Origin of the sequence: Cellulosilyticum sp. ST5 (assembly GCF_046529625.1) — a bacterium.
Taxonomy (GTDB): Bacteria; Bacillota; Clostridia; order Lachnospirales; family Cellulosilyticaceae; genus Cellulosilyticum; species Cellulosilyticum lentocellum.
On the sequence record NZ_CP132338.1, the window covers coordinates 807,403 to 922,745 of the forward strand.

Genomic DNA, 115,343 nt, shown 5'->3' on the forward strand with positions numbered 1-115,343 from the left:
TGATTTACTGGCAGATGCTTATTTGCAGGAAAAACTAGCTCATTTTAATAGGGAGCGTATTCCAGAAAGGGTTGTACATGCTAAAGGTGGAGGAGCTCATGGGTATTTTGAAGTAACCAATGATTTATCTAAGTATACGATGGCAAAGTTTTTAAATCAAGTAGGTAAACGAACGGATATTTTTATACGTTTTTCTACAGTAGGTGGTGAAAAGGGATCTGCTGATACTGCTAGAGATCCTAGAGGTTTCGCTATGAAGTTTTATACTGAGGATGGTAACTATGACTTAGTAGGTAATAATACACCGATTTTCTTTATTAGAGATGGTATTAAATTTCCAGACTTTATTCATACCCAAAAGAGAAATCCACAAACCAATTTAAAGGACCCTAATATGTTTTGGGATTTTCTTTCTTTAACACCAGAATCGTTGCATCAAGTGATGCGGCTTTTTTCTAATCTAGGTACACCTATGGGATTTAGGCATATGGATGGTTTTGGTAGCCATACCTTCATGTGGTACAATGAAAAAGGAGAATATGTTTGGGTAAAATATCATGTGCTTACGAATCAGGGTATCAAAAACTTTACAGCAGCAGAAGCAGAAAAAATAGCAGGTGAGAATCCAGATTATTCCGTTCAAGATTTATTTAACGCTATTGAAAGAGGAGAATATCCTTCGTGGACTGTATGCGTGCAAATCATGACACCAGAAGAAGCTGCCCATTACCGCGTAGATCCTTTTGACGTAACGAAAACATGGTATGAAGAGGATCATCCACTTATTCCATTAGGTAAGATTGTACTTAATAAAAACCCCATCAATTTTTTTGCAGAAGTAGAGCAAGTAGCTTTTGCACCAGCTCATTTTGTACCAGGTATATGGACTTCACCAGATAAGCTTTTACAAACGAGATTAATGGCTTATGAAGATGCCCATCGTTATCGTTTAGGTGCTAACAATACACAAATTCCTATTAATAAACCAAAAGCTTGTTTATATACTACACAAAGAGATGGTAATATGCAGGTTAATGGCAATATGGGTAATGTACCGAATTATTTTCCTAGTAGTTTTGTTAATGTAGTGGTATCACCTGAAGCAGCACCACCGCCTATTCCTGTAGTAGGAGAAATTAAGAGACATGTTATTGAAAGCACAGATGCTGATTTTGTGCAGCCTGGTGAATTTTATAGGGCTATGACCAGTGATGATAAAGCACACTTTATTTATAATGTGACCGACAACTTAAAACATGCAGATCCTGCATTGCAATATCGCCAAACAGCTTTGTTTTATAAAGCAGATCATCAAATGGGGCAGCTTATTGCAGAATGCTTAGGTCTTGATTTTGAAACTATTAAAAAGTTAGCTGATATGACACAGGAAAAGCGTGTTGCAGCAACTATGCCTAAAGGAAAAGTATAGGTTGTATTTTGAAGTGATTTGATATTGACAAATGAAAAGAAATCAAAGATAATTTAGTAGTACTAATCAATACCACTAAATTGGGTAGAATTTAGTGTTCAGTTATGAGTAGTGTACAAATGAGTTAATAACAGCAGGAAACTAAGGAGGTTTGTGATGAGTACGAAAGTAAGAGTAGGTATCGTTGGATATGGAAATGTTGGCCGTGGAGTAGAAGTGGCGCTTGGACAAAATGAAGACATGGAACTTGTTGCAGTATTTACAAGAAGACCAGTAGAAACTGTAAAAATCGCCACACCATCAGCAAAGGTGGTACATATGGATGAACTAGAAGGCTATAAAGGAGCCATTGATGTGATGATTTTATGTGGTGGTTCAGCAACAGATTTACCAGTACAAGGACCAGAAATGGCAAGTATGTTCAATACCATTGATAGTTTTGACACACATGCAAGAATTCCAGAATACCAAGCAGCAGTAGAAAAAGCAGCAAAAGCAGCTGGTAAAACAAGTATCATTTCAGTAGGCTGGGATCCAGGTTTATTCTCAATGATTCGCATGATGTCAGGTGCTATTTTACCAAAAGGTAATGACTATACTTTCTGGGGTAAGGGGGTAAGTCAAGGACACTCAGACGCTATTAGAAGAGTAGAAGGCGTTAAAAACGGTATCCAATATACGATTCCCGTAGATTCAGCTATCGAAGCAGTTAGAAATGGTAATAATCCATCTTTAACAACAAGAGAAAAACATACAAGAGAATGTTTTGTAGTAGCAGAAGAAGGCGCAGATCGTGCACGTATTGAAGCAGATATTAAAAATATGCCAAACTACTTCGCTGATTATGATACAACTGTTCACTTTATTACAGAAGAAGAACTTCGTGCTAATCATAGCAAAATGCCACATGGTGGTTTCGTATTTAGAAGTGGTGTAACAGGTGCTAACGATGAACATAAACAAATCATTGAGTTCTCACTTAAATTAGATAGCAACCCAGAATTTACAGCTGCTGCACTTGTAGCTTATGCAAGAGCTGCTGTTAGAATGAACAAGGAAGGCACATTAGGTGCTAAAACAGTATTTGATGTACCACTTTCTTATCTTTCACCACTTTCATCAGCTGAATTAATTAAGAACTTATTATAATAATACTTATTAAATAAATAGCAAATGAGTAAAAGCTTTTTAGAGGATGGAGTAGCCTTTAAAAGGCTTTTATTTTAGAATGAAAATATAACAGCATAACAATACTAACAATATTTAATACTATAACTAGTAAGGAGACGATATCTATGATTTATGTGTGGCTTATTTTAGGATTTATATTACTTATTAAAGGTGCAGATTATTTCGTAGAAGGTGCATCTGACATTGCTATTAGAGCAAGAATACCCAATTTGATTATTGGTTTAACTATAGTTGCTTTTGGGACAAGCGCGCCTGAAGCTGCTGTCAGTATTACTTCTGCTTTAAAGGGGCAAAATGATATTGCTATTGGTAATGTAGTAGGTTCTAATATTTTTAATTTACTTATTGTAGTGGGTATTGCAGCGATCATTACCCCTTTACAAGTGCAAAAATCTATCATCACTAAAGAATTTCCTTTTGCTTTATTATCCTCCTTTATCTTACTTATATTAGCTAATGATGCTATTTTTCAATCTACTAGCTTGAATACTATTTCTAGAGGGGATGGCTTAATCTTATTAGTTCTTTTTGGAATTTATATGTATTATCTCATTGAAATTGCTTTGAACCACAGAAATAGCACAGCAGAAGCTTCTGTAACTGATAATAAAGGAGTAGAAAAAGAGATTCGAATAGGAAAAAGCATACTCATTGCCGTTGGCGGATTAGTTGGGATTATAGTGGGTGGACAATTAGTTGTAGATGCTGCGAGTCAAATTGCACTAACATGGGGAATGAGCGAAAAATTAGTAGGACTTACTATTGTTGCGGTAGGCACTTCTTTACCAGAACTTGTGACTTCCATTATAGCAGCTAGAAAAGGTAAAAGTGATATTGCCCTAGGCAACGTAATTGGTTCTAATATCTTTAATGTGTTCTTTATTTTAGGCATTTCTTCTGTGATTTTCCCTATAGAAGTTAATGGTGCTGTTTTCATGGATATGATAGTTCTATTAATCGTAAGTATCATAACCTATATTTTCTCTATTACTAAAGTTAAAATTAGCAAGCTAGAAGGAAGCTTATTAGTGCTTAGTTATCTTTGCTATATGGTGTTTATTATAATAAGAAACTAAAAAACAGCAAATAATATGATTTAGCGTCATATAGTATTACGAAGACATTTTAAGGAAGACTAGAAAGGTAGGAAGAAAATATGTCCGCTACATCATGGATTGAATGGGTAGGTTATGCAGCTTCTATTATGATTGCCATTTCGCTTTTAATGACAGATGTGATTAAGCTTCGTCTGCTTAATACAGTAGGTTGTTTATTATTTGTTATTTATGGCTTTATTGTAGGTGCATATCCTGTAGCAGTTGCTAACCTTGCCATTATCCTCATTAATTTATATCATTTATATAAGCTTTATAATACCAAATAAAAGTATCTGAGCGTAAAAGAAGCAACAAGGTAATTGTTATAACAAGAGATAGACATTATTAAAAATATTGACGAAAGTCCAGTAAAGCAATATAATCGAGTCATAAAATAAAACAGGAGGCGCACCATGTTAAAAACAACACATACAGATGCTGCACCAGCAGCTATTGGACCATACTCTCAAGCAGTATGCATGAATGATTTAGTATTTACTTCAGGACAAATTCCTTTAGACCCAGCTACGATGACAATTGTAGGAGAAGAGATTACAGCTCAAACAGAGCAAGTGATGAAAAATTTAGCAGCTGTTTTAGAAGCGAGTGGGACAAGCTTTGATAAAGTTATTAAAACAACGTGCTTTTTAGCAGACATGGCAGACTTTGTTGCTTTTAACGAAGTTTATGCTAAATATTTTGTAAGTAAACCAGCACGTTCTTGCGTAGCTGTTAAAACTTTACCTAAAAATGTACTTTGTGAAGTAGAAGTTATTGCTTGTAAATAAGCAAGATTATCATAAAAAGAGCAATGATTAAAAGAAATGCTTTTAGTCGTTGCTCTTTTTGTATGTAAAAATAAAATTATTTTAAAGGAAAAATTAAGCTAAAGGTACAACCACCACCAGGAGTATCTTGAAGTGTAAGCTGCCCATGATGAAGCTGCATCATTTCATAAGCAATACTGAGACCTAGACCGTAGTGGTTTTTATCATGCCTTGATGTATCGACTCGGTAAAAACGATCAAATATATAGGGTTTATGCTCCTCGGCAATACCTGGGCCATTATCGATGACAGAAATAGTAAGCGCATGAGGAGTATAATTTAATACGAGAGATACTTTATTGCCAGCAGGTGTATAGGTAAAAGCGTTATCTAACAAAATACTTAAGGTTTGGCGAATACGTTCGTTATCAATCATTAAAGTAGGAACCAAATCATCAGGAAGAATGACATTAAAAATAAGATTCTTTTGCTTACTTAGGGGTATAAAGCACTCATACATATCTAGAACTAAAGTATCTATTTCTGTGGGAGTAGTTTGAATAGACCAATGTTTAGCATCCATATTAGCCAGTAAAAGAAGATCATCAATGAGGTGCTTCATACGTGTACATTCATTATGAATACTGGTAGTAAAACGAAGTGTTTCTTGATTAGCGTTAAGTGCTAAAGCCGAGGTATTCGTATGAATTACAGCTAGAGGTGAACGTAGTTCGTGAGAAGCAGCAGCGATAAAGTCTGTTTGCTTTTTTTGAGCAAGTTCAATAGGATGAGTTGCATGCCCTGAAAACCAAAAGCTAAAAATACCCAATAATAAAAAGCCAATGATGGTAAGCCCTACAAATAGCCATCGTAGAAGCCCAATATAGCGATCCATGCTTTTCATGTTTTTTAATAAAATCAAACGAAAATGCCCAATTTCAGAAGAAAAGGTCCCAATAATAGCTAAATAGTGTTCATGCTGGGGTGTTCTAAACTCAAAACTGACTTTGGGAATATCTAAAGTCGAGGTAAATAAATTAGAGGTGCTAAAATGATAGTTAGTCTCAGCAAGAGTAGTTGCTTCTGCAAAAAGTTGAGTTCTAGGCGTAATAGAAGGGGTATTACCTTTAAAAAGAAGAGGAATACCATTATCCTCTATCTTGATTAAAAGCTGATTAGTAGCTTCTAATTTAGATAAAAAAGTATGACTAATACTTCGCTCTGTTTGTAAACGAAAAACGATGCTATTTAACTGATTTTCAATTAAGGTATATTGCTGGGCATTAAATTGCTTTTCTAAAATACCTAAAGAAATCAAAGACATCATAGCTAGAAGCGTTGCCGTAATAAGCATACAAATCTTAGCTAAACGTGTACGGAGTGTTTTAAGCATAAGTAGCCTCCAAAGTATAACCAATGGAACGTAGCGTTTTAATATGTAACTCACTACCAACGGCTTTTAAGCGTCTTCTTAAAAAATGAATATAGTTATCTAAATTACCATCTTCTACCTCTGTATCAGGGCCCCATACCTTAGATAAAAGGAGTTCTCTTGTTAAAGGTTCACTAGGATGTCTTAAAAAGAACTCAGCTAAATCTCCTTCTTTTTTAGAAAGAGAACAAGAACGAAGGGGACCTGTTAAGCAAAGACCTAGCAAGTCTAAGGTAACATCTGCAAAATGGATTTGTTCAGTATTTATCATTTGACTAGGTCTACGGCTTAAAGCTCCAACTCTAGCAATGAGCTCTTCTATGGCAAAAGGTTTGACTAAATAATCATCAGCACCTGAATTAAGCCCAGCGACACGATCGCCTATGCCATCTAAAGCAGTGACCATAATAACAGGGAGCTGGAGATTTAAAGCGCGAATGCGCTTTAAAAGGCTTAAGCCATCTAAGCTAGGTAACATCCGATCTAAAATAACTAAATCATATGTATTGGTTTTCGCTAGTTCGAAGCCTTCTAGGCCATCCTCAGAGCAATCGATGTTATAGCCTACATGTTTTAAATGAAAGCAAATGCTTTCAGCAAGTTCAGTATCATCTTCAATGCATAAGATTCTCATCATGCAACTCCTTATTGTGTGATTTTTCATATTATAACACAATTATCTCTAAATTATCTCTAAAATCCTTTGAGGATTTTTAGAGATTGATTTGATATAGTACAGAGTGAAGAAGAAAGGAGAGATAGGGATGTTAAAAAAGAGTTTAGTAAGCTTACTGATTTGTAGCTTGATGTTACTAGCAGCAGTAGGGTGCAATAAAGAAATAGAAGCTACTACAGGAGAAGTAGCCATGGGACGCTACATAGAGGAAGAAGTAAATATTGATGGGTTTATGCCAGAAGCTATAACATTTTTAGTGTCAAATCAAGGTAAACCACAAATTTATCAACAAACAGAAAAAGGTTTTGTTATTTTTGAGGAACAAGAAGATGGAAATTGGGGAAAAGTAGAACCGGTTTGGCTTGAAGCTTTTAATAAGCAAGATGCTTATAACTGGATTTCTGCTATGGCTGTCAATGAAAAAGGAGAGCCTTACTTTATTGCTGTTGGCAATTTAGAAGAACAAGACCAAAATGTAGCATCGGGAGATATGGGAACCAAAGCAGAAAATAGTGACACAGGGAGTACAGAAGAAGCAAACCTTGGACAGGCAGAACAGCCAGAAGATGGAACAGAATTTAAAGAAGAAGCGGTTCTAATAACAAATGAGGATGGCACAAGTGAGGTAGTCAATCATACATATACCTATGCTATTTATGTTGAAGGTGATGCTATTAAAACTTGTAGGCTTAATATAACAGAAGGCTTAGGTTATATCATACCATCTCATGTTGTGATTTTACCGGATAATCAATTGGTGGTATCTGGCAATATGACTGGACAAAAGTGCTATGACCTTAAAACAGGAAATGAAGTTCGAAAGTATTCAGAAGCAGATGGGAATATTGCACAGATTAACAATAAGCTTTATACCATTAATTTAATAGATAAACAAATAGATGCTTATAATGAAAATGCAAGTCAAGTAGACCACTTTGTCCCATGTGAAAATATAGATGAAATTTCTATTTTAATACCAGCTGAAAATAATAATATGTACCTTGTTACCACAAATGGCATTAGACACTTTGCTGAAGGGGGAAGTATTTGGGAAGAGCTTATGAGTAGTACAGGACTTTCTTTAGGCTTGCCTTCTTATGGCCTAGTTAATGCGATAGAAAAAGAGGGACGTTTTATTGTGCAGATGACCAATGATCAATATCAAAATGTGATTAAACTCTATCGTTATTCGGAAACTACACCAACGTTGCCTACTATAGAATTAAATGCTTATACATTGGAAACCAATAGAACACTGCAAGAAGCATTAACAGCTTATCAATTACAACATCCAGAAGTACGTATTAATGTGCAAGTAGGCCTAACTGGAGAAGAGGGGATTACAAGAGAAGATGCTATTAAAGCACTTAATACAGCTATTTTAGCTGGAGAAGGACCAGATATCATGGTCTTAGATGGTCTTCCAATAGATACTTATATGGAAAAAGGTGTTTTGGCAGACTTAAGTGAAATAAAGGAAAAAGAGCAGATGTTTGAATTTGCAACTGCGCCTTTTCAAAAGGATGAGCAGCTTTATGCACTTCCACTTAGGTTCAAAGTACCAACTATATGGGGAGATACTCAGGTACTTAATGAAGTAAATAATCTAGAAGAACTGGGAGTTTATCAAAAAACACATTCAAAAGAAATGATATTACCTAAGCAGGGTTCAGAATATCTTATGAATTTATTTGCAGGACAGATGCAAAAAGAATGGTTTAATGCCCAAGGAGAATTACAAGAAGAAACATTAATACAATTTTTAGAAGCTGTTAAAACCTTTTCTGGGCAACAGGAAGAAGTATCCAAAGGATATAATACTATGATGAAAAATCAACATGAAACCATTAATACACAGAATATATTTGAATATGCTTTTGGAAAAAGTCATGTATTTATAGAAGATGTAGGCAGTATATTAGATTTACTTATTTGCAATGAGGCTAATAAACAAAAGGGGGAAGGTAGCTTTAAAATAGTACAACAAGAAGAAGAGTGTACTTATAAACCTAGTAGTATCATTGGGCTTAATGCAAGTAGTAAAAATAAGATACTTACTGAAGAAATAATGGCATTCATGTTAAATGAAAAGGTGCAGCTAACAGATACTTTAGAAGGCTTTCCAACTCATGTAGGTGCTTTTGAAAAATGGATTAAAGGAGAAACCACTAATAAAAATGCATCTTATATGTATTCAGTTGATGACTATGACATACTTGTTGTGGAATGGGGACATGAGGAAGCATTACAGGCTTTTTATGAAGAAGTGAAGCAAATTAAAACAGCTGTATTAGAGGATGAGGCCCTCATTAATCTTATTGTAGAGGGTAGCAAGGCATACTTTGAAAACAAGGAAAGTGCCCAGCAAGTAGTAGAACGTCTTAAACCACAGTTAGAACTTTATAGTAAGGAATAAAGAAAGGATTAGAGTATGAAGCAGATTAGAAAGTGGAAGGGGTTATTATTTGTATTACCTAGCTTATCAGGCGTACTAGTATTTTATATACTTCCTTTTTTGAAAAGCTTTGTATACTGCTTTACAGCGGACTTAAGTGACAGGCGATTTGTAGGACTAACACATTTTAAAACTTTGTTTAATAATGCCAATTATCGTTTGGCTATGGGCAATACTCTATTTATAATAAGCATTGCCCTTCCTAGCTTATGTTTCCTATCCTTGCTAATAGCTTTATTAATTGAAAAGCAATTGGCTAAAAGAAAATGGCTACAGGGACTTTTACTTATTCCTATGGCATTACCAGCAGCGTCGCTTATGCTAGTTTGGCAAGATTTATTTTCGAAGGAAGGTATTTTAAATGCAGTTTTAGGTACTCATCTAGATTGGCTTCAAAGTGACAAGGCGCCGTGGATTATTATTGGCTTTATTATATGGAAAAATCTTGGCTATAATATACTGCTTATTATAGGAACACTCCTTACCATGCCAAAAGAATATGAAGAAGCTGCCCAGCTAGATGGAGCGGGCTTTTTTAAGATTGCTAGTTTTATTAAAATACCTTATTTGGTACCCATGCTTTTTTTTACAATAATTATTTCATTATCCAACTGCTTTAAAATTTTTAGAGAAGTGTACTTACTTCAAGGAGATTACCCTAATAGGAATCTTTACTTATTACAACACTTCATGAATAATCATTTTGCTAAACTAAATTATGACTTATTAACGACTGCCGCTTTTACTTTATATACAGTGATTTTTATAATCATCTTTTTTGGGGCAAGATGGCAGCAATGGTATATAAGAGAGAATGGATAGGAGGAAGCAATGAAGAGGTTAAAGCAAGGAATAACTTATGTAGGCATGGGGCTACTATTAATAAGCATTTTGTTTCCTGTATACTATTTATTTTCTCATTCTTTAAAAGGTGAGGCACTTATTAAGGCAATCTATAGCCAACCTATAAGTTTATGGGAAAGAGTGTTTCCAAAGCCATTTTATATTAATTTAGATCAGTATTATCGCCTTTTATTTCGAACACCTCAGTATTTAGTTTATTTTTGGAATACACTAAGGGTTGTTGTGCCTATTGTTATCTTGCAGCTTTTATTAAGCATATTAGCGTCTTTTGGGTTTAGTAAGTTAAAGTTTTGGGGTTCAGAAACTTTATTTTTCATTTATATTATTATGATGCTCATGCCTTTTCAAGTGACATTGGTACCTAACTATATGATTTTAAGTAAGCTTCATTTCTTAGATAGTAATGAGGCTTTAATTTTACCAGGTGCTTTTGGAACCTTTGGTGTTTTTTTCTTAAAGCAATTTATGGAAGGGATAGATGCTAGCTTTATAGAAGAGGGACGTTTATTAGGTGCTAATGATAGGCAAGTGCTAAGTTATATTTTGGTACCTATGTGTAAGCCAGTTATTGTTGCAGCAGCAGTTTTATTATTTATAGATTATTGGAGTATGGTAGAGCAGCCTTTGATTTTTATAAGCACTAGAGAAAAACTACCCTTGTCTGTGTATTTATCCAGTCTAGCAGTGTCTAATATACATATTGGTTTTGCATGTAGTGTTTTATATATGGTTCTGCCACTCTTATTAGTTATTTATGCCCAAGATGATTTGTCAGACGGTTTAAAAATATCTAGTTTAAAGTAAGGAGAAAGTCATGGAGAAGACACAATCCCTTAAGCAAAAACTAATTCAAGTAATCCTGCTATTTTTAGCAGTATTAATAGGATGTACATTTATTTCGAGAAGCATTTATGAGTATCTATTACCTGTAGTAAGTACTGCTCAAGTTAAAAGCGACGTTGTAGAAGTGAAGTATTTAGCGACTGGTAAAATAGGATTAAATGAAGAAAGTTTAAAAAGTCAGCAAGCTATATTGGTATCTTCTATAAGTGGTCAAGTTATAGAGGTTTTTAAACAAGAAGGGGAATTTGTAGAAAAAGGAGAAGCTCTTTGTACTGTACAAAAAGGCGATTATGAGACTGAAGCTAGTAATAAAGCCTTCCAAGAAACAGAACTTACAATTGCATATGAAAGATTAGCAAGGCAGATTGCAAGTAAAGAAGAGGAAGTTGCCCAACTAGAAATTAGCTATGAGATTAAACAAAAAGAACTAGAGCAGTACGAAACGAGTAGCAAGTTAATAGACTTAAAAGAGCAGATTAAAGAGCAGAGAAAATTAGTTCAGGTGAATGAGGAGCTACATAAAGAAGGTCTTATAGCAATCAGTAGCTATGAAGCAGAAAAAAATAAGTTAGCTACTTTAGAAAGAAGCTTAGTAGATGAGGCAAAAGCTATAGAAACAGCGTTAAAGCAAAATATGCAAGATATACAAAATCAGCTTGCTGAAGTGACGCTGAGCCTTGAGGATTTAAAAGAAGAGCAATTTTTAAACAAGCAAAAACAACAACTAATCAGTCAGTCTTCTTTGAGTGAAACATTAGTAAGTCCTATGGAAGGATATGTTTATCGCTTAAATGTAGCAAAGGGAGCGTATGTTCAAACTGGGGAGCAGCTTTTAGTTGTTATTCCTAAAGCACTTAACTATGGTTTAAGCTTTGAAGTATCTGAAGAAACAGCTAATAAAATACAAATGGGACAAAGAGTAAGTTTTACTTTTAATCAAATGCGTTACGAAGCTAGTATTAATAAGAAAAAGTTTAAAGAAGAAAATGGACAATATGTAATAACAGCAGAAGTTGAGGAGCAGCTTTTAAGACAAATGCAGTTAGAGCCTACTACTTATAAGACAGTGAGTGTAGAAATAACCAACCGTTCTAGTGAGTATCAGATGATTGTGGATCAAAGTGCCATTAAAAAGGTGTATACCAATGCTTATGTATTAGTAGTAGAGGAAAGTGAAGGGATTGGTAGAAAGGTTTATAAAGTAAGAGAAGTACCTGTGACGATTTTAGAAGAAGGAGACTACAAAGTAGCTATATCAGCTCAGATAGATCAAAACCAAAGGATCATTACTTCCCATTTAGGAGATTTAAAAGATGGGCAGGAGGTAGCACTTAAATGAAGACTATAAAAAAGAGGGGCCTTCTTTGTTTAGTACTATTTATTGGCTTACAATGTTTGAAAATAGGTCTTATTGAAAGCTTACCCCAAGTTTATACTGAGGGAAGAATAGAAATTTACCCAAAAGAAAAGCTGGAAGTAACAAGCTTTTGTGAAAGCGATAGCTATAAAAAGCTTCAGCCAGTTGTATTAAATGAGCAGTCAGTGACATTAAAGGTTAAAAAGGAGAGAGAGCTTGTTGGAAGAGGGACTACCAGCAATCTTCCTATGATGGAACCTATTCAGATAGTAGATGGTGCCTTCTGGGGGGCAGCAGCTGATAGAGAAGGACGAAATGTGATATTACTTAGTGATGAAGTTGCAAAGCAGTACTTTGGCTCCATACAAGTGACGGGAAATGTATGTGAAATAGAAGGTATGGTCTATCAGATTGTGGGTGTGTATCGTAAGTACAAGTACTTTTGGGATTATTGGTTTGACTTAGGAGAGGATGTCATTTATTTTCCTGCAACAAGTACATTAGGAAAAAAGGCACCGATAAAGGCTGTTATTTTACCAAGTCAAGTAGCAGGTGAGATCATTGAAGAAAAGGCACTTTTAACGCTAGGATTAACCGAGGAGAATAGTGAAATACTGCATGGAGAGGATGTAAAAGCTTCTCTAAGAAGCTTAAAAGTAGCAGCTACAAGTGTTGCTGGGGTTATATTAATATTGTATTGCTTCATGGCAAGCTATAGATGTTTATTGCATCTTCATTTAAACGTAAGGCAGAAAGGCATCCACATTGTCAGCTATTTAATACTCATCCTAATAACTCAATTCTTTTTTTTAAGAGGGGTATATCTGCCTAGTGAAGCTTTACCACCTTATAACCTTTTTGATATCAGTTATTATATAAAACATTTTAAAGAACAACTTGTAACCTATCATCGTTTCATGCGAATAAGTTTAACATTATTTGAACCTATTTATTGGCAGATCAAGCAAGGTGCTAAGTTAATCAATCTACTGCAAATCATACTAAGCTTTCCTATGTGTAAATGGCTTGTATTTCAAGTGAATTCATTGCCTAATACCATTTCAAAACTGGCTTTAGTGCTTTCTAAATCAAAAATAAGCTGATTATCCATAAAGAAACGATAGTTAACTATAGCTACAGGACTTTCATGGATTATTCATCTCAAGGCCCCTATATTAGGGGCTTTTAATGGTTTAGAATGACTGTTTTAAAAAAAGACTTGGAGGGCAGGGGGTTGCACTAAGGTAAGAGCAGTCTTAGAGTAGGTTGTTACCTTAACACCTAAATAGGAATGTAATCACTTGAATAAAAGCCGAATGACTACCAAATTGATCAAATTGAACGCCGGGAATCATGGCTAAAGTATGATTCTCACCCTGATGTTTAAAATACCAGCCTTCAAAATAAGAATGTTTTTTATAAGTACCATGATAATGTTTCACTGGGAAAGCACCTCCATGTAGTCCATCGTTTTACATGTTAAGGTTTTCAAAATGAAAGGTAATTATATAGATAGGACGTAGGATAATGATGAGAGAGAAAATTGGTATTTATAGTTAAATCAGTCAAGAGTGAAATGTGCATATTTATAAAACTATATAAAATAGTTATTATATTAATTGATGTAATATACTATATATCTTTATAGTTACTATTTAAAAGGATTTAGAAACAGTAGCTCAAGTACTTGATAAAATACCCAAAATAAATATGATTTCTAGGGTAATTAGGATAAAGTATTAGAAAAATATCATAATGAACAAAACTTACCATAAGTAAAATATAAATATAAACTAAGTTAAAATATCAAATAACATTAAAGTAAAAATAGTACGTTAATTTGTTCACTTAAGGGCTACGAATGCTTGAAAAATCGAAGTTTTAGTTCTTTTTATTTTACATCCTATTTCAAAGAAGAGTTTGCTATAATGAGTCGTTAGGAGCACAAAAGGAGAGTAAAAATGAAGAAGTATGTAACAATAGGGATTGTGCTTTTATGCACAGTATGGCTTATAGGAGAAGTAATTATGAGACAAGAAAGACGTCCTTTATTAAATAAAGAAGAGTGTGTTAGTCAGGTAGCAAGAGCAAATGGAGATTACTTGGAAATTTATAAAGAGGATAATTGGGAAAAGCTGTTTCTAAAGGGTGTTAATTTAGGAACAACAAAACCAGGTTATTATCCTGGTGAATTTGGAGTTACTAAAAAAGAGTATTTAAAGTGGTTTCGTCAGATCCAAGAAATGAATGCTAATGTGATTCGTGTGTATACCCTTCAAATGCCAGCTTTTTATGAGGCACTAGCAGAGTATAACCGTAAGGCAAAAGAACCACTTTACTTATTACAAGGTGTCTGGATAGATGAAGAGTTAATGCAGGAAAAGATGGATGCTTTTGATGAAGAACTTATGGAAAGCTTTAAGCAAGAAGTGAGTAACATTATTGATGTACTACATGGGAATGCAGAGATAGAAGCTAAAAAGGGAAGGGGTTATGGCACTTATAACCAAGATGTTTCACCTTATGTAGTAGGTTATATTTTAGGAATTGAATGGGATCCTTACTTTGTACAAACAACTAATCAGTTACATTGGGGTAAAGGAGACTTTACAGGCGAATATATATATACACAAAAAGCAAGACCTACAGAGTTGTTTTTTGCCCAGATGCTAGAGCATACCATTGCTTATGAAACAAGAACCTATCAAATGCAAAAACCAGTAGCTATTACTAATTGGTTAACCACGGATCCATTTGACCAAGCTAATGATATTGACGAAGCCAATCGTATCGTTACCATAGATACAGAAACAATTAAAAGTCAGGATACTTTTAAAAGTGGACTATTTAATAGCTATCATATTTATCCATACTATCCAGATTTCTTAAACTATGATCCTCAATATATTACACCTGCCAAGGAAGATGCACAGGTAAATAGTTATAGAGTGTATTTAAAGCAGTTAAAAGCTCACCATACAGGACCAGTCATTGTTTCAGAGTTTGGGGTACCTACATCTAGAGGAATTACTCATATAGATACTCATCGTGGTTTTAATCAAGGGCTGGTGAGCGAAAAGGAACAAGGGGAGATGAATGCTTCTATGTTACAAGATATCTATGAGGAAGATTATGCTGGTGCTATTATTTTTTCATGGCAGGATGAGTGGTTTAAAAGAACATGGAATACCATGGATTTAGATGAAGCAGATAATAGAGCTTACTGGCATGACCGCCTAACTAATGAACAATGTTTTGGCCTTTTAAGTTTTGAACCAGGAAAAGAAGGGGAGGGCGTTTTTTTAGATGGGAAGGTAAATGATTGGGATAAGAAGGATCTGGTAGGAAGAGCAGAGGACCTATCTTTATATATGAGAAGTGATGCAGCTTTTGTTTACTTAAGGATTCATAAAGATCAGTTGGATTTATCAAAAGAAGAACTACTTATTCCTATTGATATCACACCACGTTCAGGTGCTTATGGATTAGAAGGCTATGAAGTCACCTTTAACGAAGGTACTGATTTTATCATTAAACTAACAGGTAATGAGGAAGCTAGTTTATTGGTTCAAGACTATTATGATGCATCTGCTTATTTAAATGAAAAACCTGAAAAACCAGAAGCTACAAGTCAGCATTTTAACGTTTTTAGTCAAGTTGTACTGGGAGAATCCATGTTTCCATTGACAGGAGAAACGATACCTCTAAAAAAAGTGGAGGTTGGTAAGTTGCGAGCAGGAAATACCAATCCTGATTCAGGGCAATATGATTCTTTGGCAGATTTTATAGTCGTAGGAGATGAAATTGAAATGAGAATTCCATGGCTGATGCTCCAAATTTCTAATCCAGGAAAGCATCAAGTCATTGATGATTTTTATCAGACAGATGAAATCAATCATATAACAGTAGAAGAAATGAAAGTAGGTATTTCCGTTATAGAAGAAGGTAAGCTGAGAAGCCAGCTACCCATGCTACCTTATCGTTGGGAAGGTTGGGATTTGCCAGTTTATCATGAGCGACTAAAAAAATCTTATGAGACAATAAAAAAAGCTTTTGCAACTATTTCTTAAAGCTAATAAATAGTAAGGAGGGTGAGAAAATATGACAGCCGTTTATTATATGGGGCTTATACTTGTTTTGGTTGCGATAGGCGTATACGGATATGTACATTTGAGTTATAAGCAGGGTAGCAGCTCTTATAAGAGAATAAAATATTTAGAAGACTCAATAGAAAAAGATTTATATGCGTTTAAACAAACAGGTAGATGTACTAATAAAAAAATAAAGCAAAGCAGTCAAAAGCTTAAAAAAAGGGAGCATAAGCTTGCCTTGCTGACTTATTTATTGGATAAGGTAGAGGAAAACCAAGATAATGTTGTATGGATTCGACAAAGTGAGATTGTAGCACCTTTTATAAGAAGTAGTTCCAATAAAGAATTTAATAAGCTTTTTAAATTACAGTGCATAGAAAAGTTTGGAAGCTTTGAAGACCAAGTTTATATAGAATCTTTAGCTTATGACGATTCTCTTTATATTCGTATCAGTCGTTTAAAAGCTTTAGCAGCTATAGGTGCTACTGAAGCTTTACTAAAAGGGATTAAACAATTAAAAATTGAAGAACCCACTATAGATGATAAGATTCTCATTGAATGTTTATTAAATTATAAAGGAGAAAACGTAGCATTTACTAAAGAAATGATATTACAGCTAGAAAATCAAGATAAGCAATTGTCCCCTATTATGATTGCTTATTTTACTTTAAAAGAAGAAGCAGCAGTGGCTAGGTTAGTAGAAATGTACCTAGTTAGTAATAGCAGTACTATCCAGCTTAAATGCTTATGCATTCTTTACTTTGAAAAAGTGATCTCTAAGTCTGCAGAAGATCATTTAATAGCTCATTTAGCTCATGAGCATGAAGCAATAAGAAAGTTAAGTGCTAAAGCTTTGAAATATTATCAAGATTCAAAAAGTATGTTAGCTTTGAAAAAAGCTATAGACGACCCTTCTTATAAAGTAAGAGAAAGTGCGGCTAAAAGCTTTTATTACAGGATGAATCAAAAGCAAAGCTTGATTAAAGAACACCAAGTCACCATTCAGAACTTATTAGAAGCGGTATTGACAGATGAAGCGCAATTAAAAGCTTATATCATGACGGAAGAAACGAGAAAATCTGAAGAAGAATTAGAGCGCTACCGTCAATTTTTATTAGAACAAATAAGTTAGGAGGCGTTATGGAATTAGAAGGTTTAAAAGAAGTATTAACAGGTGTTGTATTAATTTATACATTTTGTAGTGTAGGAATAGCCGGTTTATTTACCATTATGGCCTATTATCATTTTAAAAGGTATAGACATTACAAAGCCTTTAAACAAGCATTGGTTGTAGAAAAAGGAGAAAACATACCAGTTTCTATTATTGTACCTGCTTATAATGAAGCTATTACAATTACATCAACTATACGTTCACTATTAGCATCAACCTATCAGCAGTATGAAATTATTATAGTAGATGATGGATCTACAGACGATACCTTAAGGGTGTTAGTTGAAGCTTTTCAGATGAAAAAGATTTTTAAACCTACTTTAAAAGCTATAGAAACACAGCCTGTTATTGAAGTTTATGGAAGTGAGCAAGAAGGTGTTAACCTCATTTTAATTCATAAAGAAAATGGGGGAAAAGCAGATTGCTTAAATGCAGGGATTAACTATGCTCAGTATGATATATTTGTAGGTATTGATGCAGATTGTATTTTACAAAAAGATGCTTTAAAAGAACTCATAGTACCGTTTATTGAAAACAAACAAACATTAGCAGTAGGTGGCAATATTAAGATTGCTAATGATGTTACTTTTAAAGAAGGAGAAATCGTAGCTAAGCAGAAACCAAAGAACTTATTAGTTGGTTTTCAAATGCTAGAGTACAAAAGAGCTTTTTTAACAAGTCGTATAGGATGGGACTTTATGAATATGAATCTCATTATTTCAGGGGCATTTGGTGCTTTTCAAAAATCAGCCGTTATTGAAGTAGGTGGGTATAAAACAAAGACTATAGGTGAAGATATGGAGCTAGTCATGAGGCTCCATAGCCATTTCCTAAAAGAAAATAGGCCATACGTGATCAAACAAGTAGCAGATGCTACCTGCTACACACAAGCGCCAGACACCATAAGAGGTTTAGGAACTCAACGAAAGAGGTGGCAAAAGGGCTTGATACAAAGTTTATTTTCCCACCCACAGCTGTTTTTAAGCTGGTGTTGGTTTGGAGCAAAGCTTTATTACATTTTATTTGAACTTATTTCGCCCCTTATAGAAATCTTTGGCATCGTTCTTTTAGTGGTATTAAGCCTATTAGACTTAGTTAATGTCATTTATGTGTTAAAACTGTATGTTTTTTTATTAGTTGCTAATGCTTTTGTGTCTATAGCAGCACTATTATTAGAAGTGTATGCTTTTAAAGAAAAAAACAATGAAAAAGTTATAGGTAGACTCATACTTTTATCTTTAATTGAAACAATGGGTTATCGACAAATTTTAAGCTTTTACCGCTTATTAGGCTTTTTAGGGCATAGGAAAAATGGCCATAAATGGGGAGAAATAAAAAGAAAAGCAATTAAGGAACTTTAAATAAAAAGATGATTTCTTAAAATTAATTTGAAAATTTATAAACTTAATAAAGTGGTTTTAAAAAATTGAATAATTTAAATATTTTGTATATGATATAAGGAGGTTTATTGAAGAAGGAATGAGTTAGGGGGAAAATAAGTGGAGATTATTACCACCAATGATTTATGTAAGCGTATAGGAGACAAGCAAATTATAGACCATGTGAGTATTCATGTGAAACAAGGAGAAATATATGGTTTTCTAGGGCCTAATGGGGCAGGTAAAACAACGCTTATGAGGATGCTATTACATTTAGTAAAAGCAGATAGTGGAAGCATTCAGCTTTTTGGAGAAGAAATTAGTGAAATGCAGCCACGTTTGTTACGTCGCATAGGAAATATGATAGAGTATCCTATTTTTTATAATCATCTTACAGTAAAAGAGAACCTAGAACTCCAATGTAGCTACATGGGAATTGAAGCTGAAGAAAGTGTGGCCAATGCCTTAAAACTTGTACGTTTACAAGGTATGGCAAATGAAAAAGTAAGTCAGTTTTCAGCAGGAATGAGGCAACGCCTAGGCATTGCTAGAGCACTAGTTCATCGTCCAGAACTTCTTATTTTAGATGAACCTGTTAATGGCCTTGATCCTATAGGTATTAAAGATATCAGAGAGTTGCTTAAATTCTTGTGTAGAGAACAGGGAATCACCATTTTAATCTCAAGCCACATTTTATCAGAGATTGAGTTAATAGCAGATACCATTGGTTGCATTAAAGGCGGGCAGTTATTAGAAGAAGTAGCACTAGCAGATATTAAAGCAAATGAGCAGACATCCTTGGAAGAACACTTTTTGAATGTATTATCAAGGGGGTAGGGCAATGAAACAGTTATTATTGCTGGAAATGAAAAAAAATAATTTCAAGCAAATTGTAATGGGAGGGCTATTAACAAGTGGTATTTTATTAATTTATTTAATTATGTCAGGGGTATTAATGGAGGGAAACTATAAGGATTATACGAGCTATTTCTCCAATGTCATTGCTTATAATAAAATTGTTTTTACTATTTTTGCAGGACTATTAATCATCCGTATGTTTAGTGAAGAAATAAATAGTAAGTCAATTAGTATTTTATTCACGTATCCACTTTCTCGTAAACGTTTGTTAGTAGTAAAAGTTATTCTTGTTATAAGTGTAACCATGCCTCTCATGTTTTTGAGCATGTTACTTCATTTTATTGTGCTTGCTATTTTAAACCTAGCATTAGGTTTTGCTCAAGGGAGTATGAGTATAAGTTTTTTTGTAAGCTATATAGTAGCCAGTTTGCTTCATAGTGCTTTTGCAAGTTTGGCAGCATTAATACCATTGATGTGTGATGTAAAATGGATTTCTTCTCAAAAAACCTTAATTGGTTCGGCTGTATTAGCCATTTTTCTTTATAGTATTAAGGGAAGTAGTTTATTTGGAATAGCACTTATTTTGGTTGTTTTAGCTGCGGGCTTGGGTATACTTTTAACCAGACGAGCCATTGCTGTTGTAGTGGATATGGATATTATGTAAGGATAGAGTGTTTAGTACATAAAAGAAAGATGTACTAAGCACCCTTTTTATTAAATAGGCCTTCAACGCAAATGCAGGTACTTGTTTACATTTTGAGTTACCCAATATAAAAGATACTGAATGATGGGTTTCACTCCTCTTGAACTATTGTTATACTAATAAGGTAATAAAAGCAGATTCATGTAGAAAAATAGGAGGAGGAAATATAGTGAGACCAGAGCTTGTCATTTTTGATATGGATGGATTGATGTTTGACACAGAACGTGTTTACTATGAAGCATGGGAGCAGGCAGCTAAGTTTTATGGTTATGAATTTAATTGGGATATTTATATTCAGTTAGTAGCTAGAAATAGTAGAACCATTGGCATGATCTTAAGAAAGATTTATGGAGAAGATTTTCCGTATGAGGAAGCAAGTCAAAAGAAAAGAGAGCTAGCAGACCAAATACTTGAAAAACAAGGAATAACGAAAAAAGCTGGACTGATGGAGCTTTTAGATTTTTTAGAAGCAGAAGGCATTTCTAAGGCAGTAGCTACTTCTAGCACTAGAGAAAAGGCTTTAGCTTATTTAAGCTTAGGTGGTGTAAAGGAACGCTTTGATCATATTGTATGTGGCTCAGATGTAGTGGAATCTAAACCTAACCCTGAGATTTTTCAAGTAGCGGCTCAGGCATTACAAAAAATACCTGAGAAGTGTATGGTTTTAGAAGATTCTAAAATGGGAATTAAAGCAGCTAAAGCAGCCGGGATGTATGGTGTTTTAATCCCTGACTTAGTCAAAGCTGATGATGAAATGAGGGAAGATGCAAGTTTTATTGTATCAAGTCTTCATGAAGTGATTGATTTAATTAAAAACGAAAAGCAAGTAGTGAAATAAGTCACTGCTTGCTTTTTTAGCTTCTTTAAGAAGTCCTTATAATGTGTTTGTATTCTGTATTAATATATTGTACGAAGCTTTCTAAAAATAAATCTGTAATAGGAGAAGTAGGTAAATCTTTTGGAAGTAGGGAAGAAAATGCAATTTTATAGGAAGTATTAAGCTGAAGTACTTGAATAGTAGTTAAGGAGCCAAGCTGTTTAATCATAGATTTTGGAATCATAGCAATTCCTAACCCATTTTTCACGGCTTCCTTAATGGCATAATTACTACTTAAAACCAATTTACTTTTAGGAATGATTTGATGAGCCACTAAAAAAGCATCTAAAGCTTCTCTAAGACCAGAACCATGCTCTCTTGTCAACCAGCGTTGTTTATGGAGAAGATGAGAAGCTAATAACTCTTCATTAAAGAGATAGCTGCTAGGAGCAATAAGAACGAGCTGGTCTTCAAAAAAGCATTTTTGTTTAAAGGAAGGAATAGAAAGTACACCTTCTACTAAGGCTACATCAAGTTGCAAAGTTTTCATCTTACTAGTAATCTCAGCTGTATTACCAATAGATACTTCGATGTTAATATCTTGATAGTGGTTACAAAAATCCGCTAAAAAAGAAGGAAGCAGATATTCACCAATGGTAGAAGTGGCACCAATTTTAAGATGGCCCTTAAAAGAACTATTAATATGATGGAGTTCTTCTTTGGTAGTATCAAGCAATGACAGAAGCTGCTTACTTCTCTTATAAAGCAAATGCCCGCTTTCAGTAATCATAATCTTTTTAGGTTTCATAGAACGCGTAATAAGGAGTGTATTAAAATAAGATTCTAAATGCTTAATATGTACACTCACACTAGGCTGAGATAAATTGACCTTCTCTGCAGCTTTAGTAAAACTCTTTTCTTCTACGACAGCAATAAAAGTTTTGAGTTCCTCTAGCATAGTTTTGTCTCCTTTATTATTAAAAAAATTAATCGATAGTATATAAATTATTTATTTTACTTATGACCTAGATATTATTATACTAAATTTTGCTTAGATAAACGAGCCAAATTATAGTATTTTATAGCATGTCATAGGGAACATGCAGAGCAGGAGAGGAAACATATGTCATATCATTACTTACTTGACTTAGCCATTATTTTAATGAGTACTAAAATATTAGGCTTAGTTACTAAAAAATTTCATATGCCACAAGTGGTTGGAGCACTTTTAGCAGGACTTATATTAGGACCAGCTATGCTCAATATAATACAAGAAACAGAATTTATTAAGCAAACGGCAGAATTAGGGGTAATTGCCCTTATGTTTGCAGCAGGTCTTGAAACAGATATTAAAGAAATGAAAAAGACAGGTAAAGCTTCTATTATTATCGCATTATTTGGTGTAATCATACCGCTTCTAGGCGGACTTGCTGTGGCGGCACTTTTAAATACAAAGGAGTTTGCTGTACCAGAAACACCTATGATTTTACAAAATATTTTTGTAGGGATTATTTTAACAGCTACCTCTGTAAGTATTACTGTAGAAACACTAAAGGAGATGGGTAAACTTTCTACACCAGTAGGAAATGCTATTTTAGGAGCAGCTTTAATTGATGATATACTAGGGATTATTGCATTAACTTTAATTACAAGTTTAGCAGATACAAGTGTTAATGTAGGGATTGTATTATTAAAAATTGCTTTATTCTTTGTATTTTCAGGAATTATTGGTTTTGGATTCTATAGATTCTTTAGAAAATGGACTATGAAAGATGATGAAGACCGTCGCCGTTATGTCATTATTGCTTTTGTATTTTGCTTACTTTTAGCGTATATTGCAGAAGAAGTGTTTGGTGTGGCTGATATTACAGGTGCTTTTCTAGCAGGACTTATTATTTCTAATACAATAAAAAGAGATTATATTAGTCATCGTTTTGAAACCATGTCTTATTTACTTCTTTCACCGGTATTCTTTGCTAGTATTGGCTTAACAGTAGAAATAGAGCAAATGTCAATACAACTCATGATCTTTGCAGGAGCATTATTAATAGTGGCTATTTTAACAAAGATCATAGGATGTGGTATAGGTGCTAAATTTTGTGGCTATTCAGGTAAGGAGGCTTTACAAATAGGTACTGGAATGATTTCAAGGGGTGAGGTAGCCCTGATTGTAGCAAGTAAGGGAGCTAGCCTAGGTTTGTTAAGTACGGTACTATTTGGACCTATTGTTATTATGGTAGTTGTAACTACTATCTTAACCCCTATTTTGCTTAAAATGGTTTTCAAAAACTCAGAAGTTGAAAATAGAAGGACTGAAAAAAAGACAGTAAAAGTTGCTTAAAATAAAAAACTAATAAATGATTTTAAATAAAAAAACATCTTAACATTTTGTGTTAAGGTGTTTTTTATTTTGACAAGGATTTCTTGTTATAAGCTTTTTGAAGTTGCAAAAGCTATAAGTAAGCCAATTTAAAAATGCAGCAGAAACTACAAAGGAATAAGAAAGGAGGGCAAAAATGAGAAAGAGTGATAGTATTAAACAAATTGGTAGTGCTTTAGCTAAGTTTAATGGTGAAATTACTAGCATTGCCAAGGATGCAGAAAATCCACAATTTAAAAGTGAATATGTGACCTTAGATGCTTTAATCGAAGCTACAAGGCCTATTTTACAAGCCAATGGCTTATCCATCTTGCAATTTCCTTTAACTAGGGAGGATGGTCAAATAGGTGTTCAAACGGTGCTACTTCATGATAGTGGTGAATTTATTGAGAGTGAACCACTTTATATGTTACCTACGAGGATAGCTAAAGGGGGAGGCTATGAAATTGCCAAAGACCCTCAAGCAGCGGGAAGTGTTATTAGCTACTTAAGAAGATATTCTTATCAGGCGATTTTAAACTTAAATACAGGTGAAGATGATGATGCCAATAAAGCAACAAAGGGGCAAGAAAAAGAACCTGTGAGGGGCATAGCCATTAAAGAAGAAATCAGCATGTCACCAGAAGCAGCAGGAGCAGTAGTTATTCCCTTTGGCAATAAACATCGAGGAGAAACTTTAAAACAAGTTTATAAAACAGATAAAAGTTATTTTGATTGGTTAAGTGAGAAATCAAAAGATCCTATGATTAAAAAAGCCTGCGATATTATTGTAGAGGCAGTTAAAAGTAATCAAATTGAAAATAGCAAATAACTTATTTTAAAAAGTGAAAATGCTATTAGGATTGACATAAAAAAATCAAGAGGGCCTAGGCTCTCTTGATTTTTTGTAAAAATTAGAGCTTAAAGTAAAGATAAGGACTAAATTAAACCATAAGCTTTTAAGGTACGAGATAAAAATTCTTTATTAACAGGCTCCATAGGTACTAATGGTAATCTGCAATTACCGACTCCCATACCCATCATATTCATAGCTTCTTTAACAGGACTTGGACTTGCTTCAATAAAGAGAGCATGAACTAAGTCTAATACACCAAGCTGAAGTTCACGACTACCTTCAATATCGCCAGCCATAAATTTTGCTACTATATCATGAGTATCACGAGGGATAATGTTAGCCATAACAGAGATAACACCTAAGCCTCCCATGGCTAATAGAGGGAGGACATTAGCATCTTCTCCTGAGTAGATGGCAAAATCAGGGCCACAAAGCTTACGAATCTCGCCAACATGAGTGAAATTACACTCTTTAATACCTACGATGTTTTCGATTTCTGAAAGTGCTTTAACAGTAGTTGGTGCCATATCTAAAACTGTACGTCCCGGTACATTATAAAGAATAATAGGGAGGTTAGTACTGCTTGCAATAGCCTTAAAATGTTCATAAAGTCCTTTTTGCGTGGTCTTATTATAATAAGGTACCACAGATAAAAGAGCGTCAGCACCGACTTCTTCTGCATATTGACTAGTGCCAATGGCATGACGTGTATCGTTGCTACCAGCACCGGCAATAACAGGAATACGTCCGTTTACTTGCTCTACGCAACATTTAATAAGGGCCTTGTGTTCATCCATAGGTAAAGTAGCAGATTCACCAGTAGTACCACAAACAATAATGGCGTCTGTACCTTCAGCAATATGCCATTCAATGAGTTCTTTGAATTTATCAAAATCTACACCTTGTTCATTAAAAGGCGTAATAATGGCTACACCAGATCCAGTAAAAATAGGTTTTTTCATTATATTTCCTCCAAAACGACTTAATACATAAGTCTATTATACGACTTTCATCAGAAATTAACAACGATATGAGAAAGTAGTAAAGAGTTCTACTTTATCATATTAACAAAGAAAGTTTAAGGTGCACGCTTTTCATCGACAATTCTTGCCAAGGATTAGCAGAACATAATGCATATTAGCTTTAAATATGATAAAATGGGACAATAGATTTTATAGAAGAAGGGTGTTAGGTGACACGATGTTTATAGTTGACTTTTTGATGGAGCTTTTGGGTCTTGGAATGAGCCTTTTTTTATGGCTGATTAAGTTTGCTTTAGCAGGCTTAGTAGGTGCCATTGCTTATTTTAAAGGGAGAAATAGCTGGATATGGGCAGGATTAACGTTAATTTTACCTTGGCCATTTCCAATTTTTATACTGATAGGTATTTGCTATATGCCTAAAAAATATCCTAAATTGCCAAAGGAAATCAGGGATGAACCAGCTTTTAAAGATAAAAATCCTGTCATTGCTTCAATGATGGCTTTATCAGCTATGATTGCTAAGTCAGATGGTAGTGTAACAAAAGATGAAATTCATTTTATAAAGCAGTTTATAGCAGGGCATTTTGGAATGAGTGCATCAGAGCTCAATAGCTATGCTGAAGCTTTTGATTATGGTAAAGATCATCCTGAGCATTATCAAATTTTTACCCAAGTGGTCAAGACTTATTATGGTCATCGCCGAGATATTATTTTAGCATTAGCCTATCTATTCATAGGTATTGCTATGCAAGGTGGAGATACCAATACTGCTAAAGAAAATATGACAAGACAAATTTTATTAGACCTAGGTATTTCAGCTTATGAATACCAAGCTATTAGAGCAGCCTTTACTGGAGAAAGCTATGGCTACCAAGGTGGAGGCAATCCAGGTATGCAAAGCAGAGAAGATTTGGTGAAAAAATATTCTGAAGTATTAGGTGTTAGTCCTGATGCAAGTCTATCAGAAATCAAGAAAGCTTATAGAAAGCTTGTTAAAGAATATCATCCAGATAAATTAGCTTCTGGTAGCGTTCCAGAAGATTATATTGCTTTTGCTAATCAAAAAATTCGCGATATCAATGAGGCTTATGAATATTTAGAAAAAGTTAAGAGTTAAGCAGGAAAAGTGTATAATATTTGAAAAAGTGAGTATACTCCTAAAAACAAAGGAGGTACACTATGAATCAAGTGAATTTAATGGGCAATGTTACTAGGGATTTAGAACTTAAAGAATCTGCAACACATCATAAATATGTGCAATTTGTTTTAGCAGTGAATCCAATAGGAAGCAAGGATAGATCAGCAGACTTTATTAATATGGTAGCCTTCGGTACTCAAGCTGAACGTCTATCCAGTTATGTGCAAAAGGGCACCAAATTAGCTGTATCAGGCCATTTAGCAAGTGAATCATATGTTAATAAGGATGGCGCTCAAAGGACAAGCACTAATGTGGTTATAGAAACCTTTGAACTTGTGGGTAAAAACAAGTCTAAAGTAAAGGAAGAAGCCGTAGAAGCTTAACCTAATACTAGAGGGGCTAATAGCCTTTCTAGTATTTTTTACTTAAACATAAAATAAAAAATATTTATTTGATATTGAAAAAAATAAAACAGTGTGGTAAACTAATACATGTTCCGGCCCATTGGTCAAGCGGTCAAGACGTCACCCTCTCACGGTGAAATCATGGGTTCGATTCCCGTATGGGTCATGCTTAGAACGACAAGGAGTCCAGCTAGAGATAGTTGGGCTCTTTTTGCATTAACTGCAAATAAACTGCAAATTTTGGTTTTACTTTTATAAAGCACACTTTATTTTATTTATAGTAAATGGGGGGGATACTAAAGATTATGTTAGAAAATGTAGGCGCGGTAGTTGATTTGATAGGTGGGGTACAGACAATATTTTCGGCACAAAATGAGGTCAATGAGAGCACAAAAATAAGACAAAACTGTTTAGTATTACGTGAATGTAAAGCAAAATTATTTAACTCAGATAATCCATATTCTGAACTAGACGAGAGTACATTTTCATTACTGAATTACAATGACTATGGTTATGGATGGATGAATATAGAATTTTGTTTTGATATGGTAGAGATGTATGCCTATGCACCATTTTATGCAGGATGTTTTGCTATAAGGACTAATAATGGTATTACATCTAAGTTGAATGGGCATCCTAAATCTAAGTGTGCATCTAAAATAAACTGCAATAATCAGATTGTTGTAGGTATTACATATTATTTTCGAGATGAGGAAGAGAGAACAAAGATACTTAGTGCATCTAAGATAGCTATTGAAGGAAATATTGCGTTTAAGAAAAAGAAACCAGTATATGGAGTTTTATGTTTTTTAGCCAAAAAAGAAGATGGATGGCATATGGAGGAATCTAATACTTTATTAAGGTTAGATGGGGTTAAGATCACTAATCTAATTCATTAATGCTTAGATTGATAATCATAGTAATCCTATTATGGGGGATGAGTATTTGCTAGGGGAAAATCATTATTGTACTTATGGTGATATTGGTAGAATTTTAAATAGATATAGTTTTGAAGAAAAAATGCGTATATGTCATAAATATTCACATAAATTAGTTGATGTTAATGGAGCTATTAACATAGAGAAAATGTTAAGGTTAAGGATTCCATATCCTTGGGAATTAGAGACTTTTGTATTGTTGGCTATTACATCAAATAAGGAATATAATAACAATAATTTCGATGGTAAAGAAGAAAATAAGTTTATACATATGATTAATGCTATTCGAGATTATGCACCTAAAAATTTGGACGAAAATGGATTGGCAATGATGCTTGTAAGTTTGGGATTAAATCAATTTTATCCACAAGAATGTTTCTATTATAGGCTATTTAAATATAGTTATATATTAAATTATAAAAGTGAAAATGTTGATGTACAAAAATGCTTTATTGATAAGTTTGGCGTTGGTTTTAATGAATTTATGGAACTTGGGTATTTTTTAAATACTATCTATAGTATTCCTGACAAAGCTGATATTAATAAAATTGTAAACTATGTACTGAATGAGTTCTATCCTAATGCATATAGTGCTTTATCAATTACAAGAGATGAATATATTAGACAATTAAAGTTAGTGACAGATAAACCAGAGTTATATATATATTGCCTGAGACCTTCGTATACCTATGCATTTATTCAAGAAAATAATTATGTTTATTTTCCTTTGCCACATCTTATTAAGAGAAATGTTTCTTCATCGTTATTATATAGGATTACGCAGAATAATGATTCATTGCGACAAAAGATTGGTAAAGAGGTTCTAGAAAATTACTTGTATGAGCTGCTAAAAAATTCTATGTCATATGATGAAATATTTAAAGAGGTTGATTATGAAAAATCAAAGCAAGATACTGGAAAATCGTTAGATGTTCTATTAAGAGAAAAGGACCAGTATTTATTAATTGACAGTAAATCTTCTGTACCAAGTATTGGCTTAAGAGTAATGGATAAAAGAAGTTTCGATAAAACCATAGATATTATGGGTAAAATAATTGTCCAGATCTATAATCAGCTAACTAAAGCATTCGGAATAAAATATAATCCGTTTATTTCAGATATAAAAATTACAAGGGAAAATACATGGGGTATAGCAGCAATATTGGAAGATAATTATATTCCACGGCATTTAATTTATGAAAATGCAGCTCAAAAGTTAAAGATTGAGATTGGGTCATCAGCATACATATGGATGAGTAATCATATAAAAATTGTTAGTTTTTATGACATTGAAAGATTTTCACTTATTGGTGCTTCTATAATTGAGGCATTAATCGATCAGGAGAAACGTGGAGAATATAATAGTTTTTCGTTAGGGGAATTACCTCATTGTCAGGGGAAGATAGTAAATCAAGAGTATTTAAGATTTAGAGAAGATAATTCTAAACTATTCCTTAAAACTGTAAATAAACTTTGTGACATGGGATTTATTACTAGATGACAGTGAAAAATCTATTCTATAAAAATAAGCTCAGTTAAAGTGTACTGAGCCTTTTAATAAGTAAAGATTTGATTAATTGTAGTAGCTACTTCTCTTTTACTATCATCTAATACATGACTATAGATGTTATAAGTTGTAGTAATATTTTTATGGCCTAATATATCGCTTACATATTTTATATTTACATTGTTTTCAAGTAGTCTAGTGGCTAACGTATGCCTTAAAGCATGAATGCCTACACCGTAGGTAGTTGTTTCAGAGTCATCCTTAATAAGCGTATTAGGATTGATTTTAGCAGCAGCACAGATCCTATCATGCATATGATTAACCGTAGATTCATTGGTCTCAAATACTAGACCATTAGATTTTTCAATACATTTTAGTTCATTAATAAGGATATCAGGTATATAAATGAGCCTGATACCTTTTTTAGTTTTAGGTTCTTTAATCACATCCTTAACAGTAAAGGTGCCATCATCACTGTAGACTCTTGAACGTTTCATGCTCTCCTTAATAGTGATAGTCCCTTTATCTAAGTCCACATTTTCCCATTTAAGTGCAAGGATTTCTCCTAGTCTCATACCAGTATAGAGAGCTAGACGAAGGAAGAGACCATTTGGTTCTTCTTTGGAGGCTTCTATATAGCGTAATTGTTCTTCAGTAGTTAGTATTTTGATCTCTTTGGCTTCTTTAGCAGTTTTAGGGATGATGATACCATCCATAGGATTATGCCTAATGAAGTTATTATGAATGGCTGATTTAAAAGCCTTATTTAATAGGTTTTTTATTTTTTGTAAGGTGGCTTTTGCCTTATCAGTTTTATTGTTGAAATATCGTTGTATTTGTGTATGTGTAATGGATTGTAAGCCTATGTCACCAATAGCACTATCTTTTATATGCACCTCATATAGATTAACATAGCGGTGAAATGTAGTAGGTGCGACTTCATGAATCACATGAACAAATAAGAACTGATAAACCCATTCAGAGAGCGTTACAGTTGTTTTATCCAGTGGTTTACCATTAAGTGCCACATCCATTTTATAAGCATCTACTTTTGCTTTTAATTCTTTTTTAGTTTTGGCTCTAAAATATTTGTATTTTTTAGTACCGTTAGCATTTCGCATACCTGTATCAACGGTAGCAGTATAGAGTCCGTCTGCATTTTGTCCTTTCTTTTTAGTCTTTTCTTGTGTAGCTTTGGTCATTTAATCCTCCTGTTCTTCATTAAATTGATTAAGTTTATATCCAATAAAATCATCAATTGCTTTGACAATTTCTTTATGTTGTGGGTCATTAATATATCTTGCAGGATTAGCAACTATACATAGCTTATTGAGCAGTTTATTCATCCCATCAACATAATCAGTATAGTCAAACCAGTCAGAAGGAACATTATGCTGATTAGAAACATTATCTGTTACGTTTTGAACTAGAAATTCTAGATTTTCTGCAAGTAGATGCACCTTAGTATTAGGTATACTTGTTAATAATAAGAGATTATTGGCAGTATTTGTAATTGCTTTTTGCTCAAAAAAAGAAGCTGTTGGAGTATCATTTAGTAATTCGTAGGGAGAGACTTCAAGGATAGAGGCTATTTTTTCTATAGTCTTTAAACTGGGTTCTCTTTCTCCACTTTCATATTTTCTTATCGTAATTGCTGCAATACCTACACTATCAGCAAGTTCTTTTTGAGTTAAGTTAAGTTTTTTTCTAGCATTTTTAATATTGGTTCCTAACATATTAGTACACTCCCTTCTATAGTAATTTACCACGAACGATACAGAATGTATACATAAAAGTAAAAAACTAGGTTGACTTGATACAGAATGTATCGTATCATAAAACTATAATGGATACAATATGTATCTCGAAAAGGAGGTGAAAGTTTGAAAATCGATACACATAAGTTGGATATTGAAATGGCTAGAAATTGTTTGTCATTTGAAAAACTATCTACAAGTGCTGGAATATCTAGAACGACATTGCAGCGAATAAAAAGTGGTAGGCAGATAGCAAGACCACAGACTATTGGTAAATTAGCTAAGGCATTAGAAGTAAAAGTAGAAGATTTATTAACAGAGGAGTAAGAGAAAGATGAAATTATTAACACCGAAGCAGACACAAACTATTACTGGATTAAGTACAACAGCAACTTATAATATGTTCTGGTCAAAAGGCTTTCCTAAGATTGTATTAGGTAAAAGGGCATTAAGAGTAGATGAACAGGATTTATATAAGTATTTACAAAGCAAAAAAGAAATTATGCACTAATAATATAAAAAGACATTTAAGGAAGACATTCAGGAGGAAAGATTTGAGGATCGAGGATTTATTAGAAAGGCTAGAAAAGGTAAAAAAGAATGGAGCAGACTCATATATTTGTTGCTGTCCTGCTCATAGAGATAAAGAACCAAGTTTATCAATCAAAGAAACGGATGAACGTATTTTATTACATTGTCATGCAGGATGCAGTCCAGAAATGATTCTAGGCGTTATTGGCTTAGAAATGAAACATCTCTTTAAACAAAACAACACCTATACTCTAACTTGGCGAGAAAAAGTAAAGGTGTGGCAAGATCCTAAAAAGGGTGATTTAAGATTGGAAGCCTTATATCCCTATTATGATGATCAACTGCAAAATGTATTGTACTATAAGGCACGATATGAGGGCAAGGAAATTCGTCATTTTCGTGTAAAGGAAGAAAATGTGATTTGGAAGAATGTTTTTAAGAACATTAATAAGACACTTTATAATAAATCAGCTATTAAGGAAGCCAAAGAACAACAGAAGCCTATCTATTACGTAGAGGGTGAGAAGGATGTCCACACCCTACATCAATTGGGACTTTTAGCCACGACAGCAGGGGGAGCTACTGCATGGGTAGAGGATTTTAAGCAATACTTTGAGAACCTAGATGTAATCATTCTTCAAGATAATGATGAAGCAGGAGGGCAACTGAGTAAGAAAATCTGTGCTGACCTAGCAGCAGTTGCTAAAACCATTAAGGTGGTCGTACCGAGCAAAGCACCACATGGTGATGTGACAGACTACCTAGAAGAAGGACATACCAAGCATGAACTCTTAGAGCTCATTGAGCAAGTAGAGGAGCAAAAGCGAATGAGTGAGCCTTATAAGAATTATCGATTAGATGATACAGATAATGCTCATACGATGGCCTTAATGTACAAAGATAGACTTTGCTTTGCCTATGATATGAATAAATGGTATCTATACAATGGCATTAAGTGGGAAGAAGATAGAGTAGATGGTGTCAGAATACTGGCTGGTGAAATGATTGAACGTATGGGGCATGACTTTGATTTAATCTTAAGTAAAATGCCAGAGGGCAGAGAGAAAAAGAAACAAACTTTCTTATACAATATGCACCTTAAAAATTGTAGAAGTTATAGAGGAAAGAGTTCTATTTTGAATGAGACCAAGCATTTATTGCCGATTGTGTCTACACACTTCAATCAGCCAAGATACCTTATTAATATGCCTAATGGTACTTACGATATTAATGAAAAGCAGCTTAAAGAACATCGAGCGACAGACTATCTTTCGCAAGTCACCAATGTTGCATATGTAGAAAATGTAGCAGCTCCTAATTGGGAAAAATTTATAAAGCAGATTTTCTTAGGGGATAGAGAGTTAATGAGGTATGTTCAAAAAGCCATAGGTTACAGTTTAACAGGCTTTACTCATGAGCAGTGTATGTTTATTGGGTATGGTGATGGAGCCAATGGGAAAGGGGTATTTAAGGACGTTTTGAGTTATATATTGAATGACTATGTGAAGTGTCCACAGGCAGAAACAATCTCTCAAATTAGACAAGGATCAGAGGCTAGTCCTGACATTGTCAATTTAATGGACGCACGTTTAGTTGTATGCGTAGAAAGTAATAAAGGTGTTCGATTTAACGAAGGATTAATCAAACAGCTTACAGGAGAAGATAAGGTGACAGCAAGACGTTTGTATTGTGAGCCGACTTCTTTTTTACCACAGTTCAAGTTGTGGTTATTTACGAATCATATGCCAGAGGTTGTAGGAACGGATAAAGGGATTTGGAGACGATTAAAGGTCATTCCTTTTAAGCTAGATTTGCCAGAGGAAAAGAAAGATAAGCATTTAAAAGAAAAACTTATGAAAGAAGTAGAGGGCATTTTATGGTGGTGCATTCAAGGTATCCATCTATATTGGGAGGAAGGACTAAAAGAGCCGCCAGCAGTTATTAATCTAGTGCATGAATTTAAAGAAGAAAGTGATACATTAGGTCTTTTTCTTAAAGAGTGTACAATTTCTAAGGAAGGCTCAAAAGTACAAGCAAAGGATTTGTATACCAAATATGTAGAATGGTGTAGAGCAAATAATGAAGTGCCAGATAATAAAACAAGATTTGGCTTAGATATGAAGAAACGCATTCCTAAAGAAAGCGATGGAAGGAATGTTTTTTATAGAGATATAGCATTAGTACTAACAGTCAATCAGTTTGTTAATTGCTAATGTGAGTTAAGAGAGTTTATAGATGGTTTTTCGGTAGTTTAGTAGGTAGAAGAAGTTAGGCATATCAAGGGTTATCGGTAGTAGAGATAGTTAAAAGGATAAGTAGTTTATGTATAGAGCTAATCAATAAGAAGACTTTAAAAGGATAAAATAGCTTATTAGTAAAGCTAGGTTTGAGTGTATACTACCGAAACTAGCTAAGCATATGATAATCAAAGGATTTGAAAGTAACAGCTACCGATTGGACTACCGCAAGAAGCCAGGAAAATGATAACGAAAAAGAAGGACTTGAAAAGGAGCAAAGAAATGAGACTAAAAAGAGACGGAGAATATAAGATAGATACATTGTTTAAGAATAGAGAAGCATTGATTAAAAGCATTTTACCGATACAAAATAAATATGACTATGAAGGAATGTTTAAGGAATACTATGACCTATTAAAAGAGGGAGAATACGATGGATTTCCATTACCAACCAACATCCCAATAGGGAAGAATCTAGAGTATTTCGATAAGCAAATATTTATAACAGATGACAGCTACTATAAAGTAGTATGGTTTATAGATCAGCTTAAAGAGCAAATTAAAGAATATGGCATTAAGCCAGTGGATGTGCCTACAGACTTACTTGTATGGGCAAGTGATACAAATCAAATAGATCCAACTCATGTAGGGGATGTAGCACTAAATGATGAACCAGTTATAGTAGGCATGTTCCCATGCTTAACACCGCCACTTGTATTAATAGATGGTAACCATAGAGTACTGGCGAAAGCTATGAAAGGAGATAGAGCAGTAAAGGCTTATGTGTTGCAACCACAGCAATTAGTAGATACTATTGGCTCAGAGTATATAAGGAAAATAGCCATTATGCATCATAATGTATTTGGTATGCTAAATTATATGGCTGGGAATTTAAGTGAAAAAGCATTTAAAGATGGTTTATTAGTAGTTTAATAATATATAAACGAGGCACCTAGAAATAGGTGTCTATTCTTTTTACTATAAAGTACTGTTAAAGCATATTAATGTAAAAATATATCGTTAATGTAACAAGATATGACAAATATCTGAGGGCTACATATGTTATATTTGAGAGAATAAAAAGAATTAATGGGATTTAGAATGTAGTTGTCTTTGTAGGAGGTGTAACTTACAGATTGGTGATAGTAGTGTAGTGGATTGGTAAATTAGAATTTGTAGTGTAACAATGCATTAGAAAGGAGGTACAACATGTGCCTTTTCAAGTTATTTGAAAAAAAGAATATACCAGAACAGAAGGGGTGGATTGCACGTACTGGCGATAAGGAGTTCTTAGTAGATCCCAAGCATTTTATTGCCTGTATTGATGATGCTTTGACTGATATCGAAGAAGGATATGCAGAGTTTTTTGTCCTGACGCCGCCCAATGCGATCAATCATATTGCTTTTCTTCAAGTTTGCCCAGCCAAGGAATCTGGATTTCTGCACATTGAAGCCGGTCTGGCTAAAAAGGCAAGAAATAGGCGTGTAAAGATACTTGCCTGCGACCATCTTTCTACAGGTGATGTTCTTGACATATTTATAGCTTATTTCAAAGACTCCGTAGTTGACACCAGCGGATGGTACGAACTACTGTAATTCCATCGATAAATTCCAATATATCTATTAGCCTATTAGCTGAAGCTTATCTAGTTGGATAATGTAGCTGTGCTTTGTAGGGTGTGTAACTTACAGATTGGAGATAAAAGTATAAGAGATTGGTAGATTGGATAAGAAAGAAGAGGTTGTAATATGATGTATGAAGATTATATGATACCTATTTCAATAGAACCCTATCGAATAATTAGTAGAGATGAAGATGACACTAGACAACTATTAGTAAACAAAGAACCAACTAAGTGTCCCTTTTGTCATCGTAAAATTGCACCTAAATATCTTGGAACGTTTGATAGAGAAATTTGTGGTGAAAAAATAAAAACTCAGCAAATACAAGTGATTTGTATTTGTCCGTTGAATGACTGTAGGGAGTTGTTTATAGCTAATTATTTAGTAAAAGAAGATGATGATGTAGCCAAAGAAGTATATATAGAACTGCAGAGTGTTTCACCATACATACCTAGCATTAGAAAGTTTGAAACAGTAATTCAAAAATTTTCTCCTGAGTTTGTAGATATCTATAACCAATCCTATAAAGCAGAGCAATTACAATTATCTAGCATTTCAGGGATGGGATATAGAAAAGCCTTAGAATTTTTAATTAAAGACTACTTAATTAAGCAAGTAAAAGTGCAAAATGTTGATGAGATAAAAAAAATGCTTATTGGAAAATGTATTGATCAATATATACAAAATGACAATATAAAGCAGATAGCAAAACGAGCAATTTGGCTTGGAAATGATGAGACCCATTATGAGAGACGGTGGATAGACAAAGATATAAATGATTTAAAACAGTTAATAGATATTACTATTTATTGGATCACAATGACTGAAAAAACTAAAGAGATATTACAATCTATGCCAAATGGTAAATAGGCATTAAATATTTAACTTGCAGATTGGTGATAGTAGTGAGGTAGATTGGATTATATAGGGGGAGAATATAAATGAATGTTGAAGAATTAACCAGACAGTTAATGTTGGAGCAAATTATTAGTACTAAAGTTGAATGGGTTACGCTTGTGATAGGAACTACTTTAGCACTAATAACAGCAGTAGCGGGAGTATACAAGTATTATAAATCCAAAAATGAAGAAGCTAGAACAGAAGTTTTAAAACAAGTATATGCGCCATTATATATGATACTTGTAAGGCAAGAATTATATCGAAAGTTATATATTGAAAGTGTATCTCCAGATGAAGCACCTATATTAGAATTAACTAATAGGCATCAACAGTTAAAAAATAATCAGTTTACAGAAACTGCAGAGAAAATCCTGGATAGAGAAGATTTTATAAATACAATTGATAAAATTAATATAGGACTGGCATCAAGTAAATTAGTTACACTTATAGCAATGTACAAGGATGCAATAAAGCTTGAAGAAGAATTCTCAGAAAAGAAGAATGAAATATTCTGGAAAGCAACTACTATAAAATGTGATATCGAAAAAGACCTTATTAAAGAGATTGTATATCGTTATAACTATATTTATAAAAAACTAGGGTTACATAGAAAAGATAGGCTATGTAAGTGGAGGGTAAATAAAGAAGGGTATTTTTATATTGACTATGATCTAGCGCCAGAGAGAATAGAACAAATAAAAAGGCTAGTTGATGATTCCCCCCCTACTAGTTAAACTGAAATTCAAGCTTACACTCAAGACCACGTGCCCCCAACTATACACATAAAATTCCTAAAATGAAAAATTTATGGTGTATAGAGTAAACAATATTAAAACAAATATAGAGCTATCAATGGGTAGAAAAGAATAATTTGATTTTGAAGGCTATAAAAAAGCCTTTTTTATTAAGTGGAATATAAGAAAAAACGTAGAAAATACGATGATTTTTTATTAGTTAAGTTGTGACTAGTTTGGAGTCTACTAATGTAAAAGAAAACAAATGATTTCGTTGACATTTTTAGGGGATTAAAATATAGCTTATAAAACAAATAAAATAGCAAGAATATGTAAAAGAAAAACGAGTAACCTTTTTGTTGACATTTGGAAAAATATGGGATAATATTATGCTGATAAATGACAAAAGGTGGAAACTAGAAATGACTACATATGGATATGCAAGATGTTCAACAAATGAAAATAAGCAGAATATTAATAGACAGAAGCGAGAACTTAAAGCTTTGGGGTGTGTGGATGAAAAGAATATCTATTGGGAATATGAAAGTGGTACTAAAGTAGATCGAGTAGAGTTAAATAGATTACTGGATCAAGTACAAGAAGGGGATACAATTGTAACAACTGAAGTATCACGTATTACAAGAAGTACAAAGCAGCTATGTCAAATCATTGAAATTGTTAAAGAAAAGCAACTAAAGTTAGTTATTGGTGGTTTTATAGTCGATTGTAGAAATGGTGAACTTGATGCAATGACTGACGGGATGCTTAAGATGATGGGGGTATTTGCTGAAATGGAACGCAATATGATATCTGAACGTGTAAAAAGTGGAATGGCAAATGCTGTAGCTAAAGGAAAAGTAATCGGGAGACCTATTACATCTATTGAAACATTACCTAGTTGCTTTATTAAACATTACCCAAAGTATAAGAATGCACAGATTAATAAAACAGAATTAGCCAGATTATGTGATGTAAGTCGACAGTCTGTGTATAAGTATATATGTATATATGAAGGTAAAAAATAGGATATTAGATTACAAAAGATGGGGGAGATAAATTATGAGGATAGCTATTTCTAATTGTAATAATGTAGATAGTGGAGAAATAGAAATTCAAGAGAACAAATTAAATATTAAGTATGCAATTAATGGTACTGGAAAATCAACAATAGCACATGCAATAGAAAAGAATATGTTAGGAAAGGTTAATGAACTAAGACCATTTAAGTATTTGAATGATAATGAAGAGGTTCATAACCCACAGATACATATAGATGGACAGATTAATAAGGTCTGTATTTTTAATGAAGATTATGTAAATAAGTATGTTTTTAAAAAAGAAGATGTGTTGGAGAATAGCTTCGAAATATTTGTTAGAACAGAACAGTATGATAAGCATATGGAAGAAATAGAAAGATTGATTTCAACAATTGCTAACACGTTTAAAGAAAACCCAGAACTTGATCAGCTAATTAATGATTTGACAGTATTTATTAATAGTTTTGGCAATACCCAGAATGGATATTCAAAATCGGGTGAACTAGGAAAGAGTTTAGGAAAGGGAAATAAATTGCAAAGTATTCCAGATGATCTAAAGGTATATGAGCCATTTCTAAAAGCAACTGGGACAAGCGTTAAGTGGTTGAAATGGCAAGTACAAGGAAAGGAATATCTTGAAATTGCGGAAAAATGTCCATACTGTGTATCTACAATAACAACTCCAAAAGAAACTATTTTAAAAGTAAGCGATGAATATGACACAAAGTATTTGGCACTGTTAAGTAAAATATTGGAGGTATTTGATTCTTTAAAACATTATTTTAATGATTCAACTCAACAAGTGATTGATGGAATTGTTGTTAATACAGATGGTATATCAGATCAACAGGTAGAATATTTAAAAAGTGTAAAAGCTGAGGTGAGTAGCTTAAGAGATTCACTGGTGAAACTAAAGTTTATTGGCTTTAATGCATTAAAAGATGTAGATAGAGTAGTTGTGGAATTAGAAAAGTTAAAGATTAATCTGGATTATTTTCCTAAGATGAATTGTAACTATACGAAAAGTAAAATAGACACTATTAATACATCTTTACAACAAGTAATTGAGCGAGCAGGAGAATTACAAGGTGAAATTGCTAAGCAAAAGAAGGAAATAGCTAAGACAATAGAAAAATATAGTAACAAGATAAATGGTTTCTTAGCTTCAGCAGGGTATAAGTACTTTGTTACTATAGAACAACCTGAAGGTGAAGAACAGTATAAATTAATGCTAAAATTTTTAGAGGGGCAGGAAACAGTAGCAGAAGCTAGAGCATATTTAAGTTATGGAGAGAGAAATGCTTTCGCGTTAGTGTTATTTATGTATCAAGCAATAAAGGAGAAAGCAGATTTTGTTGTATTGGATGACCCAATTTCTTCATTTGACAATAATAAAAAGTATGCTATATTAAACATGCTATTTAGAGGAAAAGATTCTTTCCAAGATAAAACAGTATTGATGTTAACACATGATTTTGAGCCTATAATAGATTCTATATACAACATGGCTCAGTATTTTCAACCTAAACCAGTAGCGGCATATTTAGCCAATATTAATGGACAGATTGAGGAAAAGAAGATTGAGAAGAATGATATAAAATCTTTTCTAGAAATTTGTGGGGACAATATGGAGCAGTCACAAGATATTTTACATAAGCTAATATATTATCGTAGATTTTTAGAAATTACGCAATCTAAGGGACTAGAATGGCAATTAGTTTCTAATGTATTTCATAAAGGCCGTGATAAGCCAATATACCAGCCTGATAATAGTGAACCAAAGAGAGAAATGACACAAGATGAGTTTGAAATTGCTCAAAGCAATATTAGGCATTCAATACCAGAGTTTGATTATAATAAAATATATAGAAGAATAAAAGATAGAGATGAGTTAATTGCTGCATACAACTCTTGCAAAAGTGGATATGAAAAGGTACAAATATATAGAATAATGCATGATGGTGACATGGAAAAAGGTAGTGCAATAAAGAAGTACATAGATGAAAGTTTTCATGTACAGAATGATTTTTTATTTCAGTTAAATCCTAGAGAGTATAAAATTGTACCTCAATATATTCTGGATTTTTGTGATAAGAGCGTTGAAGAAGAACAAGTTAAGCAAGAAGTGGTCAATGAATAATACATAATATAACTGCAAATTTTACTGCAAATAAATTTAAATAAATACCCATGATCTAAAGTGAATAATGAAAAAGAAGAAATAAAAATAAGCTCTTAAATGCTTGAAAACCCTAGCTTGCCATTGATTATCAATAGTTTGAGAAAAATACTTTTTTCACCCTCTCACGGTGAAATCATGGGTTCGATTCCCGTATGGGTCATAAAATGTATAGCTAAAGTTTAGAGTATCAATAGATACAAGTTTTAGCTATTTTTATTTTTAACTTGCAATAGGTCAAAAAATTGCAACCGACTTGCAACGTCATATCAAGCAACATAAAAAATAGGCTCTGTTATACAGGGCCTAACCAAGTATTTTATTTAAACATTGAACTTCATTAGTCATTTTTTCTGGCATTACATGAGTGTATATATTCATAGTGGTAGCTATGTCTTTATGGCCTAATAATGCTTGTACGGTTTTAAGTGGTACATTATTTTCAAATAGTCTAGTTGCATAGGTGTGTCTTAGGGAATGAAAGTTTCTATAAGGCAGACCTATTTTTTTTTAAGTGCCTGGTGTATGATCTGGTTAAATTGCAAGTATCAAAGTAGTTACCGTATTCGCTGCAGAATACTAGATTATAGTCAGTATATAAATCACCATACTTTAACTTTTCCTTACTTTGTTCCGTCTTATGCTGCTTTAATGCCTTTACTAAAGTCTTAGGTATCGGGATTGTCCTAACACTTGTTTCTGTTTTAGGGGTATGCTCTATAACTCCCCATTCACGAGTACCATCACTTTTAACTTTAGCTATATTAGAGACTGCCCTTTTTATACTAATGGTTTCTTTCTTGAAGTCAATATCTTCCCATTTTAAGCCTATGATTTCACCTAGGCGAAGACCACAACCTAAAGCAGTTAAATATAAAGGTTTGTTTCTATTTCCTTCTAGAGAAGCAATAAGAGTCTTTTGCTCAGTTTCTGAAAAGCACTTAATAACTTCATCATCTTTCTTTTCTGCCTTTGGAAGTGTTACCAGGTCGCAATAGTTTCTCATAACAAGTCCCTGTTTTAAAGCTAGGTTCATGCTAGTGCCTAAGTGTTTATTGACTGTTCTTATGATATTAGCTCGTGTTCCACTTTCTAAGAGCTCTTTGTAATAGGATTGTAAGTGTGTTGCCCTAAGGTCAGAAAGCTTTATAGAACCTATTGTGGAGTCTTTAATATAGTTTCTGTATAAGCTATCGTATTTTGTAAATGTAGTATCTTTTAGATCATGTACCCTAAAGTCAAATAGCCAAGTATGTAACCATGTTTCTACTGTATAGGCATTATCCTTTTCGAGTAGGCCATTATCAAGCTTGTGCTTACAATCATTCATTCGCTTAACAACATCTTGTTTCTTATAACCACAGAAAGACTTTCTAATGAGCTTTCCATCTTCATCAGTACCAACTGTAAGGGTAGCTTTATAATACGTCTTACCGTTCTTTGTAGTGGTATAGATGGTACCTTCACCGTTGGCTTTACTTCTAGGTTTTCTTTTCTTCTTTGGCTGTTCTTCAGACATCTACTCACCTTCTTTTGATAATTCAATTATTCCTATTAAAAATGCCTTGAATGCATTTGAATCCATTAATTTAAGCATTTTGTACTCGTTAGAGTTTAAGATGTTAACGTTATGAAAGTGGCAGAGGTTTTTAAATGATTTTAAAATTTCTTCGAACTTCAAGAAGATGATAAGGATAAAAAAGAACAACTTAAGGCTATACAGGAAGAACTTATTGACTCATATGGACTAGAAGCAAGTGGAATTGATATTGTAAACGGTAAGTATAGCGAACAAATAGAGTTACTCAACAAGTTAAAGGAAAAGAAAAAAGTTGATGCTGGAATAGCATTAGGCCAAGAATTAATAGACTCTAAAGATGAATTAGACAAATTAGCAAAAAGTAGTTGGTTTTCTGCTGGCTCAAGTAATTTGGGTGGAAACAAAAATATGGAGGCATGGGGTAAAGCTCTATCTGAGGTAAGCAAAGAATACAAGGCTTTAATAGAAATATCTTCATACAATGGTAATGGTATTCAGATGAAATTTGACTCTGCAGATGCAGAACATTATAAAGATTTATTAGGAGAAATCGTTCAGAATGCTAGAAAATATGGAATAGATAACACTGGGTTGTATGACAAATTATATACTGAGTGGTCTAATCTAGGTGAAGTACTTGAAAGGTATTCACAAGCGCAATATGAAGCTTTTAATTTTGAGTATTCTAATCAACTTAAAGAAGTTAAACAGCAGTTAGAGTTACAAAAAGTGGTAGAATATACAGAAGAACAATCAAAAGCTATTAAAATGATGTTTGGACAGTCTATATTAAACATGGATACTGAATATCAAGAATTTGTGGCAGACATGCTTAAATCTTTGCCAATTGTAGGAAAAGCTATGAATGATAATTTAAATCCTAAAGGTGTTGCTGACGGACTAGAAGTTCTCGAAGAAGAGGCAGATGAATTAGCTAAACGACTAGAAGAAATCTTCGGAAAAACTGAAACCTATTCGGGTAAACTGGATGAACTCGAAAAAGTAATACAAAAGGTCAAAGAAGGCAATGAATTAAGCGCAGATGAAATCATCAATCTTACTAGGCAATACCCAGAATTAGAGGCATGTATTGATAGCACAACAGGTAAATACACTTTAGAAGCTTCTGCATTAGAAAAGGTTAAAGATGGACTTACAACCTCTACTAAACAGCAACTAGAGAATGAAGCATCAAAGACAAAACAAGTAATGTCTCAAACGCAAGCTAGAATTAAGTTGTACTTGCAAGAGGTCAAAGCTCAGCAAGCATTAAGCGGCTTGAAGTTTAATGATGATGGTTCAATTCAAGACTCGGGTGCATTTACATATAAAATGTCTCAAAGCAAAGAACTTCAAGATATGTATAACGAGTACAGCAACAACCTTGTCGAGTTTAAGAAGATCCAAGAAGAGATTAAAAATATAGATATTGTAACAGCCAATGTGGGTTCCGGAAGTTCTTCTAGTGGAAAAGACAAAGATAGTCCTTTAAATAAGGCGATTGAAGCATTTGAGAAAAGTAGAAAAATAGGTCAAGTAGGCCTTAGTGAAGAAATGGCCCAACTCGAAAAGATTAAAGCAGCCTATGCTTCTACCGCAGAAGAAAAAGTGGATATTGAAGAGTATATGTACAACAACTACCTTGACATCATGGAGAGAAAGAGAAGCTTAGGCCAACTTTCTTATGATGAGGAAATAAAAATGTTTGAAGAAGCCTTGAATAAATATACTTTTAATGAGTATCAAAAGGCAGAAATCTCTTCTAAATTACTTGATACTAAAATTGAGAAATCTAAAGAATGGGTTGAACAAGAAAAGTATTACAATAGACTGTCTTTGGATGAAGAGAAAAAAGCTTATGAACGTATTGCAGAGTACTCTAAACAATCTGCAGAATACAAGAAAGAAATGGCTAAGGAGATTTATAGAGTAGAGAAAGAACTAGCTGAACAGCAAGAGGAGCTTGAGAAAAAGAAACAAGAAGCTGTTAAAAAGACTGTAGAAGCTAATATTAAAGCTAAAGAAGAAGAGTACAACAAGACTATTGCAATGATAGATGAAGAGTGCAATAGAAAAGTTGAAGCTTACCAGGCCAAATTGATGCTTTACAGGAGCAATACGATAAGGAAGAAGAGTTACAAAAGCAAAAAGAGTATGATGAAAAGATAGCTGATTTGGAAGAGCGTATGAAGAACGCTAGGACTCAAGAAGAATTTGAAAAACTAGCAGAGGAACTTAATGATACACAGCAGGCTAAGAGAGATTACACAAGAAAGCAACAGCTTAAGAGTGACAAGGTATTATTACAGGATAAAATAGATCAAGCCAAGAATGAAGCTGATATTGCCAAAAACCTTGAAAAGGAAAAACTAGCTGCCTATAAAGAGACTCAAAATAAAATGTTAGAGGAATCTACAACTATTCAAACAAGTATCACGGAAATGTTAAAGAAACAGTTAGAAGAAAGAGATAATGCTTTTTTAAATAGCCTAAGGATACAACTAGAAGGGGTTAATGCTTTACGAAGTGCATTTAGTGGCTTAAGCTTAGGTGATGTAGGAGGTATTGCTAGTGGTATAAGCGGAATGACATTAGCTGCCGCCTCTAGCAAGCTTCAAGCCACATCTGGTAACAATTATAATACGTCTTCTTATAGCACTAATAATAATACAAATGCAAATATGACAGTGACAAATGTCGTTAAAAATCCTAGTGATATTAGCAAGATTATGAACCAATTAACAGCATTCATGCAACAGTTAAATAGGGCAAAAGGAATACGATAAGACTCAAACCTATCATTCAAGCTAAGGCTAAGGAAAGACAAATAAGAAAACCCATAGAATCTGTTACGCAGAAATCTGCTGAACAAAAATCTAAATCACAAGAGACTAGAGGCAAACTAGCTAAACTAGCAGGAGTATCCCACAACACTATAGAAAAAGTATCAAATAGAGGTAAGGCTTAGGCTTTACCTTTTCTTCCTCTTAAAATGAATTTTTATGTAAGAGAAAATATGATACAAACTATCAGACATAATAAAAGACATAATAGAGATGATTCAATAATGATAGATTGTATATTTTTGCACCTATATGATTCATATGTACGAAAAGATATATGAATTAACAGTCCTATTGTAACTAATAGCGCAGAGAGCATTCCCCCTAAAGAGAGAGCAAACAGTACATTTCCAATAAGTACACATATAAGTGCAATGATTTCAATGAAAAGTTCCAGTTTATTATTCATAGCAAGGCTCCAATCTTTAATATCATAAAAATTATTTATACTTTTTTCTTAATAGGAATGCCACTAACATAATAAAAGCCCATGCCCCTATTAAGTAGAATGTAAAATTATCACCAAATATCTTTAAAGAGGGAAATAGAAAATTGAGTAATAGAAAGGAAAAATACCAAATTATTAATTGTAAACATGATAAAATATACTCTCTTTTGGGAGCACCTTCAGCAAATATTTTATATAAATTTTTAAGAACTGTTAAGAGTATTAGAAAACCCATAAAAAATATATTTTCCAAAATAATTCCTCCGTTTTTAGATACAGTATAGCATGAAAGAATATTTTAAAAAATAAGAATTGTATATGCAAGATTAGGTAAAGAGAAAAAAGTAGATTTGTTTTAAGAGCATAAGCAAGCAATTTCGAATTTTATAATATAAATAGATAACTTATATAAGAAGATGTATAATACTTTGAAAAATGTATTGAAGCACAATGAGATTTTACACAATAAAAAAGTTTCTATGGAGTTAGAATATAAATAGCACAAGATAAATTGAGAAAGTTCCTTATTGGTATTAAAATAATAATCATATTAAGCAAAGGGGACTTTATCATGGCAAAAGCACACAATAAAGAGTTTAAGGAAAATGCTATTAAGTACTACCAAGAACATCAGGATTTAGGTGTATTGGGTTGTGCAAAAAATCTAGGTATTGGACAATCAACATTGTCAAGATGGCTAAGTGAAGTCAAAGATACTGGTGAAGTTCAGTATCGTGGTTCTGGTAATTATGCAAGTGATGACAAGAAAGAAATTGCTCGTTTAAAGCGTCAATTAAGAGATGCTGAAGATGCACTTGATGTACTAAAAAAAGCTATCAGCATTCTGGGAAAATAACTGAAGCGATTTATCTAGAAGTCAAACATAAAACTGAAGAAACTCAGAAAAAACGCCGCGTTTCTGTTAGCGGGATGCTGTTATATTTAGGCGTTTCAAGATCAGGATATAATGCTTGGTTAAAACGTAAACCATCTAAACAAGCTAAGCGTAAACACGTTATTAAGGCTAGAATCAAAGAAATCTATGATGATTCCTATCAAAATTATGGCGCACCAAAAATCACAAAAGTACTTCAAAAATCAGGTGAAAAAATATCAGAACGTACTATTGGTAAATATATGAAAGAAATGCATATTAAGGCACAATATATTAAACCATATACTGTAACTACTAGGGATTATGATTTTAGCGCTATACTTAATAATGTTTTAAATGAAAACTTTAATCCTGATGGGCCAAATACCGCTTGGTGTACTGATATAACTTACATATGGACAATAGATGGATTCGTATATTTGACGAGTATTATGGATCTGTTTTCTCGTAAAATTATAGCCTGGACTTTATCTCAAAGCTTAGAAGTATCTTGTGTTATTAAAACAATCAATAAAGCAAAAGCTAGAAGAAAACTAGAAAATCCTTTAATTATTTATAGTGATCGCGGCAGCCAGTATGTATCAAAAGAATATAAAAAAGCAACATTAAAAATGCAGACAAGTTATTCTAAGAAGGCCTATCCATGGGATAATGCCTGTATAGAGTCCTTTCATGCACTCATCAAAAGAGAATGGCTCAATCGCTTTAAAATAAGAGATTATGAGCACGCCTACACCCTTGTTTTTGAGTACATCGAAGCATTCTATAATACAGTAAGAATACATAGTCATTGTGATTACATTTCACCAAATCAGTTTGAAAAATTATATAGGCAAATTCAAAAAGTAAATGTTACCAAAGTAAGTTAAATCATAGGAAAACTTCTCATTTTAATTTGTGCTTTTTCTTGACATAGTACCAAGTTAAAGATGATAATGAAGAATCAAAGGATAAATTATATAAGATAATGTGTGTTGATTTCATAGATAATAGACCAAGCAAAAATAACAGCATGCTAAGATCTATTAAGATGATAATAAATGCAGGAGATTATTTTGTACTTTTGGTATTTATATTTATAATACCTACTATTAGTTTGTTAGCCTTTATTCCTATAATACAAAGCTCTTTTGCTAATGCGATATTTTTAATTGCTATGATTATTGGGATGATTATTCTATTTAGGATTGTTGTAGCAAATATAAAAGATAATACATATTCCTTAAATAGAAAAAATGTTAGTAAGTTAATAGATAAAAAGCTTAAAGAATATAAGAACTTAGGTGAAGATTTATTTTGTTAAATTTAACAGGATGAGAGGAGATAATATGGGATTGTAGAAACGTTTTTTGATGATTTAAAGAAGAGCATTAATGAAACACTTAGAGATACTATAAGAGAACTTATACAGCAGGAGATGACAGATAAGTGGCTTAGCAAAAAGCAACTCGCTGAGTATTGGGGAGTAAGTGCTAAATGGATAGAAAATCGTTTAGATGAAATACCCCATTCAGAGACATTTCCTTGGAGATTTAAAAAGTCGCTTGCTGACCAATGGAGAATGGGAGAACTTAAACGAATAGAGGTTGAAAAGATGAATAAGGTAAGTATCAAAAATTATAAAAGTGATAATTTTAGAGTGGGACAGTGATATAGCTACAGGTGTAAAAAGTAAGGAGATTGAGAATATGGCTAAAAAGAAGTTTGATGAAAATAATTGGACTATAAATAGATATATAAATGATATTCCAATAGAAGAGTTTTCAGAAGAAGAAAAAGAAATACTATTTACTCGTATGATGATTGATGCAGTACATTCAATAGGATTGGAATTTGAGCATGAAAATGAGGAAGAAGATAATTTATTAAGCATTAAGGCATCAGAAATAATAGATAGACATAGCAAGGGATTAAGTGAATGATTTAAATTTATGCAAATACTTAGGAAGCTGAAATATGGACTATTGGCTATAAATTCAGTGCCTGATCATAGTATAAAAACTTGCAACCGAACTTGCAACCTCTAAAAAAATGGTATAAAACAAGATATAAGTGAATATTGAAAAACGCGTAAAAACATTGAAAATACGACATTCTAGTAAATAGTGATCTTCTGCTGATAAATACTGATTTTAACGGTGAAATCATGGGTTCGATTCCCGTATGGGTCATAAAAGTAAAGTCCTAAACGTTCATAATCAATAGATTAGCGTTTAGGGCTTTTTAATTTTAGAGTGTAACAGAACAGAAATGTGTAGTAAAAAATTAAATTTATGCATTAAAAAATGCTTAGAAAAATACTAGTAAGCTTTTCTAAGCAGAGTATAAAAACCTTTAGGATTTGATTTTACTACAATGTTATGAAGTAATTATATATGGTGTAAATGAAATGTGTCATTAAAAACAGTAATCTCTTAATTATGGGGGCAAAAACGAGAAAATCTAGTATATTGTATGCAAGAGTATATTGCATGGTTCGTATTGTGAAAAATTATAACTAAGTGGTCTCTATAGGATTATATCGCCAGCAAGGTAGCAAATGGCCTTACCGCTTATATTTACTCTTTCTCCTAAATACTCGCAAATTAATGACCCACCTCGTTGAGATAGCTGTTTTGCTACCATTTTTGATTTGTTGAGTCGTTTGCTCCAAAATGGTATTAGTGTACTATGTGCAGAGCCTGTTACTGGGTCTTCATTAATCCCTGCATTTGGTGCAAAAAACCTTGATACAAAATCGCAGCTATCTCCCTTCGCGGTGACAATCACAGCAAAGGAAATATCTTTGCTCATTTCAGCCAGCATATTGATATTTACATCTAGGTTTACAACTGTAGCTTCATTTTCTACTAAAACAAGTAAGTCTCTTGATAAATGAGTCTCCAGTACATGACAGTTTAGTGCCTTTTCTAAAAAAGGGATTATCTCTATTGGCTGAGGCATTCGGCTGGGGAAGTTCATAGTATACATGTCGTTATTGCGGGTAACAGATAGGAGTCCACTTTTGGTCTCAAAACTGATATGTGTTAATGCAGGATCAACATAATTCATAACTACAAATGCGGTTGCCAGTGTTGCATGGCCACATAAATCAATTTCGACTTCAGGTGTAAACCAGCGTAAGTGGTACGAACCTTCTGTATGTAATAAAAACGCAGTTTCTGCAAGATTGTTTTCAAAAGCTATTTTTTGCATCAAAGCATCTGGAATTTCGCTATCAAGCAGACAAACCCCAGCTGGATTGCCTTTAAAAAGTTGGCTAGCAAACGCATCAATTACATAATACTTCATAATTCTCTTCACCCCTTATTTTTAATTATTTTTACATTTAATTTAACAATTGTAAAATTAATTATATTTTACTAATTCTAATATTTCGGTATATATCTGTCAAATAAAAAGGCACATCATTGTCAAAGTTCTCGCACATCTTTGTTTCTATTCAAGCACTAAATGCATACTTTTTGTAGTTTTATATATAGGTCCATTTTACAAAGAAACCAGTATCTTGACGATATATTTATAGGGGTATAATATTTAACTAAAGCTAAATAAATAATTAAATGAGTAAATAGAGATTAGAAAAGGAGAAGGATATGCTAGAATTCAGATATGATACACAACTATTGATTGAAGGAAAAAATCTTGATGAAGATAAGATCAATGATTATTTTAATCATCATTTAAAGGGAGACTGCCTACTAGCAGTAGGAGATGAAGAACTCATTAAAATTCATTACCATACCAATGAACCTTGGGAAGTGTTAGAATACTGTGCTTCACTTGGTGAAATTTATGATATTGTCATTGAAGATATGGAAAGACAGTCAAAAGGTCTACAGGGTTAACCCTTTTGAATGATTATAAATACCTAAAGCATAAAAGGATAGATTAATGCTAGTTGTAAGACAAGTGTTTGCCCTAGTTTAATGAGTAAAAACTAGATAATTGATTATCTATATCAGCTATAATAACATAAAAAATAAAAATACTGCACAGGGTAGGAATGGTCAAGCATTCATTTGTATATCATAAGGTTTTAGAAGATATACAGATGAACGCTTATTTTTTTAATAGTCTAAGGAGCATAATAACCAGTAATTTATGTGGAATAACTCAAAACATAGATTACTGGTTATTTATAAAGGTTTATGAGAGTTTGTTATTTTGATGCTTTATATTCGCAAGAATGTGTTTGTTTTGCTTCATCAATTTTTGCTTGTTCAGCTGGAGGTGTTGGGTAAAAACCAGCTGCATGCATTGTATTAAATACCTGGAATTGGATATCATGTTCTTCACTAAGAATACTTAAAAAGGTATTTCTAAGATCTGGATGTGCACATTCATTAGCGAAAGTATTATAATTATTTGTTTCTGTTTTCTGCGCATCTAGTGCATCTGTTAGAAGCTCTTTATCTCCGTAATTAGTCATAAGTGTCTCCTTTATTGTAGATATTCATATATAGAATTAAAATGTTGTTGATGCTTATTAGAAATATCAGTGAATTGTGTTTTGAGTTCAGCATTAGTTGTAGAATCTGCTAATAGTTGAAATTTTTTTACTAAATGTGACTCTCCTGCTAGTAACTCGTTAATTGCAGATAGTTCTTTTGCAGTTAATTGCGCCATAATGGACCTCCTTTATATTATTAATAATTTTAATATGTGAAAGAACTAAAAAAAATATTCATGAGATTTTTTAGCAGATGCAATCATACTACATACTAATAAAGAGGGACAGCAACTTGTTTATGTATCTCGTAGGAACATTTTTGATATCTTTCAAGAGTCTTGAGCAAAAATGCACTTATCCAGTAATGTATACACGTTACTTGGAGGAGTGATTTTTTATTTGATTATCAGAGTCTATATAGAATAAAAAATTGAATCCTTACATGAAATAATATAAAATGAGTTAAAACTTATCTTTAACTTTTAGTGGCATAAAGCGTGTTTAATACTTAATAAATAAAGTAGACTTAATGAATTTAATGAAATACAAACAGGAGATGGTAAAGATGGTAACAAGAGAAGAGGCATGGAATCTTTTGACAGAGTACAATAAGGAGGCATTTCATCTAGAGCATGCGGAGATTGTGGAACTAACAATGAAATATTTTGCACGAAAATTAGGTTATGGTGAGGAAGAGACATTTTGGGGAATTGTAGGGCTTTTACATGATCTCGATTTTGAACAATACCCAGAAGAACATTGTATCAAAGAACAAGAAATCATGAGAGCACATGGAATTGATGAAAGAATTATTCATGCTACAGCAAGCCATGGCTATGGGATAACGGTTGATATAAAGCCAGAACATGAAATGGAAAAAGTACTTTATGCAGTAGATGAGTTAACAGGACTGATTGGGGCTGCGGTTTTGATGAGACCTTCAAAAAGCATTCAAGACTTAGAACTCAAGTCTGTAAAGAAAAAATTTAAAAGTAAGGGTTTTGCAGCGGGATGTTCAAGAGAGGTCATTGAAAGAGGGGCAGAGATGCTGGGTTGGACATTAGATGAGCTGATTGAACAGACGATAGAGGCTTTAAAGACTTTTCAAGATTAAGAGGAGAATTAAGATGGCTAAAAAACTAAATATTGTTAAACTTGAGAAGGATAAGCTGGATGCTTGTGTAGATTTATTTATAGAGACCTTTTCAAAAGCACCATGGAATGATGTGTATGAATCTAGAAATCAAGTGGTTACATTCTTTGAAAATCATATGGATAATAATTATTTTGTGGGTTATGTTGGAATAATAGATGATGAGGTGGTTGCATTAAGTGTTGGTATGAAGAAGCCTTGGATTAACGGGATGGAGTATTACATTGACGAATTTTGTGTCAGTACAAAGTGGCAGGGACAGGGTATTGGAAGTGTATTTATTAGTTTAATTGAAGTCGATATAAAAGCCCAGGGGATGAATGGCATGATGTTAAATACAGAAAAAAACTATCCTTCAAGGACATTTTATGAAAAAAATGGTTTCAGTGTAATAGAAGATCTGATTATTCTTGTAAAATAAAATCAAAGTGATAAGTAAAGAAAGGAAGAGCTTACAAAGGTCTAGATAAAAGTATTGAGGAGGAAGATGAATGTATCAGAGTATATTATTTGATTTAGATGGAACACTTACTGACCCTAAGGAAGGGATTACTAAATGCGTTCAATATGCTTTAAAACATTTCAATATAGAAGAAAATGATTTAAATCACTTGACTTGTTTTATAGGACCACCATTACAGCACTCTTTTATGACATTCTATGGCTTAGATGAAGCACAAGCTAAAGTGGCTGTTGAAAAATATAGGGAAAGATTTAGCACTATTGGTTTATTTGAAAATGGTGTTTATAAAGGTATTAAAGAAATGTTAGAAGCCCTAAGGAAACAGGGAAAGAAACTTGCTGTGGCAACTTCTAAACCCTATATCTATGCTGAAAAAATACTAGAAAATTATCACCTTAAACAATATTTTGAGGTGATAGTCGGAAGCGAATTGGATGGTACACGAAGTAATAAGGCTGAGGTTATACAAGAAGTATTTAAGCAATTAAAGTTAAATGAGGAAGATAAGTATGAGACCATTATGGTGGGAGACAGAAAACAGGATATACTAGGTGCAAAGGCATGTCATATTCATTCTATTGGTGTTAAATTTGGATATGCAGAAGAGGGTGAATTAGAATTAGCTGGAGCAGATTACATAGTTAATAATGTAATGAATCTACAAGAATTTCTGTTACATCATTAACTCATATAGAAAACTAAGATGTGATAGTATTGATATGGCTAGGTCTATTATGATTGAATAGGATATAACAAAACACGACATGAGTTGGCTTTAGCAAGTTAACTCATGTCGTGTTTTTATAATTTTATAAGAAGCTAATGTGACTATTTGCTAGATCAATTGATTTTATGGCACTTTTTCGTTAGGTAATTAAAGTATATCTTGAAGTATGCGACGTGGGATTTTAAAGCGGATATGTGCTTCGATTTCAGATACTTCTTTTTCGTTTTTTGGAGCCATAAACATGCAAGTGTAGCCATCATTTCCGGCACGTCCTGTACGTCCAATACGATGAATATAGGCTTCGGGTGTTTCAGGTACATCATAGTTATAAATATGGGTGACACCCGAGATGTCAAGACCACGAGCAGCAACATCCGTAGCTATAAGGTATTGAATATCACCTTTTTTAAAGCTTTTCATGATGCGCTCTCTTTTGGATTGTAAAATATCGCTATGAAGCCTTACGCAGTTATAGTCTTTATCTTTCATAGCTTCATAAAGCACTTCAACACGGCGTTTGGTGCGGCAGAAGATAATAGCCATATAAGGATTATCTTCGCTTAATACCTGAAGAAGAGCAGCTTGTTTATGACGATCAGTGGTCTCTACAATTTCTTGATGGATGGCTTCAATAGTTATTTTCTTTTTAGCAATCGTTACAGTTGTAGGAGAAGAAGTATAGCGGTAAGCAAGTTTTTTAACTGGTGCATCCATGGTAGCTGAAAAACATAAGGTTTGACGCTTTTTAGGAAGCTGCTTAGTGATACTTTCTACGTCATTTTTAAAGCCCATTAAAAGCATCTGGTCGGCTTCATCTAAAACAAAGGTAGCGGTTTTGCTTAAATCAATACTTTTTCTGCCAATGTGGTCTAGTAAACGTCCTGGCGTAGCAATAACTAAATGAACAGGTTTTCCTAATTTCTTTAGCTGCATAGCTGTATCTTGTCCACCATAAATAGGTAGAATGCCGATGGCCTTAGCTTCAGCTAACTTTTTTGCTTCTTGGGTGATTTGAATAGCAAGCTCTCTTGTAGGAGATAAAACAAGGGCTTGGATGTTAGGGCTTTTAGAAGAAAGCTTTTCAAAAAGAGGAAGTAAAAAAGCTAATGTTTTACCTGTACCTGTTTGTGCCTCACCAATGACATCCTTTCCTGATAAAATAAGGGGGATTGTTTGTTCTTGAATAGGGGTTGGCATTGTGATACCTGATTTTTTTAAGTGATTTATCATTTCAGGGGAAATCCCTAGTGTTTTAAAATTCATAGTTATGACCTTTCATCTCATCTTTATACTATGTAACATCATATCATGTTTTGATAGATAGGGACAAGGCGCTAAAAAAAATTGTATTGAAAAAAGTATGATGTGAGAGAGACTGCTAGAAATAAGAAGCATGATTACCCTCTGATTTCTAGCAGAAATAAAGTATCAGATTATTGTGAGGTACTAGTGGGGAGATTTAAGCTAGCTAGAGCAGCATCATAACGTTCACCTAGACGATCCCAGTTAATGACGTTAAAGAAGTCACTAATATAATTACCACGTTTATTTTGATGTTTGAGATAATAAGCATGTTCCCAAACGTCAATAGGTAAAAGAGGAACGCCACGAAGCGGAATAGGGGTCGTTTGATTGCCGGTGGTTACAATTTGTAATCTACCGTAAGGATTTAATATAAGCCATGCATAACCAGAACCAAATACACTTAAGGCAGCTAAAGTAAGCGCTGCTTTAAAGTTATCAAAAGTACCAAATTGGGTTTCAATAGCTGTTTTTAACTGTCCCGTTGGTTCGGAATTTGTAGGTGGACCTATGAGTTTCCAAGTAAGAGAGTGATTATAATGGCCGCCAGCGTTATTAATAACTTGTGTTTGAATATCACTAGGTAAGCGGTCAGAAAAAAGTAAAAGCTCTTCTAGAGTATAAGCATAAAACTCAGGGTAACGTGACAAAGCCGCATTTAAGTTATTAACATAGGTACGATGATGTCCGTCATGATGGACACGCATGGTTGCTTCGTCAATATATGGTTCTAAAGCATTATAGTTATATTCCAAGGGAGGTAGTTCAAAAGGACCAGTGGAAGCAGGTATATCAGTAGCTTCATCTGCTTGATAAAGCGTATTAAGCATGGCTAATTCACTTGAGCTAACCATAGGTACTTTGGTTATAGGGGCCTGAGGTGGAGTTGTTGTTGTTTCACGATTAGGCTGTGCACACGTAGGTGTACGAAGCAACTGTTTTTGCTGGCAAGCATATTTATACGAAGCGGCTACTTTTTTCTGATGAGCAGTCGTTGCTGTAGAAAGTAAAAATAAACTCATAAGATTATTCATAATAAGACATCCTTTTAATGTAATATTTTACATTACTATAATATTATGGTGGAAATGTTTTGGGCACTAAAAAACCGAGTAAAACTTAAAACGAAAAATACTGTTTTAGTTTTTACTCGGTTTTAAAAGCTAAATTTTTAAGAAGTGATAGTATGTGCACCTAAATCTACAATATAATTAATTTTTCCTGGTGTAATATGTTTATAGATAGTGACCGTATAAGTATGTGTTTGATCTAAAAGGTGATCTGAGTACACTGTATAAGTAATAGAGTCTGAACGTCCCATTTGAACTGTTGTAATGGGAGAAAAGTGAATATCATCTTTTAAATCATAGGTATCTCTGTAATTTTCATAAAGTGCCCTCATAATCATGACATCCAAGGATTTGTTAATATCAATAGCGGTAGTATGGCTATTTGGATTATAGGTGGGCCATAAACATTCATATACCATATCTGTATGATTAAATTTTACTCTAATACCATTATTTTCTGATGTTACTTTTAGAGGATAGGTTGTTAAACTATTGCAAGTTGGTGTTTCATTTAGTAGGTCGAGATTTCTAAAAGTTACCTCTAATTCAGGTAAAGAACCAATCACCTTATTTAATCCTGCAAGGATATCCTTTTTATAGGAACTGCTTGCGAAACTTAAATATTGATTATATTTAATGGCTGTTTTAATAAGTGGCTGGCTATCCTCCTTTAGAAGTGGTGTAAAAATATCCTCTAATTTTGTATAGTCGGTAGATAAAGTTGTATGAGAGGTATAGGTATCTGTTGATGTTGAATAAGGTAAGAGTGAAGTTAATTCAAATTGGGTTAAATCAGAAGACAAAGTGTAAGGATAATCAGCTAATTTTAAAAAGCTAATGGGAACATAAAGTACATCATTAACTGTAAAAGGTGCAATATTAAGAGTTTGTTGCTTTTGATTAACCTTTACAATTTTACTTTTGGTCGTAAGTTCTAAAGTTGTTTTTGGGAGTGACCAAAGGTAAGTATTATTGCTACTTTTGCTGTATGTAGAATAGGTCATATTAACCAAATCATCTAGCGATAAAAAAAGATTTTTTTGAGAGATGATCGGTGCATAAGTAGGTTTATAAGTGATACCATTAAGTATAAGCTTACAAGAGGTATTCGCTTGAAGAGGTATAACAAGCATCATAAGAAGTAATAAGAAACTAATGAGTTTGTTTTTCATAAAATACCACCTTTCCATGGTCTACTATATCATAAATGTTACAAAGGGTAAATAAATAGAAATAATACGTAATATAAAAGTAATAATTATAAAGGTAAATCTTGTTTATTATATGACAAAGAGCATGGTATTAGTCCTAAAGGAGGACAATACCATGCTCTTTATATGAAAGACTATTTTAGCAGTAGGTCCATGTAGGCCTTTGGCATGAACAGCGACTGTAGTATCTTCTGCTTCAATAGGCACGCCTAAGCTGTTTAATAATAAAGTGTGTAATGATGCTGAGATAGAATTTCTGTAGCCAATAATAAATCGGTTTTAGTTCCAAATAAAATTTTGATAACACCTACATCGAATTCACGATCACTCATGACACTAAGGTTTTTAATGTTAATATGATGGTCACTAAGCGAGGTGGCGATTTTTGCGATAATACCAGGTTCATCTTTAGCATCAATATGAAGTGCATAATGTTTAGACAAATCGGTAGAAGCACCTTCACTAAAGGTATTACGATAAAGCCTAGCAGTATTAAAAAAGCTGTAAAGCTCTTTTTCTGAATCCTTTTCAAGGCAGTTCAAGAAGTTTTGCAAAATAGCGAGATAGCCACTAAAAACTCTTTGAATTTGTGCTTTGTTAGTTAAACAAATACTTGTCCAAATATCAGGATTAGAAGAGGCAATACGTGTTAAATCTTTAAAACCGCCAGCAGCTAGTGTATGAAGATAAGAAGCATCTCCATCATTTTCCTTTACCAAATGGACTAGGCTACTTGCGATAATGTGAGGCAAGTGACTGATGTTAGCTGTCACATAGTCATGATAAGTAGCAGAGAGAATTAAAGGAATGCCGCCCATACGCTCAATGAGCTTTTGTAAAATAAATAAGATAAAATCAGGTGTATCTCCTAATGGGGTAAGCATATAATAAGCATTTTCAAAAAGATGAGCACTAGAAGCACTGTAACCAAATTTTTCTGATCCTGTCATAGGATGACCACCTACATAATAAATGCGTTTACTATCTGTACTTATCATTGGCTCTAATTCTTGCATGATATGATATTTTGTACTGCCCACGTCAGTTAAGATACAATCATTAGGTAGATAAGGTAGCAGCTCAGTTACAACGCTTTTAATAGTAGTGACAGGTGTGCAAATAAATACAACAGAGCAATTAGAGAAGCCAGACTTTAGGTCAGTGGCCATAAAATCAATCATACCTTCATCGTATGCACTATGTAAGTCAGCAGCATTAGTATCATAACCAATAATATAACTATTTTGAACATGGACTCTTTTAATAGCCTTAGCAATGGACCCTCCAATAAGGCCAAGGCCGATGATGCCTATATGCATGATAATGCCCTCACAGAAGCTGCAATAATAGAGCTTAGTTTTTTCATAAGTTTACTTGCCACATGACTAGGGTCCACAATAATAGGCAGGTGATTCTTAGATTTGATGACAGGAATAGCACTCATATCTAGAGTATTACGAGTTGCGCTTTCATATGTACGAATACCATGTTCATAAAGGTCAGCTTGTTCAAGTTGATTTTTAATAGGTTGAATATCGTTAGGGGTAGTCCCTTGTTTCATTACAATAATCATAACAAAGCCTCCTAAACTTTATTAGAAATTTATAAGCGATGTAACAATGAAATAATAATTCATTTATCTCAAATATTATATATTCTTTTCTAAAAATTGTATAGTTTAAGTTGGAAGAAGGGCAAGAAGCAGAGTGTTGAAGAAGAAGGATATAAAAAGCAGAGAATAAAGGATTGCCACATGAATGAGGCAATCCCTAAAAATGATATAAGTTTATTTGTGTTCTTTAAAATAGCCAGGTGTAAATAAGTGGTCAATGTTGCAGTAGTTAGGAATGCCTGAAGTAAAGCTTAATGAGACTTCCCCTTGAATAAGAGGTATTAAGTAGGCAACCAGTTCATCTGTTACATCATTTTGAGCTTTATTAATCCATTCTAAAGGAACTGTTTTTTCCCCATTAGCAATAGAATGAATATCATAAGCAAAGGTTTCTACTTGATAAGGACTATTTTGAAGACGTTTGTAGCAAATCATTTTAGCTGTTTCACCTTGAGCACCTAAAGTAGCAGCTGTTTTACCAATCATAACAGCTTCTTTGAGATCAGTAAGAGAAGCAATATGTCCACCAGCACGTTGAAGCACATTCAGTTCAATAGAACGTACTTTACAGCCCAGTTCTGCTTTAAGGAGATTTTCTAGGGTCTTACCTACACCGCATAATTGTTTGTGACCAAAAGAGTCTACTGCGCTAGTAGAAGCAGAAATGTATTGGCCTTCGCTATCTTTAATCCCTTCTGAAACGGCTATAATGACATTTTTTCTTTTTTCTTTAATAGCCTTAACATCTTCAATAAAATGTTCTTTATCAAAAACAGCTTCTGGTAAATAAATTAAATCAGGAGCCATCGAATAACTATTACGTGCAAGGGCAGCAGCTGCAGTAAGCCAACCTGCATTTCTTCCCATAATTTCAACAATGGTTACAGAAGGAATGTTATAAATATAGGTATCATGCGCAATTTCTAAAAGTGAAGTCGCTACAAACTTAGCAGCACTTCCGAAACCTGGTGTGTGATCTGTAATCGGTAAATCATTATCAATTGTTTTTGGAATACCAATAACATTGACATCATAGTGATGTGCTTTAGCATAGTCCGACAGTTTTAAAACCGTATCCATTGAATCGTTACCACCGATATAAAAAACAGTTTTAATATTGTGGGCTTCAAAGAAGCGGAATAAATCACGATAAACGACTTCTGAATGTTCACAAGTCGGTAATTTAAAACGGCAAGAACCAAGATACATAGATGGCGTATGTGTTAGCCTGTCAAGTTCTTCCTTGGTTTGAAATTTGGCTGATAAGTCTAAGTATTTGCCTTGTAATAGACCTTCAATACCGTTGACCATACCGTATACATTAGAATAAAGATCATTTTCTAAAATACCTTGTAATACACCACTGAGCGAGGCATTAATGGCAGCTGTAGGGCCACCAGATTGTCCAATAATACAATTCCCTCTTCTGTTCATTATAAGATAACTCCTTTCAAGAGACCATAATTCGTCAATATAATGATAGCAGAATCAAAAGAAAAGGTCAAATAATAAAGCATTTTGTACCTATAAATTGAACATGATGAACTAAAAACATAGTTAAAAAAGAATCATTATTTATACTTATAAATAAATAAGTGACGAACACACTTAAAAGGAGGAATTTTGATGAAAAGAAGAAATAGTTTATGGGCAATTGGTTTGGCTGTGGCTACGACTTCATTACTGACAAGTCAGCTAGTAGCAGCTACAACGCAAGTAAAACTGGAATATTGTAATACGATGGCAAGTATAAGTACCAATACTATGGGTGGAAAAATCAAGCTCACGAATACAAGTAATGAAACAATTAATCTGGAAGATTTAAAGGTCAGGTATTACTATACGGTAGATGAACCTTTAACTCAGACACTTTGGTGTGACCATGCAGGATTAATGGGGAGCAAAGGGTATGAAACCATAACAAGTTCTGTAACAAGCAAATTTGAAGCTTTATCTAGTCCTACTGAAAATGCAGATACTTATGTTGAGATTGGTTTCAAATCAGGGTTAAGCCAATTAACGCCCAATGGAACTATTGAATTACAAATGAGAATTACCAATAGCAGTTGGAAAAACTATAATCAAGCAAATGACTATTCTTACGAAGCCACACCTAATACCTATATCATTAGTGAGCATGTTACACTTTATTATAAAGGCGTGCTTATTAGTGGAAGTGAACCAAGAAATGAAGGTGTTGTGGATGCAATCGTGACGCCTTTGGAACTGAGCTATGATAAAAATAAAGCGGTTAGTGGCGCTTGTGAAACACAAATCACTTTTAATGGCAATACCTTGGCAAGTATTAAGAATAATGGGGGAAGTCTTGGGACTAGTGACTATAGTATAGATGACAAAGGAATCTTAACCTTCAATGCCTCTTATCTAGAGAGTCTAGCAGAGGGAGATTATCAATTAGTTGTTAGCTTTAATGCAGGCAAAAGTTCTGTAATTCATTTACAGATTATGGATACAACAGATTACGATTTTGCTATGACACTAGAAACTCTTCAATTAAAAGCAGGAGAAGAAGCCATTATTCCTATAAAACTTAATAATGTTTCTACAGGTATTAACAATGCTAATCTTGTTTTTACTTATGATAAAGAGCTGATAGAAGTACAGGAAATACTAGCTGGTGAGATTGTTCCTAATTCAGAGCTTAGCTTTAAATCAGCTATTCATCAAACGAAAGGAACCTTTAACTTACTCTTTGCTTCTGCTGAGCAAGATGGAAGTGATTTGATTACGCAATCAGGCGATATGGTACAAGTGAAAATTAAAGCTAAAAAGGATTTTACAAGTGCACCTTTTAAAGTATTAAGTATGAAAGATATTGCAGATGCACAATTGAAGAAGATAACGGTTCTATTTAAAGTGAAGTAACATTTCAAAAGTATATAGGAAGTAAGGAGGCGTCTTATGAAAATAGGGAAGAAAGTAACAAGTTTAGCACTAAGTGCTTTAATGGCTGTAATGATAGGAATGCCTAGCACATTAATGGCTGCTACAGCAAAATCAGATGATGATTGGTTAACAACTAAAGGGAATAAGATAGTTGATCAAGATGGAAATGAAGTATGGTTAACGGGTACTAATTGGTTTGGATTTAATACAGGAACCAATGTATTCGATGGTGTATGGAGCGTGAATATGAAAAAGGCTCTAGATGAAATGGCTAACAGGGGTATTAATCTCTTACGTATTCCTATCTCTACTCAGCTGATTTATGAATGGAAAAATGGTACGGCAAAAAAAGCGAATGTCAATGAATATGTTAATCCAGAACTGGCTGGTATGAGTAGTTTACAGCTATTTGATGAAGCGGTTAAGATGTGCAAGGCAAATGGTATGAAAATCATGTTAGATATTCATAGTGCAGAGACTAATGCTATGGGGCATATTTATCCGGTTTGGTATGATGATGCTCATCCTATTGAAATGTACCATGAAACACTAGAGTGGTTTACAGAGCGTTATAAAAATGATGATACGATTTTAGCTATTGACCTTAAAAACGAACCTCATGGAAAACCAGGACAAGATAAAGTATGGGCTAAATGGGATAATTCAACAGATGAAAACAACTGGAAGTATGCAGCTGAAACAGCTGCTGCTAAAGTATTAGCTATTAATCCAAACTTGCTTATAGTTATTGAAGGTGTAGAAGCTTATCCAATGGAAGGATATGACTATACCACACGTGATGAATATATGAAACCTCATTATTATTACAATTGGTGGGGTGGGAATTTAAGAGGTGTTGAAGACTATCCTATTGATTTAGGGGTCTATCAATCACAAGTGGTGTATTCACCTCATGATTATGGTCCACTTGTTTATGCGCAACCATGGTTTGAAAAAGATTTCACAACAGAAACACTTTATGAAGATTGTTGGGGAGATAACTGGGCTTATATTAATGAAGAAGGCATTGCTCCTTTACTAATGGGTGAATGGGGTGGCTTTATGGATGGCGGCAAAAATGAAAAGTGGATGACTTTATTAAGAGATTATATGATTAAAAATAAAATTCATCACACATTTTGGTGCTACAATGCTAATTCAGGAGATACAGGAGGATTAGTAGGCTATGATTTTGCAACCTGGGATGAAGCCAAATATGCTTTCTTAAAATCAGCTTTATGGCAAAATGCAGAGGGGAAATTTATTGGCTTAGATCATAAAGTAGCATTAGGAAATAAGGGGATTACAGTAGCAGCTTATTATAATGGTACACAACCTGAAAATCCAGGTGAAACCGGTATAAAAGGGGATTTAAACGGTGATCAAAGTATCAATTCTACCGATTATGCACTACTAAAAAGACACTTATTAGGAGTAAGCCTATTAACAGATATAGCATTAAAGAGTGCAGATGTTAATGAGGATGGGGCAGTTAATGAGGGAGACTTATTAAAACTAGAAAGCTATCTACTTGGAAATAGTGATAGCCTGCAATAAATATACAGATGGCATCTAATGAATCGTTAAGGACATAGAAGTTGTAATAGTACTACTTGACAAAAAACGGATAGTGAGTACAATAATAACTAATATGTTTATACATGAAAAGCGAAGAAGATGCATAGTAGAAAAATAAGACCCAATAGAGAGAAGGTATCACCGGCTGCAAGTACCTTTTGGCAATCCTATTTTTTGAATTTCACATTGGAGCTTTATCTTTGAAATGATTAAAAGTAGAAGATAACGGTGGCAACGTTAGAGCTAATTGAGTGTTTATACCTTTGGTATAAAAATTTGGGTGGTATCGCGGAGACTATAAGCTTCGTCCCTTTTTGGGGACGGAGCTTTTTTATTTTGTTTTCTCATGACGAGCCATTACTGATTCATTAAGTGAAAATAAGAAAGGAGTTTTACAATGAAAGATAAATTAGAGATGATCAAACATAGTGCCATTACTAGTATTGAAACAGCTAATAGCCTAGCAGTTCTTGAAGAACTTCGTGTACAATACCTTGGTAAAAAAGGTGAATTAACAGCGGTTCTTCGTAATATGAAAGATTTAAGTAATGAAGAAAGACCAGTTGTTGGTCAAATTGCCAATGAGGTAAGAGCAGACATTGAAGCAAGTCTTGCTAATAAAAAAGTAGCCTTAGAATCAGCTGAGCAAAATAAGAAACTTCAAGAAGAAGTATTAGATATCACTATGCCAGGTAAAAAGTTAAACCTTGGTCATATGCATCCACTTCAAAAAACATTAGAAGAAGTACAAAATATTTTCCTTGGAATGGGTTATGAAATTGTAGAAGGCCGTGAAGTAGAAACAGCTTACTATAACTTTGATGCCCTTAACTTAGGAGAAGAACATCCAGCACGTGATGAGCAAGATACCTTCTATTTTAATAGTCAACTTGTTCTTAGAACAGCAACTTCTCCTGTTCAAGTACACACTATGGAAAGTGAAAGTTTACCTATTCGTATGATTGCACCAGGTCGTGTTTATCGTTCAGATGAAGTAGATGCTACTCACTCTCCTGTGTTTAATCAAATCGAAGGTCTTGTGATTGATAAAGATATTACCTTTGGTGACCTTAAAGGTGTGCTTGCAGAGTTTGCAAAAGCACTATTTGGGGACAAAGTAGAAGTTAAATTTAGACCTCACTATTTCCCATTCACAGAGCCAAGTGCAGAAGTAGACGTTTCTTGCGTTATGTGTGGTGGTAAAGGTTGCAATGTATGCAAAGGTTCAGGTTGGATTGAAATTCTGGGCTGTGGTATGGTACATCCAAAGGTGCTTGAGATGGCTGGTATTGACCCTACTGTATACCAAGGTTTTGCTTTTGGTGTAGGACTTGAGCGTATTACTATGCTTAAATACGATATTAATGACTTAAGATTATTCTACGAAAACGATATTCGTTTCTTATCACAATTCTAAGGGAAGTAGAAAGGAGAAAATCAAATGAACGTACCTATGTCCTGGCTTAAACAATATGTAGATATAGATGTAGATATAAAAACTTTTGAAGACGCAATGACAATGTCAGGCTCAAAAGTAGAAGCAGTAGAAGAAAGCGGTAAAGAAATTACAAAGGTAGTGGCAGGTAAAATTATTGATGTTCAGCCTCATCCTAATGCAGATAAACTCCGTATTATGCAAGTAGATGTAGCAGGTGAAAGGCCGCTTCAAATTGTAACTGCAGCAACAAATGTGAATTTAGGTGATGTAGTACCTGTTTCTCTTGATGGAGCCACTTTAGCAGGAGGTCTTAAAATCAAAGCAGGTAAGCTTAGAGGCGAACTTTCAGAAGGAATGTTTTGTTCAGTAGAGGAACTTGGCTTTAGTGAAGAAGATATTGAAGATGCACCACATAATGGAGTATATATCTTCCATAATGATATTAAACTAGGTTCAGATGTAAAACCTCACTTTGGTCTTGGTGAACAAGTCGTAGAATATGAAATCACATCAAACCGTGCAGATTGCTTTAGTATTCTAGGGATTGCAAGAGAAGCAGCAGCTACCTTTAAGAAACCTTTTAAATTCCCAAGCATTACAGTGGAAGAAGTAGGTGGTAATGCAGCTGAGATGGCTTCTATTGCTATTGAAAATGAAGACTTATGTCCTCGTTATGCAGCGAGAATTATTAAAAATGTAAAAGTTGGTCCATCACCAAAATGGTTAAAAGACCGTTTGCTTTCAGCAGGTCTTCGTCCAATTAATAATATTGTTGATATTACCAATTATATGCTTCTTGAATTTGGTCAACCCATGCATGCGTTTGACTATGATAAATTAGCAGGACATGAAATTCATGTTCGTAATGCAAAAGCAGGCGAAAAATTTGTTACCCTATTTGAAGAAGAAAAAACATTAGATGAAAGTATGCTTGTGATTGCAGATGCTGAAAAAGCAGTAGCTATTGCTGGTGTTATGGGCGGAGAAAACTCAAAAGTAACTGAAGAAACAACAACCATTCTTTTTGAATGTGCTAACTTTAATGGTTATAGCGTACGTCAAACTTCGAAGAAGTTAAATCTAAGAAGTGATTCTTCAGTAAAATATACAAAAGGACTTGATCCAAATAATATTACACTTGCACTTGAACGTGCGGCGCAGCTTATTAATATGACTGGTGCAGGTGAAGTGGTAAGTGGCAAAATTGATATTTATCCAAGAAAAAGAGAAGTCCTAACCATTCCTTACGATGTAGAATGGATCAATAATTTCTTAGGTACTGAAATCCCAGAAGATGAAATGATAGCTTATTTTGAGTCAGTTGAGTTTGCTGTAGATAAAGATGCTAAGACAGTCACTATTCCTACTTTTAGAAGTGATGTAACTATGATGGCAGACTTAGCAGAAGAAGTAGCAAGATTATATGGTTATGACAAAATTAAACCAACACTTGAAAAAGCAGAACCTACCAGAGGGGCAAAAACCTTTGAACAAATCACATATGATCAAATTAGAAGCGTCATGAGTAGTTATGGCATTTATGGTGCTTTAACTTATTCTTTTGAAAGTCCAAAAGTATTTGATAAACTTTGTATTAAAGCAAATAGTCCATTAAGAGATGCGATGAAGATTACGAATCCACTTGGAGAAGACTTTAGTATTATGAGAACAACCAGCTTAAATGGTATTTTAACTTCTCTTTCTACTAACTTTAATAGAAGAGTAGAAGAAGCTGCTCTTTATGAAATTGGTAAAATCTATGTGAAACAACCTGTTACAGAAGAAGTGATTACAGATGTTAAAAGACAAGGTGAAAACTTATTACCAGCAGAAATTAAGAAACTAACAGTGGGAGCTTATGGTAAAAATACAGATTTCTTCTCTATCAAAGGTATGATTGAAACCTTAATGGGACAGCTTCATATTGAGAATATCGAAGTGATTAGAAATAGCGAATTAGATTACATGCATCCAGGTCGTACAGCGACTCTTTTAATTAATGGTAAAAATGCTGGTTTCTTTGGAGAAGTACATCCACAGGTAGCTAAAAACTATAATTTAGATACAAGAGTTTATATGGTAGAATTAGATCTTGCTACAGTGTTAGAAGCCATAGAGCATAATGTTACTTTTAAACCACTTCCTAAATATCCAGCAACAACAAGAGATATTGCTATGTTAGTAAGTAAGGAAACATTAGTGGGCGAACTTGAAAAGGTGATTAAACAACGTAGTGGTAAATTACTTGAAACAGTAGAGCTTTTCGATGTTTATGAAGGCGCTCAAATTGAAGCAGGATATAAATCAGTAGCATTTAAACTTACTTTTAGAGCAGAAGACCGTACTTTAGTAGATGAAGATATTCAAAAGGTAATGAAAAAAGTCCTTAATGGCCTAGAAATGAATTGTGGTGCTAAATTAAGAGACTAATCATAAAAGGAAAAAGTGGAGCAGTATACTGCTCTGCTTTTTTTATGAGCATAAAGGGATAGAAGACTATAAGTTTGTAAATTGTGTATGATAATACCATTTTTTTGAATTAAAATAGTAAGACTCCTTCATTTATAAAAATGAAATAAGCCATCTATAATATTAAAAATGGCAAAATGTCGTTTAAATAAGAAGATTATATATAAAAAATATATAAAACAAACAAATCTATAAAAAAAGTTTGCAAGAATTTTAGTATTGACTTGCAAAAATTTCAAAACAGTGTATTATATTATTAGAAATAAATCATCATCAATAGCCTGAGATAAGGGGGATATTAATTTGTTAGATTTTACACAGTGTTCAATAGAACAATTAATGGAAGAGAAGCAATTACTTGAGAAAAAATATGCAGATTATGTGGGACAAAAATTAAAGTTAGACATGTCTAGAGGGAAACCAGCTAGTACACAATTAGACCTTAATAATGATATTTTGTCTACATTAGAAACTTATATAACAGAAGATGGCACTGATGCACGAAACTACGGTGTGTTAGATGGCTTAAGTGAAGCTAAAAAACTATTTTCAGAGCTTCTTAATATTGCACCAGCCAATATGATTATTGGAGGAAATTCAAGCCTTAACTTAATGTATGATGCGATGACACGTCTCTTTTTATTTGGTACAGAAGGAGAACTGCCATGGTGTAAATTAGACAAGGTTAAATTCCTTTGTCCAAGTCCAGGTTATGATAGACATTTTGCTATTTGTGAAGATCTAGGTATAGAAATGATTACAGTACCTATGCATGAAGATGGTCCAGATATGGATTATATAGAATCACTTGTAAAAGAAGATGCAAGTATTAAAGGTATTTGGTGCGTGCCTCTTTACTCTAATCCACAAGGTATTTGTTACAGTGATGAAGTAGTAGATCGTTTGGCAAGTATGCAGACAGCAGCAAAAGATTTTAGAATCTTTTGGGATAATGCTTACGGTGTTCATCATATTTATGATGAAGTTAAACTTAAAGATATTTTTGAAGCAGCTCATGCAGCGGGTAATGAGAATCGCGTTTATTATTTCTTCTCTACTTCCAAAATCACCTTCCCAGGTGCAGGTGTGGCTTTAATAGCATCTAGCTTAAGTAATATTGCAGAAATCAAAAAACATATGAGTATTCAAACTATTGGTCATGATAAACTCAATCAACTTCGTACCGTTAACTATTTTAAAAATGCAGATGGTATTCGTGTGCATATGAAGAAGTTAGGTAATGAGTTAAGACCCAAATTTGAGATTGTTTTAAATACATTAGAACAGGAATTAGCAGGTACAGGACTTTTAAGCTGGACTAAACCACAAGGTGGTTATTTCGTAGCTGTAGATACTTTGCCAGGTTGTGCAAAAGAAACCGTTAGACTTGCAAAAGAAGCAGGTGTTGTATTAACAGGTGCAGGTGCAACTTTCCCTTATCAAAATGATCCACAAGATAGAAATATTCGTATTGCACCAACTTATCCTACAGTAGAAGAATTGCAAAAAGCTATGGAGCTCTTCTGTGTATGTGTGAAATTAGCAGGTGTTAATCGATTACTTATAGAAAACCAATGAAGAATTAAGAATGAAGAGTGAAGAATTTATAGCCAAAAGAGCACTAAATAATAAAGAACAAGAATAGGGAAATGTTTTAATTAACCATTATTCATTATTGATTTTTCATTCTTCATTATCTTTAGGTTTATAAAACTAAATAGCGATATAATAGCGGGGTAGGTTATAAAACGGAGTAGGTTTTATAACCTACCTCTTTCTTGCTTTTTAGAGCTATATTGCCATTTACATCTATGTTATAATGAGGACAGAAAAGAGAAAGGAGTTAAGTAGGTGATGATAACTAATTTTACCCATCTCCATGTGCATACTGAATATAGTTTATTAGATGGTTCAGCTAAAATTAATGATTTACTGGATCGTGTAAAAGAATTGGGAATGGACAGTATTGCGATTACAGATCATGGTGTGATGTTTGGTGCAATAGATTTTTACAAAGCAGCGAAACAAAGAGACATTAACCCTATTATTGGATGTGAAGTCTACTTAGCTGCACGTACTCGTTTTGATAAAGAGCCAGTAGATGCTAGATCTTATCATTTGGTTTTACTAGCCGAGAATAATAAAGGCTATCAAAACCTCATAAAAATGGTTTCTAGTGGTTTTATAGAAGGTTTTTACAGAAGACCTCGTATAGATATAGAGCTTCTTCGTGAGCATCATGAAGGGCTTATTGCTTTGGGGGCCTGTCTTGCAGGACCAGTGAGTAGAAGATTATTAAATGATAACTATCAAGAAGCTAAAGCAGCAGCTCTTACCTTAGAAGAAATTATGGGAAAAGGTAACTTCTTTTTAGAAATACAAGACCATGGGATTAAGGATCAACAAAAAGTTAATCAGCTTACACTTCGTTTGGCTGAAGAAACAGGAATACCTATTGTAGCTACTAATGATGTACATTATATTAAGGATGAAGATGCTAATCCACATGAAGTGCTTCTTTGTATCCAAACAGGGAAGACCATGGAAGATGAAGATCGTATGGTTTACGAAGGTGGACAGTTTTATCTGAAAAGTCCGAGTGAAATGGCTATGCTTTTTCCTTATGCAGAGGAAGCTTTAGAAAATACCAATAAGATAGCACAGCGTTGTCATGTGGACTTTACCTTCCATGAACTGAAATTACCAAAGTTTGATGTACCAGAGGGGAAGACGGCAGAAACATTTTTAAGAGAACGTTGTTATGAGGGTCTTAAAAAACGTTATGAAACCATTACCCCAGAACTTGAGGAACGATTAGAATATGAGTTGGGCATTATTATTCAAATGGGCTTTGTCGATTATTTCCTTATCGTTGGAGATTTCATTAAATACGCAAAAGACCATGATATTCCAGTAGGGCCAGGAAGAGGGTCAGCAGCTGGTAGTATTGTAGCTTATACCTTAGAGATTACCAATATCGACCCCATTAAATATCAATTGCTTTTTGAACGTTTTCTTAATCCAGAACGTGTCAGTATGCCCGATATTGATATTGACTTCTGTTATGAAAGAAGACAAGAGGTCATAGAGTATGTTATTCGTAAGTATGGTGCAGACAGAGTAGCACAAATTGTCACCTTCGGAACTTTGGCAGCAAGAGCTGTTATTAGAGATGTAGGTCGTGCCATTAATATGCCTTATGCAGATGTGGATAAAGTAGCTAAGATGATTCCTAATGAGCTTAAGATTACCATTAAAAAAGCTTTGAATATGAATGATGAGCTAAGAGAGCTATATAATACCAATGAGCAAATTAAATATTTATTAGATACATCTATGAAGTTAGAAGGGCTTCCACGCCATTCTTCTATGCATGCAGCAGGAGTAGTTATCTCCAATAAACCTGTTGTAGAGTATGTACCACTTAATGCCAGCGAAGGTGTTGTAACAACTCAGTATCCTATGACGACACTAGAAGAATTAGGACTTTTAAAAATGGACTTTTTAGGTCTTCGTACTTTAACAGTTATTGATAATGCTGTTAAGTTAGTGAAAAAGAATCACGACATAGATATTGATATTGAAAAAATAGATGATCATGATCCAAAGGTTTATGAACTGATTGCTTCGGGAAATACAGAAGGTATTTTCCAGTTAGAAAGTGCTGGTATGAAGAACTTCATGAAGGAACTGGCACCTACTTGTTTAGAAGATATTATTGCTGGAGTTTCTCTGTATCGTCCAGGACCTATGGATTTTATTCCTAAATATGTACAAGGTAAGAGAGATGCTAATAGCATTACCTATACCCACCCCGCTTTAGAGCCTATTCTAGAAAACACTTATGGTTGTATTGTGTACCAAGAACAGGTTATGCAAATCGTGCGTGATTTGGCGGGGTATAGCCTAGGACGAAGTGACCTTTTAAGACGTGCTATGGGTAAAAAGAAAATTGATGTGATGAATAAAGAACGTGAAATTTTCTTATATGGTGATGGCGATAGTGTACCAGGTTGTGTCAAAAATAATATTCCAGCAGAGATTGGTAATAAGATTTTTGACGAAATGGTAGACTTTGCTAAGTATGCTTTTAATAAATCACATGCAGCGGCGTATGCTGTAGTTGCTTATCAAACAGCGTATTTGAAAACTTATTATAAAGTTGAATTTATGGCAGCGCTTATGACATCGGTTATGGATGTAACCACCAAGATTACTGGTTACATGGAGACTTGTAAGCGAATGGGTATTGAGGTACTATCACCAGATATTAATGAGGGACATGCTTATTTTGATGCCAATGGTGACAAGATTATTTATGGACTAGCTGCTATTAAAAATGTAGGCAAAAATGTGATTGACCGCATTGTAGAAGAAAGGCAGCGAAATGGCCGATTCAAAAGCTTGACAGATTTTTATAATCGCATGGAAAGTAAGGATACTAATAAACGAAGTATTGAAAGTCTTATCTTAGCTGGTGCCTTTGATCATTTAGGAGGTAGACGTAGTCAATATATGGCTGTTTATAAGCAAATTGCCAATGGTATTAACTTGAATCGTAAAAACAATATTCAGGGACAAATAGACTTATTTGGTTTGGGCAGCGAGGAAGTTGTAGAAGATAAGGATCATTTACCGGACATTCCTGAATTTGATAGTAAAGAGCTATTAAATTATGAAAAGGAAGTCATGGGAATCTATCTCAGTGGGCATCCTTTAGATAAGGTAAGAGGCAGCTTAGAACGTTATATTACTTTAACCAGTGATCAGTTAGCACCCCCAAGTGAGGAAGAAGAAACAAAAGAAGAACAAATTTATGATGGTAAACGTGTAGTAGTAGGTGGTATTCTTATAGAGAAAAAAGTGATCTTTACAAAACAAAATAAAAAAATGGCTTTTTTAACTTTAGAGGATACTAGAGGAGTTATGGAAATAGTAGTCTTTCCTAATTCTTTCGAACAGTTTACTACTTTTCCAGAGGACAGTGTATTTGTCATAAAAGGACGTATTTCTATAAAGGAAGAAACGAGTGCGGTTATATTAGCAGAAGAGATGACTACTTTAGAAATACTCACTAAGCCTAAGGAAGAGGAGTCTTACGTCCTTTTAGAACTTGATGCAGACCAAAGAACAAAAGAAGTGAGAGAGGAATTACTGCACATATTCCAAAATTATAAGGGAAAAACTAAAATTATCGTTCAAAATAGCGAGGATGGTGCACAAAAAGCTTTTCCATCTAAGTATAATGTACAAATTTGTGACGAGTTTGTAAAAAAAATAACAAATTTATTAGGAAAAGAGCGTGTGACTATTAAGAATTAAGGATAAGGTATTGCTATTTAAACATGTTTTAAGTAAAATAAAAAAGGTTAGTAGCTTTGAAAACAAGTCTTATTTCTTTGTAATAATCAACCGGTTACATACAAGGAAAAAGTGAAAATTAAAACAACCATAAGGGGGTTATTTTATGAGTAAAAAAATTAACACAATCGGCGTGTTAACAAGCGGCGGTGATGCACCAGGAATGAATGCTGCCATTCGTTCAGTAGTACGCGTAGCATGTGCACGTGGTATTAAGGTGATGGGTATTAATAAAGGCTATAATGGGTTACTAGCAGGAGATGTAGTAGAATTAACACCAAGAAGTGTATCTGATATTGTACAACGTGGTGGTACAATTCTACAAACAGCACGTTGTCTAGAATTTGTCAAACCTGAAGGTCAAGCACGTGGTGCTGAAATGTGTAAAGTATTTGGTATTGACGGTCTTGTTGTTATTGGTGGAGATGGTTCTTTCCAAGGGGCAGAAAAGCTTGCTAATTTAGGAATCAACACAATCGGTATTCCAGGAACAATTGACCTTGATATTGCTTGTACAGAATATACTATTGGATTTGATACAGCTGTTAATACAGCAATGGATGCTATTAATAAAATTCGTGATACTTCAACTTCACATCAAAGATGTTCTATTGTAGAAGTAATGGGAAGAAATGCAGGTTATATTGCTTTATGGTGTGGTATTAGTTCTGGTGCTGAAATGGTACTTCTTCCAGAAAAAGAACGTTTAACAGATGAACAAATTATCAAACAAATTCTTGAAAATAAACACCATGGCAAAAAGAACTGCTTAATTATTGTAGCTGAAGGTGTAGGCGGCTCTGAAGCACTTGCTAAGAAAGTAGAGCAGGTAACAGGTATCGAAACACGTGCAACCATTTTAGGGCATCTTCAAAGAGGTGGTTCACCAACAGCAGTAGACCGTGTACATGCTTCTATGATGGGTGCTAAAGCAGTAGATTTACTTTGCGAAGGTAAAGCAAAACGAGTAGTTGCTTATGTAAAAGGTGAATATGTGGATTATGACATTAATGAAGCACTTGCAATGAAGAAAAATATTGACGAATATATGTATAAAGTAAGCGAATTACTTGTATAGTTGTAAAAAAGGATAGCTTTTAACTACATTAATGATGGATAAACCAGGGGGGGCAGCAATGCGCAAAACTAAAATTATTTGTACATTAGGACCTAAGACCAGAGACGTAGACAATATAAGAAAAATCATCGAAACAGGTGCTGATGCGATTCGTATCAATTTTTCACATGATGATCATAAAATTCATGGAGAAACCGTTAAACGTGTTATTAAAGTAAGAGAAGAGCTTGGAAAACCTATTCCTCTTATTCTAGATACTAAAGGACCAGAGATTAGAACTGGTGTCATGAAAGATGACTTAGACCACAAGCTAAACATTGGAGATAGTTTTACTTTAACAACAGAGGAAATTGAAGGTGACGGCAAGCGTGTAAGTGTGACTTATAAAAATTTGCCTTTTGATTTAAAAAGAGGTAGTCGTATTTTAATTGACGATGGTCTCATTGAACTCCGTGTCAAAAATTTGACGGATACTGACATTGAATGTAGTGTCGTTAATGGTGGTGTATTAGGTTCAAGAAAAGGGGTTAATATCCCTGATGTATTTGTTAATTTACCTGCACTTACAGAAAAAGATATTGCAGACGTAGAGTTTGCACCAAAAGCAGGCTTTGACTATATTGCTGCCTCTTTTATCCGTTGTGCTGCTGATATTATTAAAATTCGTCAAGTGCTAGAAGAAGCAGGCGGAAGTGATATTCAAATTATTGCTAAAATTGAAAATCGAGATGGTGTCAATAACATCGATGAAATCATCGAAGTAGCAGATGCAATCATGGTTGCTAGAGGTGACTTAGGTGTAGAAATTCCTACAGAAGAAGTACCTATCGTGCAAAAAGAACTCATTAAAAAAGCAAATAAAGCAGGTAAACCTGTTATTACAGCAACACAAATGCTAGATTCTATGATTCGTAATCCTAGACCTACAAGAGCAGAAACAACCGACGTAGCTAATGCTATTTTTGATGGTACAAGTGCGATTATGCTTTCAGGAGAAACAGCTAAAGGTGATTATCCTTTAGAGGCTATTCAAACGATGGCTAAGATTGCTATGACAGCAGAAGCTGTTGTAGCGAAACAAGCACAGGAAACTTTAGTGAGTAAAAACTACGGTATTAGCATGACTAATGCAGTAAGCCATGCAACTTGTAATGCTGCTAGAGAATTAGATGCAGCATGTATTATTAGTATTACGAAATCCGGTTATACAGCACGTTCTATTTCTAAATTTAAACCTAACTGTCGTATTGTAGGTTGTACCAATAATCAAAGAGTACTTAGACAGCTTAACTTAGTTTGGGGTTGTACACCTGTACTCATTTCACCTAAAGAAGGTGCTTCTACGGATGAAACTTTTGCATTAGCAGTTCAAAAAATAGAAGAGCTTAAACTTGCTGAGCAAGGTGATGTAGTGGTTTTATCGGCAGGTGTGCCATTAGGTGCAGAAGGTACAAGTAATATTATGAAGGTACAATACGTGGGAAACGTACTTACTAAAGGAATGGGTTTCGGCAATAAGTCTATTACTGGACGCGCTAGTGTGATTAAAGTATTAGACGAAGCTGATCAATATTTTAAACAAGGAGATATTTTAGTAGCTCATAAAACGAGCAACGAATATTTACCTTATATGAAAAAAGCAAGTGCTATTGTTATAGAAGAAAGTGCACTTGAAGAAAATAATCATGCCGTAATTGTTGGGAGAACTTTAGATATTCCTGTTATTATTGGGGCTAATGGGATTATAGAAGGACTTAAAAATGCTACTGTTATTACTGTAGATAGCAGAAATGGCTATATCTATAATGGCGTAGTACATAAAGCATAATGAATCAGGGGGCTATCTATAAGATAGTCCCTTGCTGCTTTTAGTAGATCTTAGGCAAAGATTTAATTAAAATGAAGTCAAGGTAGATATTTTTAGAAATATAGTATAAAATAAGTAAAAAGTTCATTTGCTATTTAAGGAGAGAAAGACATGAAACAGAGTGAGGCACCAGGGTTTATTAAGGTAAAGCGAGGCTTTATACAAAGACAGAATCTTCATCCAGCTCAGATTTTGGTAGGTGGTTTTTTGATCGTTATTCTTTTAGGTACTTTGCTATTGTCATTACCTATTAGTGCGGCAAATGGTGAAGCAACGTCTTTGATTGATGCTTTGTTTACCACTACCTCAGCGGTGTGTGTAACGGGTTTAACAGTAGTGAATACGTCGATGCATTGGAGTAGCTTTGGGAAAACGGTTATTTTATTTTGTATTCAGATTGGTGGACTAGGTTTTATGACCTTAGTAAGTATGTTATTTATTGTTTTAGGAAAAAGGATTACCCTTAAAAATAGGCTTATTATGCAAGAAGCACTTAATTTCAATACAACTGCAGGGATTGTTCGCTTTACTACGCATATTGTAAAAGGAACATTGCTGGTAGAAGGAATAGGTGCATTTTTATTATGCTTTGCATTTATTCCTGACTATGGTTTTATAAAAGGTATTATTTATTCTATTTTCCATTCAATTTCCGCTTTTTGTAATGCCGGCTTTGACTTAATAGGAACCAGGAGTTTAACGCCTTATGTGGGAAATAGTATAGTTAATTTAGTTATTATGTCACTGATTGTAGTAGGTGGACTTGGATTTAGTGTATGGATTGATACGTATAAAATGATTCGAGGAAAATTAAAAGCGCCTAAGCATTTTAAGTGGAAACAAGCGTTTAACAAAATGTCTGTGCATACTAGATTAGTATGGATTTTAACGATAAGCTTACTTTTGATTGGATTTATTGTGATATTTGTTTTAGAATATAAAAATCCAGGAACCTTAGGGCCTTTAACTTTTAAAGAAAAGGTATATGCGGCTATGTTCCAATCTGTTTCACCACGTACAGCTGGTTTTAATACGGTGGATTTGGCTAGTTTAACAGACACTTCAAAACTAGTGACAATATTGCTCATGTTTATTGGTGGTTCACCTGCTGGTACAGCAGGTGGGATCAAAACAGTTACTGTAGGGGTACTGATGTTATGTGCCATTTCAACCATCAGAGGTAATGAACAAACAACTGTTTTTAAAAGAAGAATACCTCTTCAAATTATTACACGTGCATTAACAATTATTATGATTTCTGTTATGGTTGTATTTACTGTTGTAGGCGTATTAAGTTTATCAGAAGACTTTACATTTATGGAAATTCTTTTTGAAACCATATCAGCTTTTGCTACTGTTGGTACGACTTTAGGAATTACGCCATTATTAAGTATAACAGGAAAGATTACGATTATTATCGTTATGTTTATTGGAAGATTAGGACCTATTACAATGGCTATGGCCCTTATGGTAAGACAAAGTAAAAATAAAGGAAACATTCAATATCCAGAAGAAAAGGTTATGGTTGGATAATAGAGGAGGATTATTGTGAAAGCAAAACAATTTGTGGTCTTTGGATTAGGACGATTTGGAAGTAGTCTAGCGACTACATTGGCAGATGCAGGCTACGAAGTAATGGGTGTAGATAAATGTGAAGAAAGGGTGCAAGATATTTCACCTGTAGTGACGCAAGCAGTACAAGCAGAGGTGACAGACATTGATACCCTACGTTCATTAGGCATTCGTAATTTCGATGTGGCTATTGTAGCCATTGGTAAAGATATGCAATCTAGTATAATGACTACTTTGCTTTTAAAAGAAATGGGTATTCCTTATGTTGTGGCTAAAGCAAGTACGGAAATTCATCAAAGAGTACTAGAGAAAATAGGAGCAGATCGTATTATTTTGCCTGAGAGAGATATGGGTAAACGTATTGCCACCAATCTTATAGCTGGTAATATTATTGATTATATTCAGCTTTCACGTGATTATAGTATAATGGAAATCTCTATTTTACCACAATGGAGAAGTCGCAGTATTAAAGAGATTAATATCCGCGCTAAATATGGCATTAATATTATTGCAGTTGAAAGAGGTGGAGATATTAATGTAACACCTGGACCAGACTATATTTTAGAAGAAAATGATTTATTGGTAGTAGTAGGTAATAATAAATCTATTCAAGAATTGGAAACCAAAAGGCATGAATAAAAAGCAAATAACAAGTCCTCAAAATAATGTGATTAAAAACATAAAGGAATTACAAAAAAAGAAAAGCGCACGTAAGTCAGAAGGTTTATTTGTTATTGAAGGTATACGTGGGGTAAAAGAAATTCCTAGTCATGTTAAAATCAAATATCTTATTACAACGTCTGAAGTAGATGAAAAAGAATTAGGAGCAGTAAAGGCAGAGGAAAGGCTAGAGGTGTCTAAAGAGATTTATAAAAGTATAAGTGATACCCAATCTCCTCAAGGTGCTATGGCAGTTGCTTATATGCCAACCTATGATTTAGTACACTTCAATATTGAAGCAGGCCATTATTTAGTACTAGAAAATTTACAAGATCCAGGAAATTTAGGAACCATTATTAGAACAGCACATGCCTTTGATTTTAAAGGGGTATTCATTACCAAAGGTTCTGTAGACCTTTATAGTCCCAAAGTAGTACGATCTACAATGAGTTCATTATTTCATGTACCTATTGTAATAGAAGAAGAGATAGATACTTATATGGATTTCTTAAAACAAAAAGGTGTTACTTTATATACAACAGCGCTCATACCTGGTGCAAAACCTATTTATGATGTTACCTTTGAGGAAAAGGTAGCAATCATTATTGGCAATGAAGGTAATGGCGTTTCTGAACGTGTAAAAGAAGCAAGTGATCATACAGTGATTATTCCTATGCCAGGAGCAGCTGAATCTTTAAACGCAGCGATAGCAACAAGCATTTGTATGTATGAAATAACAAGACAATGTCAAAAGGGCGATTGAATAGATCATCGGTCATTATTATATCTCTGATATGGGAAAATTTTAAACATGGTTTTTATAAAAGGTAGAACTTGACAAATAACTAGAAACTTCATATAATGTTAAGCAGTTAAATAGTTATAACGATGAAAAGAAGAGTAGCCATTAAGATGACTTTCAGAGAGCTAGCGGTAGGTGGAAGCTAGTAGAATCTAATGCGTGAAGAACCTCTTGGAGTTGCTAATCGAAAATGCTACGGGCAATGAGTAGGCTTAGCCGGGTAAAGACCGATATATCTTTTTGAGGTGAATTACCTTTTGGTAATTAACTAGGGTGGTAACGCGGAGTACAAGCTTCGTCCCTTTGGAGAGGGGCGAAGCTTTTTTGTTATATCCATACACATAGTTTTGGAGTAAAGCCATAGGCTTACTATGTGATTAGAGTAGAAGAGTTTAAAATAAGGAGGCATAGCATCATGCAAACAACATCTATCAGAACACTGTATCAGCGTACTAGTGAGGTACAACCAACCAACTTAACAGTAGCAGGCTGGGTAAGAACTGTAAGAGACTCAAAAACTTTTGGGTTTATCGAGGTGAATGACGGAACTTTCTTTAAATCACTTCAAATTGTATTCGAGGACACACTGGAAAACTTTAAAGAAGTGGCTAAACTAGGAGTAGGAGCAGCCATTATCGTTACAGGTGATCTTGTGATGACACCTAACCAAAAGCAACCCTTTGAGTTAAAAGCAACACAGATAGTAATAGAAGGTGAATGCCCACCTGAATATCCACTTCAAAAGAAAAGACATTCTTTTGAGTACCTGAGACAAATTGCTTATCTTAGACCACGTACTAATACCTTTGGTGCTGTTTTTAGAGTACGTTCTTTAGCAGCTTATGCTATTCATAAGTTTTTCCAAGAAAGAAGCTTTGTATATGCACATACACCACTGATTACAGCAAGTGACTGTGAAGGTGCTGGAGAAATGTTTAGAGTAACAACTTTAGATCCAGTGCATCCTCCTAAAACAGAAAATGGTGAAGTAGATTTCAAAGAAGATTTCTTTGGTAAAATGGCTAGTCTTACAGTATCAGGTCAGCTTTCCGCAGAGACATTTGCTATGGCTTTTAGAGATGTTTATACTTTTGGGCCAACTTTTAGAGCAGAAAAATCTAATACACCAAGACATGCTGCAGAGTTTTGGATGATTGAACCAGAAATTGCTTTTGCAGATCTTGAAGACGATATGCGTTTAGCAGAAGATATGGTGAAATTTGTTATTAACTATGTACTTGAAAATGCAAAAGAGGAAATGGCGTTCTTTAATCAATTTGTTGACAAAGGTATTTTAGAAAGACTTCAAGGCGTAGCATCAGCTGACTTTGGACGTGTAACCTATACAGAAGCTGTTCAAATTTTAGAAAAATGTGGTAAAAAATTCGAATATCCAGTTTATTGGGGATGTGATCTTCAAACAGAACATGAACGTTATTTAACAGAAGAACACTTTAAAAAGCCAGTATTTGTTACTAACTATCCAAAAGAAATTAAAGCATTCTATATGAGAATGAATGAAGATGGTAAAACTGTAGCGGCTATGGATCTTTTAGTACCAGGTATTGGGGAACTTATTGGTGGTAGCCAAAGGGAAGAAAGATTAGAGGTTCTTTTAGAGCGTATGGCAGAGCTTGGTCTTAAAGAAGAAGATTACTGGTGGTACTTAGATTTAAGAAGATTTGGTGGTACACGTCATGCAGGATTTGGTTTAGGGTTTGAACGTTTAATTATGTATTTAACAGGAATGACTAATATTAGAGACGTTATCCCATTCCCAAGAACGACAGGTCAAGCAGAATTTTAATTGTTCTTAAGGAGTTGTTTAACTAAAACAAACTCTTTCCTCGTAAAAGAAAGTCTTTCCATCAGAAAAGAAAAAGTGAAGTTGGCGACTCGCTAGAGTCGCCCAACGAAACGGAAGAGTACGAATCCCTAAAATCCCTTATACATCAAAGAAAAAAAGGAAAGAGCAGCAGAGGAAAAAAGAGAAAAAATAAGAGAATAAAAAGAGGAAATCGGGCATGACTTTGTTTTAACGAAAATAAAGTTGTACCCGATTTTCATATTTTTAAGAGAAAAAAAGAGAGGAAAAAGAGCAGAATTGGTATCGAGTTTTTTTAGCATGGAACGAAAAATGTGGGTTTGTGAGGGGTGAAGTGGGAAAGAGTTTTTTGAGCGGTACAGAGTTGTACAACCATAAAAAACTCGTTCCAGATTAAAAAAACTCTTCTATTATAAGGAAGTATGATGGAAAACCTATTCGTATTACTTATTCAGCAATTAAAAGAGAAGCAGGAATAACTTTAAAGCTTAAAAATGAGAAGTTTAAGCAAGTATATGAATATATTCAGGCTAATATAGAGCCGTTGGAAGAGTATCGAATTAGAAAAATCAAATGGGCCATAGAAGAGTTGTTAAAAACAGATTATAAAATAACGCCATATAAAGTGGAACAAAAAGCTGGATTTAATGGTAAAAAAACAAAAGAAGTAAAGAAATTAATAGAAGAGATATTAAACGACTATTTTTAATATGATTAAATAGTCGTTTTTTAATGTTTGTAGAAAAAATCAGAATAATATAGTAAAATATATTTATAGAATGCATTTTGTGAGGTAAAGTTAACAAATAAAAGTATTAGGTGGGTATATGATATTAAATAATAAAATGTATATGCAATGGGAAAAAGAGGATATTCAAATAATAATAGGAGATATAAATTATAGAGAAAGTGATAAGGTGGATTATAAAGTAGATTTTTCGTTTTTAGAGTGCAGAGATAAAAATGAAAGAGATAAGAAGAAAGAAGAATTTAAAAATGACATCTGTAGTTTTGCCAATGCTAACGGGGGATACCTGATTTTTGGAATAGAAGAAAAGAAGGGAATTCCTATTCAAATAACAGGAATCAATATCCAAGGAAATAATACAGACAGATTTGAACTTAGCTTAAGAAATATTATTAATCAAATAATACCTATGTCACCCATGTGCCAAATTAAGTTTATTAATATAGAAGAAAAATATATAGTTATTGTTTATATAACCAAAGGATATTGTGGTCCGTATGTCTCTGGTAAAGAAGGTAGTTATAGGTTTTTGGTTAGAAGAGGAAATTCAAAAACAGATATGAGATATGATGAGGTAAAAAGAATGTTTAATCAATCATTGATGTTATCCGAACAGATAGAACAGTTTAGATATAAACGAATTAATATGTGTAATAACAAGGATGGTATTGCTTCTACCATTAAATATTCTAAATTTGCATTAGTACATACTATTCCAGAGACTGCATTAGATAATTCTTTTTTGTTTAATCCTTATGATGTGTTTTCAAGTGGTAGTATCAAGTTGGGATTTGTTTTTAATTGTTGTAGCAGTGGAGTATCAATGCCAAATGTCGATGGGATGGCATTTAAAAGTTATGATGATGACAAATATCTTCAAATCTTTAAGAGTGGGATTGTTGAAAGATATATAGGTATTAAAGAAAGAAAGCATGATAGTATCTCATCAATTCCTATTGTTAGCATTTATGAAGAGATAGAAAAGGTAATAGTAGAAACAGTTCGATTATATAGGACTATTAATATTAATGTTCCTATCTATATAGTTATATCTATTGAAAATTGTAAGGGTAGCAGAAGTGACAATAATTTTGAAACAGACTACGTGGGTTTTATAGATAGGGATGACGTTGGATGTATGCCTATGGCACTTCATAATATAGAAGATAATAGCGAGATTGAAAAGTTTAAGGAAATGATTAAACAAGAATTATATCAATCTGTAGGAAGAAAAACAATGTAACTATATTTTTTTAAAAGACACAAGTAATAGTAAGAATTAAGATACATAATCAGGGGGGAAGTCATGTTAGAGAAATTGGAAAAAGAGTTTCATAAAGATATGGTAAATATATATTCAGAGGCAGATAAGCAACTGGGTTATAAGGCATCACACTTTAAAAGAATGCTTAGTGAACAAGGTGGCTATAAAACAGCTATAAAGTTAGTAAATCAGCCCAAAGCTACTGATGGATTTACAACTTTATGGGAGTATAAGCGATTGGATTTATCCGTAGAAGCATTAGTGTGTAGAGATAAATATAGATGTTTATTTGATGAAACAATAAGACAAACTTGTATGAATAGACTTAAAGACTATGGATATAATCCTGTAACAAGTATAAACAAGGAACTTGAGTTAATAGAAGAGATAAGAATACTTCCAATGAGCCAGGAGGAATTTGATTATATAGATATAGAAGGACTTCAAGATACTTACTTTATGGGTGATTTAATAAATCATCAAGATGGTACTTATCATTATCGTAAGGTAGGTATTAAGGCAGAAAAGAATGTTCTTTTTCTTTTTCAATATAAAAATCATATTGTTGCATCAGCAGTATTATATGATACAGAGAAATATGATACCCCTATAGATGGGGAGTATTACGGAGCTTGGAAATTTGATAAAGATACTATTCAGGTATTTAAGCCAATCACATTAAGTGAAATACAAGCCATTGATGATAGCGTACAGGGATTTAGCCAGGCAAAGAAAATTATTGATATTAGCTACTTGGAGAAAATAATAGAACTTATTGAAGAAAAGAAAAGACCGGATATACCAGAAGAAATTTCACTTATGGAATCTAAAGGATTAAAAGAGGGGGCGAAAACACAGATAGTAGTAAATGCTTATGAAAGAAACTCGATAGCACGTGAAAAATGTATTGCTCATTATAAAACAAAGGACAATGGTAAAGTAAAATGCCAAGTATGTGGGTTTTGTTTCGAAGATTTCTATGGAGAAGAGTTTAAGGACAAGATACATGTACATCATATTAAACCTTTAGCAGAGATAGATGATGAGTATGAGGTAGACCCTATAAAGGATTTAATACCTATATGTCCTAATTGTCATTATGCAATTCATAGTAGTAAAGAGAATGATATATTCCAGCTGATTAAATGTAAATTGGGTACTGCCCAATAGAAATAATTATAGAAGTTGGTTTATAAAACAAGGTTATAGAAAGAAATTGTTTCAGATAACCACGGTAAGGTAATCGTATTATTAAATAGAAGGGTTGTATTTATTTGAGTAATGAATAGGGTTTAGAGAAGGAGGAGGAGATATGATAACCAAACATCAAGAGCTTACTGCAGCAGATAAGAAGACTATTGGTTTTGACTATCAGTTTTTATACTTTATATATAATTTAATTGCATTAGAACCAGGACAAGTATTAGGCTATGAGGTGAAAGATGATGTGCACTTGGAACTGCCAAATGGGGAAAATATATATATGCAATTAAAGCACTCGTTAACAGCGAAAGAAAGCGGAGAGATAGATAGTCTTACTCAAAAAGATAGTGATTTATGGAAGACATTTTATAATTGGGTAGTAGTTATTGGAGAAGTAAGTGCTAACAAAGAGGAACAACTTGAATTTATTAATAAAACAAGGTTTATACTTGTTACGAATAAGACCAAGGGCGAGAATGCATTTGTTGAACAGATAGAACAGCTAAATATAAAAAAGATAAACATAGAGGAGTTTAAAAAGTATGTGCAAGCCTTAAAAGAGACCTGTAAAGGAACAAAAGAAGGTTCGATAAAATTACGAAAATATATGCAAGAGCTATTGAATTTAGAGAATACTTTATTAGAGAAATTTATTATGCAAGTAGATTTTAAATTTGAATTTGATGAAATGCCTCAAAAACTTAAAAATAGAGTGTTAGGTAAAAATATTGATGTAAGAAAAGTCGATAGTGCCTTGAATGAGATTATTGGTACATTTGAACTGTGGAAGTTTAACAAGGTTAAAAACAAAGACAAGTTACTAATTAGATTTGAAGATGTAGATAAAAAACTTAGAGCTATATTAAATAAAGCAAGAAGTACAGATTTACCAAGAATAAGAAGCATTACAAAGCTACCAGATAAATTAAATGAACAAGAGTTTATAAAAGAACTGTTAGAAATTGAAGATATAGGAGATGGAGATGAAGATTTAATGCTTGAGTTTACTACTTGTAAAATAGAGATTTTCAATTTGCTTAGTAAATGGATAGAGGAAGGCTACATTACAGAATCTGATTGGAAAGAGTTAGACGAACAAGCCATTTTTATGTGGAAAAATAAACATAGAAAAGTTCATAAGAAGAGTAAGAATGCTACAACTAATGAAGAGTTAATAAGAGCAGCACAACAATGTATAGATGAATTGAGAGAACAAGAATTAAAAATTAATCATGATGAGCTGAAATATAATGAAAGTAATGGATTATTTTATTACTTATCAGATAATGAAAAAATAGGATGGCAGTATAAGTGGAAGGAGAAATATATATGAGTACAAGAGAGCTAAGTTATGTTTATAATAACGAAGCTATATGTGCTATTGCGATTTATTCAGTATTAAAGGAGTTTGGATATTTAAATTATAGCAAAGTGGCCCTAATACCACCGCTGGTATTTAATAATAAGTTGATTGCTGTTTTTAATGGAAAACATAAAATTAGAGGATTAGAAGAGTTGATGATAAAAAAGGGAGAACTTTTAACTAATTTTAATAATCAGTATACTAATTTTTTACCTCTTATGTGTAATGCATTGCTTCTATTAGAAACGATGGGTGTAATAACTATTATAGAACAAGGGATAGTTATTACGGAGAAAGAGTTTAGAATGTTAGGAGTAGGAGCAAGAGCAGATAAAATTGTAAAGTGTGCTCCTAAAATAGCTACATTATTAAGAGAAGATATAGAAAAATTATATCTACAGTTAAGGGTGATACTATGAAATTCTATTATGATAAATTACTGTTATGGATGAAAAATGGAAATGTTAGAGAGCTTAAATTTGAACCCAATAAAGTAAATGTTATTACTGGAGGATGTGAAACAGGGAAATCTACTATTTTAGCAATTATTGATTACTGTTTTTTTGCTTCTGGGAATAGTGATAGTGGAGATATTAAAATACCACAGACAATAATAAATGAAAATATAGAGTGGTATGGGGTTAGATTTGGTATCAATGATAAGCTATATACATTAGCTCGGAAAGCTTTAGAGGGAGAAAATAAACCTAAAAATGAATACTATTTTTCAACAGTAGGAGAAGTACCAGAAACAATTACTTCAAATAATGGTGAAAAAGAGATTAAGGAAGTACTCAATGAGGAATTTAAAATAGACGAAAAAATAGTAATTCCTTATAACGGAAATAAAATTAAAATGGGTAACAAGATATCTTTGAGGTACTTCATGTTGTTTAATTCTCAAGATGAAAACACTATCACAAATACTGATGTCTTTTTTGATAAACAAACATTAGTAAAATATCAAGAAGCCTTAAATAGGGTATTTGATATAGCAATAGGAATTAGTAATCCGGAGGATATACTAATTACAGAAAAAATAAAAGAATTGGAACAAGAACTGATTCGATATGAAAAAAAACAAGAAGTATCTATAAAATCTAAAGACTTATTTGAACAGGAAAGGATAGAGATAATTGAACAAGCACGTGCCTATGGAATTATAGAAAAAAATAGTAAAACATATCTGGAGTCTTTGGAGCAAATAAAAGAATATATTAGCACAAAGAAATATAATGAGAATACAGATGATGCATATCTCGAAGAAATAGATAAGAAAGAACGACAATTAAAGCAACAGATAGTGAATATAAGGAGATTTTTCAAAGCATATAAAGAATACAGGGAAATATTGTCTTTAAATGAGGATAGTTTAAAACCTTTAAAAACTATAAAAAAATATATTCCTGATGATATAGAAAATCCTGCAATATCCAAGATACTTAAGACATTAGAAGATGAATTATGTGAAATAAAAAAAGCTCTAACCAATAAGCCATCTAGTAACTATACTTTAAATAAAAAGCTTATTGCATTAGAAAAAGAATTACATACTTTAAAAGGGATAAAAGCAGTATATGAAGAGCGCCAATTGGTCACTCAAGCTGAAAAATATATGTTTTTAGGTGAGATAAAAAACAAATTACATCTATATGATACTCCAGTTGAGCAAGATGATTATACAGACAAGATAGAAGAGTGTAAAGAAAATTTGAAGCAACTCCATAAGATGGCAGAGGATAAAGGTGAACATAAAAAGGCAATCATTAGATTGCTGGAAGATTTCATTAATGAATTACTGATTGAATGTAAAGATGCGATGGATACATATAAAGGTTTTTTACCGGTATTTAATTACAACAAGAAAAAATTAGAGTTGCAAAAGCCAAATACAACAGAGATAATAAAAGTAGCAGGTAGTAGTTCAAATAGCTTATTTTTGCATTTATGCTTAATGTTAGGATTGCACCAAGTAATGATTAATCAAAAGGTACCTTATGTTGCAAGTTACTTAATATTAGACCAACCAAGTAGACCATATTATGATAATGCCGTAGAGAAACTAAATGACCGTCAAAGGATAAAAATAGTAATGCAATTATTGAATGATTATATTGATAGGATAAATGAAAGATACAGGGAAGAGTTTCAAATCATTGTTGTAGAACATATCATGCCAGAAATTTGGGCTGGGATGAAAAACGTACATTTAGTAGAAGAGTTTGTAGACGGAAATAAGCTAATACGAAAAAAAGATATATTGAAAAGTGAAGGGTAAATTATAAAAAGTAAAATGATGGCTATGGTGAAAGATTTAGGGATATGATGAACTCCGATTTTGAGCAATTCTTGTCAATTATATTGTCAGAATAGTTTAGAACTGTCTCTCTCTAAAGTAATGAATGAAACCTCAAACCTTCCTTGTGAACGATAGTGAACTACTATGTACAACCATAAAAAACTCGTTCTAGATTAAAAAAACTCTTTCTATTATAAGGAAGTAGCAATGCAGTTAGCATTGCAAGAAAGGTTTAAGGTTAAGAGGTTTTAATAGACCTCAAAGACCTTAAACCTTTTGTTTTTTTGGGATTTGGGAGCTTTAAACCTAAAAACCTTTCTACCTTTTCTGCAACTCCTTTAGGAGCTGCTAAAAGCCCCATCTTAAAAAAAGTCGGGTAATCTTTTTTTGAAAAATACCAAAAATGAATGTGTTTTTAAAGCTATTATTCCCTAACTTTTTTTAACTGTCTACGAAGAATCAATGCTTGTAGAGGATGAAAATGCCCTAAGTTTTTTTAATCGGAAAAGGAGTTAAGCGGTGGCTTAACTCCTTTTTATTTGGGACTTGTAATAAAAACTGAATATATATAATATTGACAAAAAATAATATATTATATATAATCAGTTTTGCTGTAATTGTTAATAAATTAATAAAGGGGAGAATCAAAATGAAACAAGTAAAATCAATGGTACTCATGAGCATTTTATCCGTTATGATGGTATTGTGTTTATCAGGATGCGGAAAAAGTGCGGTTATAGGAAATTGGAGTCTAGCAGGTGGAGAAAGTGAAGGCGTTAAAGTTGACACTGCTGCTTTAAAAGAGAGTTTAGGGTTAGAATTAGATATGAGCTTTGAGTTTAAACAAGACGGTACTTTTACAGGAGTCTTTATGGGGGAATCATCAGAAGGTACTTGGCAAGAAGCAGAGGGGAAAATTACAGCTACTATTGACGGTGAATCTATAGAATGTTCAATTGTAGAGAATCAATTACATATGGATATGGATGGTAGCACTTTGATTTTTGAAAAGAAATAGTTAAAATAAAGAGCTTGTAAGCAACAGTAAATTTGTTGACTTACGAGCTCTTTTATTGCTCAATTGTTGGTTAAATATTTTGATAAAGTAGGATTTTTTTAGCATTTATTGGTATAATAGACTTATCATATAATAGGGAGGGAGTAGCATGTTGATTACAAATATTAAAGTAACAGATTTGTATGGGCTTCATAACTATGACATTGCTTTTGATAAGGAGGAATGTCTCAAAATTATTCATGCCCCTAATGGATATGGTAAGACAACAATTTTGAAGTTAATTAGAGCTATTTTAGAAGGTTATATTGATGAACTGCAGCAGATTCCCTTTAAACGTTTTATGATTGTTTGTGATCCAGCTATTACAGTGGAAGTCTATAAGGGAAATAATGAAATGTACTATCATTTTATCAGTGGTCAATTTGAAGAGACCTATCAAGTAGGTCTAGACAAAAATGCTGAATTAAGTGCTTCTATTTTAAATCGTTTAAAAAGCATTACTAAAGAAATGCCCATTTATTTAATTAATGCAGATCGTCTATGGCTAGAGAAAAAGGAATATACAGATGCTGCCCACATGTTTTTACCCACTGTATTAGAGTATGCTAAAGAATTAAGTGAATTAATGAGAGAAGCTTTAGCACAGTCCAATTATTGTGGACAGGAGTTAGATAGAAGTTTTCCTAATCGTCTGATTAAGCGCCTTAATGATACAGAAGCATCTTACCTAAGTATAGAAGAGATAAGGGAGCAGTTACAAGAATTAGAGAAAAAACGAACCATTTTAGAAAGTGCAGGGCTTTTTTCTAATGTTCCAGTAGCTTTACCAGAAGAACTTTCACAAGTAGATGAAAAAATTCTTAAAGTGTTAACTTTATATATTGAAGATAGTCATGAAAAGTTAAGAGCTTTTGAAAGTTTGGCAACTAAAATTAATTTATTAGCTACTTTAATTAATAAGCGCTTTTCTTATAAAGTCATGGAAGTCAATATGAAGGATGGTTTTGTATTTAAAGTACCTACGAAGGAAAAATTACGAGCAGATAAACTTTCTTCAGGAGAGCAAAATGAACTGATTTTGCTTTTTAAACTCTTATTTAAATCACCTGCTAACGCACTTATCTTAATAGATGAACCAGAGATTTCTTTGCATATTGCATGGCAACAGAGCTTCCTTGAAGATATGGAAGCTATTGCAGCTTTAACGGAGGTGAAATTAATTATTGCTACACATTCACCAGATATCATTAATGGAAGATGGGACTTAACAACTGGTTTGGAGGAATGCTGATGAAGCAGTATATGAGTGCAACCAGATTAGTGACTAAGCTTAAGATGCTACGAAGTGGGAAAAAAGATAAAAGCTTTTTGGTAGTGGAAGGAATTACAGACTTTAGACTATATAGTAAGTTTATTGATCCTAGCTGTTGTGAAGTGATTATAGCAGATAGTAAACAAAATGTAGAGGCATGTATTAAAGTATTTAATGAGGAAAAGGCTTTGGGTATTTTAGGAATTACAGATAGAGATTTCGATGGTTTAGAGCCAGAGTTAGAAGTGATACCTAACGTATTTGTTACAGATGGACATGATTTAGAATGTATGCTTATTAAGTCTAATGCTTTTGAAAATATATGTATCGAATATGGAGATAAAGAAAAATATATGAAATTCGAATCCCACATTAAAATGCCTATTAGGGATTACCTTATAAAACAGGTAGCACTTATTGGTTATTTAAGATGGTATTCGTTAAAGGAACAACTAGGCCTTCGTTTTTCTAATCTGGAATTTGAAAAGTTTATAGATACTAAAACCTTGGAAGTGGATTTATCAAGACTTATAGATTACGTTCTTTTTGGAAGTAAAAAAGCAAAAGAAACGGAGAGTAGTTTAATAAGTAAAGAGGTAAAAAAATTAAAAGCAAGACATCATGATGAATGGCAAGTATGTTGTGGACATGATTTGATGGTAGTGATTAATCTAGGATTAATGCACGTTTTTGGTAACTATAATGCTAAGAATTTATTTCCAGGGCAATTAGAAGGTAATTTTAGATTAGCTTATACCAAGGAAGATTTTAAACAAACACAGCTCTATAAACAACTTGTAACTTGGGAGAATAAAGAACAGGGTTATTATTTATTTAAAAAGTAAAATAACTACCTTAAAAATTGTTTGAAAAAATGTGTAAATTTTTATGAAAAAGACAAGCAATTTTCTCCATTTACTTTCAGCGTATTTGAAATAAAATTATGCTTAGGAAATAATAAACTGAAGAAGCGAGGAGAGTCGTCTATGAAATATGGTCATTTTGATGATGCGAGAAGAGAATATGTTATTACTACCCCACAAACACCTTATCCATGGATTAATTATTTAGGAAGCGAAGCCTTTTTTGGACTCATTTCTAACACTAGTGGTGGCTATTCTTTTTATAAAGATGCAAAGCTTAGAAGAATAACAAGATTCAGATATAATAGTGTGCCTATTGATAATGGTGGTCGTTATTTCTACATTAACGATAATGGTGATGTATGGTCACATACTTGGAAGCCTGTAAAGAAAGAATTAGATTTTTATGAGTGCCGTCATGGTTTAGGTTATTCTATTTTCACAGGAGAAAGAAATGGCATTCGTGTAGAGCAGCTTGCTTTTGTGCCAAATGGTGAAAATGCTGAAATACATAGACTTAAAATAAAAAATACTTCTGATGCTAAAAAGGACTTTAAGTTGTTTTCATTCATTGAGTGGTGTTTATGGGATGCACAAGACGATACAACTAACTTCCAAAGAAACTTTAGTACAGGTGAAGTTGAAATTGTAGGTAGTACCATTTATCATAAAACAGAGTACAAAGAGAGAAGGAATCATTATGCTTTCTATTCTGTTAACGTACCTGTAGATGGTTATGATACAGACCGTGACAGCTTTGTAGGTCTTTACAATGGTTTTGAAGCACCAGACAGCGTCATGAAGGGTGAATGTAAAAATTCTGTAGCAAGTGGTTGGTCACCAGTGGCAGCACATCAAATCAATGTAGAGCTTGCACCAGGAGAAGAAAAAGTATTTGTATTCACTTTAGGTTATATTGAAAATCCACAAGATGAAAAATGGGAGTCTAAAGGAATCATTAATAAAAAACCAGCAGAAGCATTAATGTCTCGTTTTGCAACTGATGAAGCTGTAGAAGCAGCTTTTGCAGCACTTAAAGGTTCATGGGATAAACTGCTTTCTCATTACACCTTACAAAGTGATGATGAAAAATTAAATCGTATGGTTAATATCTGGAACCCATATCAATGTATGGTTACTTTCAATATGTCAAGAAGTGCTTCTTACTTTGAATCAGGTATTGGCCGTGGTATGGGATTTAGAGATTCTAACCAAGACCTCCTTGGATTTGTTCATCAAATTCCAGAAAGAGCGAGAGAAAGAATCATTGATATTGCGTCTACTCAATTTGAAGATGGTGGTTGCTATCATCAATATCAACCACTTACTAAAAAAGGTAACAATGACATCGGAAGTGGTTTTAACGATGACCCATTATGGTTAATCTTAGGAACAACTGCTTATATCAAAGAATCTGGTGATTTAGATATTCTTAAAGAAATGGTACCATTTGATAATGATGAAAATAACAAAGCCACTTTATTTGATCACTTAAGAGTATCTCTTGATCATGTTACCAATAACCTTGGACCTCATGGTCTTCCACTAATTGGTCGTGCTGACTGGAATGACTGTTTGAATCTTAACTGTTTCTCTAACACACCAGGAGAGTCTTTCCAAACAACAGAAAATCAAGAAGGTGGTGTTGCAGAATCCGTTTTCATCGCTGGTATGTATGTGATGATCGGTAAAGAGTATGTAGCACTTTGTAAAGAAATTGGCAATGAAGCAGAAGCTACTCGTGCAACTGCTGAAGTTGAAAAGATGGAGAAGAATATCCTAGCACATGGGTATGATGGAGAATGGTTCCTTCGTGCATATGATTTCTATGGTAATAAAATCGGAAGTAATGAAAATGAAGAAGGTAAGATTTTTATTGAATCTCAAGGTTTCTGTGTCATGGCAGGTGTAGGAGCAGAAACAGGGGAAGCTGAAAAAGCACTTAATTCTGTTAAAGAAAGATTAGATACAGAATATGGTATAGTTCTTAATAATCCAGCATTTACAACTTATCACATTGAAATGGGAGAAATCTCTACTTATCCAGCTGGTTATAAAGAAAATGCAGGTATTTTCTGCCATAATAACCCATGGATTGCTTGTGCTGAAACAGTTATTGGTCGTGGAGATCGCGCCTTTGAAGTTTATAAGAAAATTGCACCAGCTTACCTTGAAGAAAAGAGCGATATTCATAAAACAGAACCATATGTATACTCTCAAATGGTAGCAGGTAAAGATGCTGTTCGTCATGGTGAAGCTAAGAACTCTTGGCTTACAGGAACAGCAGCATGGAATTTTATCACTATCTCACAATGGATTCTTGGTATTAAACCAGATTATAAAGGCTTAAAAGTGGATCCATGTATTCCAAAAGCATGGGATGGTTATAAGATTATGAGAGAATTTAAAGGTGCTAACTATGAAATTAGCATCCAAAATCCAAACCATGTATCAAAAGGCGTAAAGAGCTTAGTAGTAGATGGTGAGGTTATTAATGGTAATATCATCCCTGACTTTAAAGATGGTAAGACTCACCAAGTAGAAGTTGTGCTTGGATAAAGAGTAAAATAAAGCAACGATATTGGCGGCATAAATGGCCTTACCTAGTGTAAGGTCATTTATTGTTATAAAACAGTATTGACAATTTGGAATAATAAGCATACAATACTAAAATATATATGAATATCTCAAAGGCGAGAAAGAATGCTATACGTAGCGTCTCTTTCTCGCCTTTGTTGTTTTTCAGATCATAACAAGGGGGAAAAGGAAATGGGAAAAAATAAAGCAAAGAAAAAAGAAAAAGAAGAAAGAAAAGTATTTACAGCAGGGATTATTACAACGAGTGATGGTTTAGCAAGCGGTAAAGAGGAGGACGAAAGTGGTCATTTACTAGATTTTATGTTAAAGGATAGAGGGTTTGAAATCAAATACTATATTGTTATACCAGATGAAATTGATCGCATTCAAGAAGCTTTAGTTATGCTTTGTGATGATTTAAAAGTTGACCTTGTTTTAACAACAGGTGGTGTTGGTTTTAGAAAAAGAGATATTACGCCAGAAGCCACTCAAGGTGTACTAGATAAAGAAGTGCCAGGTATTAGTGAAGCTTTAAGAAGTTATCATTTACAATATAATTCTAGAGCCATGCTTTCTAGAGGTGTTTCAGGAATTAGAAGAAATACTCTTATTATCAATTTACCTGGGGATGTCAAAGGGGTAAGAAGTTCTTTTGAGAGTATTATAGATACTATTTATGAAGGATTAGAAATTATGGCAACAGACTAATGTATAACCTGTTTATTTGTCAAAGTGTGAAAGTTAGATTACAATAAAAGAATAATTTACATACTTTAAGCAAAGTAAAGGGGAAAAAACATGAATCAAATGCTTTTGGGTTTTATTGTCATTTTGTTTTTAGTAGCCATAGCAAGTAGTAAAAGGCAAGGTGAAAAGCGCTACAACCAGCTTTGTAAAGTGGCAGAATGGGTAGTAGAAGAGAAGCTAGGTGTATTTCATAGTATGAGCAATCATTTATCATGGATTTTATTAGTGGCTATAAGCGGGTATATTGTCATTGGGTGTATTGTGGGTCAACTAAATAGTTACCTCTTATTAGGTGGAGTTGTGGTGTATTTAATTAATTATTATGTATTAGAATATACACCTCATACGATGTGGTGTTTACTTCAAGGAGGATTACTAAGTAAGCGTCAGTTCATCGCTATGAATTGGGAAAATATTGTAGCTTATAGGTGGGTAACAAGAGGAGAAAAGCTTATTTTAAAAGTAGATTATAAGGGAAAAGGTATTGTTACAAGAAAATGTGAGCTAATCGTACCTCAAGAGATGAAAACCTTTTTAGAGGAACAACTAAAAGTAAAGGTACCTTATTTTGAGGTGATTTTAGAGAATTAGCTGTAAGAAAATGATAGCTAAGAGAAAAGTTTGTTAGAATTACCACTAAAAATCAAAGAAAAAACTGTTATAATGGAGATAGAAAATTATAGGAGTTGAAAATATGTATAAATTAATTGCAATAGATATGGATGGTACCTTACTTAGAGAAGATAAAACGATTTCAGATAGAACAAAGAAAGTGATTGCTAAAGCAGTCCAAAAAGGTGTTAAAATTGTATTAGCTTCTGGTAGACCCATAGAAGGGCTAGAACGTTATTTAACAGAACTTAAATTAGATTCAAAAGATGATTATGTAATGAGTTTTAACGGTAGCGTGATTCAAAATGCTTGCACGAAAGAGATTATTTCTAAGAATATTTTAAGAGGCAGCCACTTAAAAGAACTTTACGCCTTGTCAAAAACTATCGGGGTTAACATTCATGCTTTTTCAAACCAAGGTTGCATTACCCCACGTATGAATGAGTACTCACAATTAGAAGGGCGCATCAATGGGATTGAGGTACATGAAGTAAACTTTGATACGGTTTCAGAGGAAGAAGACATTATTAAAATTATGTTCATTGATCCTGAAGAAGTATTAGAAGAAGCTATTAAGAAAATACCGCAGACTATCTTTGAAAAGTATACAGTTGTAAGAAGTGCACCTTTTTTCTTAGAGTTTTTAAATAAAGCTTCAAGTAAAGGAACTGGTGTAAAAGCCTTGGCAGAATATCTTCACATTAAACAAGAAGAAGTGATTTGTATAGGTGATGCAGGTAATGATTTAGATATGATTCAATTTGCAGGATTAGGTGTTGCTATGGGTAATGCCTTTGATGAAGTAAAAGAAGCTGCTGATTATATTACTAAGAATAACGATGAAGATGGTGTTGCACACGTTATTGAAAAGTTTATTGGGATTAGCTAGGATAACTTGCATTATCACCTAAAACCGGTATAATAAAAGATGTGAGTTGTATGATACAAAAATAGGAGGAAGCTAATGGATATTGAAGGGGATATTATACTTAGAGATATGGAAAGTGCAGATAGTCAGTTACTAGAGAAGACCTTTATGCATACAAACCATTCTACTTATACATCCTATTACGAAGAAATGCTTTCAGGTGAAAGCGAACTCATTATAGCATTATATAATGGGGAACTGGCTGGCTATGCTAAGCTAGACTGGAATGATGAAGAATTAGAAGAAGAGCATATTCCGGTTATTAAAGAACTTCATGTAAGAGAGGGTTTTAGAAATCAAGGAATTGCCTCTAGACTCATGGATGAATTAGAAAAACGAGCAGCAGCTAAAAGTCAGTATTGTGCTATAGGAGTGGGTCTTTCTGAAGCTTATGAAGCAGCCCAACATTTACTAGCTAAAAGAGGTTATGAACCAGATGGCAGAGGTATTTTTTACATTGAGCCAGGTTTTATTCATGACGAATTAGAAGTAGATGATAACCAAGCATTGATGATGATTAAGAAAATAAATGAAGTGATATAGTCACATTGTGTGGCTCTACTATAATGAGGGACTATAAATAAATAAGATAGCTTACTTAAGAAGAAGATTGGGTAAGTTATCTTATTTTTTTGTGAAAAAATAAAAGTAGTTAGTAAAAAGCAATAAAAATAGCAAAATGGTAAACACTATTTTGTAATGATTTTCAAGTTTAAATAAGTTGCAATGTGACAATGTGTCATATATAATAATGAAATATGACACATCGTCACATTAATTGGGGAGAGAAAATAAGGTAATGAGACCTTGACTTAATGAGACGGTGTGACATGGAGAAAGGAGATAGAAAATGCCAAAGAAAACTTTTTATAATTTAGCACCAGAAAAAAGGGAGCTTATTAGCGCCGCAGCTAGAAAAGAGTTTGCTAGAGTGCCTTTGGCGGAAGCATCCATTGCACGTATTATTAAAGATGCAGATATACCAAGGGGAAGTTTTTATCAGTACTTTGAGGATAAAGACGATTTATTTACACAAATAGCAGCAGAGGAGGTAAAAGAGAAGTTTGTTTCTTTTACGAATAAGGTCATTCAAAAAGAGGGAGACCTTTTAAGTGCTGTTGAGGAATTCTTCGAGGACTACATTAATCATCTGGGTACAGAAGAAAATAAAAACTTAGAGAGAAATATCTTTTTGAGCATGAATGAGAAAATGAGAAATAGAATGGTTCCTACACACAAAGAGCATCCTTGTATGGAAGAATTTAAAGCAGTTATGGAAGCTATTGATCGAAAAAGGCTAGGGCTGGCATCTGAAAAGGAATTTAAATACTTAAGTAAAATGCTCAATGGGATATTATTTAGATTACTTACACAGTTTTTAAATGATATAACCAGTAAAGAAGAATGCCTAGAGATTTTTAGCTTTGAGATGGACATTATAAAAAGAGGTCTTAAGTCTAGACAAACAAACTAAAAGGAGGAACGCACAATTATGCTTAAGATTATAAAATATCTAAAACCTTATATAGGCTATATATTATTAGCTGTTGGTTTATTATTTACGCAAGCGATATGCGATTTATCGTTACCTGATTATATGTCAAAAATTATTAATCAAGGGATACTGATGAAAGACAATGGTTTTATTTTACAAACAGGAGGCGTTATGCTTCTGATTTCATTAGGTGGAGTAATAGCAGCTATTTTGGTAGGTCTGATTGCTTCTAAGGTAGGTGCTGGTGTTGCTAGAACCTTAAGGAGACATGTATTTGAAAAAGTAAGTAGTTTTTCAAATGCAGAATTTGATAAGTTTTCAACAGCTTCTCTTATTACACGTACAACCAATGATATCACACAGATTCAAAACTTAGTGACAATGATGATTCGTATGATGTTTTATGCACCGATTATGGGAGTGGGAGGAATTATCTTAGCTCTTTCCAAAGATGTATCGATGTCATGGATTATTATTTTAGCTGTGGTTATTTTAATTGGCTTAATTGTAGTCATTTCTATTATTGTATTACCACGTTTTAAAAAAGTACAAAGTTTAATTGATAAACTGAATTTAATTGTAAGAGAAAATTTATCAGGTATGCTGGTTATTCGTGCATTTAATACTCAAAAATTTGAAGAAAAGCGCTTTGATGAAGCGAATAAGGATTTAATGAAGGTGAATTTATTTGTTAATCGTGTCATGACTTTTATGATGCCAGCTATGATGCTTTTAATGAATCTCATTAGTGTCTTAGTTATTTGGGTAGGGTCACACCGCGTAGGAGCAGGTCAGCTTCAAGTAGGAGATATGATGGCCTTTATGCAGTATACGATGCAAATTATTATGAGTTTCTTATTTATTTCTATGATGTTTATAATGATTCCTAGAGCCTCTGTGTCTGGAAGACGTGTATCGGAAGTATTAGAAACTGAGTTAACTATTATAGATCAAAACAATGCTTTACCTATAGAAAAAGCAATAGGTGTTATAGAATTTAAAAATGTAAGTTTTAGCTATCCTGGAGCAGAGGAACCTGTTTTACATGATGTGAGCTTTGTGGCTAAGCCAGGAGAAACCACTGCGTTTATTGGTGCAACAGGTAGTGGTAAGTCCACATTGATTAATTTGGTACCACGTTTTTATGATGTTACAGAAGGTAGTATTTTGTTAGATGGTAAGGATATTAGAGATATTTCTCAACATGACTTAAGAGAGCAAATTGGTTATGTTCCTCAAAAAGGTATTTTATTTTCAGGAACCATTGAAAGTAATTTAGGTTATGGCAAAAAGGATGCTAGTGAAAAAGAACTCTTAGAAGCAGCGACCATTGCTCAAGCTAAAGAATTTATAGATTTAAAACCAGAGGGAATGAAATCAGGGATTGCACAGGGTGGCACCAATGTATCAGGGGGACAAAAGCAACGACTTTCTATTGCAAGAGCATTAGCAACGAAACCACAGATTTATATTTTTGATGATAGCTTTTCTGCCCTTGATTTTAAAACAGATGCTAAACTTCGAGCAGAACTTAAGAAAAACGTAACCAATGCAACGGTTTTACTTGTTGCACAACGTATTAGTACCATTATGCATGCAGAACAAATCATTGTTCTAGATGAGGGCCATGTTGTAGGTAAAGGAACACATCAAGAACTACTTAAAACATGTGAGGTGTATAAGGAAATTGCATTATCACAATTGTCAAAGGAGGAACTAGGCAATGAGTGAAAATAAAAGACCGAGAGGACCTATGGGTGGACATGGACCTATGGGTGGCATGAGTGCTGGTGAAAAAGCAGATGATTTTAAAGGCACCATGAAAAAATTAATCAACTATTTAAAGCAATATATGGTGGGAATTGTAGTGGTTATGATTTTTGCTATTGCATCTACTGTCTTTTCTATTTATGGTCCTTCTATATTAGGAGATGCCACTAATGTTTTAGTAGAGGGCATTATGGCTGCTGTGCAGACTGGTCAATTAGTGATTGACTACACTAAAATCCGTAATATTTTATTATTTTTACTAGGATTATATTTGCTATCAGCAGCATTTAGTTACATTCAAGGCTGGGTAATGACAGGCGTTTCTCAAAAGGTAACTTATAAACTACGTAATGATATTACAGAAAAAATTAATCGTATGCCACTTAAATATTTTGATACACATACTCATGGTGAGGTACTTTCCCGTATTACAAATGATGTAGATACAGTCAGTCAAACTTTGGGGCAAAGCTTAACTCAAATTATTACTTCTATAACTATGGTTATTGGTGTACTCATTATGATGATTCGAATTAGTTGGCTGATGACATTAGCAGCTTTAATAGTCATTCCACTTTCTATGTTCTTTGTGATGGGTGTGGTTAAAAAGTCACAAAAATACTTTAGAAGTCAACAAGAATACCTAGGTCATATTAATGGGCATGTAGAAGAAATGTATGGGGGGCATATTGTTGTTAAAGCGTTTAATGGAGAAGAAGAGTCCATGAAGCAGTTTAATGCATATAACGAAACTCTATATCATTCTGCGTGGAAATCACAGTTTATATCAGGCATGATGATGCCTATTATGGGCTTTATAGGTAATCTAGGCTATGTACTGGTGTGTATTTTAGGTGGTGTTTTAGCTGTTAAAAATACAGTAAGTATTGGTGATATTCAAGCCTTTATTCAATATATGCGTAACTTTACTCAGCCACTTTCACAAATTGCAAGTATTTCAAATACATTACAATCTACAGCAGCAGCTGCTGAACGTGTATTTGCCTTTTTAGAAGAGGAAGAAGAAAGTGTAGAAAGTAGTACGCCAGTGAAATTAGAAAATCCAGAAGGGCAAGTCACCTTCGAAAATGTTCATTTTGGATACAATCCAGACAAAATCATTATTAATGATTTTTCAGCTGATGTTAAACCAGGAATGAAGGTAGCTATTGTAGGGCCTACAGGTGCTGGTAAAACAACAGTCGTGAAGCTATTAATGCGCTTTTATGACTTACAATCTGGTAAGATTAAAATTGATGGTCATGATATTTGTGCCTTTACAAGAAGTGATTTAAGAGATTTATTTGGTATGGTACTTCAAGACACGTGGTTGTATAATGGCAGCATTATGGAAAATATACGCTATGGTAAACAAGATGCTACGGATGAAGAAGTCATTGAAGCAGCCAAAGCAGCTCATGTTCATAGTTTCGTAAAAACTTTACCTGATGGTTACCGCATGGTTTTAAATGAAGAAGCAAGTAATGTTTCTCAAGGACAAAAGCAACTATTAACCATCGCACGTGCTATTTTATCAGACCCTACAATTCTTATTTTAGATGAAGCCACAAGCTCCGTTGATACACGTACAGAAGTGCTTATTCAAAAAGCTATGGAAAACTTAATGAAAGGAAGAACCAGTTTTATTATTGCTCACCGTTTATCTACGATTCGTGATGCAGACCTTATTTTAGTAATGAAAGATGGTGATATTATTGAAAAAGGTACTCATGAAGAACTCTTAAAACAAGGTACTTTCTATGCACAACTTTATAATAGTCAATTTGAAGCTAGCTAATAAAAATAGACTTACCTCATAGGGGTAAGTCTATTTTTATGATGAATCATGTGAAGCAATTAGAAAGTAAGAATGAATAATGAAGAATGGTGATTATATGACTTTTGTGGTCCAGTCTTCTACATTCCATACATCTGTTACAAAGCTTTGGTAGAAATAAGGTTCGTGGCAAACAAGAACTACAGTTCCCTTAAATTCACGAATAGCTTTTTCAAGTTCATCTTTTGCTTCTGGGTCTAAGTGGTTAGTAGGCTCATCTAAAATCAGAAGATTAAGTTCTTCCATTAAGATTTTACATAAGCGAACTTTTGCATTTTCACCACCAGAAAGAACTTTCATTGGACTTGTAATATGTTCAGTTGTTAAACCACATTTAGCTAAAGCTGTACGAACCTCATGATTATTCATAGAAGGATAAAGGTTCCAAATTTCTTCTAATGCGGTATTACTGTTATCACGACTATCTTCTTGTTCAAAGTAGCCATATTTCACATTTTCACCAAATTCTACTTTACCACCTAAGGAAGGAATAATGCCTAAAAGGGTTTTAAGTAAAGTAGATTTACCAAGACCATTAACACCGCAAATAGCTACTTTTTGTCCGCGTTCTAGCTTAAAAGTTAAAGGACTTGTTAGTGGCTCATCATAACCAATAACTAAGTCTTCGGCTTCAATTAAGAAACGACTTGGTGCTTTGTAAGGTTTGAAATTAAAAATAGGTTTTGGCTTTTCATGAGTTTTTTCAATAATATCCATTTTATCTAATTGTTTTTGGCGGCTTTTAGCCATACCAGTTGTAGCAACACGCGCTTTATTACGTGCGATAAAGTCTTCAAGTTTATCAATCTCTTTTTGTTGACGTTCATAAGCTTGTTCTTGTTGACGCTTTTGTTGTTCATAAATACGTTTAAAGTCATCATAATTACCTACATAACGTGTTAACTCACAATTTTCTACGTGGTAAACAAGGTTGCATACTTCATTTAAGAATGGAATATCATGAGAAACAAGGATAAAAGCATTTTCATAATTTTGTAGATAACGTTTAAGCCATTCAATATGATTTTCATCTAAATAGTTAGTAGGCTCATCCAGAATTAAGATGGTTGGATTTTCAAGTAAAAGCTTTGTGAGTAGGACCTTTGTTCTTTGACCACCACTTAATTCATCTACTTTACGATCAAGACCAATATCAGACAGGCCTAAACCTTGAGCAACTTCTTCTATCTTTGAGTCAAGCGTATAAAAGCCACTGCTATCTAGAATATTTTGAATTTCAGCAGCGTCTTCCATTAGGCGAGTCATTTCAGTTTCATCTACTTCGGCTACCTTTTCGTAAATACCTAACATTTCTGTTTCTAATTCAAAGAGGTGATTAAAAGCAAGACGTAAATTATCTCTTATAGTAGTTCCAGGTTCTAAAACTGAGTGCTGATCTAAATAACCAGCTGTTACACGATTGGACCATTCTACTTTTCCTTCATCAGGCATAAGCTTACCTGTAATGATATTTAAAAAGGTGGATTTACCTTCACCATTAGCTCCAACTAATGCAACGTGTTCACCTTTGAGTAGACGAAAAGAAACATCTTCTAAAATACTACGTGCCCCAAAGCCGTGGGTTACATTTTTTACAGTTAATACGCTCATTTGCATCTCCTTTATCTTATGATCAATGGTTCATTTTACTGTATTATCATAATCGAAATAGGTAAAAATGTATAGTGTTTATTGCTGTAAATAATCAATAGGGATAAATTTGTTTTTGTATTTTGATTATTTTAAAATAAAATACAAATCAGAAAAAGTCTGGATGTATTTAAAAAAATAGTTAAATCATGTAAAATGGTAAAGTAAAATATAAACGAAAGCGGGGACCAGCAGTGAGCGTAATCATAAAAGGTAAAGAGACAGATAGGCGTATAGCAGAAGGATTAAGAGATACTTTTGTTAGTCAATATAATGATGTGGCGGCTTTTCAGATGCTATTAGACACATTAGGAGACAATTGCTTAGACCGTCTTATTCACCGCTTAAAGATTGAAGAAAAGATAGATTTATTTAAAGACTATGTGGCATTAAAAAGCATAGCAGAAGAAGTAAGAGCTAAAGGGAATAGAGAAATTTTTATAGAAGTATGTAAAGAAGACGAAGCAAGGGCTTGGATTAATGATAATGGTAAATATCATCCACTTGTTTTTGAGGCACTTTACAAAGTCTATAGAAATTCAGAACGTTTAGCACCTTATCTTAAAGATAAAAAAGACAAAAGATAATGCAAAAAGGTGATATCAAAAGTATTGATATCACCTTTTTGCATTAATAAGACATCCCTAAGCATTTACGCATGGCTTCTAAAATATCAAAAGGTACTTTTAAATGGCCATAACCAGAACCTAGATCAATTTGAGGTTTATTATCTCCATGGAAATCACTACCACCTGTTGGGAAAAGTTTAAGCTGCAAGCAAACTTGAAGTAAGTGAGCTACATCATCACTAGAATGTGTAGAGTAAACACATTCCACACCGTCAAGCCCTTCTATGGCTAAGCCACGGAGGAGATTTGTGACATCTGCTCTACTGTATCCATATAGCATAGGATGAGCAAGTACAGCTAGCCCACCTGCTTCATGAATCATATCAATGCACGCTTTAACAGTAAATTTTTCACGAGGTATATAAGCAGGACAGTTACTTCCAATATACTTTGAAAATGCTTCTTTACGTTCTGTAATATACCCTTTGCGAAGTAAGGCATTAGCAATATGAGCTCTAGTGAAGACAGTATCAGTAACACAATCAACCTCTAAATCTTCTAGTGTCAGAGGACAGCCTAATTCGGTTAACTTATCTAACATTTTAAGATTACGTTTGCTTCTACTATCGATAAGCTCTTTAAGTTTATTTTGAAGAACGGAGGAGTCAGGATCAATATAATAACCTAATATATGAAGTTCTTTGCCATAATAATCAGCTGAACATTCAATGCCTGGAATGACAATAACACCTATTTCTAAACCTTTTTTCATGCATTCATTAACGCCTGCTACGGTATCATGATCTGTTAAAGCAATAGCACTTAACCCTTTAGCTTTGGCATATAGAGCCAGTTCTTGTGGTGAAAGTGTACCATCAGAGGCAGTTGAGTGAACGTGTAAATCAATTAATTTCATAGATTTACCTCCTTTATATGAATATTTTATCATACTTATGGCTAGATGTACGTAAAATATTAATAGATTTAAGTAAAAAGGAGGAAACATGATGACTAAACATAAAGCAAAAGTAGAAGTGGATATGCCACAAGCTGTACTCACTATGGTTAAAGCCAATATTATGGCTTATGTGGTAACTGCCATTTTTATTTTGTTCTCATCCATTATCCTTACATACACCAATGCCTCACCAAAGTTTGAAGTATGGATTGTAACCCTTGGTGTAATTGCTTCAGCTTTTCTTGCAGGCTTTGATACAGCTAAAGTTGACAACAAAAATGGCTATAAATGGGGTGCAATTGGTGGCTCACTTTACTTTATTATCTTTTTAGTATTAGGTACCATTATTGAAAAACTTAATCATTTAGCACCTAGTGTTATTTTTATGCTTGCGCTTTTAGTGATTATGAGTAGCACAATAGCAGGAATGATTTCTGTTAACTGTCATAAGTAAAGATACATAGATGATAAAAAACAAATAGGAAACTAAAATTATAACAAGTTATACAAAGTTTTAGATGTTAAAGAATGGAGTTTGCAATAAAGCTAGACTATGCTATAATAAAAAAGATTTGTTATGAGAAGGAGGATGCATCATGAAACATATCAAAACTTTAAACACAAAAAACTTACCAAACAGTGCTAAAAAAGGTGGTTGTGGTGAATGTCAAACATCTTGCCAATCAGCTTGTAAAACATCTTGTACTGTAGGAAACCAAGCTTGCGAAAAATAATTTCGTAATGCAGCAGTGACCCTGTGTCGCTGCTTTTATTTTGCATCAATAAGGAACGTGGAAGAGCTACGGTTTCTTGTTCATCATTATACATTATTGAGAATAGAAGAAGAGAGGATAACCAATGATCCATAAGTTTAGATTTGAAAATTCCAACATTGTAATGGATATTCATAGTGGCAGTATTCATTTAGTAGATGAAGTAGCATATATCTTAGTGGAAGAAGCAGAAAAATTATCAAAAGAAGCTTTAATAGAAAAATATAAGGAAGAATTTGAAATAGAAGCAATCAATGAAGCTTATGAAGAACTTATGAGCTTAAAAGAGGAAGGTATGCTTTATACAGCTGACCAATATGAGACATTAGTCCCAGCCTTTTTAAATAGAGAACCTGTTGTTAAAGCGCTTTGCCTTCATGTGGCTCATGACTGTAACTTGAAATGTAAATATTGCTTTGCAGGTGAAGGAGAATATCACGGTCATAGAAGTCTTATGAGTATTGAAGTTGGTAAAAAAGCAGTTGACTTTATTATTGAGAATTCTAAGCACCGTAAAAATATTGAAATTGACTTCTTTGGTGGTGAACCACTAATGAACTGGGAAATGGTGAAAGAAACAGTTGCTTATGCCAGAGAACGTGAAAAAGAGACAGGTAAAAACTTTAGATTTACAATGACCACTAATGGTGTCCTTTTAAATGATGAGATTATTGATTATTTAAATGAAAATATGCATAATGTGGTATTAAGCTTAGATGGTCGTCCTGAAGTAAATGACCGTATGCGTCCAACAGCTAATGGCAAGGGGAGCTATGATGTGATTTTACCAAAATTCAAGAAATTGGTTGAAAAAAGAGGTAATCAAAAATATTACCTTCGTGGGACCTTTACACACCATAACTTAGATTTCTCAGAAGATGTTAAGCATATGACAGAGCAAGGCTTTAAAGAAGTATCAGTAGAACCAGTTGTTGCACCGAATGAAATGGATTATGCACTTAAAGAAGGGGATATCCCAGCTTTGTGTGCAGAATACGAAAAATTAGCTAAATATATTGTAAAGCAAACAAGACAAGGAGATAGCTTTAATTTCTTCCACTTCATGGTGGATCTTGAAGGTGGGCCATGTATTCATAAACGTTTAGCTGGTTGTGGTTCAGGTACAGAATATTTAGCTGTAACACCAGAAGGTGACCTTTACCCATGTCATCAATTTGTTGGAATGGAAGAGTTCAAAATGGGTACAGTAGATGAAGGTGTTACTAATCTAGAAATGCGCTGTAAGTTTGAAAAATGTAATGTGTATAGCAAAGATGAGTGCAAGTCTTGTTGGGCTAAATTCTTCTGTAGTGGTGGTTGCGCAGCAAATTCGTATAATTTCCATGGCGATATTCACCATGTATATGAAATTGGTTGTGCTCTTCAAAAGAAACGTCTAGAATGTGCTATTGGGATTAAGGCAGAATTATCTTAAGAAAAAGTAGTATAAAAAAATTAAAATTGCACAATATTATTTTAAGCTTACAAGGCTCATGTCTCAAACATGGGCCTTATTTTTTGGGTAAAGGCTTGGGAATAGCGACAAATGTCGTATTTTATTTGACTATATTTTATACAAATTATATAATCGTAGTAGTGTCGCCTAGGGAAAAGGAGGAAAAGAAATGAAAGCCAAGAACAAAAAGCTTAACAGTATCTTGACACTTGTGATTATGATTGTAATCATTTTAGGTGTTAGCGGACTTGCTTACATAGCTTGCACTGCTGTAGGACAAGGTCAATCTACTAAAGTAGAACAAGTTGCTGGGGCAAGTAATGAAGAAACGTCGGAGGAAGGTGCAGAAAGTCCAACACCATCAACTAACAATGAAACAAAAGATGAAGTAGCACAAGAAAATAATACAGAAACAGACGAAACAAAGGATCAAGGAGAAAGTATTGATGACACTGATCAAGCTACTAATGCAGAAGTAGCAGGGGAAAAGGGTGACACTTCAGCGTCAACGAAAAAATCAGGATTCTTTGAAAGTAACAGAATTAAACTAGGATTAGACCTTCAAGGTGGCGTTAATATTGTTTATGAACCAGAACTAGAAGGTGACATGTCAGCTGAAGAATTGAGATCTGCTATGGAAGCAGCACAGGCTCTTATTCAAAAACGTTTGGATGCTAAAGGTTATACGGAAGCAGAAGTTGCTATTGAAGGAACAAAACGTTTAAGAGTAGATATTCCAGGTGTGGAAGATCCACAAAAAGCTGTAGATGAAATTGGAGCAGCAGGTATGCTTCGTTTTATTGACATGTCAGGAAATGAGATTGTAACTGGTAAAAATGTCAAAAGTGCAAGAGCTGGACAAAATTCACAAACAGGCGAATACTTTGTAGGAATTGAAATGGACAGTGAAGGAACAAAGCTTTTCTCTGACTTTACTGCTAATAATATTGGAAGTACTATTTTGATTATGTTAGATGAAACCGTGCTTTCAATGCCTCAAATTAGTGCCCATATTACAGATGGAAGCGGCATTATTTCTGGTAACTTTACTATTGAAGAAGCTCAGGATTTAGCTAATGGGATTAATGCAGGGGCATTACCATTTACACTTGAAGCTATTAGCGCAACAGGTGTAGGGGCTAAATTAGGTATTGATGCACTTAACTCTAGTTTATTAGCCGGTGCCATTGGTTTTGTTATTATTTTAATCTTTATGGTTGCAATGTATAGGATGTGTGGTGTGGCAGCAGATATTGCGTTAGTCCTTTATGTCGGTTTAATGGTATTAACGTTAACGGCATTGAATGCTACTTTGACACTTCCAGGTATTGCAGGTATTTTATTATCCATTGGTATGGCAGTAGATGCTAACGTTATTATTTTCGCACGTATTAAGGAAGAACTCGCATTAGGCAGAGGTGTAAGAGCTGCAGTAGATGCTGGTTTTAGTAAGGCCTTTAGTGCGATTTTAGATGGAAATGTAACAACAATGATTGCAGCTGTTGTATTATACTTCTTTGGAACAGGCCTTATTAAGAGCTTTGCAACAACTTTAATGATTGGTATTGTTATTTCTATGTTTACAGCCCTTGTTATTACACGTAGTCTTCTTAAAGCTTTTGTAGGTATGGACTTAAGAAAGCCATCCTTTTATACCAATATCAAAAAGCTTGGAAAGGAGGCCTAAATGATGAAAGTTATCCAGAATAGAAAAAAATATTATGCCATATCTATTATAGTTATCCTTATTGGATTAGTTTTCATGGTAATGAATGCAGTTAGAGGGCAAGGTGCTTTTAATCAAGATATCGAATTTACAGGTGGTTCTCTTATTCAAGTGAACATGGAACGTCCTTTTAATAATGAATTAAGAAGTGAATTACTAGCTATCACAGAAGAAGTAACAGGTAATACAGGTGCACGTATTACTTCCGCAGGAGATACAGGTGTTTTAATCACTATGACACGTGAAGATGCTTCAACTAGAAAAGAGCTTTTCGAGGCCATTAAAGAAAAGTATGATTTAAAAGATGATATTGCTTTAAGAGATGAAGACTTTTCACCAACAATCAGTAAAGATATTAAAGTAGGGGCCATTAAAGCAGTAGTAGTAGGTATTGCACTTATTTTAGTCTATGTTAGTTTTCGTTTTAAAGATTATCGTTTTGGAACAAGTGCAGTTATTGCATTAGCTCATGATGTTCTTGTGATGTTAAGTGTATATGCTATTTTCCGTATTCCACTTAATAACTCTTTTATTGCGGCAATGCTTACTATTGTAGGTTATTCTATTAATGATACGATTGTTATTTTTGACCGTATAAGAGAAAACAAAGAAAAAGTGGGCTTAAAAGACCATGCAGCGGCAAACGAAGAATTGGTGGATAGTAGTATTAATCAAACAATAGGTCGTTCTATTGCAACTTCACTTACAACTGTCGTTATGGTTATTCTCTTATTTGCATTAGGAACAGATTCTGTAAAAGATTTTGCTTTCCCACTCATTATTGGTATTTTAGCGGGAACATACTCTTCTATTTTTGTAGCAAGTCCAATTTGGTACGAGTTTACACATAGAAAGGGTAACAAAGTGAAACAAGCTAAACAAATTAAAAAAGCATAAATTAAATAGAAGACTCTAGGTGAGAAAATTAACTCATTCTAGAGTCTTTTTTATAATAAGATAAAAATGATTTCGATTTACGTTTTACCTAAAAGAATAAAGAGAAGAGTGAGATTATAAGAAAAGACAAGTGTTATATAAATATAAAATTGAATTAAAAAATTAATTATAGTATAATAAATATTACGTGAATAAGCAAAGAAAAGGAAGAGGAAGGATGACCAATATGGACAATAAAACAGGCATTATGGGAAAAGCACTAGAGTATTTTAAGACTTTTATAGTAGGTGCATTATTAATTAGTGTACTTATATTTATAGGGGTTTCATACATGATTATTGGAAATATAGGAAAAGCAGTACTTTTAGCAGTTATTTTAGGAGCAATCGTTACAGGTATTGTTATACTATTATTACTACCTATTAGAAAGTTTATTAAACAATATAATGGAGATATTGAAAGTATAAGAGAAGGTAACCTACATTTACTTTTAAATCTAGATAAATATCAAACTAATAAATTTTTTGGGAAACTTATTAGTTCTGTAAATGTCATTTTTTCTGAATTCAGTCATTTAGTAGATGACTCTTTTAAAATTGTAGATACAATTACAACTACAACCAATCAAGTTGCTGAAAGTACAGATGAAGCAATGAAATCTATTACTCAAATGAGTAGTATGATGCAAGAGATTGCCCAAGGTGCTAATGAACAAGCTGCTCAAAGTCAAACAGGGGAAGCACTTATGGAGACCTTATCAGAAGAGATTACAGTGGCGTATGAAAACTGCAAAGGTATTATGGTAGAAGCTGATAAGATTCAGGGATTAAATGAAGAGGGAAAAAACTCTATTCGCTTATTACAAGAACGTGCTGCCAGTGCAGTGCAAGCTACAGAAGAAATTGTTAAGACAGTAGCCTTTTTAACAGCTAAAATGAAAGATATTACATTATTTGTAGATGCCATTGAGAATATTGCTTCACAAACTAATTTGCTTGCTTTAAATGCAGCCATAGAAGCTGCCCGCGCAGGTGATGCAGGTAGAGGATTTGGGGTTGTAGCAGAAGAAATTAGAGGACTGGCAGATCAAAGTCATAATTCTACTGAACAAATTAAAAATTTAGTAGCCAATATACAAGCAGAATCAGAGAAAGCTGTAACAGCTATGAATAAAATGAATATGGTATCTGAAGATGAAACAGAAGCTGTACGTGCAGCAGAGCAAGTATTTGCTAAAATGGCTACAAGTATAGAAGTTGTAGTAGATAAAATTGCCATTACTAATGAAGCTATTACTAAGGTGAATGAAGATAAGACAAAAGTTAATGCTGTCATTGAGCAAGTAGCAGGTGTTACTCAAAGTACGGCTTCTTATACAGAAGAAGGTGTTAGCAGTACAGAAGAGCAGGAAGCATTAATGGAACGTGTTAAATCAGAAATTAGTGTACTAAATAAAGAGGTAGAAGTGCTTAATAGTAAGCTTAAAAAGTATAGAAAATAAGATATATTACTTAAAAATCGTAGGAAGAGCCGAAGGCTATCCTACGATTTTTAAGTAATACAAATTTATATTTATGTAAATAAAAATAAATTTATAGAAAAAATCGGTTGACAAGTAGCAACAAAATCACTATAATAGCATATGTAGTCAAGAACAGGAAACATTTTCCGAAACTTACTATGGGTCATTAGCTTAGTTGGTAGAGCATCAGACTCTTAATCTGAGGGTCCTGGGTTCGAGTCCCAGATGGCTCATTAATTGAAAGAGGTAAGCATTGCGTGTCAATCGATACAGTGCTTACCTCTTTTGCGTTTCTTGTGTGTAGTAAGTGTGTAGCAAAAAACAAACTGCAATTTAAAAATATAAAAAAATAGGCAAATACATGCGAGTATTAACCTAGAATATTATTAAGACATTGAACGTCGTTTATTAATTCTTTTGGCATTATATGAGTATAAATATTCATTGTAGTAGCTAGATCACTATGTCCCATTAATGCTTGTATTATTTTGGGCGGCACATTATTTTCAAATAGCCTTGTAGCATAGGTGTACCTTAGCAGTGGAATTTCCTATGAGGGACCCAGTGTTGGCTAATGCCTTAGAAATTGCTCATATAAAAGCATTAGAGTTGGCTGAATATGAAAAATCAATAGATGCTAAAATAGAAGCTTTTAGAAAAAAGATGAAGTATAGGGAACATCAAGCATAGATAGACAGAAAGCACCAATTGATGAACAAGACACTAAAAAGAAAAACGAAATGTTAGACTTGAAGCTTAAAGTAGCTAAAATAAGTGTAAGTACTAATGATAGTTTAGGGACAGTAAAGGAGTTACAGGTTATGTCACAGGAACTAATTACGCTACCCAAGTCTAGCACATGGTAATAGAGATGAATCGGCAGCTCCATATGAAAATTTTTACTCAATAAAAGCCTTATCAAAACGGAATTGAGTTGGAGACTACAATAACAATTGACTCAGAAAACCATGAATTCAGATACGTAATAAGTGGAAGGCTACTTGAATATGGAACTGCTTTTATTATAAAAGATAATTCTCCCGTTATAATTGAAATAAATGAAGTTTTAGGAAAAGATAAAGTAAGTAAAACTTTTAAATTACAATAATAAAAGAATAGTTTTAGATAGGATCAGGTGTAATCTTGGTCCTATTTTTATGGAAATATTTATAATATAAAAATATGCAAGACTTTAATTTTGGTGGAACATAAGCCGTTGTCCTACGTCAAATATTAAGTAAGAAATGATATTAGGAGGAAAAAATGAAAACAAGTAAAAAACTTTTAATATTAGTGATGGCTTTGTCAATTGGAGGAGTAATACTTATAGGATGTGGTAAAAAAGTAGAAACACCTAATATAGATATAAACTCTTCGGTAGAAGCTGAAGAACAAAATCAAGGTCTAGTAACTGAAGGTGAAAATGCTGTCGATGATATTACAGACGAAGAAATAATAGGTGAAAAAGAATCATCAGCATCTGACAAGATTTATTTTACAGTAGTAGAGGGATTAGAGGTACCAATGAGCATGACAATGGATGATACAATTCTTGAGGATGCATATGGCATTGATACAAGCCTTCTTGCAAGTCACCATATAGAAATGGGTATGAATAGAGCATCAGTATCAGAGATTGCTATTTTTGAATTAAAAGATAAAAAAGATATAGATGCAATTAAGGCAGGGATAGAAAAAAGACAACAAGCTTTAGATGAGCAATGGAGTAGGTATCTACCAGAACAATATGAGTTAGTTAAAAATTCTCAAACAGTTGTAAAAGATAATCTGGTGCTATATGTAATTAATGCAGATGCTAACAAAATTGTGGAAAAATTTAATGAAATAGAATAACTAGATATAATAAAAAGATAGTTTGGTAGAGCTAGGTGAAAACTTGGCTCTATTTTTTCATAAAATGACAAAATACTCTCTACAATATCGAACATTTGTTCTGTGATAAGCATGTATTCAATATAACTTCCCCAAGGGATTTGTCTATTGCCCTCCCTAGGCAGTAGACTTAGGTGTATATTTTTTCTTTAAATCATGGCAACATGGTCTATTTTTTTGTAAAAAGATAGTTAGATTATAGTCGGAATAATTATATTATCATTAGTTTGGGTTACAGATAATATAGCCTTTTTTATTTGCATATAGTAAATAAGCGGTATAGAATATATTTAATATTTAGAAATATACGAGGGACCAATATGAAAAAATGGATAATCACAACTGTAGTGCTCATATGTATTTGTGCTGGGGCTGTAGCGTATGCAATAATAGCACCAAACTTTAATATTAGTGCGAAAGCTAAGCAAGCGACTATGGAAAATCAATCCTATACGATTAAACAACCGGGCAACTATAAATTTACTATTACAGAATTAGAATTCCAGAAAAGCCTAAAAAATAATATGGACTATATAGAGAGAAGCAATAAGGGTGCTGAGCGAATGGCACAATGGATATATACAATAAAGAAGTCAGAGTGATTCTGACTTCTTTATTGCTTTTTATAGGAAATAAGGAGGTGTAAACTATAAAAATATTAGTAGCAAGTCATATCAAAGCTTTGATACTGATTAGTTTACAATAAATAATGTTAGTGGCACGTTAGTAGTCAGCTAGTTACATTGACTATCAAGGCTTTATATATAATATACTACAAACTACAATAATAATATATTTATAATATATTATTATATATTTTAGTATTAAAAATAACGTATTTACTATATATATTGTAGAATACTTTGTAGTACGTATATTAGTAGTAAAATGCGATTAATGTATTGACTATCAATGTAACTAACTTTTTATGACTTACTACAAGATATTTTATACAATAAAAAAAGTAGCTATTTAGCTACCTTTTTAAAAATTATAGAGTTTATTACAGAACGTACTGTCCAATAAGTTTATTGAATGAACGAATATCAAAATTACCCTTAATTTCAAATCTTACATTTCCTAATCCACTAAACCATAAATCTATTTCACAATCCAAGTCTAATGCACCAGCTGTTTCTACAGAGAATGCTTGTACCTTACTATAAGGTAAAGAAGTAAAATCCTTTTTTGATCCTGTAATACCTTGCACATTAACAGCAATTACACGCTTATTAGTAAAGACAACCATATCTCTCACAGTTTTAAATGTTGCAAAGATTTCCTCACTGTCTATAAGCATAGGTTGTACTAAACTTAATCCTTCGTTTGGATTAACTGGCTTAAGTTTAAGAAAACTTGAATTTTTAAAGTCAATCATTGTAAAATCCTCCTTGTTTTTAATATAGTATATCATAACAACCTAAAAGATAAGTATATAAATTAATTTGTTTTTATAGCAGCTTGTAGCCTTAAATGGTTGCAAGCTATTTTACACCTACTTGACACCTACTACATAGGTTTATTTAATGAACATAATGAAATTAATTTTATAAAATAATTGAGCATCAATAAGTTTTCATGAATTTAATTTATATAATGTACTAAATTTATTTAAAAATTGGACTCTTAATCTAAAATACTATTGATGTATTGAGCGTCATTCGTTAATGAAATGCGCAAGCAAACTAGGATAGTACTTAGAAGCCTTACTCCTCTTTATGATGCTTGAAATGTGAATTTATTTAATTGACCATGTATTTAGAGGGGTATAATATTGTATTAAATATAGATGCTTTATAGCCCAGAAAAGCTGGATCATTAACAAAACACAAAAAAGCTTGTTTCTATTAGATAGGCTATGAGCTAAATAGGAATTCTAAGGAGGTACTTATGTTTGAGAGAATGCTTGATAAAAGTAGGATACCTACTATTGAGGAAATGAATACTTATTGCGGCGTAAACGGAAATTTATTTGAGGAAGTTAATGATTATCTTGTAGAAAAACTTGGAACTCGGACAGAAATTCGCTTTCCATATGGAAATAAATATGGTTGGAGCATTACTCATCGAAAACAGCAAAAACTTATCTGTGATATTTTTGCCGAAGCAGGAGCTTTGACTGTTATGCTTAGATTATCGAATAAGCAATTTGAAGCTATGTATGGGGAAATGCTTAGTTACACACAGGATTATATAGATAATAAATATCCATGTGGTGATGGTGGTTGGATTCATTATCGGATTCTATGTCAAGAACATTTATATGATATAGAAAAATTATTAAAAGTAAAGGTATGTGGGTCTAGATAAAAGTTAAATAAATACTTACTTATATTAGGAATAGCATTTTAGAGAAGAATTAGGTGAACTTAAAGTCTAAATACAAAAGAGTTGGTCTCATGGAGGCTAACTCTTTTGTTGTTTTAACAAAAGCAGATTATTAGTATATTTTTTAGGTTCGTGTAAATACTACTACAATAGAAAATAGGAAAGGTACGAAGTTTAGTGTGATGCGTACTATAATAATCAATGAAGTAGGTGGTGGTATCAAATGAAAAAACAGTTTTTGAGTATGCTATTTGGCAGTATGCTTACCATAAGTTTATTAGTAGGTTGTGGAAGTGGGACATCCTCTCAAAAGTCCTCGAAGTTTCAAATGCTAGATACAGATCTTCGTGTAGGGATGGTTACTAATTCAGGAACAATTGATGATCGTTCATTTAACCAAGGGACATGGGAAGGGATTAAAGATACAGTAAAACAAACTAAATACTTACAGCCTAATGGTGCAACAGAAGCAGATTATTTACAGCAAATTGCCAATTTGTATGATGCAGACTATAGATTTATTGTAACACCCGGTTATAAATTTGAGACAGCTATTTATATTGCTCAAATGAAATATCCGGATGCGAAGTTTGTATTAATAGATGGGTCTCCACGTGATCATGATGGGGGCGTAGAGGTAGGCAATAATACAGTAGCTATTTATTTTGCAGAACAAGAAGCAGGCTTTTTAGCTGGGGTTGCAGCAGCTAGGCAAATAAAAGAAGGTGACTTTGGTTTTATAGGAGGAATGGCAATTCCTTCTGTAAAAAGATATAAGAGTGGTTTTGCACAAGGCATTCTTTATGCCAATGAGCATTTAGAAACGCATATTTCCTTAAAGGATGAAAATATTATTTATATAGGTAGTTTTGACGATAAAGCAGGTGGTCAACAGCTTTCAGCACAAATGTATGATAGAGGTGTTAAAGCCATTTTTGCAGCTGCAGGTGATGTAGGTTTAGGCGTTATTACTGAAGCAAAGGGAAGAGCGGCTAAAGGGGAAGATGCTTGGGTGATTGGTGTAGATGTGGATCAATATATGGATGGCATTTATGAAACGGGAAACAATAAATCAGTTATTCTTACTTCTGCAATTAAATATTTAGACCAAGCAACCTATGATATGATTAAAGCAGAGGTAGAAGGTAAATTCCCAGGTGGACAAACGCTTACCTTTAATGTGAATAATAATGGTGTAGGTATTCCTAAAAATAATCCCAATTTATCAGAAGAAACCGTTAATGCAGTTAAGCAAGTGAATGAACAAATAAAAGTAGGAAATATCGTAATAAGTGGAGAAGAATAAGCAGGTGGTTGCTAGAGTATTATAAAAGGGCAAAGCCATAAAAGGCTTTGTCTTTTTGCTTATAAAGTGGCTATATAATAGGTAAGCTTTTGCTCATATCTTTTATCACATTCATTAAAAGGCTAGAATGTGATAAGATAAAGAGAAATATGAATAGGCAGGAGTTTAATAACATGAATGTGTATGATCAGTTAACACAGTTACAGATACTAGAACATGCTTTTGTAGAATGGAAGGATTATAGAAAGGCACTTACGTATTATATCATGAGTCAATTTCCAATAAAAAGTCAATTGGCTATTTGGGGGGCAGGGAGATGTAATGATCTAGACCTTAAGATTTTATCAGAACATTTCGATGTTATTTGTTTACTTGATAAAGATGAGTCGGCTATGAAGGAAGCCCTAAAGCAGTATGGATTAGCTGAATCCAACAAAGTTCAAATAAAGGTATGTGATTTTACCTTCATAGGTGCCGAAGCTTATAGGACTTATGCAGATATTTTAGTAAAAGAAGTCAGAAAAGAAGGTTTGAAAACAAATATTCATCAGTTGGCAGATAAAGCGCTTTGCTATCTTGATAATGTAGAAATGGATTTTGATAAAAGTCAGTTAGACTTAGGAACAAAGAGCTATGAGTATG

106 protein-coding genes, 2 tRNA genes, 1 pseudogene and 2 other annotated features (2 of these 111 only partly in view) are annotated in these 115,343 nt (G+C 33.5%); of the genes and pseudogenes, 87 read left to right on the top strand and 22 right to left on the bottom strand.

Annotated elements, in window-relative coordinates:
- The 5 genes from QTL86_RS04025 to QTL86_RS04045 all read left to right on the top strand — a co-directional run.
- On the top strand, window positions 1–1,429 hold the 3' portion of the coding sequence (locus tag QTL86_RS04025) for a catalase (protein WP_410496571.1). It extends 86 nt beyond the left edge of the window; only the last 1,429 of its 1,515 coding nucleotides appear in the window; its start codon lies off the left edge, out of view; its stop codon occupies window positions 1,427–1,429.
- A 156-nt stretch (window positions 1,430–1,585) separates the two neighbouring features.
- Window positions 1,586–2,578, top strand: coding sequence for a diaminopimelate dehydrogenase (locus QTL86_RS04030; protein WP_013657648.1), 993 nt, complete (start codon window positions 1,586–1,588; stop codon window positions 2,576–2,578).
- Window positions 2,579–2,724: 146 nt separating this feature from the next.
- On the top strand, window positions 2,725–3,696 hold the full coding sequence (locus tag QTL86_RS04035; protein ID WP_410496572.1) for a calcium/sodium antiporter: 972 nt from the start codon (window positions 2,725–2,727) through the stop codon (window positions 3,694–3,696).
- An 80-nt stretch (window positions 3,697–3,776) separates the two neighbouring features.
- The gene (locus tag QTL86_RS04040; RefSeq protein WP_013657646.1) at window positions 3,777–4,004 is read left to right on the top strand and encodes a YgjV family protein; all 228 of its coding nucleotides are present in this window, start codon (window positions 3,777–3,779) and stop codon (window positions 4,002–4,004) included.
- A gap of 126 nt (window positions 4,005–4,130) precedes the next feature.
- Window positions 4,131–4,505 carry a RidA family protein gene (locus QTL86_RS04045; RefSeq protein ID WP_013657645.1) on the top strand — a complete coding sequence of 125 codons (375 nt, stop codon included), beginning with the start codon at window positions 4,131–4,133 and terminating at the stop codon, window positions 4,503–4,505.
- Between the two features lie 76 nt (window positions 4,506–4,581).
- Here QTL86_RS04045 and QTL86_RS04050 read toward each other — a convergent pair whose 3' ends face one another.
- Both QTL86_RS04050 and QTL86_RS04055 read right to left on the bottom strand, forming a co-directional pair.
- Entirely contained in the window at window positions 4,582–5,877 is a 1,296-nt protein-coding gene (locus QTL86_RS04050) for a sensor histidine kinase (RefSeq protein WP_410496573.1), read from the bottom strand.
- Entirely contained in the window at window positions 5,870–6,550 is a 681-nt protein-coding gene (locus QTL86_RS04055; RefSeq protein WP_127067078.1) for a response regulator transcription factor, read from the bottom strand. The genes QTL86_RS04050 and QTL86_RS04055 overlap by 8 nt, the downstream gene beginning before the upstream one ends.
- 130 nt (window positions 6,551–6,680) lie before the next feature.
- On the opposite strand from QTL86_RS04055, the gene QTL86_RS04060 reads away from it, so the two are divergent.
- The 5 genes from QTL86_RS04060 to QTL86_RS04080 are packed head-to-tail and all read left to right on the top strand — an operon-like array spanning window position 6,681 to window position 13,214.
- Window positions 6,681–9,008, top strand: coding sequence for a hypothetical protein (locus QTL86_RS04060; RefSeq protein ID WP_410496574.1), 2,328 nt, complete (start codon window positions 6,681–6,683; stop codon window positions 9,006–9,008).
- A 15-nt stretch (window positions 9,009–9,023) separates the two neighbouring features.
- Window positions 9,024–9,869 (top strand): carbohydrate ABC transporter permease, encoded by an 846-nt coding sequence (locus QTL86_RS04065; protein ID WP_410496575.1) that lies wholly within the window; start codon window positions 9,024–9,026, stop codon window positions 9,867–9,869.
- 9 nt (window positions 9,870–9,878) lie between these two features.
- Entirely contained in the window at window positions 9,879–10,715 is an 837-nt protein-coding gene (locus tag QTL86_RS04070) for a carbohydrate ABC transporter permease (protein ID WP_410496576.1), read from the top strand.
- 10 nt (window positions 10,716–10,725) lie between these two features.
- Entirely contained in the window at window positions 10,726–12,093 is a 1,368-nt protein-coding gene (locus tag QTL86_RS04075) for an efflux RND transporter periplasmic adaptor subunit (protein ID WP_410496577.1), read from the top strand.
- Window positions 12,090–13,214 (top strand): ABC transporter permease, encoded by a 1,125-nt coding sequence (locus QTL86_RS04080; protein ID WP_410496578.1) that lies wholly within the window; start codon window positions 12,090–12,092, stop codon window positions 13,212–13,214. The genes QTL86_RS04075 and QTL86_RS04080 overlap by 4 nt, the downstream gene beginning before the upstream one ends.
- A 171-nt stretch (window positions 13,215–13,385) precedes the next feature.
- Here the strand turns inward: QTL86_RS04080 and QTL86_RS04085 are convergent, their stop codons facing one another.
- Window positions 13,386–13,553, bottom strand: a complete 168-nt coding sequence (locus QTL86_RS04085; RefSeq protein WP_190283361.1) for a hypothetical protein — start codon at window positions 13,551–13,553, stop codon at window positions 13,386–13,388.
- Window positions 13,554–14,072: 519 nt separating this feature from the next.
- Between QTL86_RS04085 and QTL86_RS04090 the strand changes: the two genes are divergently transcribed.
- The 6 genes from QTL86_RS04090 to QTL86_RS04115 all read left to right on the top strand — a co-directional run bounded on the left by QTL86_RS04090 (window position 14,073) and on the right by QTL86_RS04115 (window position 21,151).
- Window positions 14,073–16,181 carry a family 2 glycosyl transferase gene (locus tag QTL86_RS04090; RefSeq protein WP_410496579.1) on the top strand — a complete coding sequence of 703 codons (2,109 nt, stop codon included), beginning with the start codon at window positions 14,073–14,075 and terminating at the stop codon, window positions 16,179–16,181.
- 31 nt (window positions 16,182–16,212) lie between these two features.
- Window positions 16,213–17,334 (top strand): HEAT repeat domain-containing protein, encoded by a 1,122-nt coding sequence (locus QTL86_RS04095; protein ID WP_410496580.1) that lies wholly within the window; start codon window positions 16,213–16,215, stop codon window positions 17,332–17,334.
- Between the two features lie 8 nt (window positions 17,335–17,342).
- A complete protein-coding gene (locus QTL86_RS04100) occupies window positions 17,343–18,734 on the top strand; it encodes a glycosyltransferase (RefSeq protein WP_410496581.1) in 1,392 nt (463 codons plus the stop codon).
- Between the two features lie 138 nt (window positions 18,735–18,872).
- Entirely contained in the window at window positions 18,873–19,589 is a 717-nt protein-coding gene (locus tag QTL86_RS04105) for an ABC transporter ATP-binding protein (protein ID WP_127067069.1), read from the top strand.
- A 4-nt stretch (window positions 19,590–19,593) separates the two neighbouring features.
- Complete coding sequence (locus QTL86_RS04110) at window positions 19,594–20,274, top strand: ABC transporter permease (protein ID WP_410496582.1); 681 nt, start codon at window positions 19,594–19,596, stop codon at window positions 20,272–20,274.
- A 208-nt stretch (window positions 20,275–20,482) separates the two neighbouring features.
- Window positions 20,483–21,151, top strand: coding sequence for an HAD family hydrolase (locus QTL86_RS04115; protein WP_410496583.1), 669 nt, complete (start codon window positions 20,483–20,485; stop codon window positions 21,149–21,151).
- Between the two features lie 25 nt (window positions 21,152–21,176).
- Here the strand turns inward: QTL86_RS04115 and QTL86_RS04120 are convergent, their stop codons facing one another.
- Window positions 21,177–22,088: a LysR family transcriptional regulator gene (locus QTL86_RS04120; protein WP_410496584.1), complete on the bottom strand. Its 912-nt coding sequence runs from the start codon at window positions 22,086–22,088 to the stop codon at window positions 21,177–21,179.
- 165 nt (window positions 22,089–22,253) lie between these two features.
- On the opposite strand from QTL86_RS04120, the gene QTL86_RS04125 reads away from it, so the two are divergent.
- Together QTL86_RS04125 and QTL86_RS04130 are read left to right on the top strand one after the other, a co-directional pair.
- Complete coding sequence (locus QTL86_RS04125; protein WP_410496585.1) at window positions 22,254–23,471, top strand: cation:proton antiporter; 1,218 nt, start codon at window positions 22,254–22,256, stop codon at window positions 23,469–23,471.
- Between the two features lie 175 nt (window positions 23,472–23,646).
- A complete protein-coding gene (locus tag QTL86_RS04130; RefSeq protein WP_127067065.1) occupies window positions 23,647–24,321 on the top strand; it encodes an ERF family protein in 675 nt (224 codons plus the stop codon).
- Window positions 24,322–24,428: 107 nt separating this feature from the next.
- Here QTL86_RS04130 and dapA read toward each other — a convergent pair whose 3' ends face one another.
- On the bottom strand, window positions 24,429–25,307 hold the full coding sequence (dapA, locus tag QTL86_RS04135) for a 4-hydroxy-tetrahydrodipicolinate synthase (protein WP_410496586.1): 879 nt from the start codon (window positions 25,305–25,307) through the stop codon (window positions 24,429–24,431).
- Between the two features lie 187 nt (window positions 25,308–25,494).
- On the opposite strand from dapA, the gene QTL86_RS04140 reads away from it, so the two are divergent.
- From QTL86_RS04140 to QTL86_RS04160, 5 genes are all read left to right on the top strand, one after another.
- Window positions 25,495–26,445: a DnaJ domain-containing protein gene (locus tag QTL86_RS04140; protein ID WP_410496587.1), complete on the top strand. Its 951-nt coding sequence runs from the start codon at window positions 25,495–25,497 to the stop codon at window positions 26,443–26,445.
- Between the two features lie 62 nt (window positions 26,446–26,507).
- Window positions 26,508–26,849 (top strand): single-stranded DNA-binding protein, encoded by a 342-nt coding sequence (locus tag QTL86_RS04145; RefSeq protein ID WP_013657625.1) that lies wholly within the window; start codon window positions 26,508–26,510, stop codon window positions 26,847–26,849.
- Between the two features lie 115 nt (window positions 26,850–26,964).
- Window positions 26,965–27,036: transfer RNA gene (locus QTL86_RS04150), tRNA-Glu, on the top strand.
- Window positions 27,037–27,175: 139 nt separating this feature from the next.
- Entirely contained in the window at window positions 27,176–27,769 is a 594-nt protein-coding gene (locus tag QTL86_RS04155; protein ID WP_410496588.1) for a hypothetical protein, read from the top strand.
- Window positions 27,770–27,800: 31 nt separating this feature from the next.
- Window positions 27,801–29,309 carry a hypothetical protein gene (locus QTL86_RS04160; protein WP_410496589.1) on the top strand — a complete coding sequence of 503 codons (1,509 nt, stop codon included), beginning with the start codon at window positions 27,801–27,803 and terminating at the stop codon, window positions 29,307–29,309.
- Between the two features lie 53 nt (window positions 29,310–29,362).
- Here the strand turns inward: QTL86_RS04160 and QTL86_RS04165 are convergent, their stop codons facing one another.
- Together QTL86_RS04165 and QTL86_RS04170 are read right to left on the bottom strand one after the other, a co-directional pair.
- The gene (locus tag QTL86_RS04165) at window positions 29,363–30,517 is read right to left on the bottom strand and encodes a tyrosine-type recombinase/integrase (RefSeq protein ID WP_410496590.1); all 1,155 of its coding nucleotides are present in this window, start codon (window positions 30,515–30,517) and stop codon (window positions 29,363–29,365) included.
- Window positions 30,518–31,051: a helix-turn-helix domain-containing protein gene (locus tag QTL86_RS04170; protein ID WP_410496591.1), complete on the bottom strand. Its 534-nt coding sequence runs from the start codon at window positions 31,049–31,051 to the stop codon at window positions 30,518–30,520.
- Between the two features lie 147 nt (window positions 31,052–31,198).
- On the opposite strand from QTL86_RS04170, the gene QTL86_RS04175 reads away from it, so the two are divergent.
- The 9 genes from QTL86_RS04175 to QTL86_RS04215 all read left to right on the top strand — a co-directional run bounded on the left by QTL86_RS04175 (window position 31,199) and on the right by QTL86_RS04215 (window position 40,274).
- Window positions 31,199–31,399: a helix-turn-helix domain-containing protein gene (locus QTL86_RS04175; protein WP_410496592.1), complete on the top strand. Its 201-nt coding sequence runs from the start codon at window positions 31,199–31,201 to the stop codon at window positions 31,397–31,399.
- A 7-nt stretch (window positions 31,400–31,406) separates the two neighbouring features.
- A complete protein-coding gene (locus QTL86_RS04180) occupies window positions 31,407–31,583 on the top strand; it encodes a helix-turn-helix transcriptional regulator (RefSeq protein ID WP_410496593.1) in 177 nt (58 codons plus the stop codon).
- Window positions 31,584–31,626: 43 nt separating this feature from the next.
- Window positions 31,627–33,816 carry a phage/plasmid primase, P4 family gene (locus QTL86_RS04185; protein WP_410496594.1) on the top strand — a complete coding sequence of 730 codons (2,190 nt, stop codon included), beginning with the start codon at window positions 31,627–31,629 and terminating at the stop codon, window positions 33,814–33,816.
- A 306-nt stretch (window positions 33,817–34,122) separates the two neighbouring features.
- On the top strand, window positions 34,123–34,773 hold the full coding sequence (locus QTL86_RS04190; protein ID WP_410496595.1) for a hypothetical protein: 651 nt from the start codon (window positions 34,123–34,125) through the stop codon (window positions 34,771–34,773).
- A 276-nt stretch (window positions 34,774–35,049) separates the two neighbouring features.
- A complete protein-coding gene (locus QTL86_RS04195; RefSeq protein ID WP_410496596.1) occupies window positions 35,050–35,436 on the top strand; it encodes a hypothetical protein in 387 nt (128 codons plus the stop codon).
- A gap of 153 nt (window positions 35,437–35,589) precedes the next feature.
- Window positions 35,590–36,333, top strand: a complete 744-nt coding sequence (locus tag QTL86_RS04200; RefSeq protein WP_410496597.1) for a hypothetical protein — start codon at window positions 35,590–35,592, stop codon at window positions 36,331–36,333.
- 71 nt (window positions 36,334–36,404) lie between these two features.
- Window positions 36,405–37,097 carry a hypothetical protein gene (locus tag QTL86_RS04205; protein ID WP_410496598.1) on the top strand — a complete coding sequence of 231 codons (693 nt, stop codon included), beginning with the start codon at window positions 36,405–36,407 and terminating at the stop codon, window positions 37,095–37,097.
- Window positions 37,098–37,519: 422 nt separating this feature from the next.
- Complete coding sequence (locus tag QTL86_RS04210; protein ID WP_410496599.1) at window positions 37,520–38,122, top strand: recombinase family protein; 603 nt, start codon at window positions 37,520–37,522, stop codon at window positions 38,120–38,122.
- Between the two features lie 34 nt (window positions 38,123–38,156).
- On the top strand, window positions 38,157–40,274 hold the full coding sequence (locus QTL86_RS04215; RefSeq protein ID WP_410496600.1) for an AAA family ATPase: 2,118 nt from the start codon (window positions 38,157–38,159) through the stop codon (window positions 40,272–40,274).
- 345 nt (window positions 40,275–40,619) lie between these two features.
- Here the strand turns inward: QTL86_RS04215 and QTL86_RS04220 are convergent, their stop codons facing one another.
- Window positions 40,620–40,817: a tyrosine-type recombinase/integrase gene (locus QTL86_RS04220; RefSeq protein ID WP_410497288.1), complete on the bottom strand. Its 198-nt coding sequence runs from the start codon at window positions 40,815–40,817 to the stop codon at window positions 40,620–40,622.
- Complete coding sequence (gene xerC, locus QTL86_RS04225) at window positions 40,801–41,832, bottom strand: tyrosine recombinase XerC (RefSeq protein WP_410496601.1); 1,032 nt, start codon at window positions 41,830–41,832, stop codon at window positions 40,801–40,803. Before xerC ends, QTL86_RS04220 begins: the two co-directional genes overlap by 17 nt.
- Window positions 41,833–42,261: 429 nt before the next feature.
- Between xerC and QTL86_RS04230 the strand changes: the two genes are divergently transcribed.
- From QTL86_RS04230 to QTL86_RS04260, 7 genes are all read left to right on the top strand, one after another.
- The gene (locus tag QTL86_RS04230; RefSeq protein WP_410496602.1) at window positions 42,262–44,022 is read left to right on the top strand and encodes a hypothetical protein; all 1,761 of its coding nucleotides are present in this window, start codon (window positions 42,262–42,264) and stop codon (window positions 44,020–44,022) included.
- Window positions 44,023–44,039: 17 nt separating this feature from the next.
- A complete protein-coding gene (locus tag QTL86_RS04235) occupies window positions 44,040–44,639 on the top strand; it encodes a hypothetical protein (protein WP_410496603.1) in 600 nt (199 codons plus the stop codon).
- 1,076 nt (window positions 44,640–45,715) lie between these two features.
- On the top strand, window positions 45,716–46,000 hold the full coding sequence (locus QTL86_RS04240; protein WP_410496604.1) for a transposase: 285 nt from the start codon (window positions 45,716–45,718) through the stop codon (window positions 45,998–46,000).
- Window positions 46,001–46,008: 8 nt separating this feature from the next.
- On the top strand, window positions 46,009–46,908 hold the full coding sequence (locus QTL86_RS04245) for an IS3 family transposase (RefSeq protein ID WP_410497289.1): 900 nt from the start codon (window positions 46,009–46,011) through the stop codon (window positions 46,906–46,908).
- A gap of 98 nt (window positions 46,909–47,006) precedes the next feature.
- Window positions 47,007–47,342, top strand: coding sequence for a hypothetical protein (locus QTL86_RS04250; RefSeq protein ID WP_410496605.1), 336 nt, complete (start codon window positions 47,007–47,009; stop codon window positions 47,340–47,342).
- Window positions 47,343–47,456: 114 nt separating this feature from the next.
- The gene (locus QTL86_RS04255; RefSeq protein ID WP_410496606.1) at window positions 47,457–47,690 is read left to right on the top strand and encodes a hypothetical protein; all 234 of its coding nucleotides are present in this window, start codon (window positions 47,457–47,459) and stop codon (window positions 47,688–47,690) included.
- Between the two features lie 37 nt (window positions 47,691–47,727).
- Entirely contained in the window at window positions 47,728–47,961 is a 234-nt protein-coding gene (locus QTL86_RS04260) for a hypothetical protein (RefSeq protein WP_410496607.1), read from the top strand.
- A gap of 586 nt (window positions 47,962–48,547) precedes the next feature.
- Here the strand turns inward: QTL86_RS04260 and QTL86_RS04265 are convergent.
- Entirely contained in the window at window positions 48,548–49,330 is a 783-nt protein-coding gene (locus QTL86_RS04265) for a PhzF family phenazine biosynthesis protein (protein WP_410496608.1), read from the bottom strand.
- A 305-nt stretch (window positions 49,331–49,635) separates the two neighbouring features.
- On the opposite strand from QTL86_RS04265, the gene QTL86_RS04270 reads away from it, so the two are divergent.
- Window positions 49,636–49,887: a hypothetical protein gene (locus QTL86_RS04270; protein ID WP_013657606.1), complete on the top strand. Its 252-nt coding sequence runs from the start codon at window positions 49,636–49,638 to the stop codon at window positions 49,885–49,887.
- Window positions 49,888–50,201: 314 nt separating this feature from the next.
- Here QTL86_RS04270 and QTL86_RS04275 read toward each other — a convergent pair whose 3' ends face one another.
- The gene (locus QTL86_RS04275) at window positions 50,202–50,471 is read right to left on the bottom strand and encodes a spore coat protein (protein WP_127067055.1); all 270 of its coding nucleotides are present in this window, start codon (window positions 50,469–50,471) and stop codon (window positions 50,202–50,204) included.
- Between the two features lie 11 nt (window positions 50,472–50,482).
- A complete protein-coding gene (locus QTL86_RS04280; protein WP_013657604.1) occupies window positions 50,483–50,668 on the bottom strand; it encodes a hypothetical protein in 186 nt (61 codons plus the stop codon).
- 389 nt (window positions 50,669–51,057) lie between these two features.
- Between QTL86_RS04280 and QTL86_RS04285 the strand changes: the two genes are divergently transcribed.
- The 3 genes from QTL86_RS04285 (at window position 51,058) to QTL86_RS04295 (ending at window position 52,793) form a co-directional block, all read left to right on the top strand.
- A complete protein-coding gene (locus tag QTL86_RS04285) occupies window positions 51,058–51,606 on the top strand; it encodes a hydrolase (RefSeq protein WP_410496609.1) in 549 nt (182 codons plus the stop codon).
- Window positions 51,607–51,619: 13 nt separating this feature from the next.
- Window positions 51,620–52,066 carry a GNAT family N-acetyltransferase gene (locus QTL86_RS04290; RefSeq protein WP_127067054.1) on the top strand — a complete coding sequence of 149 codons (447 nt, stop codon included), beginning with the start codon at window positions 51,620–51,622 and terminating at the stop codon, window positions 52,064–52,066.
- 70 nt (window positions 52,067–52,136) lie between these two features.
- Window positions 52,137–52,793, top strand: coding sequence for an HAD family hydrolase (locus tag QTL86_RS04295; RefSeq protein ID WP_127067053.1), 657 nt, complete (start codon window positions 52,137–52,139; stop codon window positions 52,791–52,793).
- A 189-nt stretch (window positions 52,794–52,982) separates the two neighbouring features.
- Here QTL86_RS04295 and QTL86_RS04300 read toward each other — a convergent pair whose 3' ends face one another.
- The 6 genes and pseudogenes from QTL86_RS04300 to QTL86_RS04325 all read right to left on the bottom strand — a co-directional run bounded on the left by QTL86_RS04300 (window position 52,983) and on the right by QTL86_RS04325 (window position 59,464).
- On the bottom strand, window positions 52,983–54,098 hold the full coding sequence (locus QTL86_RS04300) for a DEAD/DEAH box helicase (protein WP_410496610.1): 1,116 nt from the start codon (window positions 54,096–54,098) through the stop codon (window positions 52,983–52,985).
- A 170-nt stretch (window positions 54,099–54,268) separates the two neighbouring features.
- On the bottom strand, window positions 54,269–55,171 hold the full coding sequence (locus QTL86_RS04305; protein WP_410496611.1) for a superoxide dismutase: 903 nt from the start codon (window positions 55,169–55,171) through the stop codon (window positions 54,269–54,271).
- Between the two features lie 137 nt (window positions 55,172–55,308).
- On the bottom strand, window positions 55,309–56,379 hold the full coding sequence (locus QTL86_RS04310; protein ID WP_410496612.1) for a stalk domain-containing protein: 1,071 nt from the start codon (window positions 56,377–56,379) through the stop codon (window positions 55,309–55,311).
- A 257-nt stretch (window positions 56,380–56,636) separates the two neighbouring features.
- Window positions 56,637–57,737, bottom strand: coding sequence for a prephenate dehydrogenase (locus QTL86_RS04315; RefSeq protein WP_127067050.1), 1,101 nt, complete (start codon window positions 57,735–57,737; stop codon window positions 56,637–56,639).
- A 56-nt stretch (window positions 57,738–57,793) separates the two neighbouring features.
- A pseudogene (locus QTL86_RS04320) lies at window positions 57,794–57,991 on the bottom strand (hypothetical protein); the annotation flags it as partial.
- 213 nt (window positions 57,992–58,204) lie between these two features.
- Window positions 58,205–59,464: a 6-phosphofructokinase gene (locus QTL86_RS04325; protein ID WP_410496613.1), complete on the bottom strand. Its 1,260-nt coding sequence runs from the start codon at window positions 59,462–59,464 to the stop codon at window positions 58,205–58,207.
- A gap of 192 nt (window positions 59,465–59,656) precedes the next feature.
- On the opposite strand from QTL86_RS04325, the gene QTL86_RS04330 reads away from it, so the two are divergent.
- The 29 genes from QTL86_RS04330 to QTL86_RS04470 all read left to right on the top strand — a co-directional run bounded on the left by QTL86_RS04330 (window position 59,657) and on the right by QTL86_RS04470 (window position 99,584).
- Complete coding sequence (locus QTL86_RS04330; protein WP_410496614.1) at window positions 59,657–60,916, top strand: cellulose binding domain-containing protein; 1,260 nt, start codon at window positions 59,657–59,659, stop codon at window positions 60,914–60,916.
- Window positions 60,917–60,952: 36 nt separating this feature from the next.
- On the top strand, window positions 60,953–62,494 hold the full coding sequence (locus QTL86_RS04335; RefSeq protein ID WP_410496615.1) for a cellulase family glycosylhydrolase: 1,542 nt from the start codon (window positions 60,953–60,955) through the stop codon (window positions 62,492–62,494).
- 105 nt (window positions 62,495–62,599) lie between these two features.
- Window positions 62,600–62,830, top strand: a binding site (T-box leader).
- Between the two features lie 82 nt (window positions 62,831–62,912).
- Entirely contained in the window at window positions 62,913–63,932 is a 1,020-nt protein-coding gene (gene pheS / locus QTL86_RS04340; protein WP_013657593.1) for a phenylalanine--tRNA ligase subunit alpha, read from the top strand.
- Between the two features lie 24 nt (window positions 63,933–63,956).
- A complete protein-coding gene (gene pheT / locus QTL86_RS04345; protein ID WP_410496616.1) occupies window positions 63,957–66,383 on the top strand; it encodes a phenylalanine--tRNA ligase subunit beta in 2,427 nt (808 codons plus the stop codon).
- A gap of 378 nt (window positions 66,384–66,761) precedes the next feature.
- Window positions 66,762–68,000: an aminotransferase class I/II-fold pyridoxal phosphate-dependent enzyme gene (locus tag QTL86_RS04350; protein WP_410497290.1), complete on the top strand. Its 1,239-nt coding sequence runs from the start codon at window positions 66,762–66,764 to the stop codon at window positions 67,998–68,000.
- Between the two features lie 276 nt (window positions 68,001–68,276).
- Window positions 68,277–71,744 carry a DNA polymerase III subunit alpha gene (locus tag QTL86_RS04355; protein ID WP_410497291.1) on the top strand — a complete coding sequence of 1,156 codons (3,468 nt, stop codon included), beginning with the start codon at window positions 68,277–68,279 and terminating at the stop codon, window positions 71,742–71,744.
- 145 nt (window positions 71,745–71,889) lie between these two features.
- Complete coding sequence (gene pfkA, locus QTL86_RS04360; protein WP_127067044.1) at window positions 71,890–72,861, top strand: 6-phosphofructokinase; 972 nt, start codon at window positions 71,890–71,892, stop codon at window positions 72,859–72,861.
- Between the two features lie 58 nt (window positions 72,862–72,919).
- A complete protein-coding gene (gene pyk, locus QTL86_RS04365) occupies window positions 72,920–74,689 on the top strand; it encodes a pyruvate kinase (protein ID WP_410496617.1) in 1,770 nt (589 codons plus the stop codon).
- A 150-nt stretch (window positions 74,690–74,839) separates the two neighbouring features.
- Window positions 74,840–76,261 carry a TrkH family potassium uptake protein gene (locus QTL86_RS04370; protein WP_410496618.1) on the top strand — a complete coding sequence of 474 codons (1,422 nt, stop codon included), beginning with the start codon at window positions 74,840–74,842 and terminating at the stop codon, window positions 76,259–76,261.
- Window positions 76,262–76,276: 15 nt separating this feature from the next.
- Window positions 76,277–76,939, top strand: coding sequence for a potassium channel family protein (locus QTL86_RS04375; protein ID WP_410496619.1), 663 nt, complete (start codon window positions 76,277–76,279; stop codon window positions 76,937–76,939).
- On the top strand, window positions 76,932–77,723 hold the full coding sequence (locus QTL86_RS04380) for a TrmH family RNA methyltransferase (protein ID WP_127067040.1): 792 nt from the start codon (window positions 76,932–76,934) through the stop codon (window positions 77,721–77,723). Before QTL86_RS04375 ends, QTL86_RS04380 begins: the two co-directional genes overlap by 8 nt.
- A 116-nt stretch (window positions 77,724–77,839) precedes the next feature.
- Window positions 77,840–78,068 (top strand) — a binding site (T-box leader).
- Between the two features lie 109 nt (window positions 78,069–78,177).
- Window positions 78,178–79,569, top strand: coding sequence for an asparagine--tRNA ligase (gene asnS, locus QTL86_RS04385; RefSeq protein ID WP_013657575.1), 1,392 nt, complete (start codon window positions 78,178–78,180; stop codon window positions 79,567–79,569).
- 562 nt (window positions 79,570–80,131) lie between these two features.
- Window positions 80,132–80,296 (top strand): hypothetical protein, encoded by a 165-nt coding sequence (locus QTL86_RS04390; protein ID WP_410496620.1) that lies wholly within the window; start codon window positions 80,132–80,134, stop codon window positions 80,294–80,296.
- A gap of 118 nt (window positions 80,297–80,414) precedes the next feature.
- On the top strand, window positions 80,415–81,578 hold the full coding sequence (locus QTL86_RS04395) for a helix-turn-helix domain-containing protein (RefSeq protein WP_410496621.1): 1,164 nt from the start codon (window positions 80,415–80,417) through the stop codon (window positions 81,576–81,578).
- Window positions 81,579–81,641: 63 nt separating this feature from the next.
- A complete protein-coding gene (locus QTL86_RS04400; protein WP_410496622.1) occupies window positions 81,642–82,769 on the top strand; it encodes an HNH endonuclease in 1,128 nt (375 codons plus the stop codon).
- A gap of 142 nt (window positions 82,770–82,911) precedes the next feature.
- Window positions 82,912–84,135 carry a hypothetical protein gene (locus QTL86_RS04405; RefSeq protein ID WP_410496623.1) on the top strand — a complete coding sequence of 408 codons (1,224 nt, stop codon included), beginning with the start codon at window positions 82,912–82,914 and terminating at the stop codon, window positions 84,133–84,135.
- On the top strand, window positions 84,132–84,584 hold the full coding sequence (locus QTL86_RS04410) for a three component ABC system middle component (RefSeq protein ID WP_410496624.1): 453 nt from the start codon (window positions 84,132–84,134) through the stop codon (window positions 84,582–84,584). The genes QTL86_RS04405 and QTL86_RS04410 overlap by 4 nt, the downstream gene beginning before the upstream one ends.
- Window positions 84,585–84,613: 29 nt before the next feature.
- Window positions 84,614–86,443 carry a DUF3732 domain-containing protein gene (locus QTL86_RS04415; RefSeq protein ID WP_410496626.1) on the top strand — a complete coding sequence of 610 codons (1,830 nt, stop codon included), beginning with the start codon at window positions 84,614–84,616 and terminating at the stop codon, window positions 86,441–86,443.
- A 670-nt stretch (window positions 86,444–87,113) separates the two neighbouring features.
- Window positions 87,114–87,482 carry a hypothetical protein gene (locus QTL86_RS04420; RefSeq protein WP_410496627.1) on the top strand — a complete coding sequence of 123 codons (369 nt, stop codon included), beginning with the start codon at window positions 87,114–87,116 and terminating at the stop codon, window positions 87,480–87,482.
- 148 nt (window positions 87,483–87,630) lie between these two features.
- Complete coding sequence (locus QTL86_RS04425) at window positions 87,631–88,773, top strand: AAA family ATPase (protein ID WP_410496628.1); 1,143 nt, start codon at window positions 87,631–87,633, stop codon at window positions 88,771–88,773.
- Entirely contained in the window at window positions 88,773–89,639 is an 867-nt protein-coding gene (locus QTL86_RS04430; RefSeq protein ID WP_410496629.1) for a DUF4435 domain-containing protein, read from the top strand. The genes QTL86_RS04425 and QTL86_RS04430 overlap by 1 nt, the downstream gene beginning before the upstream one ends.
- A gap of 141 nt (window positions 89,640–89,780) precedes the next feature.
- Window positions 89,781–92,216 (top strand): GH36-type glycosyl hydrolase domain-containing protein, encoded by a 2,436-nt coding sequence (locus tag QTL86_RS04435; protein WP_410496630.1) that lies wholly within the window; start codon window positions 89,781–89,783, stop codon window positions 92,214–92,216.
- A 210-nt stretch (window positions 92,217–92,426) separates the two neighbouring features.
- Window positions 92,427–92,942 carry a molybdenum cofactor biosynthesis protein B gene (locus QTL86_RS04440; RefSeq protein ID WP_127067035.1) on the top strand — a complete coding sequence of 172 codons (516 nt, stop codon included), beginning with the start codon at window positions 92,427–92,429 and terminating at the stop codon, window positions 92,940–92,942.
- Window positions 92,943–93,032: 90 nt separating this feature from the next.
- Entirely contained in the window at window positions 93,033–93,572 is a 540-nt protein-coding gene (locus QTL86_RS04445; protein ID WP_410496631.1) for a hypothetical protein, read from the top strand.
- Between the two features lie 103 nt (window positions 93,573–93,675).
- Window positions 93,676–94,482: a sugar-phosphatase gene (gene yidA, locus QTL86_RS04450; RefSeq protein WP_127067033.1), complete on the top strand. Its 807-nt coding sequence runs from the start codon at window positions 93,676–93,678 to the stop codon at window positions 94,480–94,482.
- A 75-nt stretch (window positions 94,483–94,557) separates the two neighbouring features.
- Complete coding sequence (locus QTL86_RS04455; protein WP_013657568.1) at window positions 94,558–95,064, top strand: GNAT family N-acetyltransferase; 507 nt, start codon at window positions 94,558–94,560, stop codon at window positions 95,062–95,064.
- A gap of 307 nt (window positions 95,065–95,371) precedes the next feature.
- Entirely contained in the window at window positions 95,372–95,995 is a 624-nt protein-coding gene (locus tag QTL86_RS04460; protein ID WP_410496632.1) for a TetR/AcrR family transcriptional regulator, read from the top strand.
- An 18-nt stretch (window positions 95,996–96,013) separates the two neighbouring features.
- Window positions 96,014–97,747, top strand: a complete 1,734-nt coding sequence (locus QTL86_RS04465; protein ID WP_410496633.1) for an ABC transporter ATP-binding protein — start codon at window positions 96,014–96,016, stop codon at window positions 97,745–97,747.
- Window positions 97,740–99,584 (top strand): ABC transporter ATP-binding protein, encoded by a 1,845-nt coding sequence (locus QTL86_RS04470; protein ID WP_410496634.1) that lies wholly within the window; start codon window positions 97,740–97,742, stop codon window positions 99,582–99,584. Before QTL86_RS04465 ends, QTL86_RS04470 begins: the two co-directional genes overlap by 8 nt.
- Window positions 99,585–99,677: 93 nt before the next feature.
- On the opposite strand, the gene QTL86_RS04475 is transcribed toward QTL86_RS04470, so the two are convergent.
- Complete coding sequence (locus QTL86_RS04475) at window positions 99,678–101,234, bottom strand: ABC-F family ATP-binding cassette domain-containing protein (RefSeq protein WP_410496635.1); 1,557 nt, start codon at window positions 101,232–101,234, stop codon at window positions 99,678–99,680.
- A 233-nt stretch (window positions 101,235–101,467) separates the two neighbouring features.
- On the opposite strand from QTL86_RS04475, the gene QTL86_RS04480 reads away from it, so the two are divergent.
- Window positions 101,468–101,860, top strand: coding sequence for a hypothetical protein (locus QTL86_RS04480; RefSeq protein ID WP_410496636.1), 393 nt, complete (start codon window positions 101,468–101,470; stop codon window positions 101,858–101,860).
- 43 nt (window positions 101,861–101,903) lie between these two features.
- Here QTL86_RS04480 and QTL86_RS04485 read toward each other — a convergent pair whose 3' ends face one another.
- Window positions 101,904–102,758, bottom strand: a complete 855-nt coding sequence (locus tag QTL86_RS04485; protein ID WP_190283355.1) for a PHP domain-containing protein — start codon at window positions 102,756–102,758, stop codon at window positions 101,904–101,906.
- A gap of 91 nt (window positions 102,759–102,849) precedes the next feature.
- On the opposite strand from QTL86_RS04485, the gene QTL86_RS04490 reads away from it, so the two are divergent.
- The 7 genes from QTL86_RS04490 (at window position 102,850) to QTL86_RS04520 (ending at window position 109,407) form a co-directional block, all read left to right on the top strand.
- On the top strand, window positions 102,850–103,254 hold the full coding sequence (locus QTL86_RS04490) for a TIGR04086 family membrane protein (protein ID WP_013657561.1): 405 nt from the start codon (window positions 102,850–102,852) through the stop codon (window positions 103,252–103,254).
- Between the two features lie 142 nt (window positions 103,255–103,396).
- Complete coding sequence (gene scfA / locus QTL86_RS04495; protein ID WP_013657560.1) at window positions 103,397–103,534, top strand: six-cysteine ranthipeptide SCIFF; 138 nt, start codon at window positions 103,397–103,399, stop codon at window positions 103,532–103,534.
- 124 nt (window positions 103,535–103,658) lie between these two features.
- Window positions 103,659–105,008: a thioether cross-link-forming SCIFF peptide maturase gene (scfB, locus tag QTL86_RS04500; RefSeq protein WP_410496637.1), complete on the top strand. Its 1,350-nt coding sequence runs from the start codon at window positions 103,659–103,661 to the stop codon at window positions 105,006–105,008.
- Between the two features lie 190 nt (window positions 105,009–105,198).
- On the top strand, window positions 105,199–106,716 hold the full coding sequence (gene secD, locus QTL86_RS04505) for a protein translocase subunit SecD (RefSeq protein ID WP_410496638.1): 1,518 nt from the start codon (window positions 105,199–105,201) through the stop codon (window positions 106,714–106,716).
- Window positions 106,717–107,652, top strand: coding sequence for a protein translocase subunit SecF (secF, locus tag QTL86_RS04510; protein ID WP_041713001.1), 936 nt, complete (start codon window positions 106,717–106,719; stop codon window positions 107,650–107,652).
- A gap of 226 nt (window positions 107,653–107,878) precedes the next feature.
- Window positions 107,879–109,153, top strand: coding sequence for a methyl-accepting chemotaxis protein (locus QTL86_RS04515; RefSeq protein ID WP_410496639.1), 1,275 nt, complete (start codon window positions 107,879–107,881; stop codon window positions 109,151–109,153).
- Between the two features lie 181 nt (window positions 109,154–109,334).
- Window positions 109,335–109,407: transfer RNA gene (locus QTL86_RS04520), tRNA-Lys, on the top strand.
- A 137-nt stretch (window positions 109,408–109,544) separates the two neighbouring features.
- On the opposite strand, the gene QTL86_RS04525 is transcribed toward QTL86_RS04520, so the two are convergent.
- Window positions 109,545–109,673 (bottom strand): hypothetical protein, encoded by a 129-nt coding sequence (locus QTL86_RS04525; RefSeq protein ID WP_243118604.1) that lies wholly within the window; start codon window positions 109,671–109,673, stop codon window positions 109,545–109,547.
- A gap of 53 nt (window positions 109,674–109,726) precedes the next feature.
- On the opposite strand from QTL86_RS04525, the gene QTL86_RS04530 reads away from it, so the two are divergent.
- From QTL86_RS04530 to QTL86_RS04545, 4 genes are all read left to right on the top strand, one after another.
- Window positions 109,727–109,864, top strand: a complete 138-nt coding sequence (locus QTL86_RS04530) for a hypothetical protein (RefSeq protein ID WP_410496640.1) — start codon at window positions 109,727–109,729, stop codon at window positions 109,862–109,864.
- A gap of 50 nt (window positions 109,865–109,914) precedes the next feature.
- Window positions 109,915–110,040, top strand: coding sequence for a hypothetical protein (locus QTL86_RS04535; protein ID WP_410496641.1), 126 nt, complete (start codon window positions 109,915–109,917; stop codon window positions 110,038–110,040).
- A gap of 397 nt (window positions 110,041–110,437) precedes the next feature.
- Window positions 110,438–111,028, top strand: a complete 591-nt coding sequence (locus QTL86_RS04540) for a DUF4358 domain-containing protein (protein ID WP_410496642.1) — start codon at window positions 110,438–110,440, stop codon at window positions 111,026–111,028.
- Window positions 111,029–111,387: 359 nt separating this feature from the next.
- Complete coding sequence (locus QTL86_RS04545) at window positions 111,388–111,669, top strand: hypothetical protein (protein WP_410496643.1); 282 nt, start codon at window positions 111,388–111,390, stop codon at window positions 111,667–111,669.
- A gap of 401 nt (window positions 111,670–112,070) precedes the next feature.
- Here QTL86_RS04545 and QTL86_RS04550 read toward each other — a convergent pair whose 3' ends face one another.
- On the bottom strand, window positions 112,071–112,445 hold the full coding sequence (locus tag QTL86_RS04550) for a PH domain-containing protein (RefSeq protein ID WP_127066976.1): 375 nt from the start codon (window positions 112,443–112,445) through the stop codon (window positions 112,071–112,073).
- Between the two features lie 512 nt (window positions 112,446–112,957).
- On the opposite strand from QTL86_RS04550, the gene QTL86_RS04555 reads away from it, so the two are divergent.
- The 3 genes from QTL86_RS04555 to QTL86_RS04565 form a co-directional block, all read left to right on the top strand.
- Window positions 112,958–113,377 carry a DUF3788 domain-containing protein gene (locus QTL86_RS04555; RefSeq protein ID WP_410496644.1) on the top strand — a complete coding sequence of 140 codons (420 nt, stop codon included), beginning with the start codon at window positions 112,958–112,960 and terminating at the stop codon, window positions 113,375–113,377.
- Window positions 113,378–113,618: 241 nt separating this feature from the next.
- Window positions 113,619–114,701 (top strand): BMP family lipoprotein, encoded by a 1,083-nt coding sequence (locus QTL86_RS04560; protein WP_410496645.1) that lies wholly within the window; start codon window positions 113,619–113,621, stop codon window positions 114,699–114,701.
- A 173-nt stretch (window positions 114,702–114,874) separates the two neighbouring features.
- Window positions 114,875–115,343 carry the 5' portion of a hypothetical protein gene (locus tag QTL86_RS04565; protein WP_410496646.1) on the top strand. 374 nt of this gene lie beyond the right edge of the window, so 469 of the gene's 843 nt are visible here — the first part of the coding sequence; its start codon is at window positions 114,875–114,877; the stop codon falls past the right edge of the window.

Bases quoted from the DNA above. Each gene is read 5' to 3' on its own strand.
- QTL86_RS04030 (WP_013657648.1), top strand. From the start codon at position 1,586: ATGAGTACGAAAGTAAGAGTAGGTATCGTTGGATATGGAAATGTTGGC.
- QTL86_RS04035 (WP_410496572.1), top strand. From the start codon at position 2,725: ATGATTTATGTGTGGCTTATTTTAGGATTTATATTACTTATTAAAGGT.
- QTL86_RS04040 (WP_013657646.1), top strand. From the start codon at position 3,777: ATGTCCGCTACATCATGGATTGAATGGGTAGGTTATGCAGCTTCTATT.
- QTL86_RS04045 (WP_013657645.1), top strand. From the start codon at position 4,131: ATGTTAAAAACAACACATACAGATGCTGCACCAGCAGCTATTGGACCA.
- QTL86_RS04050 (WP_410496573.1), bottom strand. From the start codon at position 5,877: ATGCTTAAAACACTCCGTACACGTTTAGCTAAGATTTGTATGCTTATT.
- QTL86_RS04055 (WP_127067078.1), bottom strand. From the start codon at position 6,550: ATGAGAATCTTATGCATTGAAGATGATACTGAACTTGCTGAAAGCATT.
- QTL86_RS04060 (WP_410496574.1), top strand. From the start codon at position 6,681: ATGTTAAAAAAGAGTTTAGTAAGCTTACTGATTTGTAGCTTGATGTTA.
- QTL86_RS04065 (WP_410496575.1), top strand. From the start codon at position 9,024: ATGAAGCAGATTAGAAAGTGGAAGGGGTTATTATTTGTATTACCTAGC.
- QTL86_RS04070 (WP_410496576.1), top strand. From the start codon at position 9,879: ATGAAGAGGTTAAAGCAAGGAATAACTTATGTAGGCATGGGGCTACTA.
- QTL86_RS04075 (WP_410496577.1), top strand. From the start codon at position 10,726: ATGGAGAAGACACAATCCCTTAAGCAAAAACTAATTCAAGTAATCCTG.
- QTL86_RS04080 (WP_410496578.1), top strand. From the start codon at position 12,090: ATGAAGACTATAAAAAAGAGGGGCCTTCTTTGTTTAGTACTATTTATT.
- QTL86_RS04090 (WP_410496579.1), top strand. From the start codon at position 14,073: ATGAAGAAGTATGTAACAATAGGGATTGTGCTTTTATGCACAGTATGG.
- QTL86_RS04095 (WP_410496580.1), top strand. From the start codon at position 16,213: ATGACAGCCGTTTATTATATGGGGCTTATACTTGTTTTGGTTGCGATA.
- QTL86_RS04100 (WP_410496581.1), top strand. From the start codon at position 17,343: ATGGAATTAGAAGGTTTAAAAGAAGTATTAACAGGTGTTGTATTAATT.
- QTL86_RS04110 (WP_410496582.1), top strand. From the start codon at position 19,594: ATGAAACAGTTATTATTGCTGGAAATGAAAAAAAATAATTTCAAGCAA.
- QTL86_RS04120 (WP_410496584.1), bottom strand. From the start codon at position 22,088: ATGCTAGAGGAACTCAAAACTTTTATTGCTGTCGTAGAAGAAAAGAGT.
- QTL86_RS04125 (WP_410496585.1), top strand. From the start codon at position 22,254: ATGTCATATCATTACTTACTTGACTTAGCCATTATTTTAATGAGTACT.
- QTL86_RS04130 (WP_127067065.1), top strand. From the start codon at position 23,647: ATGAGAAAGAGTGATAGTATTAAACAAATTGGTAGTGCTTTAGCTAAG.
- dapA (WP_410496586.1), bottom strand. From the start codon at position 25,307: ATGAAAAAACCTATTTTTACTGGATCTGGTGTAGCCATTATTACGCCT.
- QTL86_RS04140 (WP_410496587.1), top strand. From the start codon at position 25,495: ATGATAAAATGGGACAATAGATTTTATAGAAGAAGGGTGTTAGGTGAC.
- QTL86_RS04145 (WP_013657625.1), top strand. From the start codon at position 26,508: ATGAATCAAGTGAATTTAATGGGCAATGTTACTAGGGATTTAGAACTT.
- QTL86_RS04155 (WP_410496588.1), top strand. From the start codon at position 27,176: ATGTTAGAAAATGTAGGCGCGGTAGTTGATTTGATAGGTGGGGTACAG.
- QTL86_RS04160 (WP_410496589.1), top strand. From the start codon at position 27,801: ATGGGGGATGAGTATTTGCTAGGGGAAAATCATTATTGTACTTATGGT.
- QTL86_RS04165 (WP_410496590.1), bottom strand. From the start codon at position 30,517: ATGACCAAAGCTACACAAGAAAAGACTAAAAAGAAAGGACAAAATGCA.
- QTL86_RS04170 (WP_410496591.1), bottom strand. From the start codon at position 31,051: ATGTTAGGAACCAATATTAAAAATGCTAGAAAAAAACTTAACTTAACT.
- QTL86_RS04180 (WP_410496593.1), top strand. From the start codon at position 31,407: ATGAAATTATTAACACCGAAGCAGACACAAACTATTACTGGATTAAGT.
- QTL86_RS04190 (WP_410496595.1), top strand. From the start codon at position 34,123: ATGAGACTAAAAAGAGACGGAGAATATAAGATAGATACATTGTTTAAG.
- QTL86_RS04195 (WP_410496596.1), top strand. From the start codon at position 35,050: ATGTGCCTTTTCAAGTTATTTGAAAAAAAGAATATACCAGAACAGAAG.
- QTL86_RS04200 (WP_410496597.1), top strand. From the start codon at position 35,590: ATGATGTATGAAGATTATATGATACCTATTTCAATAGAACCCTATCGA.
- QTL86_RS04205 (WP_410496598.1), top strand. From the start codon at position 36,405: ATGAATGTTGAAGAATTAACCAGACAGTTAATGTTGGAGCAAATTATT.
- QTL86_RS04210 (WP_410496599.1), top strand. From the start codon at position 37,520: ATGACTACATATGGATATGCAAGATGTTCAACAAATGAAAATAAGCAG.
- QTL86_RS04215 (WP_410496600.1), top strand. From the start codon at position 38,157: ATGAGGATAGCTATTTCTAATTGTAATAATGTAGATAGTGGAGAAATA.
- xerC (WP_410496601.1), bottom strand. From the start codon at position 41,832: ATGTCTGAAGAACAGCCAAAGAAGAAAAGAAAACCTAGAAGTAAAGCC.
- QTL86_RS04230 (WP_410496602.1), top strand. From the start codon at position 42,262: ATGGAGGCATGGGGTAAAGCTCTATCTGAGGTAAGCAAAGAATACAAG.
- QTL86_RS04235 (WP_410496603.1), top strand. From the start codon at position 44,040: ATGAAGAACGCTAGGACTCAAGAAGAATTTGAAAAACTAGCAGAGGAA.
- QTL86_RS04240 (WP_410496604.1), top strand. From the start codon at position 45,716: ATGGCAAAAGCACACAATAAAGAGTTTAAGGAAAATGCTATTAAGTAC.
- QTL86_RS04250 (WP_410496605.1), top strand. From the start codon at position 47,007: ATGTGTGTTGATTTCATAGATAATAGACCAAGCAAAAATAACAGCATG.
- QTL86_RS04255 (WP_410496606.1), top strand. From the start codon at position 47,457: ATGACAGATAAGTGGCTTAGCAAAAAGCAACTCGCTGAGTATTGGGGA.
- QTL86_RS04260 (WP_410496607.1), top strand. From the start codon at position 47,728: ATGGCTAAAAAGAAGTTTGATGAAAATAATTGGACTATAAATAGATAT.
- QTL86_RS04265 (WP_410496608.1), bottom strand. From the start codon at position 49,330: ATGAAGTATTATGTAATTGATGCGTTTGCTAGCCAACTTTTTAAAGGC.
- QTL86_RS04270 (WP_013657606.1), top strand. From the start codon at position 49,636: ATGCTAGAATTCAGATATGATACACAACTATTGATTGAAGGAAAAAAT.
- QTL86_RS04275 (WP_127067055.1), bottom strand. From the start codon at position 50,471: ATGACTAATTACGGAGATAAAGAGCTTCTAACAGATGCACTAGATGCG.
- QTL86_RS04280 (WP_013657604.1), bottom strand. From the start codon at position 50,668: ATGGCGCAATTAACTGCAAAAGAACTATCTGCAATTAACGAGTTACTA.
- QTL86_RS04285 (WP_410496609.1), top strand. From the start codon at position 51,058: ATGGTAACAAGAGAAGAGGCATGGAATCTTTTGACAGAGTACAATAAG.
- QTL86_RS04290 (WP_127067054.1), top strand. From the start codon at position 51,620: ATGGCTAAAAAACTAAATATTGTTAAACTTGAGAAGGATAAGCTGGAT.
- QTL86_RS04295 (WP_127067053.1), top strand. From the start codon at position 52,137: ATGTATCAGAGTATATTATTTGATTTAGATGGAACACTTACTGACCCT.
- QTL86_RS04300 (WP_410496610.1), bottom strand. From the start codon at position 54,098: ATGAATTTTAAAACACTAGGGATTTCCCCTGAAATGATAAATCACTTA.
- QTL86_RS04305 (WP_410496611.1), bottom strand. From the start codon at position 55,171: ATGAATAATCTTATGAGTTTATTTTTACTTTCTACAGCAACGACTGCT.
- QTL86_RS04310 (WP_410496612.1), bottom strand. From the start codon at position 56,379: ATGAAAAACAAACTCATTAGTTTCTTATTACTTCTTATGATGCTTGTT.
- QTL86_RS04315 (WP_127067050.1), bottom strand. From the start codon at position 57,737: ATGCATATAGGCATCATCGGCCTTGGCCTTATTGGAGGGTCCATTGCT.
- QTL86_RS04325 (WP_410496613.1), bottom strand. From the start codon at position 59,464: ATGAACAGAAGAGGGAATTGTATTATTGGACAATCTGGTGGCCCTACA.
- QTL86_RS04330 (WP_410496614.1), top strand. From the start codon at position 59,657: ATGAAAAGAAGAAATAGTTTATGGGCAATTGGTTTGGCTGTGGCTACG.
- QTL86_RS04335 (WP_410496615.1), top strand. From the start codon at position 60,953: ATGAAAATAGGGAAGAAAGTAACAAGTTTAGCACTAAGTGCTTTAATG.
- pheS (WP_013657593.1), top strand. From the start codon at position 62,913: ATGAAAGATAAATTAGAGATGATCAAACATAGTGCCATTACTAGTATT.
- pheT (WP_410496616.1), top strand. From the start codon at position 63,957: ATGAACGTACCTATGTCCTGGCTTAAACAATATGTAGATATAGATGTA.
- QTL86_RS04350 (WP_410497290.1), top strand. From the start codon at position 66,762: ATGGAAGAGAAGCAATTACTTGAGAAAAAATATGCAGATTATGTGGGA.
- QTL86_RS04355 (WP_410497291.1), top strand. From the start codon at position 68,277: ATGATAACTAATTTTACCCATCTCCATGTGCATACTGAATATAGTTTA.
- pfkA (WP_127067044.1), top strand. From the start codon at position 71,890: ATGAGTAAAAAAATTAACACAATCGGCGTGTTAACAAGCGGCGGTGAT.
- pyk (WP_410496617.1), top strand. From the start codon at position 72,920: ATGCGCAAAACTAAAATTATTTGTACATTAGGACCTAAGACCAGAGAC.
- QTL86_RS04370 (WP_410496618.1), top strand. From the start codon at position 74,840: ATGAAACAGAGTGAGGCACCAGGGTTTATTAAGGTAAAGCGAGGCTTT.
- QTL86_RS04380 (WP_127067040.1), top strand. From the start codon at position 76,932: ATGAATAAAAAGCAAATAACAAGTCCTCAAAATAATGTGATTAAAAAC.
- asnS (WP_013657575.1), top strand. From the start codon at position 78,178: ATGCAAACAACATCTATCAGAACACTGTATCAGCGTACTAGTGAGGTA.
- QTL86_RS04395 (WP_410496621.1), top strand. From the start codon at position 80,415: ATGATATTAAATAATAAAATGTATATGCAATGGGAAAAAGAGGATATT.
- QTL86_RS04400 (WP_410496622.1), top strand. From the start codon at position 81,642: ATGTTAGAGAAATTGGAAAAAGAGTTTCATAAAGATATGGTAAATATA.
- QTL86_RS04405 (WP_410496623.1), top strand. From the start codon at position 82,912: ATGATAACCAAACATCAAGAGCTTACTGCAGCAGATAAGAAGACTATT.
- QTL86_RS04410 (WP_410496624.1), top strand. From the start codon at position 84,132: ATGAGTACAAGAGAGCTAAGTTATGTTTATAATAACGAAGCTATATGT.
- QTL86_RS04415 (WP_410496626.1), top strand. From the start codon at position 84,614: ATGAAAAATGGAAATGTTAGAGAGCTTAAATTTGAACCCAATAAAGTA.
- QTL86_RS04420 (WP_410496627.1), top strand. From the start codon at position 87,114: ATGAAACAAGTAAAATCAATGGTACTCATGAGCATTTTATCCGTTATG.
- QTL86_RS04425 (WP_410496628.1), top strand. From the start codon at position 87,631: ATGTTGATTACAAATATTAAAGTAACAGATTTGTATGGGCTTCATAAC.
- QTL86_RS04430 (WP_410496629.1), top strand. From the start codon at position 88,773: ATGAAGCAGTATATGAGTGCAACCAGATTAGTGACTAAGCTTAAGATG.
- QTL86_RS04435 (WP_410496630.1), top strand. From the start codon at position 89,781: ATGAAATATGGTCATTTTGATGATGCGAGAAGAGAATATGTTATTACT.
- QTL86_RS04440 (WP_127067035.1), top strand. From the start codon at position 92,427: ATGGGAAAAAATAAAGCAAAGAAAAAAGAAAAAGAAGAAAGAAAAGTA.
- QTL86_RS04445 (WP_410496631.1), top strand. From the start codon at position 93,033: ATGAATCAAATGCTTTTGGGTTTTATTGTCATTTTGTTTTTAGTAGCC.
- yidA (WP_127067033.1), top strand. From the start codon at position 93,676: ATGTATAAATTAATTGCAATAGATATGGATGGTACCTTACTTAGAGAA.
- QTL86_RS04455 (WP_013657568.1), top strand. From the start codon at position 94,558: ATGGATATTGAAGGGGATATTATACTTAGAGATATGGAAAGTGCAGAT.
- QTL86_RS04460 (WP_410496632.1), top strand. From the start codon at position 95,372: ATGCCAAAGAAAACTTTTTATAATTTAGCACCAGAAAAAAGGGAGCTT.
- QTL86_RS04465 (WP_410496633.1), top strand. From the start codon at position 96,014: ATGCTTAAGATTATAAAATATCTAAAACCTTATATAGGCTATATATTA.
- QTL86_RS04470 (WP_410496634.1), top strand. From the start codon at position 97,740: ATGAGTGAAAATAAAAGACCGAGAGGACCTATGGGTGGACATGGACCT.
- QTL86_RS04475 (WP_410496635.1), bottom strand. From the start codon at position 101,234: ATGAGCGTATTAACTGTAAAAAATGTAACCCACGGCTTTGGGGCACGT.
- QTL86_RS04485 (WP_190283355.1), bottom strand. From the start codon at position 102,758: ATGAAATTAATTGATTTACACGTTCACTCAACTGCCTCTGATGGTACA.
- QTL86_RS04490 (WP_013657561.1), top strand. From the start codon at position 102,850: ATGACTAAACATAAAGCAAAAGTAGAAGTGGATATGCCACAAGCTGTA.
- scfA (WP_013657560.1), top strand. From the start codon at position 103,397: ATGAAACATATCAAAACTTTAAACACAAAAAACTTACCAAACAGTGCT.
- scfB (WP_410496637.1), top strand. From the start codon at position 103,659: ATGATCCATAAGTTTAGATTTGAAAATTCCAACATTGTAATGGATATT.
- secD (WP_410496638.1), top strand. From the start codon at position 105,199: ATGAAAGCCAAGAACAAAAAGCTTAACAGTATCTTGACACTTGTGATT.
- secF (WP_041713001.1), top strand. From the start codon at position 106,717: ATGATGAAAGTTATCCAGAATAGAAAAAAATATTATGCCATATCTATT.
- QTL86_RS04515 (WP_410496639.1), top strand. From the start codon at position 107,879: ATGGACAATAAAACAGGCATTATGGGAAAAGCACTAGAGTATTTTAAG.
- QTL86_RS04530 (WP_410496640.1), top strand. From the start codon at position 109,727: ATGAGGGACCCAGTGTTGGCTAATGCCTTAGAAATTGCTCATATAAAA.
- QTL86_RS04535 (WP_410496641.1), top strand. From the start codon at position 109,915: ATGTTAGACTTGAAGCTTAAAGTAGCTAAAATAAGTGTAAGTACTAAT.
- QTL86_RS04540 (WP_410496642.1), top strand. From the start codon at position 110,438: ATGAAAACAAGTAAAAAACTTTTAATATTAGTGATGGCTTTGTCAATT.
- QTL86_RS04545 (WP_410496643.1), top strand. From the start codon at position 111,388: ATGAAAAAATGGATAATCACAACTGTAGTGCTCATATGTATTTGTGCT.
- QTL86_RS04550 (WP_127066976.1), bottom strand. From the start codon at position 112,445: ATGATTGACTTTAAAAATTCAAGTTTTCTTAAACTTAAGCCAGTTAAT.
- QTL86_RS04555 (WP_410496644.1), top strand. From the start codon at position 112,958: ATGTTTGAGAGAATGCTTGATAAAAGTAGGATACCTACTATTGAGGAA.
- QTL86_RS04560 (WP_410496645.1), top strand. From the start codon at position 113,619: ATGAAAAAACAGTTTTTGAGTATGCTATTTGGCAGTATGCTTACCATA.